The sequence below is a fragment of the Mesorhizobium sp. WSM4935 genome, from assembly GCF_029625735.1.
Taxonomy (GTDB): domain Bacteria; phylum Pseudomonadota; class Alphaproteobacteria; order Rhizobiales; family Rhizobiaceae; genus Mesorhizobium.
In genome coordinates this window covers 113,399-228,308 of sequence record NZ_JARTVR010000008.1, presented here as the reverse complement: position 1 = coordinate 228,308, position 114,910 = coordinate 113,399, and the positions used below count along the sequence as shown (strand labels likewise).

The 114,910-nt window shown below is 64.3% G+C and carries 103 protein-coding genes, 1 pseudogene and 1 riboswitch (2 of these 105 cut by a window edge); of the genes and pseudogenes, 51 read left to right on the top strand and 53 right to left on the bottom strand.

From position 1 onward, the window contains the following. The 4 genes from P9273_RS19935 to P9273_RS19920 all read right to left on the bottom strand — a co-directional run. Positions 1-889: the 5' portion of an ABC transporter substrate-binding protein gene (locus P9273_RS19935; RefSeq protein WP_278050426.1), read on the bottom strand. Its footprint begins 182 nt before the window's first position; the window shows 889 of its 1,071 coding nt (coding positions 1-889); the start codon lies at positions 887-889; its stop codon lies off the left edge, out of view. A 27-nt stretch (positions 890-916) separates the two neighbouring features. Beyond that, on the bottom strand, positions 917-1,735 hold the full coding sequence (locus tag P9273_RS19930; protein ID WP_278050425.1) for an ABC transporter permease: 819 nt from the start codon (positions 1,733-1,735) through the stop codon (positions 917-919). Continuing rightward, positions 1,732-2,619 carry an ABC transporter permease gene (locus P9273_RS19925; protein WP_278050424.1) on the bottom strand — a complete coding sequence of 296 codons (888 nt, stop codon included), beginning with the start codon at positions 2,617-2,619 and terminating at the stop codon, positions 1,732-1,734. The genes P9273_RS19930 and P9273_RS19925 overlap by 4 nt, the downstream gene beginning before the upstream one ends. Before the next feature lie 109 nt (positions 2,620-2,728). After that, a complete protein-coding gene (locus tag P9273_RS19920) occupies positions 2,729-4,012 on the bottom strand; it encodes an NAD(P)/FAD-dependent oxidoreductase (RefSeq protein WP_278050423.1) in 1,284 nt (427 codons plus the stop codon). A 197-nt stretch (positions 4,013-4,209) separates the two neighbouring features. Between P9273_RS19920 and P9273_RS19915 the strand changes: the two genes are divergently transcribed. The 5 genes from P9273_RS19915 to P9273_RS19895 all read left to right on the top strand — a co-directional run bounded on the left by P9273_RS19915 (position 4,210) and on the right by P9273_RS19895 (position 9,553). Then, the gene (locus P9273_RS19915) at positions 4,210-5,367 is read left to right on the top strand and encodes a fumarylacetoacetate hydrolase family protein (protein WP_278050422.1); all 1,158 of its coding nucleotides are present in this window, start codon (positions 4,210-4,212) and stop codon (positions 5,365-5,367) included. Positions 5,368-5,635: 268 nt separating this feature from the next. Continuing rightward, complete coding sequence (locus tag P9273_RS19910; RefSeq protein WP_040997995.1) at positions 5,636-6,568, top strand: substrate-binding domain-containing protein; 933 nt, start codon at positions 5,636-5,638, stop codon at positions 6,566-6,568. Positions 6,569-6,673: 105 nt separating this feature from the next. After that, complete coding sequence (locus P9273_RS19905) at positions 6,674-7,660, top strand: ABC transporter permease (RefSeq protein WP_278050421.1); 987 nt, start codon at positions 6,674-6,676, stop codon at positions 7,658-7,660. A gap of 4 nt (positions 7,661-7,664) precedes the next feature. Then, the gene (locus tag P9273_RS19900; protein WP_278050420.1) at positions 7,665-8,459 is read left to right on the top strand and encodes an ATP-binding cassette domain-containing protein; all 795 of its coding nucleotides are present in this window, start codon (positions 7,665-7,667) and stop codon (positions 8,457-8,459) included. Positions 8,460-8,530: 71 nt separating this feature from the next. Beyond that, positions 8,531-9,553, top strand: coding sequence for a LacI family DNA-binding transcriptional regulator (locus tag P9273_RS19895; protein WP_278050419.1), 1,023 nt, complete (start codon positions 8,531-8,533; stop codon positions 9,551-9,553). Between the two features lie 384 nt (positions 9,554-9,937). On the opposite strand, the gene P9273_RS19890 is transcribed toward P9273_RS19895, so the two are convergent. Together P9273_RS19890 and P9273_RS19885 are read right to left on the bottom strand one after the other, a co-directional pair. Beyond that, positions 9,938-10,726 carry a class I SAM-dependent methyltransferase gene (locus P9273_RS19890; RefSeq protein ID WP_278050418.1) on the bottom strand — a complete coding sequence of 263 codons (789 nt, stop codon included), beginning with the start codon at positions 10,724-10,726 and terminating at the stop codon, positions 9,938-9,940. A 54-nt stretch (positions 10,727-10,780) separates the two neighbouring features. Further along, positions 10,781-11,362: a TetR/AcrR family transcriptional regulator gene (locus tag P9273_RS19885; RefSeq protein WP_040998179.1), complete on the bottom strand. Its 582-nt coding sequence runs from the start codon at positions 11,360-11,362 to the stop codon at positions 10,781-10,783. A gap of 251 nt (positions 11,363-11,613) precedes the next feature. Between P9273_RS19885 and P9273_RS19880 the strand changes: the two genes are divergently transcribed. The 13 genes and pseudogenes from P9273_RS19880 to P9273_RS19820 all read left to right on the top strand — a co-directional run bounded on the left by P9273_RS19880 (position 11,614) and on the right by P9273_RS19820 (position 25,819). Then, complete coding sequence (locus P9273_RS19880; protein WP_278050417.1) at positions 11,614-11,850, top strand: hypothetical protein; 237 nt, start codon at positions 11,614-11,616, stop codon at positions 11,848-11,850. Next, complete coding sequence (locus tag P9273_RS19875; protein ID WP_278050416.1) at positions 11,844-15,041, top strand: efflux RND transporter permease subunit; 3,198 nt, start codon at positions 11,844-11,846, stop codon at positions 15,039-15,041. The genes P9273_RS19880 and P9273_RS19875 overlap by 7 nt, the downstream gene beginning before the upstream one ends. 14 nt (positions 15,042-15,055) lie before the next feature. Beyond that, entirely contained in the window at positions 15,056-16,210 is a 1,155-nt protein-coding gene (locus P9273_RS19870) for an efflux RND transporter periplasmic adaptor subunit (RefSeq protein ID WP_278050415.1), read from the top strand. A gap of 159 nt (positions 16,211-16,369) precedes the next feature. Then, positions 16,370-17,059, top strand: a complete 690-nt coding sequence (locus P9273_RS19865; protein WP_040998009.1) for a GntR family transcriptional regulator — start codon at positions 16,370-16,372, stop codon at positions 17,057-17,059. 23 nt (positions 17,060-17,082) lie between these two features. Further along, positions 17,083-18,186 carry a mandelate racemase/muconate lactonizing enzyme family protein gene (locus P9273_RS19860; RefSeq protein WP_278050414.1) on the top strand — a complete coding sequence of 368 codons (1,104 nt, stop codon included), beginning with the start codon at positions 17,083-17,085 and terminating at the stop codon, positions 18,184-18,186. Between the two features lies 1 nt (position 18,187). Further along, entirely contained in the window at positions 18,188-18,424 is a 237-nt protein-coding gene (locus P9273_RS19855; RefSeq protein WP_278050413.1) for a hypothetical protein, read from the top strand. Between the two features lie 239 nt (positions 18,425-18,663). Next, entirely contained in the window at positions 18,664-20,325 is a 1,662-nt protein-coding gene (locus tag P9273_RS19850; protein ID WP_278050412.1) for an ABC transporter substrate-binding protein, read from the top strand. A 118-nt stretch (positions 20,326-20,443) separates the two neighbouring features. Next, entirely contained in the window at positions 20,444-20,653 is a 210-nt protein-coding gene (locus tag P9273_RS19845) for a hypothetical protein (RefSeq protein WP_278050411.1), read from the top strand. Positions 20,654-20,665: 12 nt separating this feature from the next. Then, a complete protein-coding gene (locus P9273_RS19840) occupies positions 20,666-21,619 on the top strand; it encodes an ABC transporter permease (protein WP_278050461.1) in 954 nt (317 codons plus the stop codon). Beyond that, a complete protein-coding gene (locus P9273_RS19835) occupies positions 21,616-22,497 on the top strand; it encodes an ABC transporter permease (RefSeq protein ID WP_278050410.1) in 882 nt (293 codons plus the stop codon). Before P9273_RS19840 ends, P9273_RS19835 begins: the two co-directional genes overlap by 4 nt. After that, positions 22,490-24,523, top strand: a complete 2,034-nt coding sequence (locus tag P9273_RS19830) for an ABC transporter ATP-binding protein (protein WP_278050409.1) — start codon at positions 22,490-22,492, stop codon at positions 24,521-24,523. The genes P9273_RS19835 and P9273_RS19830 overlap by 8 nt, the downstream gene beginning before the upstream one ends. 183 nt (positions 24,524-24,706) lie before the next feature. Beyond that, positions 24,707-24,967 (top strand): annotated as a pseudogene (locus P9273_RS19825) (DUF427 domain-containing protein); the annotation flags it as partial. An 87-nt stretch (positions 24,968-25,054) separates the two neighbouring features. After that, a complete protein-coding gene (locus P9273_RS19820; RefSeq protein ID WP_278050407.1) occupies positions 25,055-25,819 on the top strand; it encodes an SDR family oxidoreductase in 765 nt (254 codons plus the stop codon). A 75-nt stretch (positions 25,820-25,894) separates the two neighbouring features. Here P9273_RS19820 and P9273_RS19815 read toward each other — a convergent pair whose 3' ends face one another. Beyond that, the gene (locus P9273_RS19815) at positions 25,895-27,253 is read right to left on the bottom strand and encodes an NAD(P)-binding domain-containing protein (protein ID WP_040998031.1); all 1,359 of its coding nucleotides are present in this window, start codon (positions 27,251-27,253) and stop codon (positions 25,895-25,897) included. Between the two features lie 317 nt (positions 27,254-27,570). Between P9273_RS19815 and P9273_RS19810 the strand changes: the two genes are divergently transcribed. Beyond that, positions 27,571-28,293, top strand: coding sequence for a helix-turn-helix domain-containing protein (locus P9273_RS19810; protein ID WP_040998033.1), 723 nt, complete (start codon positions 27,571-27,573; stop codon positions 28,291-28,293). 358 nt (positions 28,294-28,651) lie between these two features. Here P9273_RS19810 and P9273_RS19805 read toward each other — a convergent pair whose 3' ends face one another. From P9273_RS19805 to P9273_RS19790, 4 genes are all read right to left on the bottom strand, one after another. Continuing rightward, on the bottom strand, positions 28,652-29,692 hold the full coding sequence (locus tag P9273_RS19805) for a heme-dependent oxidative N-demethylase family protein (RefSeq protein ID WP_278050406.1): 1,041 nt from the start codon (positions 29,690-29,692) through the stop codon (positions 28,652-28,654). A 9-nt stretch (positions 29,693-29,701) separates the two neighbouring features. After that, the gene (locus P9273_RS19800; RefSeq protein WP_278050405.1) at positions 29,702-30,667 is read right to left on the bottom strand and encodes a PDR/VanB family oxidoreductase; all 966 of its coding nucleotides are present in this window, start codon (positions 30,665-30,667) and stop codon (positions 29,702-29,704) included. After that, a complete protein-coding gene (locus P9273_RS19795) occupies positions 30,664-31,260 on the bottom strand; it encodes a dimethylamine monooxygenase subunit DmmA family protein (protein ID WP_278050404.1) in 597 nt (198 codons plus the stop codon). Before P9273_RS19795 ends, P9273_RS19800 begins: the two co-directional genes overlap by 4 nt. Positions 31,261-31,358: 98 nt before the next feature. After that, on the bottom strand, positions 31,359-32,492 hold the full coding sequence (locus tag P9273_RS19790; RefSeq protein ID WP_278050403.1) for an aminomethyltransferase family protein: 1,134 nt from the start codon (positions 32,490-32,492) through the stop codon (positions 31,359-31,361). Between the two features lie 281 nt (positions 32,493-32,773). On the opposite strand from P9273_RS19790, the gene P9273_RS19785 reads away from it, so the two are divergent. The 16 genes from P9273_RS19785 (at position 32,774) to P9273_RS19710 (ending at position 50,292) form a co-directional block, all read left to right on the top strand. Then, the gene (locus tag P9273_RS19785) at positions 32,774-33,061 is read left to right on the top strand and encodes a hypothetical protein (protein ID WP_040998042.1); all 288 of its coding nucleotides are present in this window, start codon (positions 32,774-32,776) and stop codon (positions 33,059-33,061) included. An 11-nt stretch (positions 33,062-33,072) separates the two neighbouring features. Next, positions 33,073-33,450 (top strand): hypothetical protein, encoded by a 378-nt coding sequence (locus P9273_RS19780; RefSeq protein ID WP_040998044.1) that lies wholly within the window; start codon positions 33,073-33,075, stop codon positions 33,448-33,450. Between the two features lie 35 nt (positions 33,451-33,485). Continuing rightward, a complete protein-coding gene (locus P9273_RS19775) occupies positions 33,486-33,647 on the top strand; it encodes a hypothetical protein (RefSeq protein WP_040990881.1) in 162 nt (53 codons plus the stop codon). Between the two features lie 12 nt (positions 33,648-33,659). Continuing rightward, complete coding sequence (locus tag P9273_RS19770) at positions 33,660-35,063, top strand: APC family permease (RefSeq protein WP_040998046.1); 1,404 nt, start codon at positions 33,660-33,662, stop codon at positions 35,061-35,063. Between the two features lie 46 nt (positions 35,064-35,109). Beyond that, a complete protein-coding gene (locus P9273_RS19765) occupies positions 35,110-35,799 on the top strand; it encodes a hypothetical protein (protein WP_278050402.1) in 690 nt (229 codons plus the stop codon). After that, a complete protein-coding gene (locus tag P9273_RS19760; RefSeq protein WP_278050401.1) occupies positions 35,796-36,125 on the top strand; it encodes a hypothetical protein in 330 nt (109 codons plus the stop codon). The genes P9273_RS19765 and P9273_RS19760 overlap by 4 nt, the downstream gene beginning before the upstream one ends. Before the next feature lie 85 nt (positions 36,126-36,210). After that, positions 36,211-37,107 carry a class II glutamine amidotransferase gene (locus tag P9273_RS19755; protein WP_201414080.1) on the top strand — a complete coding sequence of 299 codons (897 nt, stop codon included), beginning with the start codon at positions 36,211-36,213 and terminating at the stop codon, positions 37,105-37,107. Positions 37,108-37,111: 4 nt separating this feature from the next. Beyond that, positions 37,112-37,858 (top strand): GXGXG domain-containing protein, encoded by a 747-nt coding sequence (locus tag P9273_RS19750; protein WP_040998053.1) that lies wholly within the window; start codon positions 37,112-37,114, stop codon positions 37,856-37,858. Positions 37,859-37,864: 6 nt separating this feature from the next. After that, complete coding sequence (locus P9273_RS19745) at positions 37,865-39,193, top strand: FMN-binding glutamate synthase family protein (protein WP_112126011.1); 1,329 nt, start codon at positions 37,865-37,867, stop codon at positions 39,191-39,193. Between the two features lie 36 nt (positions 39,194-39,229). Further along, entirely contained in the window at positions 39,230-40,537 is a 1,308-nt protein-coding gene (glnT, locus tag P9273_RS19740) for a type III glutamate--ammonia ligase (protein ID WP_278050400.1), read from the top strand. A gap of 35 nt (positions 40,538-40,572) precedes the next feature. Next, positions 40,573-41,826, top strand: a complete 1,254-nt coding sequence (locus P9273_RS19735; RefSeq protein ID WP_278050399.1) for a sarcosine oxidase subunit beta family protein — start codon at positions 40,573-40,575, stop codon at positions 41,824-41,826. A gap of 15 nt (positions 41,827-41,841) precedes the next feature. Next, a complete protein-coding gene (locus P9273_RS19730; protein ID WP_040998061.1) occupies positions 41,842-42,117 on the top strand; it encodes a sarcosine oxidase subunit delta in 276 nt (91 codons plus the stop codon). After that, complete coding sequence (locus P9273_RS19725) at positions 42,117-45,098, top strand: sarcosine oxidase subunit alpha (protein ID WP_278050398.1); 2,982 nt, start codon at positions 42,117-42,119, stop codon at positions 45,096-45,098. The genes P9273_RS19730 and P9273_RS19725 overlap by 1 nt, the downstream gene beginning before the upstream one ends. Continuing rightward, complete coding sequence (locus tag P9273_RS19720) at positions 45,091-45,717, top strand: sarcosine oxidase subunit gamma (protein ID WP_278050397.1); 627 nt, start codon at positions 45,091-45,093, stop codon at positions 45,715-45,717. Before P9273_RS19725 ends, P9273_RS19720 begins: the two co-directional genes overlap by 8 nt. Before the next feature lie 257 nt (positions 45,718-45,974). Next, the gene (locus P9273_RS19715) at positions 45,975-48,344 is read left to right on the top strand and encodes a DUF1989 domain-containing protein (protein ID WP_278050396.1); all 2,370 of its coding nucleotides are present in this window, start codon (positions 45,975-45,977) and stop codon (positions 48,342-48,344) included. A gap of 238 nt (positions 48,345-48,582) precedes the next feature. Beyond that, on the top strand, positions 48,583-50,292 hold the full coding sequence (locus P9273_RS19710; RefSeq protein WP_278050395.1) for an APC family permease: 1,710 nt from the start codon (positions 48,583-48,585) through the stop codon (positions 50,290-50,292). A 69-nt stretch (positions 50,293-50,361) separates the two neighbouring features. Here the strand turns inward: P9273_RS19710 and P9273_RS19705 are convergent, their stop codons facing one another. From P9273_RS19705 to P9273_RS19690, 4 genes are all read right to left on the bottom strand, one after another. Beyond that, positions 50,362-53,514, bottom strand: a complete 3,153-nt coding sequence (locus P9273_RS19705) for an efflux RND transporter permease subunit (RefSeq protein WP_278050394.1) — start codon at positions 53,512-53,514, stop codon at positions 50,362-50,364. A gap of 246 nt (positions 53,515-53,760) precedes the next feature. Next, positions 53,761-54,921, bottom strand: coding sequence for an efflux RND transporter periplasmic adaptor subunit (locus P9273_RS19700; protein ID WP_442920242.1), 1,161 nt, complete (start codon positions 54,919-54,921; stop codon positions 53,761-53,763). A 53-nt stretch (positions 54,922-54,974) separates the two neighbouring features. Further along, positions 54,975-55,580 (bottom strand): TetR family transcriptional regulator, encoded by a 606-nt coding sequence (locus P9273_RS19695; RefSeq protein WP_278050393.1) that lies wholly within the window; start codon positions 55,578-55,580, stop codon positions 54,975-54,977. 360 nt (positions 55,581-55,940) lie between these two features. Continuing rightward, entirely contained in the window at positions 55,941-57,581 is a 1,641-nt protein-coding gene (locus tag P9273_RS19690; protein WP_278050392.1) for an acyl-CoA synthetase, read from the bottom strand. Between the two features lie 193 nt (positions 57,582-57,774). Between P9273_RS19690 and P9273_RS19685 the strand changes: the two genes are divergently transcribed. The 3 genes from P9273_RS19685 to P9273_RS19675 all read left to right on the top strand — a co-directional run bounded on the left by P9273_RS19685 (position 57,775) and on the right by P9273_RS19675 (position 62,167). Next, entirely contained in the window at positions 57,775-58,740 is a 966-nt protein-coding gene (locus tag P9273_RS19685; protein ID WP_278050391.1) for a sugar-binding transcriptional regulator, read from the top strand. 79 nt (positions 58,741-58,819) lie between these two features. Continuing rightward, entirely contained in the window at positions 58,820-60,874 is a 2,055-nt protein-coding gene (locus tag P9273_RS19680) for a bifunctional aldolase/short-chain dehydrogenase (protein WP_278050390.1), read from the top strand. 228 nt (positions 60,875-61,102) lie between these two features. Further along, a complete protein-coding gene (locus P9273_RS19675; RefSeq protein WP_278050389.1) occupies positions 61,103-62,167 on the top strand; it encodes a D-alanine--D-alanine ligase family protein in 1,065 nt (354 codons plus the stop codon). Positions 62,168-62,180: 13 nt separating this feature from the next. Here P9273_RS19675 and P9273_RS19670 read toward each other — a convergent pair whose 3' ends face one another. Next, complete coding sequence (locus P9273_RS19670) at positions 62,181-63,686, bottom strand: winged helix-turn-helix domain-containing tetratricopeptide repeat protein (protein ID WP_278050388.1); 1,506 nt, start codon at positions 63,684-63,686, stop codon at positions 62,181-62,183. 135 nt (positions 63,687-63,821) lie between these two features. Between P9273_RS19670 and P9273_RS19665 the strand changes: the two genes are divergently transcribed. Then, complete coding sequence (locus P9273_RS19665; protein WP_040998191.1) at positions 63,822-64,058, top strand: DUF1127 domain-containing protein; 237 nt, start codon at positions 63,822-63,824, stop codon at positions 64,056-64,058. Between the two features lie 75 nt (positions 64,059-64,133). Here the strand turns inward: P9273_RS19665 and P9273_RS19660 are convergent, their stop codons facing one another. The 3 genes from P9273_RS19660 to P9273_RS19650 form a co-directional block, all read right to left on the bottom strand. After that, positions 64,134-65,186, bottom strand: coding sequence for a substrate-binding domain-containing protein (locus P9273_RS19660; protein ID WP_040998081.1), 1,053 nt, complete (start codon positions 65,184-65,186; stop codon positions 64,134-64,136). A 39-nt stretch (positions 65,187-65,225) separates the two neighbouring features. Beyond that, complete coding sequence (locus P9273_RS19655; RefSeq protein ID WP_040998082.1) at positions 65,226-66,221, bottom strand: ABC transporter permease; 996 nt, start codon at positions 66,219-66,221, stop codon at positions 65,226-65,228. 77 nt (positions 66,222-66,298) lie between these two features. Beyond that, a complete protein-coding gene (locus tag P9273_RS19650; protein ID WP_040998084.1) occupies positions 66,299-67,810 on the bottom strand; it encodes a sugar ABC transporter ATP-binding protein in 1,512 nt (503 codons plus the stop codon). A gap of 137 nt (positions 67,811-67,947) precedes the next feature. Between P9273_RS19650 and mtnK the strand changes: the two genes are divergently transcribed. The 7 genes from mtnK to P9273_RS19615 all read left to right on the top strand — a co-directional run bounded on the left by mtnK (position 67,948) and on the right by P9273_RS19615 (position 77,701). Then, positions 67,948-69,216, top strand: a complete 1,269-nt coding sequence (mtnK, locus tag P9273_RS19645; protein ID WP_040998086.1) for an S-methyl-5-thioribose kinase — start codon at positions 67,948-67,950, stop codon at positions 69,214-69,216. After that, positions 69,213-70,307, top strand: coding sequence for an S-methyl-5-thioribose-1-phosphate isomerase (gene mtnA, locus P9273_RS19640; protein WP_278050387.1), 1,095 nt, complete (start codon positions 69,213-69,215; stop codon positions 70,305-70,307). Before mtnK ends, mtnA begins: the two co-directional genes overlap by 4 nt. Before the next feature lie 280 nt (positions 70,308-70,587). Next, positions 70,588-70,734, top strand: a riboswitch (FMN riboswitch). A gap of 81 nt (positions 70,735-70,815) precedes the next feature. Then, positions 70,816-71,283, top strand: coding sequence for a 6,7-dimethyl-8-ribityllumazine synthase (locus tag P9273_RS19635; protein ID WP_040998090.1), 468 nt, complete (start codon positions 70,816-70,818; stop codon positions 71,281-71,283). A gap of 157 nt (positions 71,284-71,440) precedes the next feature. Further along, on the top strand, positions 71,441-72,505 hold the full coding sequence (gene fba / locus P9273_RS19630) for a class II fructose-bisphosphate aldolase (protein ID WP_278050386.1): 1,065 nt from the start codon (positions 71,441-71,443) through the stop codon (positions 72,503-72,505). 130 nt (positions 72,506-72,635) lie between these two features. After that, a complete protein-coding gene (locus tag P9273_RS19625; protein WP_278050385.1) occupies positions 72,636-72,794 on the top strand; it encodes a peptide ABC transporter permease in 159 nt (52 codons plus the stop codon). Between the two features lie 114 nt (positions 72,795-72,908). Then, positions 72,909-73,634 carry an MgtC/SapB family protein gene (locus P9273_RS19620; RefSeq protein WP_278050384.1) on the top strand — a complete coding sequence of 242 codons (726 nt, stop codon included), beginning with the start codon at positions 72,909-72,911 and terminating at the stop codon, positions 73,632-73,634. Positions 73,635-74,296: 662 nt separating this feature from the next. Beyond that, the gene (locus P9273_RS19615) at positions 74,297-77,701 is read left to right on the top strand and encodes an acyl-[ACP]--phospholipid O-acyltransferase (RefSeq protein ID WP_278050383.1); all 3,405 of its coding nucleotides are present in this window, start codon (positions 74,297-74,299) and stop codon (positions 77,699-77,701) included. Between the two features lie 61 nt (positions 77,702-77,762). Here the strand turns inward: P9273_RS19615 and P9273_RS19610 are convergent, their stop codons facing one another. From P9273_RS19610 to P9273_RS19565, 10 genes are all read right to left on the bottom strand, one after another. Further along, a complete protein-coding gene (locus P9273_RS19610; RefSeq protein ID WP_040998096.1) occupies positions 77,763-78,722 on the bottom strand; it encodes a dihydrodipicolinate synthase family protein in 960 nt (319 codons plus the stop codon). 180 nt (positions 78,723-78,902) lie between these two features. Then, on the bottom strand, positions 78,903-79,442 hold the full coding sequence (locus P9273_RS19605; protein WP_442920241.1) for an ATP-binding protein: 540 nt from the start codon (positions 79,440-79,442) through the stop codon (positions 78,903-78,905). 318 nt (positions 79,443-79,760) lie between these two features. Further along, positions 79,761-80,780, bottom strand: a complete 1,020-nt coding sequence (locus tag P9273_RS19600) for an isopenicillin N synthase family dioxygenase (RefSeq protein ID WP_278050382.1) — start codon at positions 80,778-80,780, stop codon at positions 79,761-79,763. Between the two features lie 153 nt (positions 80,781-80,933). Then, on the bottom strand, positions 80,934-81,590 hold the full coding sequence (locus tag P9273_RS19595) for a methionine ABC transporter permease (protein WP_040998199.1): 657 nt from the start codon (positions 81,588-81,590) through the stop codon (positions 80,934-80,936). Beyond that, on the bottom strand, positions 81,571-82,662 hold the full coding sequence (locus P9273_RS19590) for a methionine ABC transporter ATP-binding protein (protein ID WP_278050381.1): 1,092 nt from the start codon (positions 82,660-82,662) through the stop codon (positions 81,571-81,573). The genes P9273_RS19595 and P9273_RS19590 overlap by 20 nt, the downstream gene beginning before the upstream one ends. Before the next feature lie 83 nt (positions 82,663-82,745). Then, positions 82,746-83,597 carry a MetQ/NlpA family lipoprotein gene (locus tag P9273_RS19585; RefSeq protein ID WP_278050380.1) on the bottom strand — a complete coding sequence of 284 codons (852 nt, stop codon included), beginning with the start codon at positions 83,595-83,597 and terminating at the stop codon, positions 82,746-82,748. Between the two features lie 199 nt (positions 83,598-83,796). Beyond that, positions 83,797-84,594: an aspartate/glutamate racemase family protein gene (locus P9273_RS19580; protein WP_278050379.1), complete on the bottom strand. Its 798-nt coding sequence runs from the start codon at positions 84,592-84,594 to the stop codon at positions 83,797-83,799. After that, positions 84,591-85,955 (bottom strand): dicarboxylate/amino acid:cation symporter, encoded by a 1,365-nt coding sequence (locus P9273_RS19575; RefSeq protein WP_278050378.1) that lies wholly within the window; start codon positions 85,953-85,955, stop codon positions 84,591-84,593. The genes P9273_RS19580 and P9273_RS19575 overlap by 4 nt, the downstream gene beginning before the upstream one ends. A 2-nt stretch (positions 85,956-85,957) precedes the next feature. Continuing rightward, the gene (locus P9273_RS19570; RefSeq protein ID WP_278050377.1) at positions 85,958-86,794 is read right to left on the bottom strand and encodes a substrate-binding periplasmic protein; all 837 of its coding nucleotides are present in this window, start codon (positions 86,792-86,794) and stop codon (positions 85,958-85,960) included. Positions 86,795-86,996: 202 nt separating this feature from the next. Continuing rightward, positions 86,997-87,686: an SDR family NAD(P)-dependent oxidoreductase gene (locus P9273_RS19565; protein WP_278050376.1), complete on the bottom strand. Its 690-nt coding sequence runs from the start codon at positions 87,684-87,686 to the stop codon at positions 86,997-86,999. A 187-nt stretch (positions 87,687-87,873) separates the two neighbouring features. On the opposite strand from P9273_RS19565, the gene P9273_RS19560 reads away from it, so the two are divergent. After that, entirely contained in the window at positions 87,874-88,989 is a 1,116-nt protein-coding gene (locus P9273_RS19560) for an anhydro-N-acetylmuramic acid kinase (RefSeq protein WP_278050375.1), read from the top strand. On the opposite strand, the gene P9273_RS19555 is transcribed toward P9273_RS19560, so the two are convergent. Continuing rightward, entirely contained in the window at positions 88,986-89,408 is a 423-nt protein-coding gene (locus tag P9273_RS19555; protein ID WP_278050374.1) for a GNAT family N-acetyltransferase, read from the bottom strand. The two genes, P9273_RS19560 and P9273_RS19555, sit on opposite strands and share 4 nt — an antisense overlap. Positions 89,409-89,503: 95 nt before the next feature. Beyond that, positions 89,504-90,688, bottom strand: a complete 1,185-nt coding sequence (locus tag P9273_RS19550; protein WP_278050373.1) for an MFS transporter — start codon at positions 90,686-90,688, stop codon at positions 89,504-89,506. A gap of 48 nt (positions 90,689-90,736) precedes the next feature. Here P9273_RS19550 and P9273_RS19545 point away from each other — a divergent pair, with 48 nt between their 5' ends. Beyond that, positions 90,737-91,276, top strand: a complete 540-nt coding sequence (locus P9273_RS19545) for an Lrp/AsnC family transcriptional regulator (RefSeq protein ID WP_278050372.1) — start codon at positions 90,737-90,739, stop codon at positions 91,274-91,276. Here P9273_RS19545 and P9273_RS19540 read toward each other — a convergent pair. Further along, positions 91,273-91,776 (bottom strand): hypothetical protein, encoded by a 504-nt coding sequence (locus P9273_RS19540; protein WP_278050371.1) that lies wholly within the window; start codon positions 91,774-91,776, stop codon positions 91,273-91,275. The two genes, P9273_RS19545 and P9273_RS19540, sit on opposite strands and share 4 nt — an antisense overlap. Before the next feature lie 71 nt (positions 91,777-91,847). Then, entirely contained in the window at positions 91,848-92,675 is an 828-nt protein-coding gene (locus P9273_RS19535; protein WP_278050370.1) for a class I SAM-dependent methyltransferase, read from the bottom strand. Positions 92,676-92,760: 85 nt separating this feature from the next. Between P9273_RS19535 and P9273_RS19530 the strand changes: the two genes are divergently transcribed. Then, complete coding sequence (locus P9273_RS19530) at positions 92,761-93,675, top strand: LysR family transcriptional regulator (RefSeq protein WP_278050369.1); 915 nt, start codon at positions 92,761-92,763, stop codon at positions 93,673-93,675. Positions 93,676-93,751: 76 nt separating this feature from the next. Here P9273_RS19530 and P9273_RS19525 read toward each other — a convergent pair whose 3' ends face one another. After that, positions 93,752-94,591 (bottom strand): helix-turn-helix transcriptional regulator, encoded by an 840-nt coding sequence (locus P9273_RS19525; RefSeq protein WP_278050368.1) that lies wholly within the window; start codon positions 94,589-94,591, stop codon positions 93,752-93,754. Positions 94,592-94,690: 99 nt separating this feature from the next. Here P9273_RS19525 and P9273_RS19520 point away from each other — a divergent pair, with 99 nt between their 5' ends. After that, positions 94,691-95,593, top strand: a complete 903-nt coding sequence (locus P9273_RS19520) for an SDR family oxidoreductase (RefSeq protein WP_278050367.1) — start codon at positions 94,691-94,693, stop codon at positions 95,591-95,593. Between the two features lie 45 nt (positions 95,594-95,638). On the opposite strand, the gene P9273_RS19515 is transcribed toward P9273_RS19520, so the two are convergent. The 8 genes from P9273_RS19515 to P9273_RS19480 form a co-directional block, all read right to left on the bottom strand. Then, a complete protein-coding gene (locus P9273_RS19515) occupies positions 95,639-96,346 on the bottom strand; it encodes a GntR family transcriptional regulator (protein WP_278050366.1) in 708 nt (235 codons plus the stop codon). A 114-nt stretch (positions 96,347-96,460) separates the two neighbouring features. After that, complete coding sequence (locus P9273_RS19510; protein ID WP_278050365.1) at positions 96,461-97,192, bottom strand: aspartate/glutamate racemase family protein; 732 nt, start codon at positions 97,190-97,192, stop codon at positions 96,461-96,463. Positions 97,193-97,201: 9 nt separating this feature from the next. After that, positions 97,202-97,924 carry an ABC transporter ATP-binding protein gene (locus P9273_RS19505; RefSeq protein ID WP_278050364.1) on the bottom strand — a complete coding sequence of 241 codons (723 nt, stop codon included), beginning with the start codon at positions 97,922-97,924 and terminating at the stop codon, positions 97,202-97,204. Beyond that, positions 97,921-98,700 (bottom strand): ABC transporter ATP-binding protein, encoded by a 780-nt coding sequence (locus P9273_RS19500; protein WP_278050363.1) that lies wholly within the window; start codon positions 98,698-98,700, stop codon positions 97,921-97,923. The genes P9273_RS19505 and P9273_RS19500 overlap by 4 nt, the downstream gene beginning before the upstream one ends. A gap of 3 nt (positions 98,701-98,703) precedes the next feature. Continuing rightward, positions 98,704-99,681 carry a branched-chain amino acid ABC transporter permease gene (locus tag P9273_RS19495; RefSeq protein WP_278050362.1) on the bottom strand — a complete coding sequence of 326 codons (978 nt, stop codon included), beginning with the start codon at positions 99,679-99,681 and terminating at the stop codon, positions 98,704-98,706. 7 nt (positions 99,682-99,688) lie between these two features. Continuing rightward, the gene (locus tag P9273_RS19490; protein ID WP_278050361.1) at positions 99,689-100,555 is read right to left on the bottom strand and encodes a branched-chain amino acid ABC transporter permease; all 867 of its coding nucleotides are present in this window, start codon (positions 100,553-100,555) and stop codon (positions 99,689-99,691) included. Between the two features lie 78 nt (positions 100,556-100,633). Next, positions 100,634-101,836: an ABC transporter substrate-binding protein gene (locus tag P9273_RS19485; RefSeq protein ID WP_278050360.1), complete on the bottom strand. Its 1,203-nt coding sequence runs from the start codon at positions 101,834-101,836 to the stop codon at positions 100,634-100,636. 274 nt (positions 101,837-102,110) lie between these two features. Next, entirely contained in the window at positions 102,111-102,380 is a 270-nt protein-coding gene (locus tag P9273_RS19480; RefSeq protein WP_278050359.1) for a hypothetical protein, read from the bottom strand. Positions 102,381-102,672: 292 nt separating this feature from the next. Here P9273_RS19480 and P9273_RS19475 point away from each other — a divergent pair, with 292 nt between their 5' ends. Next, complete coding sequence (locus P9273_RS19475; protein ID WP_278050358.1) at positions 102,673-104,169, top strand: HAL/PAL/TAL family ammonia-lyase; 1,497 nt, start codon at positions 102,673-102,675, stop codon at positions 104,167-104,169. 66 nt (positions 104,170-104,235) lie between these two features. On the opposite strand, the gene P9273_RS19470 is transcribed toward P9273_RS19475, so the two are convergent. From P9273_RS19470 to P9273_RS19420, 11 genes are all read right to left on the bottom strand, one after another. Then, positions 104,236-105,003, bottom strand: coding sequence for an SDR family NAD(P)-dependent oxidoreductase (locus P9273_RS19470; RefSeq protein WP_278050357.1), 768 nt, complete (start codon positions 105,001-105,003; stop codon positions 104,236-104,238). After that, positions 105,000-105,965: a carbohydrate kinase family protein gene (locus P9273_RS19465; RefSeq protein ID WP_278050356.1), complete on the bottom strand. Its 966-nt coding sequence runs from the start codon at positions 105,963-105,965 to the stop codon at positions 105,000-105,002. Before P9273_RS19465 ends, P9273_RS19470 begins: the two co-directional genes overlap by 4 nt. Positions 105,966-105,986: 21 nt before the next feature. Beyond that, positions 105,987-106,973 (bottom strand): ABC transporter permease, encoded by a 987-nt coding sequence (locus P9273_RS19460; RefSeq protein WP_278050355.1) that lies wholly within the window; start codon positions 106,971-106,973, stop codon positions 105,987-105,989. Then, the gene (locus tag P9273_RS19455; RefSeq protein WP_278050354.1) at positions 106,970-108,001 is read right to left on the bottom strand and encodes an ABC transporter permease; all 1,032 of its coding nucleotides are present in this window, start codon (positions 107,999-108,001) and stop codon (positions 106,970-106,972) included. Before P9273_RS19455 ends, P9273_RS19460 begins: the two co-directional genes overlap by 4 nt. Continuing rightward, positions 107,998-109,524 carry a sugar ABC transporter ATP-binding protein gene (locus tag P9273_RS19450; RefSeq protein ID WP_278050353.1) on the bottom strand — a complete coding sequence of 509 codons (1,527 nt, stop codon included), beginning with the start codon at positions 109,522-109,524 and terminating at the stop codon, positions 107,998-108,000. The genes P9273_RS19455 and P9273_RS19450 overlap by 4 nt, the downstream gene beginning before the upstream one ends. A 69-nt stretch (positions 109,525-109,593) precedes the next feature. Continuing rightward, the gene (locus tag P9273_RS19445) at positions 109,594-110,595 is read right to left on the bottom strand and encodes a sugar ABC transporter substrate-binding protein (protein WP_278050352.1); all 1,002 of its coding nucleotides are present in this window, start codon (positions 110,593-110,595) and stop codon (positions 109,594-109,596) included. Between the two features lie 68 nt (positions 110,596-110,663). Beyond that, positions 110,664-111,323 (bottom strand): L-fuculose-phosphate aldolase, encoded by a 660-nt coding sequence (locus P9273_RS19440; protein ID WP_278050351.1) that lies wholly within the window; start codon positions 111,321-111,323, stop codon positions 110,664-110,666. A gap of 27 nt (positions 111,324-111,350) precedes the next feature. After that, the gene (locus P9273_RS19435; protein ID WP_278050350.1) at positions 111,351-112,127 is read right to left on the bottom strand and encodes an SDR family NAD(P)-dependent oxidoreductase; all 777 of its coding nucleotides are present in this window, start codon (positions 112,125-112,127) and stop codon (positions 111,351-111,353) included. 200 nt (positions 112,128-112,327) lie between these two features. After that, positions 112,328-113,164 (bottom strand): GntR family transcriptional regulator, encoded by an 837-nt coding sequence (locus P9273_RS19430; RefSeq protein ID WP_040998155.1) that lies wholly within the window; start codon positions 113,162-113,164, stop codon positions 112,328-112,330. 69 nt (positions 113,165-113,233) lie between these two features. Next, positions 113,234-114,478: an MFS transporter gene (locus P9273_RS19425; RefSeq protein WP_278050349.1), complete on the bottom strand. Its 1,245-nt coding sequence runs from the start codon at positions 114,476-114,478 to the stop codon at positions 113,234-113,236. Beyond that, a protein-coding gene (locus tag P9273_RS19420) for a MaoC family dehydratase (protein ID WP_278050348.1) crosses the window boundary here: on the bottom strand, positions 114,475-114,910 show its 3' portion. 17 nt of this gene lie beyond the right edge of the window; 436 of the gene's 453 nt are visible here — the last part of the coding sequence; the start codon falls outside the window, past its right edge — the gene reads right to left on this strand; the stop codon is at positions 114,475-114,477. The genes P9273_RS19425 and P9273_RS19420 overlap by 4 nt, the downstream gene beginning before the upstream one ends.

Below are 114,910 nucleotides of genomic sequence, written 5' to 3'. Positions count from 1 at the left end.
GGATCAGGAATTTCCCCGAGTCGGCATCGAGCCGGCTGTTGATGAAGTCGTAGGCGAGATCGATGTTCTTGGCATCCTTCAGCATGACGAAGCCGCAGGCCCAGGTCAGCATGCCTTCTTTCGGCTTCATGAACTCAACCGGCACGCCCTGCTTCTTCAGCGACGTGGCGGACGCGTTCCAGGTCATCGCCGCGACCAGTTGGCCGCTTGCCAGCGCCTGCTCGACCGAGGTCATGTCGGTGGTATAGCTCGACAGCAGCGGCCGTTGCTCGCGCAGTTTTGCCGCCACCTTGTCCATCTGCTCCGGCGTCATGTCGAAAGGGTTCACGCCCGCCAGAAGCGCGGCGACGATCGGCGTGTCATGCACGGCGTCGATGGTCGCCATGCGGCCGGCATATTGCTTGTCCCACAGAAGGTTCCAGCTCGCTTCGGGGTTCTTCACCAGATCGGTGCGGTAGAGGATCGAGGTGTTGCCCCAGTCCCACGGCACCATCCACACCTTGCCGTCGCCGGCCTGCAGGTCGGGCAGGTTCTTGAACACCGGGAAGATCGAATCCCAGTTCTTGATGCGCTTGGTGTCGATCGGCTGCAGCAGGCCTTCCTTGTTCCAGCGCGCCACCTTGTCATAGCAGGGATGCGCGATGTCGGGCCGGAAGCCGGCCTTGACCTTGGTGAAGGCATCGTCATCGTCGCCGAAGATCGTCGCCTCGACACCGTCCGGATGCGCGGCAAGGAAGCTCTTGTTGAAGTCGGGCAGCTCGTAGCCGGACCAAGTGAAATATTGCAGCTTGTCGGCGGCCAGAGCGACCGTCGACGACAGCGCAAGCGCCAGCGCGGCAAGGCCCGCCCGGGCGTTGCATCCGGTGATTGACTTCAGGTGGAATGTCATTTTCGTTCTCCTCTTCTTTGTTGTGGTTCAGGCTGGATTGCGGCGCGCGGCGCCTAGGCCGCGATGGCGAAGGATTTCGGCTGAGCCGGCGATGATGAAGGACGCGGTGAGGATCACCGTGCCCAGCGCCATCACGGTCGGCAACGAACGCGGGAAGCGCAGCTGGCTCCAGATGTAGAGCGGCAGCGTCGGCTCGGTGCCGGCGAGGAAAAAGACCACGATGAACTCGTCGAAAGAAATCAGGAAAGAGAGCATGAAGGCCGACAGCACGGCCGGCGCACTCAGCGGCAGCATGACGCGCCGGAACGTCGTCCAGTCGGACGCCCCGAGGTCGAGCGCCGCCTCGCGGATCGTCTTCGGGATAGCGGCGAAGCGGCTGCGCATCACCACCACCGTCGTCGGCAGCGCAACGAGGATGTGACCAAGCACGATCGAGACACGCGATGGGCCAAGACCGATGAGATTGACCAGGATCAGGAGCGAAATGCCGACGATGACGCCGGGGATCAGGATTGGCAGCCGGGCGATGGCGCTGATGGTGGCGGCGAGCGGCGAACGGCCGTAGAGGTCCATATAGGAGACGGTGATGCCGCAAAGCGTCGCGCCGAAGGCGGCGATGACGCCGATGACAAGGCTGTTGGCCAGGGCGCCGGAGAGCGCCGGATTGCCATAGAGCGTGCGGTACCAGTCAAGCGTGAAGCCTTGCAGCGGGAATGCCGCCTGGATCGAATTGTTGAAGGAAAACAGCGGGATCAGCAGCACCGGCAGATAGAGGAAGACGAGATAGCCAAGCACATAGAGGCCGAGCCAGCGGCCGTCGTTGTTAGTGTCAGCCCGGGCGCTCATGTGCGGCTGCCAAACCGGCGGTCGGCGCCGCGCGCTACGAGCACCACGCACAGGATCACCAGCATGACGCAGACCGAGAGTGCTGCGCCGAAAGGCCAGTCATTGGCCTTGCCGAACTGCGACTGGATCAGCGTGCCGATCATGGTGCTGGCCGGGCCGCCGACCATGGCCGGCGTGACATAGTCGCCGACGGTCGGCACGAAGACGACGAGCGCCGCGGCCAGCACGCCCGGCATCGAATTGGGCAGCACGACGCGGCGGAAGCTGGTGAAGGGCCGCGCACCGAGATCAGAGGCGGCTTCGAGCAGCGATTTCGGGATCGTGTCCAGCGCCACGTAGATGGGGAGGATGGCGAAGGGCGCGTAAGCGTGGGCGAGCGTGACGACTACCGCGGCCGGCGTGTTGAGAAAGGCGAGCGTCGGCTCCGACCAGAGGCCGGTCTCGATGAAGGCCGAGTTCAGCACGCCATTATAGGCAAGCACGATCTTCCAGGCGAAGACGCGCAAGAGATAGCTGGTCCAGAACGGCAGTGTGACCAGGAAGAGCAGCAGGTTGCGGCGACGACCGGCATGGAAGGCGAGGTAATAGGCAACCGGATAGGCAGTGACGACCGTCGCCAGCGTCACCAGGCCGGCAATGACCAGCGAGCGCAGCGTCACCGTCCAATAGAGCGGATCGGTGGCGACGGTGACGAAGTTCTCCGCCGTCAGGCCGACCCCGAGAAGCGAACCGTCATTTCCCCTGAAGGCGAGGAAGACCACAAGGCCGAGTGCGAACAGGATCAGGAAGAATGTGACCAGCCCGCCCGGCAGCAGCATGGCGAAGCGGAAGACCGGCGAGATGCGGGTTTCCGGCGATGGCCGCGCTGCAACGATGGTGGACATATGACCGCCTTTTTCGGGGCTGCCCATCGATTTTTTTGAAATCGACCAATGCTTTTTCATATTCATGAAACTGTCAAGCAGAATCGCTTGTGCACCGCATTTGTTGGGCTCAGCGCTCGAAGGCGTCCAGCATGCGATACCAGGTGATTGCCGCGGCGACGCCGACCTGGCGAAAAGCATGGAACGGGATCGGCCGGATCGGCGACAGCGGGAACGGCAATTGCCTTGCATCATCGCTGGCAAGATAATTCGCCATGCGCTTGCCCAGCGCGCTCATCAGCCCGACGCCCCTGCCCTGGCAGCCAACGACCGCGAGCAGGCCCTTTTCCGGCTCATGCAGATGCGGCAGGTGATCCGGAGTCAGCGCCACGCGGCCGAACCAACGCTTTTCGATGGCGATGCCGGCAAGCGCCGGATAGAGGCGGATGAGCGCGCGTTCGCAATGCGCCCAGTCGGCAGAACTGGAAGGCAGCGCCATGCGGCCGCGGCCGCCCAGCACCATGCGGCCATCGGGGCTTTTGCGGTAGTAGACCAGGATGCGACGGGAATCGGAAACGGCCTGCCCGCCCGGCAGGATGCTTGCGGCAAGCTCGGCCGGGAGCGGCGCGGTGGCGATCTGGAAGGAATGCAGCGGCACGATTGTTTGCGCAAGGCTCGGCAGAAGACCGTCGGTATAAGCGTTGGTGGCGAGCACGACCGCCTTCGCGCGCAGCTCGGTCCCATCCTGTGTCGAAACCAGCCATAGGCCGGCCTCCTTCCCGAGTTTCACCACCTTCTGGTGTTCGGCGATCTTAACGCCGGCGGCCGAGGCGACGCGGGCGAGTTCGAGCGTGTAGGACAGCGGATCGATGACGCCGGCGCGGCGGTCGAGCCAGCCGCCAAGATAGCCTTTGGCGCCGGTCATCGCCGCGATCTCGGTCCGGTCCAGCAGCTCGACGTCGGCGCCGCGCGCCCGCCATTGGCGGTCGCGGTTGGCCGCGGCCTTCAGCGCGGTCTCGGTGTGGGCGGCCTGGATCCAGCCGTTGCGGGTGAACGGCACGGCGAGCTTCTCGTTGCGGATCACATCGAATACCGCATCAGCCGTTGAGGCGGCGAAGTCGACCAGAGCCTCGCCGCGCTCTTTGCCGAAATGCTCGATCAGCCATTCAGGATCATATTTGAGGCCGGGAATAACCTGGCCGCCATTGAGGCCCGAAGCGCCCTGCCCGATCGCGCCGGCGTCCAGCACCTGGACCGAGAGCCCGGCGCGAGCCGCATGCAGCGCGGTCGAAAGGCCCATAATGCCGCCGCCGACGATCACCGCATCCCGCCTACCGCCGGCCGACAGTTCCGACTGAAATGCCGCGGCTGCCTGCGGCTTTTGCCAGATCGGATCGGAAAAGGCTGCGGCCAAAGAGGTCACCTACGCGCTGGAACTTCGTGAAAATCCTATTGCCGATTTCACAAACTTGAAAGAGCGCTTCGATAGGCCAGTTCGGCCGCGGCTGTGTGACAGCACAGTGATGGCCTAAATGTTGCGACTGGCGGGATAGACGTTTCCACGAAATCGGGGAAAAGTGCCGCGCGCGAAAAATCGAGAGGAACATCGCCATGACCGATCCAACCCGCCTGCCCGCCGACGGACTTTTCGTCGGCCGCGCCAAGACCAGCGCCGCTTCCCATCCGCTGGTGGTGACGGTGCGGGACGGCGAGGTGATCGACATCACGTCGAGCACGGCGCCCACGGTGCGCGACCTTTGCGAATTGAAGGATCCGGCTGGTTATGTGCGCTCGGCCAAAGGCAAGGCGATCGGCGCGCTTGCCAGTATCGCTGCGAACAGCTTCGAAGCCGGGCGCGACGCGGGAAAGCCGATCCTGCTTTCGCCCGTCGACCTGCAGGCGGTGAAAGCTTCGGGCGTCACCTTTGTCGTCAGCCTGCTGGAACGCGTCATCGAGGAGCAGGCGCGCGGTTCGGCGGAAAAGGCGGACGCCATCCGCGCCGACATCGCCGGGCTGATCGGCCACGATCTCTCGAAGCTCAAGCCCGGCTCGCCGGAAGCGATGGAGATCAAGGCCAAGCTGATTTCGCGCGGCGCCTGGTCGCAATATCTGGAAGTGGGAATCGGCCCCGATGCCGAGATCTTCACCAAATGCCAGCCGCTGGCCTCCGTCGGCTTCGGCGCCGATGTCGGGCTGCATCCGGTCTCCACCTGGAACAATCCGGAGCCGGAGATCGCCATGATCGCCGACAGCTCCGGCCGCATCGTCGGCGCCACGCTCGGCAACGACGTCAATCTGCGCGACGTCGAGGGACGCTCGGCGCTGCTGCTCGGCAAGGCCAAGGACAACAACGCTTCCGCCTCCCTCGGACCCTTCATCCGGCTGTTCGACGAGACCTTCGCAATCGACGACGTCAAACGCGCCACAGTGCGGCTCAGCGTCGAGGGCGAGGACGGCTTCTCGCTGGAGGGCGCAAGCTCGATGGCGGAAATCAGCCGTTCGCCCGAGGAGTTGGTCAAGGCCGCGATGGGCCCGCACCATCAGTATCCCGACGGGCTGGCGCTCTACCTTGGCACCATGTTCGTGCCTTCGAAGGATCGCGGCGAGAAGGGCAAGGGTTTTACGCACAAGATCGGCGACATCGTCACCATCTCGTCGGAAAAACTTGGCGCGCTTGTCAACCGCGTGCGGCTGTCGCCCGACTGCCCGCACTGGACCTACGGCGCCAGCCACCTGATGCGCGACCTGGCGAGGGCGGGCCTTATCTAACGCCGCACCAGCAAGCCTTGCCTGGAGGCCAATCCGCGCGGCGATAGGCCGATGCCGCCGCTTGCCCCCGAAAATCATCGCAGCTGATGCAATCTGATGGGATTGCTGATGGCGCGCGCGCCTCACCCAACATCCATTGGCGATGGAGGCTTGCCAGCGCCGGAAAAAGAGAATGCTCTAGACGTTCCGATCGGCGCCGGCAGGAGACGCGGTCCAAGGCCGCGTCGCGCTGATCCAGGAGGAGAGTTTCAACATGGGAGGAAATCGAATGCTATCGAGGCTGAGACTGCTCGTGCTTGGCTTGATCGCCATGCTCGCCATTCCGGCGATGGCCGAGGCCAAGACGTTCTACTGGATTTCGCATGGCGGCCCGGCCGATCCGGTCTGGACCTACTTCCTGGCCGGCGCCAAGCAATGGGCTGATGACACCGGCAACAAGGTCAATACGTCCTTCCACAATGGCGACGTGGCCTCGCAGCAGGAGGCCGTCCGCGCCGCGATCTCGGCCAAGGCCGACGGTATCGTCACCACCAGCCCCGATCCGGGCAGCCTTGTCGAGATCGTCAAGGAAGCGCGCGCGGCCAACATCCCGATCATCAACTTCAACACGCCCGACCCGAAGGCCAATTTCAACGCCTATGTCGGCGGCGACAACGTCACCTTCGGCAAGCACTGGGCGCAATACCTGGTCGACAAGGGCCTGGTGAAGAAGGGCGATTTCGTCTGGATGCCCGTCGAGGTCCCCGGAGCCACTTATGGCGTGCAGGAAGAGGAAGGTATCAAGAGCGTGTTCGAGCCGCTCGGCATCACCTATGAGGTGACCGAAGCGACGCTCGACCAGGCTGAGGTGATCAACCGCATGGTCGATTATCTCACCGCCCACAAGGGCAAGGTGAAGGCGATCATCGGCCTCGGCGACCTCGTCACCGGCTCGATCAAGCGCGTGTTCGACCAGGTCGGCGTCAAGCCGGGCGAAATTCCGGTCGTCGGTTGGGGCAACTCGCTCGACACCACGCAGGAAGTGCTGAACGGCTATGTCAACGCCGCGCAGTGGCAGGACCCGCAGGCAACCAGCTACATCGCGCTGTCGATGGCGGCGATGGCCTCGGCCGGCATTCCTCCGGGCTTCAACGTGATTACCGGCGCGCTCTATGAAAAGGATACCGCCGGCGTCTACGACAAGATCCTGTCCGGCAAGTAATCCGTGAAATTGAACGGTCGCGACTTCACCCGGTCGCGGCCGCCTTTTTCCTGTCCCGCCGCGCCCGCCTCGACCAGGCAGGCCGGCCGTAACGTCGCGGGTTCAATGGAAAACCGTTCTGTCATCCAACGCCTGATCGCGCGGCCGGAATTCGGTCCGCTGGTGCTGCTCGTCGTCGAGCTCGTCGTCTTCTGGGGCATTAACCCCGATTTCCTGTCGCCGCAGAACATCTCCAACATCCTCGCCTTTACCGTCGAGCTCGGCCTGATCGCGCTGGCGATGACGCTCCTGATGACCTCGGGCGAATTCGACCTTTCCGTCGGCTCGCTGTTCGGCTTCTCGCCGGTGCTGATGTGGACGCTCTACAATGGCGGCGTCACCTCGCTGGAACTGGGACTGCTGGTCGCGCTGATCGTTGCGGCGCTGATCGGGCTGGTGAACGGCTGGTTCGTCACCCAGCTCAAGATCCCGTCCTTCCTGGTGACGCTCGGTATGCTTTTGGTCGTGCGCGGCTCGGCATTGTTCATCACCGACGGCTTCCCGCAGCGCACCTGGAGCGCGGAGGGCAGCTGGCTGGCGAACATCCTGGTGGGCGATTTCTATGTCGGACCGTTCCGCATCTACGCCTCGCTGTTCTGGTTCATCGGCGCCGCGATCATCCTGGGCTATGTGCTGACGCAGAGCCGGACCGGCAACTGGATCCAGGCGGCGGGAGGCAATCCGAACGCTGCCCGCGCGCGCGGCGTCAACGTCAACCGCGTCAAGGTCGGCCTGTTCATCCTCTCGGCGGTGATGGCCTCGCTCGCCGGCGTCATCTCGTCATTGCGCACATCCGCGGCCAACCCCAACAGCGGCACGGGCTACGAGCTCGAGGTCATCGCCATGGTGGTGATCGGCGGCACGGCGCTGACCGGCGGGCGCGGCACCATCATCGGCACGGTGCTCGGCATCCTGATTCTGCGCGTGATGCGCAACGGCATCGTGCTAATCGGCGTGCCCGGGCTTGCCTACAATATCTTTATCGGCGCGATCATCCTCGGCATGATGGCGCTGCATTCATGGCTCGAGCGCCGGCACCAGGCAGGGACTTAAGACAATGGCCGAGCCTCTGATCCGCATGGAAAACATCCGCAAGTCCTACGGGCGCGTGCAGGCGCTGGTGGACGCCAATTTCCACGTCAACGAAAGGGAGATCGTCGGCCTGCTCGGCGACAACGGCGCCGGCAAGTCGACGCTGATCAAGGTGCTGTCGGGCGCCGTGCCGCTGACCAGCGGCGACATCTTCATCCGCGGCAGGAGGGTGACGCTGCGCTCGACCAGCGACGCCATCGCGCATGGCATCGAGACGATCTACCAGGACTCGGCGCTAGTCACGCAGCTGTCGATCGCCCGCAACCTGTTCCTCGGGCGCGAGCCGATCAAGCCGCCGCGCTTCTTGAACCGCATGGACCAGGAGGCGATGAACGCGGTGGCGCGCGACCTTCTGCGGCAAGTCGGCATCACCAAAAACATCCCGCCGGCGACGCCGATCGGCTCGTTATCGGGCGGCGAGCGGCAGGCCGTGGCGATCGCCCGGGCCATGCATTTCGACAGCGACCTCATCATCCTCGACGAGCCGACCAACAATCTCGGCGTCGCCGAGACGCAAGGCGTCCTGAGCTTCGTGCGCAGTGCCCGCGATTCCGGGCACTCCTGCATCTTCATCGCGCATAACATCCATCACGTTTTCCAGGTGGTCGACCGCATCGTGGTGATGCGCCGCGGCAAGGTGGTTGCCGATGACATCGACCCGAAAAAGACCACCGTCGCCGAGGTCGAGCGCGTCATCACCGGCATGTCGGACAAGGAGATCCGCGACGCGATTTCCGACGGCCCGCTGCAGCATGGCTGATGGCTGCCTTTGATTTGTCCTGATATTGATTGGCGTGATAGGGGCTCGCATCCCATCCTATGACTGGACCCATGAAAGCCACCGTAGCCGATATCGCCAGGAACTGCGGCCTGTCGACCGCGACCGTCGATCGGGTGCTCAACAACCGCCCGGGCGCGAGCGCGGCCAACCGCCAGCGGGTGCTGGAAGCGGCCAAGCAGCTCGGCTACCTGCCGACGCTCGACCAGGTCGTGCTGCCCTCTAAGCCGGCGCATCTCGAATTCTTCCTGCCGATCGGGTCCAACGCCTTCATGGCCGATCTTGCCCACCACATCGAGGACTACGCGGCGCGCCTGCCGCTGGTGGCGTCCTGCCGCATCCACAACCTGGCCGGCATTTCGCCGGGCGCGCTGCAAAGCGCCGTGGAGAATCTGTCGCTCAAGGCCAATGGCGTCGGCGTGATCGCCGTAGACCATCCGCGCACGCGCAACATCCTGCGCGAGCTGGTCGATGCCGGGATTCGGCTGGTCACGCTGATCTCCGACGTGCCGGCAGCGCCCCGCTCGGCCTATGTCGGCATCGACAACCGAGTGGCGGGCCGCACGGCAGCACTTCTGATGGGCCGCTTCCTTGGCGGCCGGACCGGACAGCTGGCGATGGTGGTCGGTTCGCGCTCCTATCGCGGGCATGAGGAGCGCGAGATGGGTTTTCGGTCGGTGCTCGCCGAAGAGTTCCCGAACCTCACCGTCTCCAGCGCCGTCGAGATCAACGACGAGCCGGATGCCAGCTACCGCGCCACCATCAAGGCGCTGCACGACGAACCGGATCTGCTCGGCGTCTATTGCGTGGGTGCCGGACGCTCAGGCATCGCCAAGGCATTGCTGGAAGCCAAGCCGCGTAGGAAGCCGGTCTTCATCTGCCACGACCTGACTAAGGAAACGCGGCGCTATCTGGTCGACGATCTCGCCGACGTCGTCATCGACCAGAATGCAAGGCTGATCGCCGAGCAAGCGGTGATCCGCCTGCTCGGCTCTATCGCCTCCTCGGCCCCCTATCTGACAAAGAAATTCATCGAGCCGCGGCTGATCTTCAAGGAAAACGTGCCGGTGCAGTAGCGGGCCAGCGGAGGTTCGCGGATTTGTCTGACGATTGATCCGGCAATTCTGCACAGCAGCTATGCACGCTTCGCAATTGCCGAATCGTTGGGCAGCCCGTATTTATGCACGTGTCGGATGTCTTCCTCCTCCCAGACACCGACGAGGAATGCGGTACACCTCCTCCCGTGCCGTATTCGAAATCGAAGCCCGCTGCCTCCTCCTCCCGGCAGCGGGCTTTTTCTTTGCCCGCAATGAGGCGGCGGCGAAGCCAGCCCATCTGATGCTGACTAAAGCGCGTCGCGATCTTTCAGATTCGCTCCCTGCGCTTTAGGCTTTGATTTTGCGCATGTCTTGGCCCCGAAATCGGTTCCCACTTTCGGGAGACATGCTTCAGGTACGCGCCTAGCCTTTTGCTGTCACCAAATTGGAGCTGAGTTCGAAAGCGACTCCCGATCCATCGGCGTAGGACTGCAGCACGGGCGCACTCCCGCTCACGATGTCCTCCACGGCGCGCTTGCGTTCGTTATCGGTCATTGCCTTGCCGGCAGTGCTCATGCCGACCAGCGCCATCGTGTTCAATCGCAGGAGCGGCGCCCCGTCCTCAAAGCGTATCCTGCACGATATTGTCCTTGATCGAACGTCGTGGAAGCCCGCGTCCCGGAGCAGCGCCTCTATCGGCGCCGCATTCCCAAAGCTGTGGCGCAGGTCCACGATTGGGCCAAGGAGTCGCTCGGCGACGCGGCGGAGATCCCAAAAGAAGGGGATTTCCTCATCTGGGCGCCACGTGGCAACTGCCAGCCGGCCGCCCTGCGCCAGTGCCCGCCGCATCTCCGCCGTCGCAGCGGGCTTGTCGGGAAAGAATTGCAGCCCCTGCTGACAGACGATCACGTGGAACTGCTCTCCGTCATGGAGGGGCAGTGCACCGGCATTACCCAGGCGCCAATCGATGTCTGGCGCCACGGTGCGCGCGACGGCAAGCATTTCTGCGTTGATGTCGATGCCGACGACATATCCGGCGGTGCCAAGCCGTTCCCTGGCAACGCGGGCAACTATTCCCGTGCCACAGGCGATGTCCAACACACGGTGGCCTGGAGACAGCTTCAGCTCTTCAAAGGTCACTTCGGCCCAAGGGCGGAAGAGAGGGCCCACGAGCCAGCGCTCATACATCTCCGGAAAACTTGCCTGACCCATCGTCTAGCGCCCGTTTCCGGGACAGCATAGCAGAATCAGGACGAGGCGAAGAGATCAGCGCGCCCGGAACGAGGCGATCAGGCTTTCGGCCATGCGCACGAATTGCGCGCTCGGGCCTTCGGCGCCGACGCTCTGCATCGAGACGCGCGCGCCTTCGAGCAGAAGCGAAAGCGTGTCGGCGAGCAGCTCGGCCTGACCGATGCCGGCATCACGGCAAAGCGCAACCAGCTTTTCGCGCTGGGCTTCCTTAAGTTCCTTGATGACGCGCCTTGCCGGGTGATCGGTCTCGGTGAGCTCGACGGCGGCATTGGCCATGTCGCAGCCTCGGCTGTCGGCGCTGAGCAGCTCCGAAGCCTTGTGGACCCAGGCATGCAATTGCGCGAGCTTGTCGCCGGGATGCTTGGCCTCAAACTCGTCCCAGATCCTCGAGGCCTTCGCCGCCGTGGCGCGCAGGCATTCGATGATCAATTCGTCCTTGGACTCGAAATGACGGTAAAGCGTCATCTTGTTGGTGCCGGCAGCTTCGGTGATCGCGTCGACGCCCACACCCTTGATGCCGTGCTTGTGGAACATGTCCTGCGCCGTCTCCAGGATTCGATCCCGGGGGCGGGAACGCTCCGCGACGCCGTCAGCCATCATGATCTCCTTTCGTCGTTTCCAAAAAAACCGTCGCCACCTCTTGACTAGGGTGTTACCGGTCTGTAACTTCCTGAATGTTACTTACTGGTAACACCTATATCACTCGCCGTCAAACGACAAGGCCCTCCGATAGCCCTGCCAGAGTGAGATAGGACACAAAACCTGCCTGTCATGCGGCTTCGGCCGGTGAATTCGAGAGAAAAGCGGTCCGTGATCGAGCGATGCGGGCCGAGCAAGGAGCCGCTCCTATGCAAACGCGCAAAGACCTGACGATCGACGAAGCCATCCGGGATCCAATGATCCGGCTGGTGATGGAGGCGGACGGGATCGATCCCAAAGCCTTCGAACGGATGCTGCGCTCGCACGCGGCGGACCAGGCGCCGGGGAACATCCCGCCATCCTTCCTGCAGGATTCCGGCTCCGGCCGGGCCCGGCGCCTGCGCCATTTCGCAAAACCGTTCGGCGAGGCGTCCGCATCATGGTGAACTTCTTCATCCACCGCCCGATCTTTGCGTCGGCGATCGCCATCATCATGGTGCTCGCCGGCGCGATCGCCTATTTCCTGTTGCCGGTCTCGCAGTTCCCCGACATCACGCCCCCGCAGGTCGTGGTCAGCGCCCACTATCCCGGCGCCAGCGCGCAAGTCGTGGCCGATACCGTGACCACGCCGCTCGAGCAGCAGATCAACGGCGTGCAGGGCATGACCTACATGTCGTCGACGAGTTCGAATGACGGCTCCTCCACCATCACCATCACCTTCGATGTCGGCTATCCGCTCAGCACAGCGGCGGTCGACGTGCAGAATCGCGTCAGCCAAGCGGCATCCTCCCTGCCGGCCATCGTCAACCAGGGTGGCGTGACGATCAAGAAGCAGAACCCCAATTTCGTGCTGATCGTCGACCTCACCTCGCCCGACGGTTCCGTCGATCCGGTGGCGCTGAGCAACCTCGCTTATCTGCAGGTGGTCGATCCGCTGAAGCGCCTGCCTGGCGTCGGCGACGTGCAGATCTTCGGCGAGCGCCGCTATTCGATGCGCGTCTGGCTCGATCCGGACAAATTGGCCAATCTCGGCATCACCGCCGTCGACGTGCAGAACGCGATTGCCGAACAGAATGTGCAGGTGGCTGCCGGCAAGATCGGCCAATCGCCAGCGCCGGCCGGCACCGCCTTCGAGATGCAGGTCAATGCGGTCGGCCGTTTGAGCGACCCCAAGGAATTCGGCGACATCGTCGTGCGCGCCAATTCGCAGAGCGGCTCGCTTGTGCGCCTGCGCGACGTTGCCAGGATCGAGCTCGGCGCGCTGCAATATTCCTCATCCGCCTTTTTCGGCAAGGACCCTACCGTGGTTCTGGCCGTCTACCAGATGCCCGGCTCCAACGCGCTCGACCTGCAGCAGCGGGTCAAGGACAAGATGCAGGAGCTCTCGCAGCGTTTCCCGAAGGGCGTCAGTTATGCCATGCATTACGACACGACGCGCTTCGTGTCGGCTTCGATGCATGACGTGCTGGTCACGCTCGGCGAAGCGCTGGTGCTGGTCGTGGCGGTGGTGTTCATCTTCCTTCAGAGCTGGCGCACCACCATCATCCCGACCATCGCCATTCCCGTCTCGCTGATCGCGACATTGGCGGTGATGTACATGCTGGGCTTCTCGCTCAACATGCTCTCGCTGCTCGGCATGGTGCTGGCGATCGGCCTCGTTGTCGATGACGCGATCGTCGTCGTCGAGAATGTCGAGCGTCAGCTGGAGGCCGGGCTGAAGCCGCTGGCGGCGACGCGCGCAGCGATGGCCGAGGTGACGGGACCGATCATCGCCACCACCGCGGTGCTGATGGCCGTGTTCATCCCCGTCGCCTTCATCCCGGGCGTCTCGGGGCGACTCTACAACCAGTTCGCGCTGACAGTAGCGATCTCGGTCGGCATCTCGGCCTTCAACTCGCTGACGCTGTCGCCTGCGCTCAGCGCCGCCTTCCTGCGCCATCGCGGCGAGACGCAGTTCGTGCTGTTCCGCTGGTTCAACGCCGGCTTCGACTGGCTGTCGCATGCCTATGCGCATGGCGTGCGCATCCTGATCAAGCTGCGTTGGGCGATGCTCGGCCTGTTCGCTGCCGGTCTCGTGGCCACCTATTTCGTCTGGCAGAAATTGCCCTCCACCTTCCTCCCCGTGGAGGACCAGGGCTATTTCTTCGTCGTCATCCAGCTGCCCGACGGCGCGTCGCTCGAACGCACCGATGCCGTGGCGCAGAAGGCGCGCGACATCCTGCAGAACACGCCCGGCGTCGACATCGTCGGCTCGATCAGCGGCCTGAACTTCCTCACCAGCGCCGCGCAGTCGAATTCGGCGGTGGAGTTCGCCATCCTGAAGCCGTGGGACGAGCGCGGGCCAGACCAGAGCGCCTCGAAGCTCGTCGCCGAGGTGCGCAACAAGCTGTTGCAGATCCCGGAAGCCTTTGCGCTGTCCTTCGATCCGCCGTCGATCCCGGGCCTCGGCACCACAGGCGGTTTCGAGTTCCAGGTGGAGGATCTTTCCGGTCGCGGCAGCGCTGCGCTGAACGAGGTCACGCAGGCGCTGATCGCCGAGGCACGCAAGCAGCCGGAGCTCAATCCGCAACAGCTGTTCACGTCCTTCTCGACCTCGACGCCGCAGTTCAACTACGACCTCGACCGCAGCAAGGCGAAGCTTCTCGGCCTCAACCTGCCTGATGTCTTCAACACGCTGCAGATCTATCTCGGCTCGCTCTACGTCAACGACTTCAACCTGTTCGGCCGCACCTTCCGCGTCACCATCCAGGCTGACAAGGACGCGCGTGCCGACGCGACGGACATCTCCAGGCTCTATGTGCGCAACGCATCGGGCGGCATGGTGCCGCTGAGCACGCTGGGCAAACTGGTGCCGATCGTCGGACCGGAGACCGTGCCGCATTACAACAACAATGCCTCGGCCCTGATCAATGGCGGCGCTGCCCCCGGCTTCTCGTCCGGACAGGCGGTGGCGGCCATGGAGCGGGCGGCGGCCAACGTGCTGCCGCGCGACTTCGGCTACGAATGGACCGGCATCACCTATCAGGAGCTCAAGGCCGGCTCGATCGCCTCGATCGTATTCGGACTGGCGATCGTCTTCGTCTTCCTGATCCTGGCGGCGCAGTATGAAAGCTGGGCGATGCCCTTCATGGTGCTGCTCGCCGTGCCGCTCGCGCTGTTCGGCGCCTTCATCGTGCTCCTGCTGCGCGGCATGCAGATCGACGTCTACTCGCAGATCGGCTTCGTCATGCTGATCGGCCTGGCGGCGAAGAACGCGATCCTGATCGTCGAGTTCGCCAGACGCCGGCGCGAGGAAGGCTTGACCATCGTCGAAGCGGCGATGGAAGCGGCAAGGCTGAGGCTGCGGCCGATCCTGATGACCGCCTTCGCCTTCATCCTTGGCGTGCTGCCGCTGATGTTCGCAACGGGCGCGGGTGCTGCCAGCCGGCAGTCGATCGGCACCACGGTCTTCGGCGGCATGGTGGCGGCGACCATCCTGTCGCTGGTCTTCGTGCCCGTCTTCTACGCGGTGATCGAACGGTTGCGCGAACACGGCGAAAAGGAACAAGCCAAGGGACACCACGGTGCCCCTCAGCCGGAAGAAATCGAACCGACCGCCGAGCCGGCGCTTCAGCCGCTCGCCCAGGCGGCCGAATAGGATTGGAGATCAAAATGCGTAGATGGAAAATCGCTTTGGGAACGGCCGTCGCGCTCGGCGCAATCTCGGTGGCCAGTGTGCATCTGCTCGACATGGGCAATTTCGGCCTGCACAGCAGCACGGCGGGCGCAGCACCCGCGCCGGCCGCCTTCGTGATGCCGGTGCCGGTGGTGAATGTCGTGAAGAAGACGCTGCCGATCTATCTCGACTATGCCGCGCGGGTGGAGTCGATCCGCAGCATCACGCTGCAGGCGCGCGTGCCGGGCTATCTGCAGGAACAGACCGCTGCCGACGGCAGCGACGTCAAGCAGGGCGACCTGCTCTACCGCATCGCGCCCGACGACTATCAGGCCGCGCTCGACCAGGCGAAGGCGCAGGTGCAGCGCGATACCGCGACGCTCGAATATGCGAAGTCCAATCTCGGCCGCGGCACCGATCTTGCCAAGGCCGGCTATCTCGACAAGGACAGCTTCGACCAGCGCACCAGCAATCTGCGCACGGCCCAGGCCGCCCTTGCCGTCGACCAGGCGGCGGTGCGGACGGCCGAGCTCAACCTCAGTTATGCCGAGATCAAGGCGCCGTTCTCGGGACGCATCGGCCGCAACCAGGCCTCGGTCGGCACGCTGGTCAGCGTCGCGGGCACGGTGCTCAACACGCTGGTGCAGCTCGACCCGATCTATGTGACCTTCAATCCGAGCGAGACCGACCTCGTGCAGATCGAGCAGGCGAAGGCCAACGGTCCGATCGCCGTCGACGTGCTCCTGCCCGGCGAGACCCAGCCCAGCCAGAAGGGCGAGCTGACCTTCATCGACAACACGATCGACCACTCGACCGGCACCATCACGGCGCGCGCGACGATCGGCAACGCCAAGTTCACGCTGTTGCCCGGACAATATGTGCGGGTGCGGCTGCATGTGAAGGAACAGCCCAACACGCTGATGGTGCCGCAGGTGGCGCTGGGTTCCAGCCAGCTCGGCAAGTACCTCTATGTCATCGGCAAGGGCAACACCGTCGACCAGAAGCTGGTGTCGCTCGGGCCCACCGACGGCGACCTGATTTCCGTGACCTCCGGCATCTCGGAGAACGATCAGGTGATCACGGGCAATCTGCAGAAGATCGGACCCGGAATGCCGGTTTCTCCCTTGCCGCAACCGAAACCGGCCAGCTGATAACCCCCATCAGCTTCCGGTCCGACGGCGCCCCTCGACACCCACGTCGAGGGCGCCGTTTTCTTTGGGCGCCTCCAACCCGGAAAAATCGGTAACTACCCTCTTGTTAGATTGTCGACAATCTGCTTGTCTTGCCGAAATTCCATCGGGAGTCGAGGCATGGCAAAGCTGGATTTCGGTCCGATCGCGGATACGACGCGCAGGGCGGAGATCGTCGCCCTGCTCAGGCGCGCCATCCTGGCCGGACAGCTGGAGCCTGGGCAGAAGCTCAATGAGCTCAGGATCTCCGAGCAGATGCGGGTCAGCCGCGCGCCATTGCGCGAGGCGATGCGCGAGCTGGTGCAGGAAGGCATCCTGACCAGCATTCCCTATGCCGGGACCTTTGTCATCGACGTCACAGCCAAGGACATCATCGACGCCTATTCGCTGAACAAAGTGCTCGATGAATTCGCGATCGAGCTCACCTGGCCGCAGCGCGACCAGCGCTTCTTCGACGAGCTGGACCGCCGCCACGAGGCGGTGAAACAGGCGACGCGGGCGAAGGACACCACGCGCCAGATCGAGACGGCGCTGCAGCTGCATGGGCTCATCTACGAATGGGCCGACAATTCGGTGCTGCTGGAGACCTGGCAGCGGCTGACCAGCCGGCTGCAGATGTATTTCGCCCTGCATCAGCGGGCGCGCAACGAGCCGGTGCCGGCCGAGGACGTGCACGAGACCTATGTGGCGCTGCTCAAAGGTGCCGACATGCGCGCCGCCCAGCGCCATGCTCGCGAGCATATCGACGTCGATTTCGAAGAGCTTCTTGCCTATGCGCGCGGCCTCGAAAAGCGCGCATCGAAGAACTGACAGCCCGGACAGCGGACCCAAACGTGAAGATCAAGAGCATAAAAGCCTATCATGTCGTGCAGCCCTTCGTGGACGGGCCCTACCGCATGTCCAAGGGACGCGTCGCGGACTGTTTCGACGCGGTGATCGTCGCCATCACCTCCGACAGCGGCGTGACCGGCTGGGGCGAGATGGCGCCGCTCGGCAATTTCTACTCGGCCGCGTTCCCGGCGGGAACGCGCGCCGGCGTGCCGGAAATCGCGCCGCATCTCATCGGCCAGGACCCGCGCGGGTTTGCCGGCATCGGCCGGCTGATGGACACGGTGTTCAAGGGCCACCCTTATATCAAGTCCGCGCTCGACATGGCGTGCTGGGACTTGGCGGCACGAGCGGCCGATGTGCCGCTGGTGATCATGCTTGGCGGCCGCGAGAGCGACATGGCGGAGACCTACCGGGTCGTGACCCATGGCACGCTCGATCAGATGGCGGAGCTGGCCAAGCGGATCATTGCCGAAGGCTGCCGTCGCCTGCAAATCAAGGTCGGCGGCAATGTGCATGACGATATCGAGCGGGTGACGACGGTGGCCGCCGCCGTGCCGAAGGGCACGGTGATCTTCTGCGATGCCAATGCCGGCTGGACACCCTATCAGGCGCGCCAGTTCGCCGACGCCACACGCGACATCGACTACACGTTCGAGCAGCCCTGCACGACGATCGAGGAGAACATGTCGGTGCGCCGCATGCTCGACAAGCCGATGGTGCTGGACGAATCCGTCACATCGCTCGGCGAGATGCTGGAGATCCACCGCCGAGGTGCCGCCGACGGGCTGACACTGAAGATCTCGCGACTGGGCGGCGTGACGCAGACGCGGCTGATCCGCGATGTTGCCGCCGATCTCGGCTTCATGATCACGGTCGAGGACACCGGAGGCGCCGAGATCGACACCGCCGCCATGGCGCATCTGTCGCTGTCGACGCCGACGGAGCGCCGGCTGCACGCCATCGCCTTCCATGAATGGGTGACGGTGCGCACGGCCAGGAACGCACCGCCTGTGACGGGCAGCCATATGGGCATCCCCGACGGCCCCGGCCTCGGCATCGACGTCGACCCCGGCCTGCTCGGCGAACCCTTCTTCGAAATCGGCTGACATGAAGATCAGGCGCGTCAAGGCAACCCCGATCAACTACAGGCTGGAAGCGCCCTATTGGTGGGTATTCGGCGGGCTCGACGGCTTCTCGCCGACCATCGTGGAGGTCGAGACCGAGGACGGGCTTGTCGGCATCGGCGAGGCACCGACGCCAGACGCCGCCGTCATCATGGCCCCCTGCAACAAATATCACGACTCGGAAAGGCCCGGGACCTACCGCAGGCTGCCGCTGAATTAGGAGGATGTCGAAAAGCTAGCAGGACTTATGGAGAAAAAGGCGGCCGCTGGTCGCATGACCGACAGACAATTCATCAAGAAAATCTGACTTTTCCGTCCCAACGAACGGATGGACCGGTCGGAAGCGCATGCTACTGTACATCGACCGATATTGATGGGTTCCGGGAACAGGAGAACGCCACGGAACTCGCAAATTGAGTGCACTCGCCAACCACAACAACTGGGGAAAGGCTTAGAGCCATGAGCAAGAACTACCGCATTCTCGATCTGCTGCGGCGCGGCCGCACGCCACTCGAAAACCACCTGATCGACGGTCTGATCGATGGCCGCATCAGCCGCCGCGAATTCGTGCGCCATGGCAGCCTGCTCGGCCTGTCGCTGCCGCTGCTCGGCCGCATCGGCATGGCGGCCGGCTTCGGCGCGGCACCCTCGCTCGCGCGCGCCGGCGCGCCCGGCGCCACCATCCGCGTCGGAAGCAGCGTGCCGGCAGCGGCGATCGACCCCGTCACCATCGCCGACGCCGGCGGCCTGCTCGTCATGCAGCAGGTGGCCGAGTTCCTTTGCGTCGACGGTCCGGACCTGGTTTTGAGGCCGGCGCTTGCGGAAAGCTGGTCGCCCAACACCGACGGCACGGTGTGGACCTTCAAGCTCCGCAAGGGCGTGAAATTCCACTCGGGCGGCGAGATGAAGGCCGACGACGTAGTGGCCAGCATTGACCGGCTCGCCGATCCGGCCAACTCGTCCAACGCGCTGTCGGTGTTCAGCGGCATCCTGCAGAAGGGCGCGACCAAGAAGGTGGACGACTACACCGTCGAGTTCCACCTCGACGCGCCGAACGGCAACTTCCCCTACATGGTCTCGTCCGACAATTACAACGCCGTGATCATCCCGGCGAGCTACAAAGGCGGCTACGAACAGAGCTTCGACGGCACCGGACCGTTCAAGATCGAGAAGTACACGCCCAAGGTCGGCGCCTCCTTCGTGCGCAATGACGATTACTGGGGCGAGAAGGCCCTGCCGGATCGCACGGAATTCACCTTCTTCACCGACATCCAGCCGCAAATCCTGGCGCTGCAGGGTGGCCAGATCGACATCATCAACCAGATGCCGGTGCTGGCGGGCGTCGCCGTCCTCAACGACCCGAATGTCGAGGTCATCAGCCTGAAGTCGTCGGCGCATCAGCAGCTGCATATGCACTGCGACGAGGGCCCGACGAAGGACGCCCGCGTGCGCCGCGCCATCGCGCTCTGCCTCGACCGCGAGAAACTCGCCGCCGGCCTGATGAAGGGACGCGCGGTGCTTGGCAATGACAGCCCGTTCGCCGCCGTCTACCCCTCGACCGACACCAGCGTGCCGCAGCGCAAGCAGGATATCGCGCAGGCCAAGCAGCTGATGGAAGCGGCCGGCGCCGGCAAGGGCTTCAAGATGACGCTGACCACCGAGCGTTATCTGGAAATCCCGGAATACGCGCAGCTCATCCAGAACTGGGTCAAGGAAATCGGCATCGAGCTCGAGCTCAACATCCTCGACCAGAGCGCCTATTACGGCGATGCGGTGTTCGGCAAGTCGAACTGGCTGGATTCGGCGATGGGCATCACCGACTACGGCCATCGCGGCGTGCCCAACGTCTATCTCGCCGCACCCTTGAAGAGCGACGGCACCTGGAATGCCGCCCACTTCAAGAACAAGGACTATGACCAGATGGCGGCGAGCTATATCGCGGCCCTCGACCTCGAGGCGCAGAAGGCCACCGCCGGCAAGATCCAGAAGCTGCTGCTCGAGGAAACGCCGGTGATCTTCGGCTATTTCTACGACTATCTGACGGCAACGGCAAAGGGCGTAACGGGCGTGCAGCCCACGGCCATGTCACAGCTGTTCCTCGAGAAAGCGTCGAAAGGCTGAGGATGAGGCAAGCATAGATCCCGCATCGCCAGCCTCGAAAGGGCTGGCGCTTGCCGGCGAGACTGCGGGCAGGACGCCACGCGCCCTGCCCGCGATCGTTGCAACGGGAATGCGTCGCATGGGAACCGCAACCCTGCTCACCACCATGCATTGGGGTACGCACCAGATCCGCGCCGAGAACGGCCGGCTCGTCGGCGTCGCGCCGTGGACCGGCGATCCCGACACGTCGCCGATGGGCCCTCTTGCGCCCGTGACAGCCTTCGATCCGCCTGCCACTATTGATTTGTCCGACGCGTCCCGTCTGCCGGGACGCAAGGATCTTTCATAAGGAGACGATGCCATTCTAGCTTTCCTCGTCCGGCGCCTGGCACTGTCGCTCGTCACGCTGTTCTTGCTGAGCGTCATGGTATTCCTCGGCGGCCAGGTGCTGCCGGGCAATGTCGGGCGGGCCATATTGGGGCCGTTCGCCGACCAGCGCGCGGTTGATGCGCTCAACCATTCGCTGGGCGTCGATCGGCCGCTGCTTGTCCAATACGGAAGCTGGATCTGGAATTTCCTCCATGGCGACATGGGCACGTCCTATGTCTTCCGCGCGCCGGTGGCGCCGTTCGTCATCGATGCCTTGGGCAACTCGATGAAGCTCGCCCTGGTCGCCTTCGTGCTGGTGGTGCCGATCGGCATCCTCGGCGGGGTGATCGCCGCGCTCAATTTCAACCGGCCGCTCGACCGCATCATCAGCCTTGGTGGTCTGTCGGTAACTGTGCTGCCAGAGTTCGTCACCGGCATCATCCTGATCCTAATCTTCGGGGTGTGGCTGCGCTGGCTGCCGATCGCGGCCGCCTGGCCGAAGGGCGCCGGCTTCTTCACCCAGCTCTACTACTTGACCCTGCCTTCGCTGCCGCTATTCCTGGTGCTGTTCGGCTATATCGCGCGCATGGCGCGCTCCGGCATGATCGAGGCGCTCGATTCCGACTATACGCGCACTGCGGTGCTCAAAGGCCTGCCGTGGCGCACGGTGATCTGGCGCCATGTGCTGCGCAACGCGCTGTTGCCGACCATTACGGTCATCGCGACCCAGACCGGCTATCTGATCGGCGGCCTGGTCGTCATCGAGACGCTGTTCCGCTACCAGGGTATCGGCTCGCTGATCTTCACCGCCGCGCGCGGCAAGGACTTCCCGATGCTCGAAGCCGGCATCCTCACCATCGGCATCGTCTATGCGGTGGCGACGTTGATCGCCGACTTCCTCTATTCCGTGCTCAATCCACGCATCCGGCTGGGGGCAGAGCAATGAGCGCCACCGACACCCCCGTCAGCCTGCCGACGCCCGACACCGCACAGCGCAGCCCCTGGGGCGAGGTGCTGCATTCTCTCTCCAGGTCCGGCACGTTCCTGACCGGGCTTGCCATCGTCGTCTTCTGGATCGTGTGCGCGCTGTTCGGCCAGCACTTCGTCCCCTACGATCCGCTGGCAAGCGACGTCATCAACGCGCTGACGCCGCCGGCGGCCGATCACTGGTTCGGCACCGACCAGCTCGGCCGCGACGTGTTCTCGCGCGTCATCGTCGGCTCGCGCGATATCCTGACGGTGGCGCCGCTGGCCACCATCCTTGCCACCATCGCCGGCACGGCGCTCGGCCTCGTCATCGGCTATTTCCGCGGCATCGTCGACGACATCGTCAGCCGCGTGCTCGAAGCCTTCATGGCGATCCCGGTGGTGATCATCGCGCTGCTCGCCATCGTCGCGCTCGGCACGTCCAAGATCACCGTCATCGTCGTCATCGGCCTGAGCTTCGCGCCGATCATCGCCCGCACGGTGCGCTCGGCGGTGCTGGCCGAACGCGAGCTCGACTATGTGGCGGCGGCAAAGCTGCGCCACGAAGGCGCGCTGCACACGATGTTCGTCGAGATCCTGCCCAACGTCATCCCGCCGATCCTGGTCGAGACGACGGTGCGGCTGGGCTATGCCATCTTCGCTGTGGCCACGCTCTCCTTCATGGGCTTCGGCATCCAGCCGCCCTCGCCCGACTGGGGCCTGTCGATCTCCTCCAATTACGGCATGATCGGCGGCGGCTTCTGGTGGACGGTGCTGTTCGATGCTTTAGCCATCGCCTCGCTGGTGATCGGCGTCAACCTGGTGGCTGACGGCGTGCATGGAGCGTTCAATGACTGACCCCAGGCAAGCAACCAACGCACTCGAACTGAAGGACCTTTCGGTCGCTTATCGCGTCGGCCGGCGCAACCGCGCGGTGCTGCGCAATGTCAACCTGACCATCAAAGCGGGCGAAGCCTACGGCCTGGTCGGTGAATCAGGCTGTGGCAAGTCGACAGTCGCGCTCTCGGTGGTGCGCTATTTGCCGCGCAACGGCTCGATCACCGGGGGCTCGATCGCGCTCGGCGGCAAGGATGTGATGAAACTCGACGCGGAAGCGCTCAGGCGCGCCCGCGCCGACAGCGTGTCGATGGTCTATCAGGACCCCGGCAAGGCGCTGAACCCGTCGCTGCGCATCGGCCGCCAGCTGACCGAGATTTTCGAGCTTGCCGGCATCACCGGACAGGCGGCGGAAGACAAGGCACTCGCGATGCTGAACCGGGTGCGCATCTCCGACCCGGCGAGCGTCATGCAGCGCTATCCGCATCAGCTCTCCGGCGGCATGCAGCAGCGGGTGGCTATCGCCATGGCTTTGGCCAACGACCCCTCGATGCTGATCCTCGACGAGCCGACTACCGGGCTCGATGCAACGGTCGAGGCCGAGGTGCTCGACCTGATCGGCCAGTTGCGGCGCGAGCTGTCGGCCTCGATCCTGTTCATCAGCCACAACCTCGCCGTCGTCGCCAACATGTGCGACCGCGTCGGCGTGCTCTATGCCGGCATGCTGGTCGAGGAGGGCTCGACCAGGGACGTCTTCAACGATCCGCGCCATCCCTACACGGTGGCGCTGCTGCGCTGCCTGCCGCGCGGCGGCCAGCGCAAGGACCAGGGCCGGCTCGACACAATCCCGGGCTTCCTGCCCGGCATCGGCGCCAATATCCTCGGCTGCGCCTTCGCCGATCGCTGCGCACTGGCCACCGAACGCTGCCGCGCGGAGCCGCCGCCGCTCTATGAGCTCGGCGACGGCCGCCTGTCGCGCTGCCACTATCACGACAAGGCGCAGTCTCTGCCGCGCGCCACGCCCGCCGAGATCGCGGCCGCCCAGCCGAAGCAGGCGCCGCCGGTGCTGCAGGTCGAAGGTCTCAACAAGACCTATGCCACCCACGGGCGTCCGCTGCGGGCGGTGAAGGATGTCTCGGTGAGTCTCAGGCCCGGCGAGACGCTCGGCCTTGTCGGCGAATCCGGCAGCGGCAAGACGACCTTTGCAAGGCTCCTGCTTGGCCTCGTCCCGCCCGACGATGGCGGCTCGATCGAGCTCGAAGGCAAGAAGCTCGCGCCGCGGCTGGCCAGCCGCACGGAAGACCAGGTCAAGGCAGTGCAGATCGTCTTCCAGAACCCGGACTCCGCGCTCAACCGCTCGCATTCGATCCGGCATATCCTGAGCCGCGCCCTGAAGCGGCTTGGCGGTCTCACCGGCAAGCCGCTGGACACGCGGCTCGAAGAGCTGGTCCGCTCGGTGCGGCTCACCGACCGGCACCTGGCGGTCAAGCCGCGCCAGCTCTCGGGCGGGCTGAAGCAGCGCGTGGCGATCGCGCGCGCCTTCGCCGGCGATCCGCGCATCGTGGTGTGCGACGAGCCTACCTCGGCGCTCGACGTCTCGGTCCAGGCGGCGATCCTCAACCTTCTGGCCGACCTGCAGTCGAGACAGGATGTCTCTTACATCTTCATCTCGCACGACCTTGGCGTGGTGCGCTATCTCTCCGACAAGATCGCCGTGCTCTATCTCGGCCGCATCATGGAGTTCGGACCCTCGGAAGCGGTGTTCTCCGGCCCGCACCATCCCTACACCGAAGCGCTGCTGTCGGCCGTGCCGAAGCTCGACCGGACGGAGAGCTCGCGCATCCGCCTCGACGGCGAGATCCCGAGCGCGGCCAATCCACCGACGGGCTGCGTCTTCCACACGCGCTGCCCGCGCAAGATCGGCGCCATCTGCGAGACGCAGGAGCCGGAACTCGCGGAGGCTCAGCCGGGACATACGATCCGCTGCCATATCCCCTATGACGAGCTGGCAAGGCTGCAGAGGCCGAAGACGTTGGAACCGGCGTGATCGCGGTCAGAACGCCGCAGCACCCGCCATGCTGAAAGCGCGGTCGCTCTCCGTGAAAGCCCGCTCGGTCGACAGGTTTCGAGCGAGCGTACGCAGTCCCGCAACGCAATGTCGAGGGCATCGGAAGAGGAAGGGCAGCGACAGGCCGAGCACGCTGCCATGGCACAGGAATTCGCACCGGCGGTCGCGGACACCAGGCTCGATATTCTCTCGCCCAGCCGCTACATCTCGCGCTGCCCCTATAAGGGCATCTCCAACTATTACCACGTGACGACGCCGAAGAAGCGGCACAAGAACCTTGTCTGGTACTATCCCGAGCCGGTGCATGAGGCCGAGCGCATCAAGGGGCTCGTGTGCTTCCATCATGAGCTGGTCGACAAGATCCTGGTCGACGGGGTGGAGATCCCCAAGGAAGCGACCGCGGCTTCGGACGGGTATTTCTGAGCTCGAGATGCGCCCGGCGCAGCCAGATCAGGCCGCTTGATCGAAGCGCCATTCAGCGCATACCTTCCCGCAATCAGGGAGGGTGCGATGGATCTTTTCAAACTGGACGGCGGCGTGGCGCTGGTGACGGGCGCCGGCAGCGGCATTGGACAGGCGATCGCGATCGGGCTTGCCGAGGCCGGCGCCGACGTCGCCTGTTTCGGCCATGCATCGAACGGCGGGCTTGAGCAGACTGCCGAGAGGATCAAGGCCCTTGGCCGCAAGGCGCTGGTGCTGACGGGGAGCGTGACGTCCGAGACCGACCTGGCCACGGCGATCGACCGCGTCGAGGCCGAGCTCGGCGCGCTGACCGTCGCCGTCAACAATGCCGGCATAGCCGGATCGGAAGCGGCCGAGACCATGCCGCTGGAAAAGTGGCGCAAGGTGCACGAGGTCAATGTCGCGGGTGTGTTCCTGTCCTGTCAGGCCGAGGCGCGCGTCATGCTTCGTCGACGCGCGGGCTCCATCATCAACATCGCCTCGATGTCGGGCACCATCGTCAACCGGGGGCTGACGCAGGCGCACTACAATTCCTCGAAAGCCGCCGTCATCCATATGTCGAAGAGCCTCGCCATGGAGTGGGCCGATCGCGGGTTGCGCGTCAATGTCGTCAGCCCGGGCTACACGCTGACGCCGATGAACAAGCGGCCGGAGGTCGCGGAGGAGATAAAGATCTTCAAGCGCGATACGCCGATGGGCCGCATGGCTGCGCCGGAGGAGATGGTCGGACCGGCCGTGTTCCTGGCCAGCCGCGCGTCGAGCTTCGTTACCGGCCTCGACCTGATCGTTGATGGCGGCTACGTGTGCTGGTAGACCGATGGGGCGTCCCGCGGGACACCCCACAGGTTGTCGATTTAACGACGGGAACGTTGGCGAGAGCCTGCCGTGCTACTCGGCCGCCACCCCCTTCACCTCGAGATAGCTCTCCATCGAATCGTCCAACGCCTGCAGCCACGGGGTGTGATGCAACGGCGCCATGGTGCCCGTCATCAACGAGCGGTAGGCGTTGTCGCGGAAGGTCATGATGTTTTCCATCTTGTGGTGCTCCCACTCCATGAAGGTGCGGTTAACCGCCTCGACATCGAAGCCCGGATAGTCGGTCTGGTCCATCAGCTCCTTGGTGTAGTCGCCCTGGAACCAGATCATCTGTTCGGCGTCTTCCAGCGTCTCTTCGCGGGCACGCCACTTTGCGCTGTGCTCGGCCATCGCCTCGGCGGAGGGCAGCTTGATGCGGCCGAGCATCACGTCGCGCGCATACCAGGCCTGCGCGTCGAACATGTTGAAGGTGTAGAACTGGTCCTGCATGCCGATGTAGAAAAGCTTCGGGTTCTTCTCCCAGACGACGCCTTCATAAAGATCGAGCGGCCACATCCGGTTGGCGGTCTTGAGCTTGAGGTCGTCGGTGAGGAAGGGGAAGGAGTGCAGGTAGCCGGTGCACAGGATGATGGCGTCGACATCCTTGGTGGTGCCGTCCTTGAAATGCGCCGTCTTGCCGACGACTTTTTGCAGCAGCGGCACCTCTTTCCAGTTCTCTGGCCATTTGAAGCCCATCGGCTTGGAGCGGTAGCTGGAGGTGATCGATTTCGCGCCGTATTTGTAGCATTGCGAACCGATGTCCTCGGCCGAATAGGAGCGGCCGATGATCAATATGTCCTTGCCCTTGAATTCCATCGCGTCGCGGAAATCGTGGCTATGCAGGATGCGCCCGTTGAAGGTGGGGAAGCCTTCGAAGAAGGGCACGTTGGGCACCGAGAAATGGCCGGAGGCGACGACGACGTTGTCGAACTCCTCCGAATAGGTCACGTCGTTGGTGCGGTCATGCGCGGTGACGGTGAATTTCTTCGTCTCGTCGGAATAGGTCACCATGCGCACCGGGCTGTTGAAGCGCACCCATTCGCGCACGCCCGATTTCTCGACGCGGCCCTTGATGTAGTCCCACAGCACGGCGCGCGGCGGATAGGAAGCGATCGGCCGGCCGAAATGCTCCTCGAAGGTGTAGTCGGCGAATTCGAGGCATTCCTTCGGGCCGTTCGACCACAGATAGCGGTACATCGAGCCATGCACCGGGTCGCCATGCTCGTCGAGGCCGGTGCGCCATGTGTAATTCCACAGGCCGCCCCAGTCGCTCTGCTTCTCGAAGCAGACGATTTCGGGGATCTCGGCACCCTTGTCGGCTGCGGACTTGAAGGCCCTCAGCTGGGCCAGGCCCGACGGTCCGGCTCCAATGACGGCGACACGAGATTTCATTGCGGGCCTCCTCTTTTTGATTTCGACTTTTTTCTTGACGCAGTTCCGGGCGGAAAACCGTTCGACACTTTTCCTGGAATTGCTCTCACGAAACAAATTTCACTCACAGTGAGAGTAATTGCGTCTTCGGTGCTGTCAACAAACATCTGCGGCAACGGCGTTGCCCCAAACGAGTTTTCCGCGAAAAGAGCTGGCGCCGGTTCATGCTGGCGAAACGCCGCTGCGACATCCGGCGGCTTGCCGTCGTGGTTGCGCTTTCATATCTCCACCCAATATGTTCACCTTGAGTGAAATAAATCTGTGGATTCGGGGGCGACATGGCGAACAAGACATCTGCTGCAAGGCCAGCCGGCGCGGCCGCCAAGGGCAAGGCGCGGCCGAAGCGCGTTTCGGCCGACGGCCGCACGATCCGCACGCCGCTGACGCAAAACCCGCACGCCATCCGCGACACGCGCGAGAAAGTGCTCGAAGTGGCGATCGGCCATGAGGTGCGGGCCTTCCGCAAGAAGCTCGGCATCACCGTCGCCGATCTCGCCGCGGCCACCGACATTTCGCTCGGCATGCTGTCGAAGATCGAGAACGGCATCACCTCGCCGTCGCTGACGACGCTGCAGGCGCTATCGCGGGCGCTGGGCGTTCCGGTGACCGCCTTCTTCCGGCGTTTTGAGGAAGAGCACAGCGCCGTCTTCGTCAAGGCCGGCGAAGGCGTCGATGTCGAGCGGCGCGGCACGCGCGCCGGCCACCAGTACAATCTGCTCGGCCATATCGGCGCCAACACCAGCGGCGTAGTCGTCGAACCGTACCTCATCACGCTGACCGAGAATTCGGACGTCTTCCCGACCTTCCAGCATGCGGGCATGGAGTTCCTCTACATGCTCGAGGGCGAGGTCGTTTACCGCCACGGCAACAATCTCTATCCGATGAAGCCGGGCGACAGCCTGTTCTTCGACGCCGACGCGCCGCACGGACCGGAAGAGCTGACGCAACTGCCGATGCGGTATCTGTCGATCATTTGCTATCCGCAAAACAGCGCTGGGTGATCCGTCAAGCTCTCTTCCTCTCCCTCCGGAGGGGGGAGAGGTGGCGCTGCGAAGCAGCGAGGGAGTGGGGGAAGGCGGTCCTCAAACGCGAAGGTGCTGACAAGTGGGCACCACCGAGCGGGCCTGAAATCTTGGCAGGCAGGTAATAATCGGAGGCATCGCCTAGATGTGAACCAACGACCGCCAAGCTAGGTCGACCCCCACTCCGTCGAGCTTCGCTCGACGCCTCTCCCCCGATCGACGGGGGAGAGGAAGGACGCGAAACTGTCCCGCCAGGCTCCTTTCGTCCTCCCCGCATAGGGGTTGCCCTTGGCGAAACGAGGAATCTCACGAAGAAGGCGCTTGCGGAAGTACAAGTTCAATCCGGGCCAAATCCCGGGCTGGTCGGGCTGCCGTCATCCAGCTTGGACAGCCACTCGACCAGTGTCGGACGATACCGCGTCAGACCCTTATAGGTGGCGAGCTCTTCCGGCAGGTCACGGATGACGCGATGCAGGCGGCGCGCCCATTTGGGCTGCGTGACCAGCTCGTCCATCTTGATCAGGTAGCAGCGGATCGGGAAGACGATGGCGTTGGAGCGCGGCAGCCGCCAGAAGCTTTGCAGCTCGACGCGCAGATGCACCTTCTGGCCAACATTGTCGGGCGTGACCGTGGCGCGGTCCGGGCCCCATTTGTGATAATTCTCGGGGCTGGTGTCGAGGCGCGGATTGATGGTCATCGTCCAGTTGAGGCGCCTGGCCGGCTTGCCCTGCTGGATGTTGGTGAGGAATTTCAGCGCCCGCGTGAAGATGCCCTTCTCATGCGCCAGCGGCACCGGCGCGTGCCATTCGAAGAAGTTCATGCCGATGTCGAAGTCGAGCGACCAGTCGGCCTGGGTCGTGACCATGCCGGCATCCATCCACAGATTGCCGTCGCGCTGGTCGAGGATGCAGAAATCGCCCTGGCTCTGGCGGGTTATGTATTCCATCGGACCATACGGCAACGTCGAGGTGTCGCCGAAGGTGAAGGTGTCGTCGATGCCGAGCGGCCGGTTGATCCAGCGCCAGCGATCGCCGTTCCGCTCCAACGTGAAATGCTCGGGATAGCCGAGCGCCTGCTGCTCCATCAGGAGTTCTAGCAGGTCCCAGCCCGCGAGCGTCATATGCGGCAGCGACTGGCAGCGCAGCGGATCCTCGGCCAGCACCAGGGCGCGGTCTTCCATCTCCGAAACATAGTGCTCGTCCACGTCGATCAGATTCTCAAGCACGCTGCCCTTCGGGCCGACGACATGCGGCTCGATGTTGACCGCATACATGTAGCTGTCTTCGTTGAACGGGAAGGGAAAGCGCCGGATGTGCTCCGGGCTGTTCCTGAAGGTGTAGTCGTCGCGGAAGGTTTCCTTGCGAAAGGTGATGCCCATTGACGCCTCCTATCTTTCCAGGATCAGCGACTTGCCCTCGAAGCGCGAGACGCAAGGCATGATCTTGCAGCCGGATTTGTGATCTTCGTCGCTCAGCCAGTGGTCGTTGTGGATGAACTTGCCTTCGTAGGAGATCACATTGGTCTCGCACTGGCCGCAGACGCCGCCGCGGCAGAGGTAAGGCGGGTCGACGCCGGCGGCTTCCATGGCCTCGAGCAGACTCTGCTGCCCGCCGACGCGGATCGTCTTGCCGCTGACGGCCAACTCGACGTCGAACGGCGCGCCGGGCTGCGGCGCCGCGAAATGTTCGAAATGCACGGTTTCGGGCGGCCAGCCGAGGCTTGCCGCGCGATCGCGCACCCAGTTGATCATGCCGGCCGGGCCGCAGACATAGAGATGCGTGCCGAGCGGCTGCGAAGACAGAAGCCGATCAAGATCGATGCGCTCCTCGCGGTCGTCGTGATAGAGCCTGACCCGGTTGCCGCAGCGCTGCTGCAAGACATCGGCATAGGTGCCGAGCGAAGCCGTGCGGCAGGTGTAATGCAATTCGAAATTGCCGCCGGTGCCCGCCAGCTGCGACGTCTGCGCCATGAAGGGCGTGATGCCGATGCCGCCCGCCAGCATCAGGTGCTTCTTCGCCCTGAGGTCGAGGGAGAACAGATTGACCGGATAGCTGATCACCATCTCCAGGCCGGGCTTGACCTGCCGGTGCATGAACAGCGAGCCGCCGCGGCCGGCATCGTCGCGCCTGATCGAAATCGTGTATTCGCGCGTGTCAAGCGGCGAGCCCATCAGCGAATAGGGATTGAGCCTGGTGCGGTCGCCGTCACGCATTTCGACCACGACATGGGCGCCGCCGGAAAAGGTCGGCAGCAGTCCGCCGTCGCGGCGCCGGAAGTGGAAACGTGTGACGAGCTCGTTGACGGGGACGACGTCGCTGACGACGACGTCGAGCTTGGTGGTGCCGGTGCTCATCGGAAGATCTCCTCCATCGGAGGAATCTCGGAGCGATCCTCAGCGTTTATACAGACACCCTGGAAGGCGGCCAGCCGGCGCGAATAGTGATCGCGCACCAGAAGCAGCAGGCCGCAATGCGAGCAGAGCGCCGGCTGCGTCGTCACGTTCTCGGTGATGCCCTTGCAGTGCACGCATTGCATGCGCCGCGCCAGCGAGCCGCGATGCTCGGTCTGCATGGAGGTGTGGTCGATGCCGGCTTCGAGCGCGGCCTGCATCGCCTGGCCGATCAGGCCTTCGGTGCCGGCAAGATAGAGGCGCAACCCCATACGGGCGTTGGTCAGCGTTTGTCTCAGCCGCGGCAAGAGACTCGCGAAGGACGGCGCGATGTGGAGCTGTGCCGGCTTCAACGCTTCGAGGGCGGCGATGTGCTTGCCCTCTGGCCCCGGAATGTAGACGATCTCGGCGCCGTCGAAAAAGCCGGACGGCGCCTTGCCGGCCATGTCGGTTATCGCCAGCGCGCCTTCGGCATCGGCGATGAAAAGATGATGCTTGCCGGGCTGTGGAGACAAGGTTCCGTAAATGGGCCGGCTGATGATCGTCTTGGCTGCCATTCTCTCTTAGATCAGTTGGAGCGTGATCTTTTCTGAAAACCGATTCCCACTTTCGGGATCATGCTCTAGTGCCTCGAAACCCTCCCCGTGATGATGCCTCAGCCCTTTGCCGTGCGCTTGGTCTTCTTCGGGTCGTCGAAGGGCAGCGGCTGCGCCGTCGCGTTGATGGAACCGCTCCTGTTGCGGATCTCGAGCTTGGTGTCCTTGACGGCGCAATCGACATCGAGACGGGCGATGCCCATCGATTTCTCGACCAGTGGCGAATACATTGCGCAGGTCACCACGCCGACCTTTTTGCCGTCGCGGTAGACGGGCGCACCCTCGTCCGCCGGCTCCTTGCCGTCGAGCAGCACACCAAAGATCTTGAAGCGCTCCTTGCCCTTCAGCCGATAATGCTCCTCGGCGCCGCGGAAGCCGGTCTTGCCGGGGCTGACGGTGAAATCGAGGCCGAGCTCCCACAATGTGTCGCCGGGGCCTTCGTTCTCGAACGGATATTTTTGGGAATTGTCGTAAGGGTAGAAGAGCAGGTAGCTCTCGACGCGCAGCATATCGAGCGTGGTGAAACGGCAGGGAATGATGCCGGCGCTCTTGCCCTCCTCGAGAATCCTGTCCCAGATCGTGCCGGCATCCTGGCCGCGGCAGAAGATCTCGTAGCCGCGCTCGCCGGTGTAGCCGGTGCGCGAGATCATCACCGGGAAGCCGAAGAGCTGCGTCTGCATGTGATGGAAATAGTTGAGGTCGCGGATGCCCGGCACATGCTTGGCGAGATAGTCGACGGCGGCCGGGCCCTGCAGCGAAAGGTCATGCAGATTGTCGTCGAAGCGCAGCGAGACATCGCGGCCCATCGCCGCCCGCTGCAGTTCCTCGTGGCCGGTGCCGGAGCCGTGCACGACCATCCACGAGTTCGGGCTGATGCGGTAGAGGATGCAGTCGTCGGTGAATTTTCCGGCGTCGTTCAGCATGCAGGCATAGGCCGATTTGCCGGGATAGATCTTTTCCACGTCGCGCGTCGTGGCGAGATCGATCAGATGCGAGGCATGCGGACCAGTGATGTGGACCTTCTTCAGGCCGGACACATCCATCAGCCCGGCCTTGGTGCGGATCGCGATATATTCCTCGTTGGCATCCTTGTCGTAGGTCCAGGCGGTGCCCATGCCGCTCCAGTCCTCGAGCTTCGAGCCGAGCGCGCGATGGCGATCCGCCAAGGTCGAGAATCTCCAGGATGCCGTCATCCGATCGTCCTCCGTCATGTAAGTCGTTGCCGTTCCCTGCTCCTGCTTGCTGGCGGAGCTTGTGCGAATATTGACCGCAAACGGCGAAGCCCTGCAATCCCCTTGAAGCAAATAATTTCATTGTCAGGCAAATTTCTTGCCCGTGGACAAACGCTTTACGTGCGTAAATCCGGCTTGACAATTTGCGGAATCGGGCGGAATTTATGAAAAAAATTTCACTCTGTTGAAAGAGTGGACGCCCGGTCTGTTCGGGGCCGGACGTCGCCAGAAGGGGAAAAACGATGTCCGACCTGCAGCAGCGCATCGAGGCGCTGTACCGTTCCGACGTGCGCGGATCCGTGCTCCTGATCGTTTGCCTGTGGGCGACGATCCTCTTCGTCCTCCTGATGACCTGGGCTTACATCCCTCACAGCGGGATCAAGCTCGTGGTTGCGATCGCGGCCGCAGCGGTGCTGATCTTCAACACCGCCGCCATCCTCGCCATGCTCAACCACTACAAGGAAGACAAGGACTTCATCTACGGGCTCGACATCAAGAACGCCGACGCCGCCCGCAACCGTCAATCCTGAGGGGAGAAACCATGGCCCGCTATATCCCGCCGGAGCAGAACAAGGCCGGACAGATCCTCGACATCGCGGTGGTGGTGGTCGCCATCTTCGTGGCGCTGTGGCTGCCGTTGAAGCTCGGCCTCGCCGGAGCGGCGAAGTCGATCGATCCACTCGACGCCAAGACCTGGGACGCGCTTGGCCAGAACGCCACCATGGCCTCGATCTGGGAGAAGCTCGGCTACACGCCGGAGACGGCGCACGACATCATCCAGAACCGCTTCCATTACATCATCGACTGGCCGACGCTGATCATCATGGCGATCGTGCTGATCGCCTATTTCGTCTTCCTGTTCCGTGCCTCCGATAAGGAATATCGCGAGGTGATCAACGAGAAGTTCGACGACAAATAGACTTCGACGACGGCTAATAGTCCGGGGAAAACATCATGTGGATGGGACTGTCTTACGTTTGCTGGGGCATCTCGGTCGTGCTTGCGGCGTGGATGCTCTACGACTGGTTCAAGGTCGACACGACCTATTCCGAAGCCGTGCTGACATCCTCGCGCGAAGGCGAGCTTGAGGCCGTTTCCGAAAAACACCGGATCTGAGTGGGGACTGATATGACGGCCGCGGTTGAGACGGGACAAACGGTAATCCATGGCGACAGAGTCTCGCTGCTTCGGGTGCTCGGCCCTGCGCATGTGTGGGCGCTGGGCGTCGGCATCGTGCTGGTCGGCGAGTTCACCGGCTGGAATTTCTCCGCCGACAAGGGCGGCGCGCTCGCGGCGCTGATCGTCTGCTGGATCGTCGGGCTGCTCTACACCTCGGTCGCCATGATCGACTCGGAGGTGACGTCCACCGTCGCCGCGGCCGGCGGCCAATACGCGCAGGCAAAGCACATCGTCGGGCCGCTGATGGCCTTCAACGTCGCGCTGTTCCTGGTGTTTGCCTACACGATGCTCGAAGTGTCGGACGCGATCCTGCTCGGCGACACAATCGTCGCCAAGGCAGGCGTCGAAGGGCTGACGCATAATTCCTTCATCGCCGCCACCATCGTGGTGCTCGCCTGGCTCAACTATCGCGGCGTGCTGATGACGCTCAACGTCAATTTCGTCATCACCGCCATCGCCTATGTCTCGATCGTCATCCTGTTCTTTTCCGTCAGCCCGTGGACGCAAGGCGCGGTGCTGAAGCTGAACGAGCTGGTCACGCCCGGCAACGCGCTGCCTTATGGCTGGATCGGCGTCATTGCCGCCTTCCAGTTCGGTATCTGGTATTATCTCGGCATCGAGGGCACGACGCAGGCGGCCGAGGAAGTGCGCTCGCCGGCGCGCTCCCTGCCCTATGGCACCATGGCCGGCATGATCACGCTTTTGATCGCCGCCGCGATGACCTGGTATGTCTGCGCCTCGCTGATGCCGTGGGAATATCTCGGCATCACCTATTATCCGCTGTGGGACGCGGGCAAATTGACAGGTAGCCCGCTGCTCGAGAACCTGCTCTTCATCGCGACGCTGCTGGCGGCGCTTGCCTCGGCCAATGGCTGCATCAACGACGCGGCGCGCGCCTGGTTCTCGCTCGGCCGCGACCGCTACCTGCCGAGCTGGTTCTCGGCGGTGCATCCGAAATACCGCACGCCTTATCGCTCGATCCTGTTCCTGCTGCCGATCGCGCTGGCCTTCGCCTTCATCGCCGACCTTAACCAGGCGATCACCTTCTCGATCCTGTCGGGCGTGCTGCAATACACCTTCATGAGCATCAACATCATGATGTTTCGCAGGAAGTGGCCGCTGGGCACGATCCGCCGCGGCTACACGCATCCCTTCCATCCGCTGCCGGCAATCGTGCTCTTCTGCCTGTGCATGGTGACGTTCTTCGCCATCTTTCTCGGCTTCGGCTCGCAGCTGATCGCGATGACGGTGTTCTATTTCCTGATCTCGCTGTGGTTCCATTTCTACCGCTACAAATTCGTGCGGCGCGGCGACCAGTTCTCCATGCCGTGGCCGAAGCCGCAGGGTTATTGAGTGGAGTAAGGGCCCGCCTGTCGACGGCGGGCCGTGGCGTGTCGAAATGTCGGAACTGACGTCAGTATTGCTTGCCGGGGCGATCGCATTGGCTGTCGCCGCCCATATTGCCTGGCTGGCGCGCGCCGGCCGCGACAGGGCGAAGGCGGCCTTGGCCGCTGATACGGCGAGCGTCCGCAGTGTCGTTCCCGATGCCGCCGACATTTCCGACGGCACGGCCGGTGTCGTCACCTGGGCCGGTTCCTGGAACGGCCAGCGCGTCCAGCTGCGCACCATCGTCGACACGCTGGCGACACGAAAATTGCCGACGCGCTGGCTCAGCGTTTCGATCACCGAGCCGGTCGCGGTGCCGGGTGTCTTCGACATGATGATGCGGCCGAATTCGGCGACGACATTCTCCAATTTCGACCATCTGCCGCACACGCTGCCGAAGGTGCTCGGCTTTCCCGCCGACGCCGTGCTCAAGACCGACCGCAGAGGCGTCGCCTTCCCGCAGGACCTGATCGCCTCGCACACCGATATCTTTGCCGAAGGACGCGCCAAGGAATTGCTGATCACGCCGAAGGGCGTGCGCATCGTATGGCTGCTGGCCGAGGCTGAGCGCGCACGCTATGGCGTGTTCCGGCAGGCCGCGTTCGGCGATGCCGGGATCGATCCGGCCTTGATCGAACGGTTGCTCGAGGTGGCCTCGACGCTTCGCCAAGCCATCAACCGGCGCGAAAGGCAGGCGGCATGAGCGACGAAACCGCCACCCCGGCTCCAGTGAATCCTTATCTTGTGCTCGGCGCCGCGATCGTCTTGCCGGCAAGCGGCCATGTCATGCTCGGCGTGCCGGCGCGCGGCCTGCAGTTCCTTTTCTTCATGGTGATCCTTGGCTGGATAACCACCAAGCTGGCGCCCGCCGACGCCAGCTTCATCGGCCGCCATGCCGGCGGCTTCCTGATCTATGCCTTCTCGATCCTCGACGCCTACCGGATTGCGCGCATCCGCCATGCGATCTGGGTTCACAAGGCGCGCCCGGACAGCGATAGTGCCGACGGCGATGCGACGTCAAATATGTAACCACAGGAAAATTTCTTTCATACCAATTGAATTCGGCTCGCTCATTGGATACACCATCTGAGAGCCAAAAACGTCGGAGGCTGGGATGTGCGGAATCGTCGGACTTTTCTTGAAGGACAAGGCGCTGGAGCCGAAGCTCGGTGCCATGCTGTCGGAGATGCTGGTGTCGCTCAGCGACCGCGGACCGGACAGCGCCGGCATCGCCATCTATGGCGCGGCCACCGGCAATGAAGCCAAGATCACCGTGCAGTCGCCGAAGCCGGATCGCGATTTCCGCGGTCTCGACGCCGAACTCGCCAAGGCGATTGGCGCACCGGTCAGCGTCGCGGTCAAGTCCACGCATGCGGTGATCCGGACCACGCCGGACAAGGTCGACGCCGCGCGCGAGGCGCTGCAGACGCTCCGGCCCGACATCCGCATCATGGGCGCGGGCGAGGCAGTGGAGATCTACAAGGAAGTCGGCCTGCCCGAAGCCGTCGTCGAACGCTTCGGCGTGCGCGCGATGACCGGCACGCATGGCATCGGCCACACCCGCATGGCGACGGAATCGGCGGTGACGACGATGGGCGCGCATCCGTTTTCGACCGGCGCCGACCAGTGCCTGGTGCACAATGGCTCGCTCTCCAACCACAACAATGTGCGCCGCGAGCTGATCCGCGACGGCATGACCTTCGAGACCGAGAACGACACCGAAGTGGCGGCCGCCTATCTCTCCAACCGGATGGCGCATGGCAAGAATCTCGGCGAGGCGCTGGAAGGCACGCTCTCCGACCTCGACGGCTTCTTCACCTTCGTCGTCGGCACCAAGAACGGCTTCGGCGTGGTGCGCGACCCGATCGCCTGCAAACCCGCGGTCATGGCCGAGACCGACCAGTATGTCGCCTTCGGCTCCGAATATCGCGCGCTGACGAAGCTCCCCGGCATCGACAATGCGCGGGTCTGGGAACCCGAGCCCGCAACCGTTTATTTCTGGGAGCATTGAGCTGATGCCGGCAACTCCGATGTCGAAGGCCGAGCGCGAGCAAGGCCATGCCCACAGTCAGGCGTCACGCGTCTTCGACCTGTCCGAACATTCGCTGCGCGAATTGAACCAGGCGCTGCACAAGCTCACGCCCGGCTCGAACGAGACCGCCTGGGAAGTGCTCAATCCGAAGGGCAGCCATTCGGTCGCCGTCGGCGTCGACCAGCCGATCACCATCGATGTGCGCGGCAGCGTCGGCTATTACTGCGCCGGCATGAATGACGGCGCCGCGATCACCGTCCATGGCTCGGCCGGCCCCGGCGTCGGCGAGAACATGATGTCGGGCTCGATCGTCATCAAGGGCGACGCCAGCCAGTATGCGGGCGCCACAGGCCGCGGCGGCCTGCTGGTCATCGAGGGCAATGCTTCGTCGCGTTGCGGCATCTCGATGAAGGGCATTGACATCGTCGTGCACGGCAATATCGGCCACATGTCGGCCTTCATGGCGCAGTCCGGCAATCTCGTGGTGTTGGGCGACGCCGGCGACGCGCTGGGCGATTCCATCTACGAGGCGCGGCTCTTCGTGCGCGGCAAGGTCGAAAGCCTCGGCGCCGACTGCATCGCCAAGGAGATGCGGCCCGAGCATATCGAATTGCTGCAGGGCCTGCTCGACAAGGCCGGCGTCACCGGCGTCAAGGCCTCGGAGTTCAAGCGCTACGGCTCGGCCCGCAAGCTCTACAATTTCAACATCGATAACGCCGACGCGTATTGAGGCAAGATGACCTACCGCAACCCGCCGACGACGCCGCGCAAATCCGCGACCTTCGACGATTACACGCTTTCCGAAATCCGCCGCGCGGCCGCGACCGGCATCTATGACATCCGCGGCGCCGGCGCCAAGCGCAAGCTGCCGCATTTCGACGATCTCCTGTTCCTCGGCGCCTCGATCTCGCGGTATCCGCTCGAAGGCTATCGCGAGCGCTGCGACACCTCGGTGGTGCTCGGCTCGCGCCACGCCAGGAAGCCCATCGAGCTGAAGATCCCGATCACCATCGCCGGCATGAGCTTCGGTTCGCTCTCCGGCCCGGCCAAGGAAGCGCTCGGCCGCGGCGCCACGCTTTCCGGCACCTCGACAACGACCGGCGACGGCGGCATGACCGAGGAAGAGCGCGGCCATTCTAAAACGCTGGTCTATCAATACCTGCCCTCGCGCTACGGCATGAACCCGCGCGACTTGCGCCGCGCCGACGCTATCGAAGTGGTCGTCGGCCAGGGCGCCAAGCCGGGTGGCGGCGGCATGCTGCTCGGCCAGAAGATTTCCGACCGTGTGGCCGAGATGCGCACGCTGCCCAAGGGCATCGACCAGCGCTCGGCCTCGCGCCACCCCGACTGGACCGGGCCGGACGATCTCGAGATCAAGATCCTCGAGCTGCGCGAGATCACCGACTGGGAAAAGCCGATCTACGTCAAGGTCGGCGGGGCGCGACCCTATTACGACACCGCGCTCGCGGTGAAGGCCGGCGCCGACGTCGTCGTGGTCGACGGCATGCAGGGCGGCACGGCCGCGACCCAGGAAGTGTTCATCGAGAATGTCGGCCAGCCGACGCTTGCCTGCATCAGGCCGGCGGTGCAGGCGCTGCAGGACCTCGGCATGCACCGCAAGGTGCAGTTGATCGTCTCCGGCGGCATCCGCAACGGCGCCGATGTCGCCAAGGCGCTGGCGCTCGGCGTCGATGCCGTCTCGATTGGCACGGCCGCGCTTGTCGCGCTCGGCGACAACGATCCGCGCTGGGAGGCGGAGTATAATGCGCTCGGCACCACGGCCGGCGCCTATGACGACTGGCATGAGGGCCGCGACCCGGCCGGCATCACCACGCAGGACCCCGAATTGATGAAGCGGGTCGATCCGATCGCGGCCGGACGACGGCTGGCGAACTACCTCAAGGTGATGACGCTCGAAGCGCAAACAATTGCCCGCGCCTGCGGCAAGAACAGCCTGCACAACCTCGAGCCCGAGGATCTCGTCGCGCTCTCGATCGAAGCCGCCGCCATGGCCGGCGTGCCTTTGGCCGGCACCAACTGGATACCGGGGAAGAACGGCTTCTAAGACAAACTTCCAAGATCACATAAGCGAGGAACTATAATGGGGAACGATCTCGCCGCATTCGCCAAGGAGAACGGCGTCAAATATTTCATGATCTCCTACACCGACCTGTTCAGCGGCCAGCGCGCCAAGCTGGTGCCGGCGCAGGCGATCGCCGACATGCAGAAAGACGGTGCGGGCTTTGCCGGTTTCGCAACCTGGCTCGACCTCACGCCGGCGCATCCGGACATGCTGGCGGTGCCGGACCCGGAATCGGTCATCCAATTGCCGTGGAAGAAAGACGTCGCCTGGGTGGCGGCCAATTGCATCATGGACGACAAGGAGGTCGACCAGGCGCCGCGCAACACGCTGAAGCGGCTGATCGCTGAGGCGGCCCGCGACGGCATGCATGTCAAGACCGGCATCGAGGCCGAGTTCTTCCTGATCTCGCCGGACGGCACAGCCATTTCCGACCAATACGACACGGCGTCGAAGCCCTGCTACGACCAGCAGGCGGTGATGCGGCGTTACGACGTGATCGCAGAGATCTGCGACCACATGCTGGCGCTGGGCTGGGGCCCGTACCAGAACGACCATGAGGACGCCAACGGCCAGTTCGAGATGAACTGGTCCTTCGACCACGCGTTGGCGACCGCCGACAAGCACTCCTTCTTCAAGTTCATGGTCAAGTCGATCGCGGAGAAGCACGGCCTGCGCGCGACCTTCATGCCGAAGCCGTTCCAGGGCCTGACCGGCAATGGCTGCCATGCGCATATCTCGGTGTGGGACGAGACCGGCAAGACCAATGTGTTTGCCGACAACGCGATGGAGCTCGGCCTCTCGGCCAAGGGCAAGAACTTCCTCGGAGGCATCATGAAGCATGCCTCGGCGCTTGCCGCGATCACCAATCCGACGGTGAATTCCTACAAGCGCATCAATGCGCCGCGCACCATTTCGGGCGCGACCTGGGCGCCGAACACGGTGACCTGGACCGGCAACAACCGCACCCATATGGTGCGCGTGCCCGGCCCCGGCCGTTTCGAATTGCGCCTGCCCGACGGCGCCGCCAACCCCTATCTCCTGCAGGCGGTGATCATCGCCGCCGGCCTCGACGGCATCCGCTCCAAGGCAGATCCCGGCAAGCGCCACGACATCGACATGTACCAGTTCGGCCACACCGTGACCGACGCGCCGAAACTGCCGCTCAACCTGCTCGATGCGTTGCGCGAGTTCGACAATGACAAATCGCTCAAGGCGGCGCTGGGTGAGGAATTTTCGTCGGCATATCTAAAGCTGAAGCAGCAGGAATGGAATTCCTATGCGTCCCACTTCACGCAGTGGGAGCGCGACCACACGCTGGATATCTGATATCTCGGCGGTGCGAGCGACCTCGGAATGAACTGATGAAATACTCGATCTTCTCGCTCGCCCGCGCCGCCCTCTCCGGCCACAAGAACTGGCAGCCCACCTGGCGCGACGCAGCGCCGAAGGACCGCTACGACGTGGTGATCATCGGCGGCGGCGGCCACGGTCTCGCTACGGCCTGGTTCCTCGCCAGCGAGTTCGGCATCCGCAACGTCGCAGTGCTCGAAAAAGGCTGGATCGGCTCCGGCAATGCCGGCCGCAACACCACCATCATCCGCTCCAATTACGGCCTGCCCGGCAACACCGGCTTCTACGAATTGTCGATGAAGCTTTGGGAGCGAATGGAGCAGGACCTCAACTACAACGCGATGGTCAGCCAGCGCGGCGTGCTCAACCTCTATCACTCCGACGCGCAGCGCGATGCCTTCGCCCGGCGCGGCAACACCATGCGCATCAACGGCATCGACGCCGAGCTGCTCGACCAGGCCGCACTCAAGAAAATGCTGCCGTTCCTGAATTTCGACAATGCACGTTTTCCTGTGCAAGGCGGGCTGCTGCAGCGGCGCGGCGGCACGGCGCGGCACGACGCCGTCGTCTGGGGCTACGCGCATGCGGCGAGCGCGCTCGGCGTCGACATCATCCAGAATTGCGAAGTCACCGGTTTCACGCGCGACGCCAACGGCAAGGTGACCGGCGTCGAGACCTCGCGCGGCAAGATCGGCGCAGGCAAGGTCGGCATGGCGGTGGCGGGTTCTTCCTCGCGTGTCGCGGCGATGGCCGGCTTGCGCCTGCCGATCGAAAGCCATGTGCTGCAGGCCTTCGTCTCGGAGGCGATCAAGCCGCTCCTGCCCAATGTCATGACCTTCGGCGCCGGGCACTTCTATGTCAGCCAGTCCGACAAGGGCGGGCTGGTCTTCGGCGGCGATATCGACGGCTACAATTCCTACGCCCAACGCGGCAATCTGCCGGTGGTCGAGGATGTCTGCGAAGGCGGCATGGCGCTGATCCCGATGATCGGCCGGGTGCGGCTCTTACGCCAGTGGGGCGGCATCATGGACATGTCGATGGACGGCTCGCCGATCATCGACAAGAGCCCGGTCGACGGCCTCTATATCAATGCCGGCTGGTGCTATGGCGGCTTCAAGGCGACGCCGGGCTCGGGCTTCGTCTTTGCCCATCTCATCGCCCGCGATCAATCGCACAAGGAAGCCGCGCTCTTCCGCCTCGACCGGTTCCGGCGCGGTGCCATGATTGACGAGAAGGGCCAGGGCGCCCAACCGAACCTGCACTGAGGCCGCCGTAGCAAGATGCGTATTACCTGTCCCTTCTGCGGCGAACGCGAACTCGGCGAGTTCACCTATCTCGGCGACGCCAAGCCGCAACGCCCCGCGGCCGATGCCGGCGAAGATGCGGTCTACGATTACGTCTATCTGCGCGACAATATCGCCGGTGTGATGAGCGAGCACTGGTACCATGGCGGCGGCTGCCGGGCCTGGCTGAAGGTCACGCGCAACACGCTGACGCATGAGATCTCGGCTGTCGAGCCGGCGGCGGGTGCCGGCGCCGCCAAGGTTGGTGCGTGATGCGCGGCGATCAGGCAAACCGGCTGAACGATGGCGGTCTCATCGACCGCTCGGCACCGCTCAACTTCCGCTTCGACGGCAAGACACTCTTCGGTTTCAAGGGCGACACGCTTGCCTCCGCGCTGGTCGCGAACGGCGTCAAGCTCGTCGGCCGCTCGTTCAAATATCACCGTCCACGCGGTATCCTGACCGCCGGCTCGGAAGAGCCCAACGCGCTGGTCGAGCTGCGCAGCGGCGCCAGGCGCGAGCCGAACACCAAGGCGACGACGGCCGAGCTCTATGAGGGCCTCGAGGCCGCCAGCCAGAATCGCTGGCCATCGCTCAACTTCGACGTCATGTCGGTCAACCAACTGTTCGCGCCGATCTTCGTCGCCGGCTTCTATTACAAGACCTTCATGTGGCCGGCGAAGTTCTGGGAAGCGATCTACGAGCCGGCGATCCGCCGCGCCGCCGGCCTCGGTCGCGCCGCGGGCGTTTCCGATCCGGACCATTACGACAAGGCCTGGGCGCATTGCGACGTGGTGATCGCGGGTTCCGGGCCGGCCGGCCTGGCGGCTGCCCTTGCTGCGGGACGCAGCGGCGCGCGCGTCATCCTTTGCGAGGAGGATTTTGTCCTCGGCGGGCGCCTGCTCGCCGATGGCGGCACGATCGACGGATTGCCGGCCGCCGACTGGATCGCGCGCGCGGTTGCCGAACTTGAGGCCATGCCCGACGTGCGCATCATGAGGCGCACCACTTTGTTCGGCGTCTATGACGGCGGCACCTATGGCGCGATCGAGCGCGTCAACGACCACCTGCCCGTGCCGCCGAAGCATCAGGTGCGCCAGCGGCTGTGGCGGATCGTGGCCAAGCGCTGCGTCGTCGCGGCCGGCGCGATCGAACGGCCGATCGTCTTTGCCGGCAACGACACGCCAGGCGTGATGATGGCGTCGGCCATGCGCAGCTACATCAACCGCTACGCGGCCACGCCGGCGAGACGCATCGCTCTCTTTACCAACAATGAGGATGGCTGGCGTACGGCCGAAACGGCGATCGCGGCGGGTCTTCAAGTGGCCGCCGTGATCGATGCACGACCGGACGTTTCGCCGGCGCATCGCGCCCTGGCCGGCAGGGGCGGCTTCCCTGTGCTGCACGGCTCCGTCAGCGGCGTCGATGGCGGCAAGAATGGCGTGCGCAAGATTGCCGTCTCGCTGACCGGCGGGGCGCGCGCCGAGGTCGAGGCCGAGGGGCTCGCCGTCTCCGGCGGCTGGAACCCGGCGGTCGGCCTCACCTCCTACCATCGCGGCCGGCCGAAATGGCGCGACGACATCGCCGCCTTCGTGCCTGACGGCGCACCGCCCGGCATGGCGGCAGCGGGCGCCGCCAACGGCGCCTTCGGACTTGGCGCCTGCCTACGCGAAGGATTCGAGGCAGGAGCTGCCGCGGCGCGCGACGCCGGACACAGCGGCAATATCGGATCGATGTCGGTCGCGGATGACGAGGCTTTTTCGCTGACGCCGCTCTGGCATGTCGCCGGCAAAGGCAAGGCCTTCGTCGACCAGCAGCATGACGTCACCGCGTCCGACGTCGAGCTGGCACAGCGCGAGGGTTTCGAGTCGGTCGAGCACCTGAAGCGCTACACCACGCTCGGCATGGCGACCGACCAGGGCAAGACCTCGAATGTCGCCGGCCTCGCCATAATGGCGGCGGTCAGCGGCAAATCCATTCCCGAGACCGGCACGACGATCTACCGGCCGCCTTACGTGCCGGTCGCCATCGGCGCCTTCGCCGGGCATCACCGCGACGAGAATTTCCATGCGACGCGGCTGACGCCCTCGCATCACTGGGCGGCCGAACAGGGTGCCGTCTTCGTCGACACCGGCTTATGGAAACGCGCGCAGTGGTACCCCCGCGCCGGCGAGAAGGACTGGCTGGAGTCGGTGACCCGCGAGGTCAAGGCGGTGCGCAGCGGCGTCGGCTTCTGCGACGTCTCGACGCTCGGCAAGATTGACGTTCATGGCCCGGATGCCGGCGCCTTCCTCGATCGCGTCTATATCAACGCCTTCTCCAGCCTCGCCGTCGGCAAGGCGCGCTACGGGCTGATGCTGCGCGAGGATGGCATCGTCTATGATGACGGCACGACCTCCCGCCTCGCCGAGGACCATTACTTCCTCACCACCACGACGGCGAAGGCCGGGCTGGTGATGCAGCATCTGGAATTCTGCCGGCAGGTGCTGTTCCCCGAGCTCGACGTGCAGTTGACCTCGGTCTCCGACCAGTGGGCGCAGTTCTCGATCGCCGGGCCGAAAACCCGCGATCTCTTGAAAGAGATCGTCGATCCGGCCGAGGACCTGTCGAACGAAGGCTTTCCGTTCATGGGCGCGCGGGAAGTTGCGTTGCGCGGCGGCATCAAGGCGAGGCTGTTCCGCATCTCCTTCTCCGGCGAGATGGCGTTCGAGATTTCGGTACCGGCGCGCTATGGCGAAGCGATGGCGCGCAATCTGATGATTGCCGGCAAGCCGTTCGGCGTGACGCCCTACGGCACCGAGGCGCTCGGCGTGATGCGTATCGAAAAGGGCCATGTCGCCGGGCCGGAGCTCAACGGCACCACAACGGCCGCCGATCTGGGACTCGGCAAGATGATGTCGACCAAGAAGGATTTCATCGGCCGCGTCATGGCCGCGCGCGAGGCGCTGGTCGCGCCGAACCGGCAGGTGGTCGTCGGCATCAAGCCGACCGACAAGGCGCGCCGCCTGCGCTCCGGCGCGCACATCATTCCAAAGGGCGAGACACCGAGGCCGGAGAACGACCAGGGCTATGTCACCTCGGTCTGCTTCTCGCCGCTGCTCGACCAGTGGATCGGGCTCGGTTTTGTCGAGCGCGGCCGCGAGCGCATCGGTGAGATCGTGCGCGCGCACGATCCGCTGCGCGGCGAGAACTATGATGTCGAGCTCTGCAATTCCGTCTTCTACGATCCGGATGGAGGGCGTCAGCGTGGCTGATTTTTCCTGGGACGTCCGCAGCCCGCTCGACCGCGCGCTGGTCGCCGGCCCTTACGGCGCGCAGGGCGAAGCCGGCGTTTCGCTGACCGAGATCCGCGATTTCGATCTCGTCCAGGTGATGGCGCGGCGCGGCAAGGCCGGCGAGATGATAAAGGCCGCGCGAACGCACTTCGGCATCGCCGCGCCGGAAACACCCAAGGCGATCGGCACGACCGACGCGACGCTGATCTGGTCCGGGCCGGACCAGTTCCTTGTGCTGTCGAAAGGCGGCAGACACACGATGGATCGCCTTGCGCCTGTCTTTGCGGGATCGGCCTCGCTTTCCGACCAATCGCATGCGCGGGCGCTGATCAGCGTCTCCGGCGATAAGGCACGCGCGATGCTCGCCAAGCTGTCGTCGATCGACCTGCATCCTGATGTGTTCCCGGTCGGCACGGCTGCCGCCACATCGATGGATCACACCAGCGTCACGCTCTGGCGCGGCCAGGATCGGGCTGACGGGCAGGCGGTGTTCGATCTCCTGGTGTTCGCGACTTTCACCGAGAGCCTGTGGCACACCATTTTGGACTCGGCCGCGGAATATGGTGTCACGATCGGCCATTCCGAGGACTTGGCGTAGCGGTGCGCCCTCGCCTTCTCCCCTTGCGGAAGAAGGCGGATCGGCGCGCAAGCGCAGAGACGGATGAGGGGTGTTCCAGCGGAGTGAGACGCTGGCTTTCCCTGGAGCACCCCTCATCCGGCCGCTTCGCGGCCACCTACTCCCATAGGGGAGAAGGCGGAGCCGGTGCTTGCCAAATCCATCTCCGCTGCTATTCTTGGTGCTAAAATAATTTTACATACAGGCAAACTTGTTTCTCGCTCGGAGGAGGGTTTGAGATGAGCCAGTCGCCCTACCCTGCCGTCGCGTCCGGGCCGCCCCGGCCGAGCCTGATTCTCCGGCCCGGACAGGTCGCACTGCCGCCCGGCATGGAACGCTACACCGTGCAAGGCAACGGCGCGGTGCTGATCGATGTCGAGGCCGGCGACAGCGTCAGCGTGACCAATATCGAGGGCGGCCAGCCTTGCGAGCTGCTCGCCTGGGACAAGTCGGGCATCACCGATCCTGGCATTTTCGGCGAGCGGTCCAACAGCAATGCTGCCGGCATCAAGGCGCTGCTCACCGAGGGAGACGACAGCCTTTCGGCGCTGCGCCTCAGCCTCGAGCGCCGCAACGTGCAGCTCGAGCAGCCGAGGGCCGTGCGCGTGTTCGGCGGCGCCACGCCGGCCGGCACCGAGCAGAGCTTTTCGGTCCAGCGCGACGGCGCGCTGCTGATTGCGGCTCCCGGCGGACCGATGCTGGTCGACGGCCACAACACAGCGACGCCGCTCACCGTCCTGGTGCGCCGCGCCACGATCCGGCTGAAGAACAGGTCGCAACTTCCCGATCCGCTCGCCGATCCGGTGCTCGACCTTCGTGTGAAGTCGGCGACCGCCGAATCCTATTTCGTCAAGGCCGGCGACTATCTGCAGATCATCGATGTCGACGGCCGGCAATGCACCGACTTCCAGTGTTTTTCGGCGCGCAAGCTGGACAAGGGCCGCGACCTGCCGCTCGACGTGACGACGACCCGCACGCTGATGGGCTCGGCCTATCCGATGCCGGGGCTGCATTCGAAATATTACGACCAGGACATGGAGCCGCTGGTCGAGGTGGTGCAGGACACGTGCGGCCGGCACGACGCCTTCGCGCTCGCCTGTGCGGCCAAATATTACGACGACATCGGATATCCCGGTCACACCAACTGCTCGGAGAATTTCAACAAGGCGCTCTTCGACAAGGGCGTGACGCCGCGCGCGGGCTGGATGGCGATCAATTTCTTCTTCAACACGGCGATCGACGCGCATGGCGTGATGGTGTCGGACGAGCCGTGGTCGCGGCCGGGCGATTATGTGCTCTTGCGCGCGCTGACCGACATCGTCTGCGTGTCCTCGGCCTGCCCGGACGACACCACGCCCGCCAATGGCTGGGACCTGACCGACATCCATGTGCGCGCCTATTCCGGCCAGCACAAATTCTCGCGAGCGATCGCCAGACGCATGAAGCCCGATTCGGAACCGAAAATGACCCGCGAGACAGCCTTTCATTCGAGCTTTGCCAAGCACACGCGCGACTTCGTCGAATACAGGGGCTATTGGCTGGCCAACTCCTTCGCCAAGGAAGGCCCCATCGCCGAATACTGGGCCTGCCGGCAGGATGCCGTGATCATGGACCTGTCGCCGCTGCGCAAGTTCGAGGTCACCGGACCGGATGCGGAAGCGCTGCTGCAATACACGCTGACCCGCGACGTCAAGAAGCTCGGCGTCGGTCAGGTCGTCTATACGGCGATGTGCTACGAGCATGGCGGCATGATCGATGACGGCACGTTGCTCAGGCTCGGCAAGGACAATTTCCGCTGGGTCGGCGGCGACGATTTTTCCGGCGAATGGCTGCGCGAGACCGCCAAAAAGCTTGGCCTCAACGCCTTGGTTCGCTCCTCCACCGATCAGATGCACAACATCGCCGTGCAGGGGCCGAAGAGCCGCGACATATTGAAGGAGGTCGTCTGGACCTCGCCGGTGCAGCCTTCGATCGGCGAGCTCGAATGGTTCCGCTTCGCCGTCGCGCGCATCGGCGGCGGCAACGGCGTTCCGGTCGTGGTCTCGCGCACCGGCTACACCGGCGAGCTCGGCTACGAGATCTGGTGCCATCCGCGCGACGCCGAAAAAGTGTTCGACGCCGTCTGGGAAGTCGGCCAGCCGCATGGGCTGAAGCCGATGGGCCTGCAGGCGCTCGACATGGTGCGCATCGAGGCCGGGCTGATCTTCGCCGGATATGAATTCTCCGACCAGACCGATCCATTCGAGGCCGGCATCGGCTTCACCGTGCCGCTCAAGACCAAGGCCGACGACTTCATCGGCCGCGACGCGCTGATCCGGCGCAAGGAGCATCCCCAGCACAAGCTCGTCGGCCTCGACATCGACGCCAACATCCCGGTCGGCCATGGTGACTGCGTCCATGTCGGCCGCGCCCAGATCGGCGTCGTCACCTCCGGCATGCGCTCACCGGTGCTCGGCAAGACCATCGCGCTGGCACGGCTCGACGTCACCCATGCCGAGATCGGCACGGAGGTCGAGATCGGCAAGCTCGACGGCCACGCCAAGCGGTTGCCGGCGCGAGTCGTGGCCTTCGCCCACTACGACCCGCAGAAGACCAGGCCACGTTCCTGATAGCAGCAACCCTTGCCTTCTCCCCCTTGTGGGAGAAGGGAAGAGTATGTTTCGCAAGCGTGATGTGCATGACACTCACAAAACGCTTGACGCGAAAGCGCGCCGGATCAATCTTCACTCTTAAGAAAAAAATACGACTGAGTGGAAACACGACAGTCGAACCATAGTGGCCGGGGAGCAAGCTTCGCAAAGCCGAAGCGTCGCCGGCGGGGAACAGAAAAAGGGGAAGACACAAGATATGAGCACGATAAGCACGGCCCTGGAGCAGCCTGCCGAAAGCAAGCTGCTCAGGCATATCGACTGGCGCGGCGCCTTCTGGGTGGCAAGCGGCGTTCCGGCATTGGTCCTGTTCTCGATCGGCGGCATTGCCGGCACGACCGGAAAGCTCGCCTTCCTGATCTGGACGGTGTCCATGATCATGGGCTTTCTGCAGTCCTTCACCTATGCGGAAATCGCCGGACTGTTCCCGAACAAGTCGGGCGGCGCCTCGATCTATGGCGCGACGGCCTGGTTGCGTTACTCGAAATTCATCGCGCCGCTATCGGTGTGGTGCAACTGGTTCGCCTGGACGCCGGTCCTATCGCTCGGCTGCTCCATCGCGGCTGCCTATATCCTCAACGCGCTAGCGCCGGTGCCAATCTTTACCGAGGCTTCGCCGGAAGTGGCCGCCTATATCGCCGCGCATGCCGGGACGGCGCCCGCCGACGCCATCGCCGCGGTCACTGCCGCCGCGACGCCGGCGATCCGCACATGGTCGCTGTGGGGCCACACGCTTGGTCCGGTATCCTTCACCTTCAACGCCACCTTCTTCATCGGCGCCGTGCTGATGCTAATCATCTTTTCGATCCAGCATCGCGGCATCCTGGGCACGGCCAATGTGCAGAAATATATCGGCCTGCTGGTCATCATCCCAATGCTGATCGTCGGCATCGTGCCGATCTTCACCGGCCAGATCGACTGGGCGAATTTCTCACCGCTGGTGCCGCTGGCCACAGCCTATGCGCCCGACCCCGGCTCGTGGAACATTGCCGGCTGGACGCTGGCGCTCGGAGGCATGTTCATCGCCGCATGGTCGACCTACGGCTTCGAGACCGCGGTCTGCTACACGTCGGAATTCAAGAACCCCGGCACGGACACCTTCAAGGCGATCTTCTACTCCGGCCTGCTCTGCATGCTCCTGTTCATCCTGGTGCCCTTCACCTTCCAGGGCGTGCTGGGCTTGAACGGCATGCTGGCGACGCCGATTGTCGACGGCTCGGGCGTCGCCGACGCGCTGGCCGGCATGGTCGGCGGCGGCAGACTGATCCACAGTCTGCTGGTCATGCTGATGATCCTGGCGCTGGTGCTCTGCATCATGACGGCGATGGCCGGCTCCTCGCGTACGCTCTACCAGGGTTCCGTCGACGGCTGGCTGCCGCGCTACCTCAGCCATGTCAACGAGCATGGCGCGCCGACGCGGGCCATGTGGACCGACCTTTGCTTCAACCTGATCGTGCTGGCGATCGCTTCGGCCGACGCGACGAGCTTCTTCTTCATCCTCGCCGTGTCGAACTGCGGCTACATCATCTTCAACTTCCTCAACCTCAACGCGGGCTGGATCCATCGCATCGACAACGGCCACATCAAGCGGCCGTGGAAGGCGCCGACTTGGCTGCTCGGCATCGGCGCGATCTTCGCCTATGTCAACGCGGTCTTCATGGGCGCCGGCGCCAAGGTGTGGAACCCGATGGCGCTGTGGGCCGGCCTGATCACGGCCGCCTTGATCATCCCGGTATTCTGCTTCCGTCACTACATCCAGGATGGCGGCAAATTCCCCGAGCACATGCTGGCCGACCTCGGCATGGCGGGAGCCGATCTCTCGGTCAAGAAAGCGGGCATGCTGCCCTATCTGACGCTTGTTGCCGGCATTATCGTCGTGCTCGTCGCCAACTGGATCTTCGTGATCTGACGAACTGACTGCCGCAGCCCCCGCGGCAAAGGAAACCGGCCGGTCCGCTTTGGACCGGCCGGTTTTTGTTTATTCCGCGGCCAGGGCCAGCTGCGGTCGTTCGATGCCTTCGACCTTCTCCGGCTCGGGCGCCTGCTCGTCGGCCTTGGCCTTCGTCGGCGCGCGGCCGAAGAACAGGGCGTAGCCGGCCGGCAGCACCAGAATGGTGAGCACGGTGGCGACGAGGATGCCGCCCATCATGGCGTAGGCGAGCGGACCCCAGAAGACGGCGCGCGAGATCGGGATCAGCGCGAGCACCGCGGTGAGCGCCGTCAGCATGATCGGCCGGAAGCGGCGCACGGCAGCACCCACGATGGCCTCCTTTCGATCCATGCCTGCCGCGATATCCTGGTCGATCTGGTCGACCAGGATGATCGAGTTGCGCATGATGATGCCAAGCAGCGCGATGACGCCGAGGATAGCAACGAAGCCGAACGGTGCGCCGCTGATCAGAAGCGCCGCGGCGGCACCGATGATGCCCAGCGGACCGGTGGCCAGCACCAGCATCGCCTTGCCGAAATGCTGCAGCTGCACCATGAGCAAGATGACGATGATGGCGAGCATTATCGGCGCCTTGGCGGCGATCGAGGCCTGGCTTTCGGCCGAATCCTCGGCGCCGCCCTGGATATCGATCTTGTATCCAGGCGCCAGGCCGGCACGCAGGTCCTTCATGTCGTTGTACATCTTGGTGACGACGTCGTTCGACTGCACGCCGTCCGGCAGCGTGGCGCGCACACTGATGGTCGGCAGGCGGTCGCGCCGCCATTCGATGCCCTGCTCCATCACGGGCACGACCTTGGCCACCTGCGACAGCGGCACCGAGCCGCCGAAATCGGTCGGGATGTAGACCGAGTCGACCGAGGACAGCAGGTGACGGGTCGCGTCGGGCTCGCGGGCAACGATCGAAACCGTCTCCTCGCCGTCGCGGAAGTCGTCGAGCGGCGCGCCGGACATGGTCGCCTGCAGCATCTGACGGATGCGTTGCGAGGTGACGCCGAGCGCCCGGGCGCGATCCTGGTCGATCACCAGCTTCATCGCCGGCACCGGTTCCAGCCAGTCGTCATGGACGGCGCCGAGCAGCGGATTGGCCTGAAACCTCGCCTTCACCTCGTCGGCGATGCGGCGCACCTCGTTGCGGTCCGGACCCATGACGCGCATCTGCACCGGCCAGCCAGTCGGCGGACCGAGGAAGAGGCGGTCGACCTTGGCGCGGACCGAGGGGAAGTCCTTGGCGAGGATGCTTCGCATCTTTACGATCAGCCGCTCGCGCGCCGGCTCGTCCTTGGCCATCACCAGGAGCTGGGCGAAGTTGGGATTCCTGAGCTGCTGGTCGAGCGGCAGGAAGAAGCGCGGCGCGCCCTCGCCGATATAGGTGGCGATGAAGCGCTTGTCGGGATCGTCCATCATCCTGGCTTCCAGCGCCTTGGCCTGGCTCTCGACCTCCTTGATCGAGGTGCCTTCCGGCAGCCACAGATCGACCAGGATTTCCGGACGCGAGGATTGCGGGAAGAAGTTCTGCGGGATGAACTGGAACGCCCACAGGCTGGTGGCGAAGGTGACCAGCGTCATCGCCAAAACAATGATGCGGTGGCGCACGGCCCAGGTGACGGTGGCGCGCAGGCGGCGATAGAAGCCGGTGTCGAAGACATCGTGATGGGTGCCGGCATGCTTGCGCTGCTTCAAGATCATGTAGCCCAGCCACGGCGTGAAATAGACCGCGACGAACCATGACACGACGAGCGCGATGCCGACGACATAGAACAGCGTGCGCACATATTCGCCCGCTGTCGAGGCGGCGAAGCCGACCGGGATGAAGCCCGCCGTGGTGATCAGCGTGCCGGTGAGCATCGGGAAGGCGGTCGAGGTATAGGCAAAGCTCGCCGCCTCGATCTTGACCAGCCCCTCCTCGAGCTTTCGCTCCATCATCTCGACGACGATCATGGCGTCGTCGACCAGCAGGCCGAGCGCGATGATCAGGGCGCCGAGCGAGATGCGCTGCAGGTCGATGCCGATCTCGTACATGATGGCGAAGGTGGCGGCGAGCACCAGCGGGATGGCGATGGCAATCACCAGGCCGGAGCGCCAGCCGATCGACAGGAAGGAGACGACGAGCACGATGAGCAGCGCTTCGCCGAGCGCCTCCATGAATTCGTTGACGGCATCCTTCACGACTTCGGGCTGGTCGGAGATCTGGTCGACAGAAACGCCGTAGGGCAACCCCTCCTCGAAGCGCTGGTAGGTCGCCTCGACATCCTTGCCGACATCCCTGACATTGAAGCCCTTGGCCATGACGACACCGACTTGTACGCTCTCGTGGCCATTGAAGCGATATTTGCGCTCGTAAGGATCCTCGAGGCCTGAAGAGACGGTGGCGATATCGCCGAGACGCGTCACCTGGTTGCCGGAGCGCAGCCTCAGCTCGCGGATGTCGGCGGCCTTGGTGACGTCGCCCTCGACCGAGATGCGCACCGAGCGCAGGCCGGTGTCGACGGAGCCTGCCGGATCGACGGCGTTCTGCCCCTTCACGGCGTTCTGCAGGTCGAGGACGGTCAGGCCACGCTCGGCCAGCGCCTTGGACGAGACGTCGATATAGATCTTCTCCGGCTGGTCGCCGATGATGACGGCCTTTTCGACGCCCGGCGTCGTCAACAGCATGTCGCGCGCCTGGATGGCGAATTTCTTCAGCTCCGGATAGGTGAAGCCGTCGCCGCTGATCGAGTGCAGCGTGATGAACGTGTCGCCGAATTCGTCGTTGAAATACGGCCCGAGCAGGCCTTGCGGCAATTCGTTGGCGATGTCGCCGACCTTCTTGCGCACCTGGTAGAAGGCGTCCTTCACCTCCTCGGCATTGGTGTCGCCCTTGACCTGAAGCGTGATGATGGCGCTGCCGGCACGGGTATAGGAGCGCACGAAGTCGAGATGCGGCGTCTCCTGCAGCTTGCGCTCGATCTTGTTGACGACCTGGTCCTCCATGTCCTGGATCGAGGCGCCCGGCCAGATTGCCTGCACCACCATGACGCGGAAGGTGAAATCCGGGTCTTCCTTCTGGCCCATGCGCATCAGCCCGAGCGCGCCGGCCAGGATGATCAGCCCGAACAGGAAGCGCGCGATGCTCGGATGTCCGATCGCCCAGCGCGAGAGGTTGAAGGGCTGCTTTTCAGTGCTGCTGTCGGTCGTGGTCATGGCACAAGTCCAGTCCAATTGGCCGGCAATGCACGCCTGGCATTGCCCGTGAATTCTCGGTCGGGTTTCCGGGCGGCGAGACCCTCAAGCGGAGAGAGACTCGCAAATCGCGCACGACGCGGCACTGCTGCGGGGGAAGCCAACATGCCGGCATCTCACGATCGGGCATCCGCCGCCCGGAACCCATGCCTCCCCCGGCTCGCGGCTCAACGCAGCGAGAGCGGGAAAGGCGTCTGTTGCGCCTGGTTAGTGCAGGCTGCCGGTGGTCGCCACGTCAGCCTCCGCCGAGGCGGATTGCTGGGCGTCGCCGGAAAGCTTGACCTTCAAATTGTCGGTCATGAACTGGGTGCCGGCCGCGACCACGACATCGCCCTGTTTCAGCCCGTCGGCCACGGCGACGCCGTCGGCGGTGAAGTTGGCGACCTTGATCGGACGCGGATGCACGGTGTCGGAAGCGCGATCGACCGTCCAGACGATCTGCTTGCCGTCCTTCTCGGTCATCGCTGTCAGCGGGATCGACACGAGCTCAGCCTTGCTGCCGACGGTCGCCTGGACATTGGCAGTCATGCCGAGCAGCACGCGCGGATCGTTGGGCAGCGAGACCCGGACCGCGAAGGTGCGCGACTGCGGATCGGCGCTGCCGGCGACCTCGCGGACCTTGCCGTCGAGGGTGAGCCCTTCATCCGACCAGAAGCTCGCCTTGACCTCCTTGCCCGGACGGAAGCCGGCGATGTCCATTTCCGGCACCGCGATCGACACTTCCTTCTCGCCGTCGACAGCGACGGTCATGACCGGCGTGCCGGCGGCGACCACCTGGCCGACATCGGCGGAGATGGCGGTGACGATGCCGTTCTTGCTGGCCTTCAGATCGGCATACTGAACCTGGTTCTGCGCCTGGGCCAGCGTCGAGCGGGCGGCATCGCGGGTCGCCACCGCCTGGTCGTAGGTCAGCCGCGCTTGGTCGAGCTGCGACTTCGGCGCGAAATTCTTGGCATAGAGCTGTTCGGCGCGCTTCCTGGCGAGATCGACGGTCTCGACCTGGCGCTCGGCAGCGTCGAGATTGGCCGCAGCGCTCTTCACCGACAATTCGTAATCGGCAGGATCGATGCGGGCGAGCACGTCGCCCTCATTCACATGCTGGCCGATATCGACCAGACGCTCGGTGACCTTGCCGGCGATACGGAAGCCGAGATTCATCTCGGTGCGGGCGCGCACTGAACCGGAATATTCGAGCTGACGGGTGGTCTGCGCCTCGCCGATCTCAACCACCTTGACCGGGCGGATGACTTCCTGGACGACCTCGGCCTTCTCCTGGCTGCAACCGGCAAGGCCGAGCACTGCTGCGATGACGGCGGTTGGGAGGCCGGCGGCCGGCAGCCTGTGGAGGATGGAACTGGACAAAGACACCTTAGCACTCCCGAACTGGAGATGATTTGTCGACCGCACCCGGCAGACAGCTTCTATTTCAAGGCTCTGATCGCGTAGTCGATAAGTTCGTCAGGCATCGCCCGATTGGTCTTGGCAAGGCACTGAGCCACCATCTGCGGATGGCACAGAATGACGGTCGCGGCGCCGAAGCAGCGCGAGGCCGTCTCCGGATCCTGCTCCCTGAACTCGCCGGCCGCGATGCCCTCGCGGATCACCTCGGCATAGAGGTCGTGGATACTGTTGACATGCTTGTCGATGACGGACCAGTCGCGCTCCAGCGCGACGATGACCATCTCATGGACCTTCTGCTCGTCGAGCATGGTCTCCAGCGTCATCTTGTACTGGGCATGGATGTAGCGGCGCAGCCGCTCCTCGGCGCTCACCGGCAGGTGCATGATTTCGTAGGCCATCTTGTAGCTGGCGCCGAGCATGCGGCCGCATACGGCCTGGTGGATTTCCACTTTGGAGGCAAAGAAGCGGTAGATGTTGGCCGGCGACATGCCGAGCTCGCGGGCGATGTCGGCGACATTGGTCTTGCCGTAGCCGTAATGGCGAAACAGCCGCTCGGCGCAGTCGAGAATGCGGGTCACATTCTCCTGTCTGGCGGGGTCTGCCACGATGTTGGCGGCTTCGGACATGGCGCTTTTCGTTTGATGAGTGACGAATTTCAATTTTCGTCAGTCGTAAAACGAAAGCAGCGAGGAGTCAACACGCAATCGACGTACACGTATAATTTGGTGACAGATGGTGACAGTTGCGAGGGGCGCGGAGATGACGAGAGCGAGAACATTCTCAAGCGCCGCGATCCTTCGCACCCCTCTGTCCTGCCGGACATCTCTCCCGCAAGGGGGGAGATTGGCAGCTTCAGCGACGGCGCTTCACCTTGTGACGTTTGTGATTGGGGAAGGCGGTGACGAGATTAATCTCCCCCCTTGCGGGAGAGATGGCCGGCAGGCCAGAGGGGGGTGGGCCGGAACTCGGTCTCGCCCGTTTAAGGCTCAGAGGCCCTTCGCCATTTCCCTCAGCCGGAACTTCTGGATCTTCCCCGTCGATGTCTTCGGGATTTCCTCAAACACCACCGCCTTCGGCACCTTGAAGCGGGCCAGCAGCGAACGACAGTGCTCGATGATCTCGGCTTCGGTCGCGGTCTTGCCGGGTTTCAGTTCGACATAGGCGACCGGCACCTCGCCCCATTTCTCATCCGCGCGCGCGACGACGCCGCAGGAGGCGACGGAAGGATGCTTGTAGAGCGCATCCTCGACCTCGATGGAGGAGATGTTCTCGCCGCCCGAGATGATGATGTCCTTGGAGCGGTCCTTGAGCTGGATGTAGCCGTCCGGGTGCATGACGCCGAGATCGCCGGAATGGAACCAGCCGCCGGCGAAGGCCTCGTCGGTGGCCTTCCGGTTCTTGAGGTACCCCTTCATGACGATGTTGCCGCGGAACATGACCTCACCGATGGTCTCGCCGTCGGCCGGCGTTTCGACCATGGTCTCCGGGTTCATCACCGTCAGCCCTTCGAGCGAAGCATAGCGCACGCCCTGGCGCGCCTTCTTCGCCGTCCTCGGGCCCTTCTCGAGCTCGTCCCACTCATTGTGCCATTCGTTGACGACCGCTGGACCGTAGGTCTCGGTCAGGCCATAGAGATGGGTGACGGCGAAGCCGGCGTCGGCCATGCCTGAAAGCACGGCCTCGGGCGGAGGTGCTGCGGCGGTGTTGAAGGTGACGGTCTGCGCGAATTGGCGCTTGTCCTCGTCCTTGGCGTTGATCAAAATCGACATGACGATCGGCGCGCCGCAGAGATGGGTGACGCCATGGTCGGCGATCGCGTCATAGATCGGCTTTGCCCGCACCCAGCGCAGGCAGACATGGGTGCCGGCCTGCACGGCGAGCGTCCAGGGAAAGCACCAGCCGTTGCAGTGGAACATCGGCAGCGTCCAGAGATAGACCGCATGCTTGGCCATGCCGGCATGAATGGTGTTGGTATAGGCCATCAGCGCGGCGCCGCGGTGGTGATAGACGACACCTTTCGGATTGCCCGTCGTGCCCGAAGTGTAGTTCAGCGAGATGGCGTCCCATTCGTCATCGGGCATCGACCATGCGAAATCCTCGTCACCGCTGGCGGCGAACTCTTCATAATCGAGCGTGCCGATACGATCGCCCTTCGGATAGGGAGCATCGGCAGCATAGTCCGGATCGTCATAGTCGATGACCAATGGCTTCACCTTGGCCAAGACCAGCGCTTGCCTGACGACGCCCGAGAATTCGCGGTCGACGATCAGCACCTTGCTGTCGGCATGGTCGAGTTGGAAGGCAATGACTGCGGCGTCGAGGCGGGTGTTCAGCGAATGCAGCACCGCCTTCACCATCGGCACGCCGAAATGCGCTTCCAGCATCGGCGGCGTGTTGGAAAGCATCACCGTCACCGTGTCGTCCTTGCCGATGCCGCGCTTGGCAAGCGCCGAAGCTAGCTTCAGCGAGCGGCGCCAGAACTCGCGATAGGTGATGCGCTGGCTGCCATGGATAATGGCGACATGATCGGGATAGGTCTTGGCCGCGCGCTCGAGATAAGTGAGCGGCGTCAGCGGCTGGTGGTTGGCGGCGTTCCGGTCGAGATCCTGTTCGTAGGGATTGGCCATCCCGTTCTCCCCGATGTTCTTTTCGAGCTTTCTAGCCTCAGGCCCGCCGTCACGCTATCCCCCTTCCGTGGCTGAAAATGCTACGCTGCGCCGGCTTGGTAGAATGGCGATCCGGATTGAGCCGCGATCGGGCTCTCGCATGCAAATTTGACTTTTGTCGAGAGCCGTGACTAATGTCAGCCGAGGAGGCGGCATGGCGATCAGACCGGCAGAACAGCTCATCCATAAGGCCGCCTGGCTTTACTATGCACACGGCCTTCGTCAGGACGAAGTGGCGAGCCAGCTCAACATTTCACGCGCCTCGGTCGCCATGTATCTGCGCAAGGCGCGCGAGACCGGCATCGTCAACATCTCGACCTCGACGCAGCTCTTCACCGACGACGTCATGGCGCGCAAGGTTGAAGACGCCTTCGGCCTGGACGCCGTCTGGATCGCGCCGGAAAATGCGTATCTCGCAGACCCCTCGACCGATATCGCCGTGCTGGCAGCAAGCGTCTTTCTCGAGCTGGTGAAGAAGGGCGACCGCATCGGCGTCGCCTGGGGCCGCACCGTCTACACCATCGCCGACATCATGTCCTTCGCCGACCTGCAGGACGTGACCGTGGTGCAGCTCTGCGGCAATCTCGGCGCGCCTTATTCCTATCGGCCCGACCAGTGCACGATGGAGATCGCGCGGCGGCTCAACGCCAAGGGCCTGAACTTCTACGCGCCGCTGGTGCTGTCGACGGAAGAGCTGGCGAAGAGCCTGCGCGCCGAGCCGGTGATCCGCGATCAGCTGGCCGGCATCGCCGACTGCGAGCTGGCGCTCTACTCTGTCGGCGCCGTCGACGCCGACAGCCATCTGGTGAAGTGCGGCGCGCTGTCGCCGGCCGAAATGGAAACGCTGCGTAGCCAGGGTGCCGCCGGCGTCATCGCCGGGCAGATCATCGACGCCAGGGGCGAAGTGCTCGACTGCAGCTACAACCGGCGCGTCATCTCCGCCGAGCTTGCCTCGCTGCGCGCGATCGAGAAGCGGCTGATGGTGGTGCAGGAGGATACGAAGTTCGAGCCGCTGCTTTCGGCCATCGCCGGCGGGCTCTGCACGCATCTGGTGATTGGCGCGCATATGGCCGAACGCCTGCTGCAGCACGCCGCCACGGCAACCAGGAAGGCCTCGTAGAAACCTCTCGCCGCTTCTGTCATACGGACGTCGCGGCTTTCTGTTCATGAGCAAAAAGACGAGTATCGGACGGAACGACATGAAGAACCTTTGGAACGACGCCGACGCGGAAAAGATGGTTGCCGACTATGCCAAGAAAGGCGTCGGCCGCGACCTTGCGCTGCGCGTCTACACGACCCGCCTGCTCGGCGGCGAGCCGCGCCTGGTGCTGCATGGCGGCGGCAATACCTCCTGCAAGACCAAGGCCACCGATCTCGTCGGCGACGAATGGGATGTGCTCTGCGTCAAGGGCAGCGGCTGGGACATGGCGGTCATCGAACCGCAAGGCCTGCCGGCGGTGAAGATGCGCGCGTTGCTCAAGGCGCGCGGACTGGACAAGCTCTCGGACGAGGACATGGTGGCGCTGCAGCGTTCCAACCTCATCGATCCCGCCTCCCCCAACCCCTCGGTCGAAACGCTGCTGCACGCTTTCCTGCCGCACAAGTTTGTCGACCACACGCATTCGACGGCAATCCTCGCCATCGTCGACCAGGAAGACAGCAAGCCACTGGTCAAGGCCGTGTTCGGTGACAAAATGGGCTACGTGCCTTACATCAAGCCGGGTTTCGACCTCGCCAAGGTCGCGGCGGAAGTGTTCGACGCCGACCCGAGCGTCGAGGGCCTGATCCTCGACAAGCACGGCATCTTCACCTTCGGCGACGATGCCAAGCAGGCTTATGATCGCATGATCCATTATGTGACTGTGGCCGAGGATTATGTCGCCAAGAACGGCAAGCCGCAGGCGGCCAAGGCGGCGCTGCCGGCAAAGCTTGCCACGCCGAGCGACATCGCGCCTGCGCTGCGCGGCGCGGTTGCCGTGGCGCGCGGCGAAGGCCGCTTCGACCGGATGATCAGCGACTTCCGCACGTCGGATGCGATCCTCGATTTCATTAATTCGGCGAACATCGCCGAGTTGGCCGGGCGCGGCGTGTCGACGCCGGACCTGTCGATCCGCATCAAGACCGGACCGATGGCGGTGCCGGCGCCCGACGCGGACAAGCTCGGCGACTATAAGGCCGTCATCAAGAGTCATGTCGAGACTTTTGCCAACGACTACCGCGCCTATTTCGAGACCAATGATGCGCTGGACGATGTCAAGCGGACCATGCTCGACCCGATGCCGCGCCTGACGCTGGTGCCGGGGCTCGGCATGTTCGGCCATGGCCGCACGCTGAAGGATGCGAAGATCGCGTCGGATGTCGGCGAAATGTGGATCGAGGCGGTGCGCGGCGCGGAAGCGATTGGCAATTTCCATCCGCTCTCCAAGGCCGATCTCTTCCCGCTCGAATACTGGTCGCTGGAGCAGGCCAAGCTCGCTTCCAACAAGCCGAAGCCGCTGACCGGCCAGGTGGTGTTGATCACCGGTGGCGCCGGAGCCATCGGCGCCGCGACGGCAAAACTGTTCGCGGCCAATGGCGCGCATGCCGTCGTCGTCGATCTCGACGCGGGCAAGGCTGCGGAAGCGGCGAAGGCGGCCGGCAACAACTCGGTCAGCGTCGGCGCCGACATCACCAATCCTGCCGAGATGCGCGCCGCCTTCGACAAGGCGGTCGCCGTCTATGGCGGCGTCGACATCCTGGTCTCGAATGCCGGCGCTGCCTGGGAAGGCCGGATCGGCGAGCTCGACGACGCCACCTTGCGCAAGAGCTTCGAGCTCAACTTCTTCGCCCATCAGTCGGCGGCGCAGAATGCGGTTCGCATCATGTTGGAACAGGGCACGGGCGGCGTGCTGCTCTTCAACACCTCGAAGCAGGCGATCAATCCCGGGCCGAAATTCGGCGCCTACGGTCTGCCCAAGGCGGCGACCTTGTTCCTGTCGCGCCAGTATGCGCTTGATTACGGCGCCTACGGCATCCGCTCCAATGCGGTGAATGCCGACCGCATCCGCTCCGGTCTCCTGACCGACGCGATGATCGCCAGCCGGTCGGGCGCGCGCGGCGTGTCGGAGAAGGAATACATGTCCGGCAATCTGCTTGGACAGGAAGTAACGGCCGACGACGTGGCGCAGGCCTTCCTGCACCAGGCGCTTGCTGAACGCACCACGGCCGATGTGACGACGGTCGACGGCGGCAATATCGCGGCGGCGCTGCGCTGACCAGGCAGACGTATCCACCACTCCCGGAGCGGTTCATCGTTCTTCGGAAACGACGAACCGCTCAGTCTCCCTGTTGGCGCGGTTCAGACGCAGGCTTTTCACGCTTCTGCTGAAGAACTGCTCGAACCGGCCAAAATCCGCTCCAATCCTTCGCGTATTGCTCAATGAGTTTAAGGGCGCCTTGTGTTTCGCATGCGAGCCCAACCTTGCTCATTGGTGGAGCTCCAGATGGCGGCGAAAAGACTTCGTATCGGCGTACTCTTCGGCGGACGCTCCGCCGAGCATGAGGTATCGCTGCTTTCAGCAGCCAATGTCATGCGGGCGCTCGACCCTGCGAAATACGATGCGATTCCGATCTTCGTCACCCGCGAAGGGCAATGGCTGCTGAGCCGCTTCGAGGACGGCGCGCTGGCGACGCCATCCGCCGGCACGCAGCTCTGCCTGGTGCCGGGCGGCCACGGACGGATGCTGGCGATCCCTGCAAACGGCACGCCCCACGAACTGCCCGCCATCGATATCCTGTTTCCGGTCCTGCACGGCCTGCATGGCGAGGACGGCGCGGTGCAGGGTCTTGCCGAGGTGGCGCGCGTGCCGCTCGCCGGCTGCGGCATATTGGGGTCCGCAACGGCGCTCGACAAGGACATCGCCAAGCGGTTGCTGAGGGCGGCCGGACTGCCCGTCGCCCGCTCGGTGACGATCGATGGGGGTGTCGCGCCTTCGCTCGCCGAGCTGGAAGAGCAACTCGGCCTGCCGCTATTCATCAAGCCGGCGCGGCAGGGCTCGTCGGTCGGCGTCGCAAAGGTCAATGCCAGCCAGGAATTCGACCGCGCGCTGGCAGAAGCCTTCCAGCACGACCGCAAGCTGCTGGCGGAGGAATTCGTTCGTGGCCGCGAGATCGAATTCAGCGTGCTTGAGAGCCCCGCGGGCGAACTCTTCGTTTCGCGGCCCGGCGAGATCGTGCCCGCGGAAAGCCATGGTTTCTACAACTACCAGGCCAAATATATCGACGAGAACGGCGCGGCCTTGATCGTGCCGGCCGAGCTGCCGCCGGAGGTCGAGGATGCCATGCGCGCCATGGCTGCAAAGGCGTTCAGGGCGCTCGGCTGCGACGGGATGGCCCGCGTCGACTTCTTCCTGATGCCGGACATGACATTCCTGATCAATGAGCTCAACACCATTCCCGGCTTCACCGACATCAGCATGTACGCCAAGGCCATGGCGGCGAGCGACGTCAGCTACTCGGAAGTCATCGACCGCCTGGTGGCACATGGGCTCGCGCGCGCCGGCCGGTGAGGTTACGCCGGCTTCACTCCGGCAGGCCGGCCTTCCTGAACCCGTCGACGAAATGCTCAAGCATCGCATCGTCGCGGAACGGCTCCGTCTCGACCCAGCGCTGCGTGGAGAAATGCGGATTGCCGACGAGAAACAGCGCGACCTCGGTGCGCGCCTCGTCGAAGCGGCCGAGCTGCGCCAGGCTCGCCGCGAGGAAGCGGCGCGAGCTTGTGCGGTAGGTTTCGTCGCGACGCAGCGTCTCGACGGCGGCTTCATAGTCACGGGCCGCATATTGCGCCTGACCTAGCGTCAGATAATACCAGCTCGGCGGAAACGGGTTGAGCCGGAACGCTTTGCGAATGTGCTCAAGGCCCTCATCTATCCGCCCGCCCAGCACTTCTATATCGGACAAGGTCGCCCAGATATCAGCCTCGTTCGGGTCGAGCTCGATCGCCTTGGCGAATTCCGCCTCGGACTGTTCGAAGTCTCGTTCATAGGCAAGCAGGTTCGCCAGAACCCAGCGGCAACCGGCGTCGTTGGGGTCGATCGCCACGGCCTTGCGCGCCAGTTCCAGAGCCATGCTGCGGGCAGGCTCGAACGGCTCGCCCCAATGAACCCAGCCCATCCAGTGGTTCATCGCGAGCCAGCGATAGGCCTCCGCATAATCCGGGTCGAGAGAGATCGCGCGCGTCAGCATCAGATGCGCTTCGCGCGCCATTTGCGGCGACTCGTCGAACATTTTGCGCGCCCGCACGACGAGATCATAGGCTTCGAGGTTCTTCGGCCGGTTGCGCTCCGGCGGCGCGCGCAGCCGGCCGAGCAGCGCCTCGACGATCTTGGCCGTCGCCTCATCCTGAACGGCGAAGATGTCTTCCAGGCCGCGATCGAAACGCTCTGCCCAAAGATGCTCGCCGCTCAGCGCGTCGATCAATTGCGCGTTGATGCGCACGCGCCCCGCGGCGCGCCTGGCGCTGCCCTCCAGCAGATAGCGCACGCCGAGCTCGCCAGCGATGGCACGCACATCCATGGCCTTGCCCTTATAGGCAAAGACCGAATTGCGCGCGATGACAAAGAGGCCGGGGATCCGTGAGAGATCGGTGATCAGGTCTTCGGTCAGGCCATCGGCGAAAGCGTCCTGCTCGGGATCGCTGCCTAGATTGACGAAGGGCAGCACGGCGATCGACGGCTTGTCGGGCAGCGGCAAGGGTTTGGGCCTGGCATCGGCCTGTTCGACGGTACCTGTGAAGCGATATCCGACGCGCGGCACCGTGGCGATCCACTCGCCGCCACCGGTCGCCGGACCGAGCAGCTTCCTGAGTTGCGCGATCTGGACGGTGAGATTGCCTTCCTCGACGGCCGTGCCCGGCCAGGCCGCGTCCATCAGCTCGGCCTTGCCCAGGATCTCGCCCGGGCGCGCGACAAGCGCTTCCAGCAGCTTCAGCCCGCGATGCCCGGCGGCGACGGGAACATCGCCCCGAAGCAGCGTTCCGGCGCCCGGATCAAGCACGAACGGTCCAAAGGCAAAGCGCGATCCCTGCATGCGGCGATCTATAGCCGATTTGGAAGTTTTGAGAACTATTTGGGAGGGCTTAATTACGCCGCCGGCCGCCTGCGGCACACTGCAATCTCAATCAGGTCGAGGGCTCTCGGAACCCTCATTTCGATGGAGGCTGCCATGAACGACAGCTTTGCACCTTCTACATGTCTGGCGACGCCCACAATGCACACCGGCCGCTCGCGCTACAGCCTCTCAGCTTTGCGCAGCCTCATCGCCGAGCGCCGCGAGCAGGCCCGCTTTCGCTTCGACCTCAAGCGCATGGCGGCGGATAATCCGCATCTGATCGACGATATCGGGCTGACTAAAGAAGAGGTCGAGGCGGAGATCGCCAAGCTGCCCTTCTGGCAGCGATAAGACCGCTTCCAGCCGGCTGAAAAGACGGAGAGCGGCCCATTGGGCCGCTCTCCTCATTTGCGACCGCTTGACCCCTTACTTGGCGTTCGGGTTCGGCATCCAGGCCGGCATCGCGACATCGGCATGGGCGAACTGCGGCAGCTTGGCCGATAGGTCTTCCATGTTCTTAATGTCCTTGTCGATCAGCTCCTTCTGGGTGATCAGCGTCGGCGGCACGATGACGTTGTGACCGGGATCCTCGCCGGCGAGAAGCTGCGCCAGCGCACGCACCGAAACCTGGCCGACGACAGCCGGGTTGGTGGCGGCGGTCGCCGCCCAGGCGCTGTCCGGCTCGCGCATCGCGGCGATGTCCGAGGTCGAGATGTCGGCCGAATAGATCTTGATCTTCTTGTTCAGGCCGGCTTCGTCGACGGCGATCTTCACGCCCTTGGCGAACTCGTCATAGGGCGCGAACATCACGTTGATGTCGGGATGCGCCTGCAGAACCGAGCGCGCCTGGTTGGCGACGGAGTTGGCGATCGGATTGTCGAGCGTGCCGAACTGGGCGACCTCGTTGATGCCCGAATATTTCTTCTTCACGTCCACCCAGGTCTCGTTGCGGCGGTCGAGCGGGGCGATGCCGGCGACATAGACATAGCCGGCCTTCCAGCTCTCGCCATTGTCCTTGATCGCCTGCTCGAGCGCGAGCTTGGCCAGGTCGCGATCGGACTGCTCGATCTGCGGGATCTTCGGGTTCTCGACATTGACATCGAAGGCAACGACCTTGATGCCGGCGTCGACCGCTCGCTGGGCGGCGTCCTTCATCGATTCCGTCAGGCCGTGCTGGATGATGATGCCCTGCACGCCGAGCGCGATCGCCTGGTCGACCATGTCGGCCTGAAGCGCCGCGTCCTGGCGGCTGTCCAGCACGCGCAGGTCGACGCCGAGCGCCTTGGCCTGCGCCTCGACGCCGGAGAGGTAGGCCTGGAAGAAGTCACCCGTCGACAGATAACGAACCAGCGCGATCTTGACGCCCGGCTTGTCGAACGGCGCCGGGCGGTCCGCCGCCAATGCCGTGCCCTGCATCAGCAGCGCCGCGCCGGCGAGGCCGAGTGCCGCCTTCCCCAAAAGTCTTCTTGTGATGCTCACTTGGTTTTCCTCCGTTTTGTCTCAATGCCCCGGTCGAAACTATCTCTTGCCCCTGCCGGAAAGGGCGAAGGTGAAGACAAGGGCGACGACGAGCACCGCGCCCTTGACGAAATCCTGCGTGTAATAAGGGGCGTTCATCATCGTCAGGCCTTGCAGCAGAACGCCGACGAACACCGCGCCGACGGCCGTGCCGAAGGCGTTGGGCTTGGCGGCGCCGAGCACCGCGTAACCGATGAGCGCCGCCGCTACTGCGTCGAGCAGGAGATTATTACCCGAGGCGATGTCGCCGCGTCCAAGCCGGGCGGCGAGCAAAATCCCGCCGATCGAGGCAAAAACTCCCGAAATGACATAGGCCCAGATTTTGTATGCCTTGACAGGCGCACCGGCGAGCTCGGCCGCCCTCTCATTGCTGCCGACGGCATACATCATGCGGCCGAAGCGGGTGTATTCGAGGAAGAACCAGATGAGCAGGGCGAGCACCACAAGCACCACCACCGAGACCGGGATCAGGTTCGGGATGAAGAAGTCGATGCGGTGGCGGCCGAGCGCCAGGAAGGCTTCCGAGAACTTGCCGTTGGCGACCGAGCCGTCGGGCATGGTCATGCCTGTGGCGATCGAGCGGCCCTCCGTCGGAATGCGCTGCAGGCCGAGCAGCAGGAACATCATACCGAGCGTGGCGAGCAGATCGGGCACGCGCATATAGACGATCAGCCAGCCGTTGATCAGGCCGACGATAACGCCGATGACCAGGCAGGCGATGACGGCGACGATCGCATTCTGTTCCAGCACCACCATTGCGTAAGACGCCGCCATCATGGCGCTGGTGGCGACCGAGCCGATCGACAGGTCGAAACCGCCGACAACCAGGGTCGCGGTGACGCCGAGAGCCAGCACGCCGGTGATGGCCACCGACTGGAAGATGAAGACGGCGCTCTGCGGTGACGCGAAGCCTTCCGCGGCGACCGCGAAATAGGCGATCAGCCCGATCAGCAGGACGATGAAGCCATAGCGGATGGCGTAATCGCGCAACGTCATCGAATGCTCTCGCGCCGCTGCCTTGTCCACCAAACTGGAACTCATGCCTGCACTCCGAGTCTCGTCATCCTGCGATCTCACGCCGCGCTGGTGAGCGGCCCGCCGGCCACCTGCGCCAACAGGCGGTCGAGATCGATGTTATCGTTCCGATGCTCGCCGACGATCGTTTGTTCCGACATCACCAGGATGCGGTCGGCGGTTTCCAGCGCCTCGTCAATCTCGGTGACGAAGATCAGCGTCGCGCGGCCGTCGGCGCTTGCCCTCAGCTTGGCTGCGATGTCCCGCCTTGCCGAGATGTCGACGCCCTGGAAAGGCTCGTCGAGGATGAAGAGGCGCGAGGCCTGCGACATCCAGCGCGCCACCATCACCTTCTGCTGGTTGCCGCCGGAAAGCGCGGAGAGTTCGTCCTTCTCCGAGCGGCAGACAATGCCGAGCTCGTCGATCTGGCGGCGCGCGGCGGCGCGCTCGGCGCGCTTCTTCATGACGCCGAAGCCCGACATGCGCTTGAGGAACGGCAAGCTGATGTTGCGCTCGATGTTGAAGCCGCCGACGATGCCGCTCGCGGCGCGGTCCTTGGCGACGAGGAAGACGCCGGCGACGATCGCCTCGCGCGCGGAGCCCGGCGCATAGGGCTTGCCATCCATCTGCATGGTGCCGGCGAGCGGCCTGCGCACGCCGAACAGCGTTTCTGCCAGCGCCGTCTTGCCAACGCCGACAAGACCGGTGATCGCCACCACCTCGCCGGCGCCCAGCGTCATCGAGATCGGCTTCGACCCTTGCGCGAGTTGCAGGCCTTCGGCGGTGAAGACGGCTCGGGCCGAGCTTCTGGCCACCACCCTGTCGAGGTGGATCTTACGGCCGAGCATGGCGTTGACCGCCCCCTCATAGTCGAGCGGCTTCCGGTCGAAGGTGCCGGAGACGACGCCGTCGCGCATCGACACGATACGGTCTGCCAGCCGCCGGATGTCGGACATGCGGTGCGAGATGTAGAGTACGGCGACACCTTGCCCGCGCAGCCGGTCGATCAGCGAAAACAGCCGGTCGGCTTCGGCGCTCGACAGCGAGGATGTCGGCTCGTCGAGGATCAGGACCTTGGGCCGATGCGCCATGGCCCGCGCAATCGCCACCATCTGCCGGTCGGCCAACGACAAGTCGCTGACGCGCGCCTTGAGGTCGATGGCAAGTCCCATGCGGTCGGCGACCGCTCTCGCTTCGGCCTGGACATTGGCAGGCTTGAAAAGCAACGACGCGCCTCTGCCGCTCAGCCGGTCGAGCGTCAGGTTGGTGGCGACGTCGAGGTCGGCGACCACGCCGTCATTGATGTTCTGGTGCACGGTGACGACGCCGGCGCGGATGGCTTCGGCGGGGGTCTGCGGGTCGAAGGCCTGGCCTGCGAGCCGCATCGTGCCCGCTCCGCGTTCGTAGACGCCGCTGACGATCTTGACCAGGGTGGACTTGCCGGCGCCGTTGGCACCCATCAGCACAGTCACCTCGCCCGCAAAGAGATCGAGCGAGATGCCGCCAAGCACCTCGTTCTGGCCGAAGGATTTCTTCAGGCCCTTTACCTGGAACACGGCGTCTGCGCCCATCCGTTCCTCCCGGATCGTGACGCTATGGGCTCATTCGGCAATTGTCAACACGATTGACATTTGCCAGAGCGCTTCCTAGCTTGGCCCCGCCGCCGTGGCTCCGCTATCGTCGGAAACCACGTGCAGGAGGGGAGAACATGACCGGAAAGTTCGAAGCATTGTCGGTGGAAACGCTGCCGGAGCGCCTTGGCGGGACCGCGGCGCTGACCGAGCGGATCGGCAAGGATGCCAGCCGCTGGAAGGTGCGTGAGGTCGGCGACGGCAACCTCAACCTCGTCTTCATCGTCGAAGGCGACAAGGGCGCGGCGGTGGTCAAACAGGCGCTGCCCTATGTCCGGCTGGTCGGCGACAGCTGGCCGCTGCCGCTCAAACGCTCCTTCTTCGAATATCATGCGCTGACCCGGCAGGAGCGTCGTGCGCCCGGCTCAGTGCCGGCGATCTATCATTTCGATGAGATCCAGGCGCTGATCGTCATGGAATATCTGGCGCCGCCGCACGTCATTCTGAGGCGCGCGCTGATCGATGGCCGTGAATTGCCGAACATCGCGCGCGACATCGGCCTGTTCATGGCCCGCACGCTGTTCCGCGGCTCGGATCTCTCGATGGTGACGAAAGAGCGCAAGGCCGACCTGGCGCTGTTCGCCGACAATGTGGAGCTCTGCGACATCACCGAGAATCTGGTGTTCTCCGATCCCTATTTCGACGCCAAGATGAACCGGCATACCTCGCCGCAGCTCGATGGCCTGGTCGCCGAGCTGCGCGCCGACCGCGACCTCAAGGTCGAGGCGCAGCGGCTGAAGCATCTTTTTGCCGCCAATGCCGAGACGCTGCTGCATGGCGACCTGCATTCAGGTTCGATCATGGTGACGGACACCGAGACCCGGATGATCGATCCGGAGTTCGCCTTCTACGGCCCGATCGCCTTCGATGTCGGCATGCTGCTCGCCAATTTCTGGATGGCCTTCTTCTCGCAGCGCGGGCACGAGGAGAAAGGCAGCCGCGACTCCATGCGCGCCTATCTGCTCGGCGTCACGGCCGAGACCTGGGCGACCTTCCGCGCCGAGTTCTCGCATCTGTGGCGGACCGAGCGCAGCGGCATCCTCTACCAGAGGAGCCTGTTCGAGGATCAGGGCGACCTGCTCGGCTCCGAGCAGGCGCTCGACCACATGCTGCACGCCATCTGGACCGACCTGCTCGGCTTTGCCGGCATCGAGGTGCACCGGCGCATCCTCGGGCTGGCCCACAATGCCGATTTCGAGACCATTGCCAATGCCGATCTGCGCGCCAGATGTGAGGCCAAGGCTTTGCGCTTCGGACGCCATATCGCAGTCAACCGGCGCCAGATCCACAGCATCGACGAGGTCAACAATCTGGCCGCGCTGATCGAACAGGAGAAGAGCCTTTGAACGTCGGCGAACGTCACTATCGCACCATCTGGCTCAGCGACGACAAGCGGTCGGTCGAGATCATCGACCAGCGCTGGCTGCCGCATGAGTTCCGCATCGAACAAATCGGAACCGTCGCCGGCATCGCAACAGCGATCCGCGACATGTGGGTGCGCGGCGCGCCGCTGATCGGCGTCACTGCCGCCTATGGCGTCGCCATCCAGATGACAGACGATCCGTCGGACGAAGCGCTCGACGCGGTGTGGGAGACCCTTCACAAGACACGGCCGACGGCGATCAATCTGCGCTGGGCGCTGGACGAGATGCAGCGGTTCCTCAAGCCGCTGGCGCCGGAAGAGCGCGCAGAAGCGGCCTACAAGCGGGCCGCCGAGATCGCCGACGAGGATGTGGGCTTAAATCGCGCCATCGGCGAGAACGGGCTTGAGATCATCAAGAAAATCGCGGCGAAGAAGAAGCCGGGCGAGACCGTCAACATCCTGACCCATTGCAATGCCGGCTGGCTGGCGACGGTCGACTATGGCACCGCCACCGCGCCGATCTATCTGGCGGCCGAGGCCGGCATTCCCGTCCATGTCTATGTCGACGAGACGAGGCCGCGCAACCAGGGCGCACAGCTGACCGCCTGGGAGATGGCCGGCCACGGCGTGCCGCACACGCTGATCGTCGACAATGCCGGCGGCCACCTGATGCAGCATGGCGACATCGACATGGTGATCGTCGGCACCGACCGCACCACCGCCAATGGCGATGTCTGCAACAAGATCGGCACCTATCTGAAGGCGCTGGCAGCCGCCGACAATGAGGTGCCCTTCTATGTCGCGCTCCCCTCGCCCACCATCGACTGGACCGTGGCCGACGGGCTGAAGGAGATCCCGATCGAGCAGCGCTCGGGCGACGAGGTGTCGCTGGTGTGGGGGAAGACGGCTGACGGAAAGGTCGCCCAGGTGCGGGTCTCGCCGGATGCTACGCCGGCGGCCAACCCGGCGTTCGACGTGACGCCGGCACGGCTGGTGACGGGTCTCATCACCGAGCGCGGTGTGGCGAAAGCCTCGCGCGAGGGGCTGAAGGCGATGTTCCCGGAACGCGGGTAATTAGCTGATCTCCTCCGCGAGGGGATGTCCAGTAGGACGGGGACGCTGTCTCGCCGACCTATCTATGCTTGGGTTCCTCGCCCCCACCAAAGGCGGGGGGGTGTCCGCGAAGCGGACGGAGAGGGGGCCTTCGTAGGGCGCTTCCCTCTCCGCCTCGGCTTCGCCGAGCCTCCTCCCCCCATTTCGTGGGGCGAGGAACCTTGGTCCTGCAGCGCCGCGATCCTTCGATTGGACACTCGTCGATTGACAGCGCCACCCTCCTCTCCCATAAAACCGCCGTTAATGTTCTCAGGGCGGGGTGAAAGTCCCCACCGGCGGTAGGGGTTTCGGCCCAAGCCCGCGAGCGCCTTCCAGCCTATCGGAAGGGTCAGCAGATCCGGTGCGATTCCGGAGCCGACGGTTACAGTCCGGATGGAAGAGAACGATCGCAGAAGACGGTCCGCTCGCGCGGACCGCGTTTTTTTGCGTCGTGCGTCCTGATTCTGGTTCGAAACGGAAGGAAGGACCCATGAATCAGCATTTCCCCAAAGACCATACTGTTCGTCGTGTCGCCGTCATCCGGGCGCGCTGGCATGCCGATATCGTCGATCAGTGCGTGGCCGCCTTCGAGGCGGAGCTTGCCGTGCTCGGCGGCTTTGCCGTCGAGGTCTTCGACGTGCCGGGAGCCTATGAAATCCCGTTGCACGCCAAGGCGCTCGCCGAGACCGGCCGTTATGCGGCGATCCTCGGCACCGCCTTCGTCGTCAATGGCGGCATCTACCGGCACGACTTCGTGGCAAGCTCCGTCATTGACGGCATGATGAACGTGCAGCTCGTGACCGGCGTGCCGGTGCTGTCGGCGGTGCTGCTGCCGCACAACTACCATGACAGCGCCGAGCATCACCGCTTCTTCCACGAGCATTTCGCCGTGAAGGGCAAGGAAGCCGCCAAGGCTTGCGTCGACATCCTCGCCGCGCGCGCACGCATCGCCGCCTAAGTCCGAACGCGCCTGATTTCAGCCCTGCAACAAGAATTGCGGCCGAAGAGGCTTCAAAAGGTTGCGATAGGTTCGAAATCCGGCCAGAAGCAACAAGGCCGCCCGCCGGGGCGGCCTTTTCAAACACGGGCTCGAACCAGATACGGGAGACTATTCGTTGGCTCGCATCACATTGAGACAATTGCTCGACCATGCCGCCGAACATGGCTATGGCGTGCCTGCCTTCAACATGAACAATATGGAACAGGGGCTCGCCATCATGGAGGCGGCCGAGGAGACCAAGTCGCCGGTCATCCTGCAGGCCAGCCGCGGCGCGCGCGCCTATGCCAATGACGTGGTGCTGGCCAAGTTGATCGACGCGCTGGTCGAGATCCATCCCGACATCCCGGTCTGCATGCATCTCGACCACGGCAACAACGAAGCGACCTGCGTCACCGCGATCCAGTATGGCTTCACCTCGGTGATGATGGACGGCTCGCTGAAGGAAGACGGCAAGTCGCCGGCCGACTATGCCTATAATTCCGGGATCACGCGGCGCGTCGTTGACATGGCGCATTGGGGCGGCGTGTCGGTGGAAGGCGAGATCGGCGTGCTGGGCTCGCTGGAAAGCGGCGGCGGCGAGCAGGAGGACGGCCACGGCGTCGAAGGCGCGATCAGCCATGACCAGTTGCTGACCGATCCGGTGCAGGCCGAGCAGTTTGTGCGCGACACCCACGTCGACGCACTGGCGGTTGCCATGGGCACCAGCCACGGCGCCTACAAATTCTCGCGCAAGCCGGACGGCGCGGTGCTGGCGATGAACGTGATCGAGGAGTTCCACCGCCGCCTGCCCAACATGCATCTGGTCATGCACGGCTCGTCCTCGGTGCCGGAGGAGTTGCAGGAGATCATCAACAAATATGGCGGCCAGATGAAGCCGACCTGGGGCGTGCCGGTGGAAGAGATCCAGCGCGGCATCAAGCATGGTGTGCGCAAGATCAACATCGACACCGACAACCGCATGGCGCTGACAGGCGCGATCCGCAAGGTGCTGACCGAGAACCCGTCGGAATTCGATCCGCGCAAATACCTGACGCCGGCAATGGCCGCGATGAAAAAGCTCTGCAAGGAACGCTTCGAGCAGTTCGGCACCGCCGGCAACGCGCCGAAGATCAAGCCAATCCCGTTGGCGGAGATGGCCAAGCGCTACAAGTCGGGCAGCCTGGATCCGAAATTCGGCTGAGCCGATCAATGCCCCGCGACCGGTTCGATCCCGGTCGCGAGGCATTCGCCGCGCCGAAACGGGCGGAACTTCAAGCCCACAAATTGATTCCTGCTCAGAGACCTTCCGCATCCATCCAGGGGGAGCATTCATGAGCAAGGATCGCGACGACGAAGGGCCGGTCTTCTCCGGCCAGAATGCCCGGCAGGGCGAGATCATCCTGCACACGCGCGCGCGGCGCATCATCTTCATCGCAGGCTTGGTCGGCATCGTGGTGCTGGCGCTGGTGGTCAGCCTCGCTGCCCATTGAAGGTTGTCGTCCGCGAAAACCCGGGCTTGGGCCAAGGAACCATCACCGGCTCCGCCAGTTGAACGTCGCAGGCGAAACTGAGGCGCGGCGACCTTTCAGCGCCCCATCGGGACCATGTTCGAGACGCTTTGCTGCGACATGCCGCTTCACCCGAGCTGGCCGGACCTTGTCGGGCGGCTGCTGGTCACACTGCTGGCAGGCTTTCTCATCGGCTTGAATCGCGAGGCGCGCGGCCATTCCGCCGGGCTGCGCACGACCATCCTGGTCGGTTTGGCGGCCTGCGTGGCCATGGTCCAGGCCAACATGCTGCTCGACGTATCCGGCAAGGCGCCGGATTCCTTCGTGCGCCTGGATGTGATGCGCTTCGCGCTCGGCGTGCTCACCGGCGTCGGCTTCATCGGCGGCGGCGCCATCCTGAGGCGCGGCGATCTCGTCACCGGGGTGACCACCGCCGCCACGATGTGGATCATGACCATGATCGGCCTTGCCTTCGGCGGCGGCCAGTATGGCCTCGGCGCGATCGCGACGGTGCTGACTTTGGTGACGCTGCAAGCGCTGAAATGGGTCGATCTGAAGATCTCGCGCGACCATAAGGCCGTCATCTCGGTCTCCTGGCCCAAGAATTCACCGCCGGACCTTCAGGAGATGGTACGCCCGCTCGGCTATGCGGCGCGTTTCGTAGGTATGGAACACGACACCGATCGCGATCACTTTGTGTATTCCTTCATGGTTCAATGGAAACAGCCCGACGCGATGTCACCTTCGACGGACGCGCTGACGCTTGTCGGCGAGCACTGCACGGTCGAGCGGTTCGAGGTGATCAGCGAAAAACCGTCCTGAGCAACGCCGCAACTTTGGCAAATTCTCACTCGGCGGCGCCTGGCGTCCCCGCCTCGGCCCGGATGAGCTTGATATCGGCGCCCGCGCCCAGGTCCCGATGTCCTCGCGGCGCACGTCGCGTCGATTGATAGCCGTTTGCGAACGCGCTGGTGTAACTCGAGCCGTCGCAAAATCGAGACTTTGTCTAATGTTCCGCTGCTCTCCTGACAGTACCGCTCAGCCGAAGCGTTTCCTCATGCGGCTAGCCGGCAACGTGCTCGATTGCCGCCGGTAATTCCGAGGCAGACCTATCGATCCGGCGTATGAACGCCGTTCATTTTTCTCTTGAACGGTGTTCACGATGTGCTATGGTGCCACTATGAACGATGTTCAAGAATGTATCCGACCTGAAACAAGCCTGCACCGAGCCACACTCACCCTGAAACGAAAGGACCATATCGATGATGCTTGCCGACAGCCAAGCCCGCAGACAGTCGAGTGCCCGGAAGGCCTGGAGACCGATCATGGACGACAGATTCCATGCACCAAGAACAAGAAACAAATGGATTGGATTGAATTGCAGTAACGAAGCTTAACCGCTTCCCGATAAAAAGGCTCAAACCGCGCAAGTGTCCGCTCAGTCCAATCGGGCTGCCAGCCGGACTTGCCCAATGGAAATTGCCATGAACACCCATCTGATGATGTCGCGGCGCTTCGCGCCTCTTTTCTGGACGCAATTCCTCTCGGCCTTCAACGACAATTTCCTGAAGAACACGCTGGTGTTCCTCATCCTGTTCACGCTGGCGAAGGATCAAGCCGCCTCGCTAGTGACGCTGGCCGGCGCGATTTTCATGGCGCCCTTCCTGCTGCTTTCGGCGCTGGGCGGCGAGATCGCGGACCGCTTCGACAAGGCGCTGATCGCCCGCCGGCTGAAATTCACCGAGATCGCCGCGGCCGCCGTAGCCGTCGCCGGCATCGCGCTGTCGTCGATCCCGGTGCTGATGACGGCGCTCTTGATGTTCGGCATCATCTCGGCGCTGTTCGGGCCGATCAAATACGGCATCCTGCCCGATCACCTGGAACGCAAGGAACTGCCCAAGGCCAATGCCTGGATCGAGTCGGCGACCTTCGCCGCGATCCTCGGCGGCACCATCGCCGGCGGCGTCGTGTCCGCCGACGGCATCGGAGTTGCGGTGTTCGGGCCTATCATGATGGCCTTGGCCGTCGGCTGCTGGCTGGTCAGCCGCTACATCCCCTCCACCGGTTCAGCCGCCCCCAACCTTGCCATCGACAAGAACATCTTCCGCTCGACATGGCGCCAGGTCGCCGAATTGCGGACCGAGACGCGCATCTGGCGCGCCGGCCTGATGACCTCCTGGTTCTGGCTGGTCGGCGCCATCGTGCTTTCGATCCTGCCGGCGATGATCAAGGATTCGCTCGGCGGCAACGAGATCGCCGTCACAGCCTATCTCGCGGTGTTCGCCGTCTCGATCGCCATCGGCTCGGCTATCGCCGCCTGGATGTCGCAGGGCCGCATGGTGCTGCTCCCAGCGCCGGTCGGCACCGCGCTGATGGCGCTGTTCGGCCTGCATCTTGCCTGGACTATCGGCAGTATGCAGCCTTCGCCCCAAGCCGAGACGCTTGCCGCCTTCTTCGCCGGCCCGAACACCATCCGCGTCGCCATCGACCTCGCCGGCATGGCGATCGCGGCCGCCTTCCTGGTAGTGCCGACCTTCGCCGCCGTGCAGGCCTGGTCGCCGGAAGCGCGCCGCGCCCGCGTCGTTGCCGCCGTCAGCATCGTCAATGCCGGCTTCATGACGGTGGGCGGCGCCCTCGTCGCCGCGATCCAGGCCGCCGGCGTCTCCATCGCGGGCATCCTGTTCGGCCTCGTCGTCGCCAACGCGATCGCCGCCTGGCTGATGCTGAAATTCCTGCCGACCAACCCCTTCCGCGATTTCGTCTCGATCCTGTTCCGCGCCTTCCTGCGGCTGGAAGTCGAGGGGCTGGACAATCTCAAGGCGGCCGGCAAGGCGCCGATCCTTGCGCTCAACCATGTCAGCTTCCTCGACGGCCCGCTGGCGCTGACGCTGACCGACGAGGAGCCGGTCTTCGCCATCGACTACACGATCGCCCAGGCCTGGTGGATGAAGCCGTTCATGAAGCTCGCCCGCGCGCTGCCGCTCAATCCGGCAAAGCCAATGTCGACCCGTACACTGATCAAGATCGTGCAGGGTGGCGATCCGTTGGTCATCTTCCCGGAAGGCCGCATCACCGTCACCGGCGGTCTGATGAAGGTCTATGACGGCGCCGCTATGGTTGCCGACAAGACCGGCTCGATGGTGGTGCCGGTGCGCATCGAGGGGCTGGAAAAGAGCTATTTCTCGCGGCTCTCCTCGCAGCATGTGCGCCGCCGCCTGTTCCCGAAGGTCAAGGTGACCATCCTGGAGCCGGTAAAGCTCGAAGTCGCGCAGGAACTGAAGGGCCGCCAGCGGCGCGCCGCGGCGGGCTCGGCGCTTTACCAGGTAATGTCGGATCTCGTCTTCCGCACCCAGGATATCGGCAAGACGGTGCTTCAGAAGATCATCGAAACGGCGCACGAGCGCGGCATGAAACAGCTTGCGGTGCAGGATCCGGTCACTGGCTCGCTGAGCTACGGCAAGCTGCTCACCGCCGCCGCGGTGCTCGGCGAGAAGTTCGAGCATCTCTATGCCGGACAGCAGACGCTGGGCATCATGCTGCCCAACGCCAACGGCTCCTGCGCGACGCTGCTCGGCGTCATGTCGGCCGGCAAGGTGCCGGCGATGATCAACTTCACCGCGGGCGCCGCCAACATCCTGTCGGCCTGCAAGGCAGCCGAGGTGCGGACCGTGCTGACTTCCCGCGCTTTCGTCGAGCAGGCAAAGCTCGGCCCGGTGGTGGAGGAGATCGGCCGCTCCATCGACATCGTCTGGCTCGACGATCTGCGCGCCACCATCGGCCTCAAGGACAAGTTGCTCGGGCTGTTGCGCAAGGTGACGCCGCGGGTGGCGCGCAAGGCGGACGACCCCGCGGCGATCCTGTTCACCTCCGGCTCGGAAGGAACGCCCAAGGGCGTGGTGCTGACTCACCGCAACATCCTGGCCAATGCCGCCCAAGCCGCCTCACGCATCGACTTCCATTCGGGCGACAAGGTGTTCAACGTGCTGCCGATCTTCCATTCCTTCGGCATGACGGCGGGCACCGTGCTGCCGCTGATCTCCGGCGTGCCGGTCTATTTCTATCCTTCGCCGCTGCACTACCGGATCGTGCCGGAACTGATCTACGGGTCGAACGCGACGATCATCTTCGGCACCGACACATTCCTCTCCGGCTATGCCCGCACGGCGCATCCATACGACTTCCGCTCGGTGCGCTACTGCTTCGCCGGCGCTGAACCGGTCAAGGCCGCCACACGCACAACCTATATGGAGAAGTTCGGCTTGCGCATCCTGGAAGGCTACGGCGTGACCGAGACCGCGCCGGTGATCGCCATCAACACGCCGATGTACAACAAATCGGGCAGCGTCGGCAAAATCATGCCCGGCATGGAATATCGCCTCGAGCCGGTGCCCGGCGTCGACGAAGGCGGGCGGCTGTTGGTGCGCGGGCCGAACGTCATGGCCGGCTACCTGCGCGCCGAGAATCCGGGGGTGATCGAGCCGCTGAAGGACGGCTGGCACGACACCGGCGACGTCGTCACGGTCGACGATGCGGGCTTCATCTCGATCCGCGGCCGCGCCAAGCGTTTCGCCAAGATCGGCGGCGAGATGGTCTCTCTTGCCGCGGTCGAGGCGTTGGCCGGCGAATTGTGGAAAGGCTCGCTGTCGGCCGTCGCCACGGTGCCGGACGCGCGCAAGGGCGAGAAGCTGATCCTCATCACCGAAGCGTCCGGCGCCACCCGCGCCGAGTTCCTGGCCTTCGCCAAGGCCGACGGAGCCATGGACCTGATGGTGCCGGCCGAAGTGCGCGTCGTGCCGAAGGTGCCGGTGCTCGGCTCCGGCAAGCTCGACTTCGCGGGCGTGACCAGGATGGTGCGCGGCGAGGACGAGCTGAAGGTCAAGGCCGCATGAGCGATCGTGCGAGCAGGCCGGTGCGAAACACCGGCCTGTTCGTCCCGGCCGAGATGTCAATTCAGGCCGCGTATCTTGCCATTACCGGCTGCCTCGACCATTGGGCGTACCAGGTGTCGAACAGCTCGAGCTGCTGCTCGGCATAGCCGCGCTGACTGTCGCTCAGCGCATCCGTCTCATTGAAGTGTAGCCTGTATTCGGGATTACCCTTCAGCACCATCATGTGCTTGAAATAGAGCACGAGGTCCGGACCCTCGTCGAAAGAGGACAGCACGGCCAGCGCCGCGTCCAGTTCCTGCGCCAGCCGGCGCGCTTCGGCATCGCCCTTGGCCGCCGCCTGGCTGAGGCTGACCAGATGCAGCACTTCCTTCGGCAGCACATTGCCGATGCCGGTGATGGCGCCGGATGCTCCGCAATTGACGAAGCCGTGGAAGACGGCGGTGTCCACGCCGATCATCAGCGCAACGTCGTCCTCGCGGCTGGTGATGTTTTCCGCCGCGTAGCGCAGATCCGCCGGGCCGCCGAACTCCTTGAAGCCGACGAGATTCGGATGCTCGGCGCGCAGCGCGAAGAAGAGGTCGGCGCGCGTGGCAAAGCCGTAATAGGGACTGTTGTAGATGACGGCCGGCAGGTCGGGCGCGGCGGCGAGGATCGCCTTGAAGTGATGACGCTGCGCCGTCACCGAGGGCCCGCGCGACAGAACGCGCGGGATCACCATCAGGCCTCGCGCGCCGACCTTCTGCGCATGGGCGGCGTGCGCGACAGCGCTGGCCGTGTTGACGGCACCTGTGCCGACGATCACCGGGACGCCGGCCTTCACCAGGCGCTCGACGCCTTCCATACGCTGCGCGTCGGTCAGCAGCGGCCAGTCACCCATCGAGCCGCAATAGACGACGGCCGACATGCCGGCAGCGATCAGCTCGCGCCCCTTGCGCACCAGCGCGTCGAAGTCGGGAAGGCGGTCATCGGTGCAAGGCGTCATCAGCGCCGGCATGCAGCCGGAAAAAACGTTGGCGGTCATTTCGATGTCTCCTTGAGGCAGGCGTGCAGGTTGATCAGTTTGGCCCGACGCAGCACCGCTTGCCAAGCGGATAGTCGAGGCCGACCGCACCCGCAGGCCGAGAAATGCCCGTCATCGCGGCTTCGTCGCATAAGGAGCGTGATCGTCGATGGGACCGGCAGCGTGCCATGCGAGAAAACATCAACCTGCCAGCCGAAACGCTCCGCTCTCCAGCGCCGCGACGACCGCTTCCTGCGTTTCAAGCGGATCGAGCCCGTCTGTCGCGAGCGCATGACGATCCAACTCGCCCAATGCCGCGAACTGCTCGTGCAACGCCCTGATCGGCCCGGGATCGGTCAGCGTGTCGCCGCCACGCCGCCGGCAGCGCTCGACGGCGATGTCGACGGCTGGGCGCAGGACGACGTAGTGCAAGATCGTGGTGAGCGCCCTGAACGGCGGCAGGAACCAAGGCCCGATGATGCCGTCGACGATGACCAAGTAGCCGCCTCCGGCATAGCCGTCCGCGGCATTCGCCAGCACGTCCATCACCACCTCGTTCTGCCGGTGGGCTTCCGGCAGATAGGGCGCGATCGCGCCGTTCTTGATGAAGTGCCAGAAATCGTCGGCGTGAAGATGGACCTTGGGCGACCCGGGCTGTCGCGCGAGAACCTCGGCCGTAGTGGTTTTCCCCGAACCGGGCGGGCCGGTCAGGATGAGGATTTCGCCTGCATAATCGATCATGCGCGCGCTGTAACACGGGCCGCGAGAACCTCTCAAGCTCCGTAGGGGAGAGGGGAAAAGCCTTCAGCCTTCCGCAGACTCCGACTGGATCAGGCTCTCCAGCACGTCGAGCAATCGCTCATGAAAAAGGCCGGGCGCAAAAGCGGCCCGGCCAAGAATGAAGGTCATAACCTTCAGAGGGGAACATCGCCCGGCGCAATGGGAGGAAAACACCGAGCGATGCCCCTTATTTGGGGCCTGAACCGCGTATTTTCGACGAACGGAATTCCAAAAAAGATCGAAATCGCGAAAAAATCTCGCTCAATCGTCGGGAAATTGTCAGCCTGCGGCCGGCGCTTTTTCCAGGAGGTCGGCATAGTGACGCCGCGCCACGTCGGGATGCGACCGCAGCCGGCTTTTCAGCACATTGGTCCCGACATTGCGGAAGAGCGGATTGTCGGGGTCGCTGGCCGGGCCGCGCGCCTCGGTCGCCAGTTCTTCGGGCAGATCGAGCAGCGGGATGGTGGCATCGAGCCGGGCGCTGAAGAAGAACGGCACCGAAATCCGTTCGACGCCGGCAGGCGGCGTGACGACGCGATGCACGGTAGCCCTGAGATAGCCGTTCGAGGCGAGTTCAAGCAGCTCGCCGATGTTGACCACCAGCGTTCGCGGGATCGGGTCGACATCGACCCAGCTGCCGTCATATTCGACCTGCAGGCCCTTGTTCTCGTCCTGCAGCAGAAGCGTGAGGAAGCCACCATCCTTGTGCGCGCCCACCCCCTGGTCGTCGCCGGTGGCATTGCGGCCGGGGTAGCGCACGATCTTCATGCGATGGTTCGGTTCGCCGCGATAGATCGGATCGAAGGCGTCCTCCGGCTGGTCGAGCGACAGCGCGAAGGCCTTGAGCAGCCGGATCGCCACATCGGTCGCCTTGGCCTGCCAGGCAAGCAGCGCCGGTTTCAGATCGGGGAGCGCGGCGGGCCACTGGTTTGGGCCCTGCAGCCGGGTCCAGGCCGGCACGCCCGGCCCTTGCGCAATGGTCGCGCGTTCAACGCCGATGTCGAGCTGCTCGCGCCAGTCGGCCTTGCCCCTGGTCAGCTCGCCGCCGGCGCGCGTATAGCCGCGAAACTGCGGCGACTTCACCATTTCGATGGCGAGCTTGTCGGCTTCCGGCAAGGCGAAGAAGCGGCGCGCGGCGCCCAGCACCGCGTCGATCTCCGGCTGCGTGATGCCGTGGCCGCTCAAATAGAAGAAACCGACATCGCGGGCGGCGGTACGCAGATCGAACAAGAATGTCCGCAGTTCCGATGCGCCCTGCTCCAGGCGGTCGAGATCGAGCACCGGAATTATTCTTGCCATGGACAGGCTCCTCTCGGCGAGACTTGCAACCCAGCCGCACGATGACATCAGGGCCATTGCCGGTGAAGAAACGCACCAACCAATGTCACTGCAAACGGAGCAAGCCGGCGCTCAATTCCCGGCTTTTGCGGCAAATTGCGTTCGCATCCGGTGCTACCCGCGATGGTCCAGCCGAGCGACGAGGCGGTCGCCGATCCACTGGATGCCGCAGACGAGCACGATGAGCACGACGACCACCGCGACCATCACGCTGGTTTCGAAACGCTGGTAGCCGTAGCGGATGGCGAGGTCGCCGAGACCGCCCGCGCCGATGGCGCCGGCCATGGCGGAGGCGCCGACGAGCGTCACCAGCGTCACCGTGAAGCCGGCGACGATGCCCGGCAGCGCCTCCGGCACCAGCACCTCGCGGATGATCGTCCAGCGGTTGCCTCCCATGGCGCGCGCCGCCTCGATCAGCCCGTGATCGACCTCGCGCAGCGAGACTTCGGCGATACGGGCATAATAGGGGGTGGCGGCGATCGACAGCGGCACGATCGCCGCCCATGTGCCAATCGAGGTGCCGACGATCAGCCGCGTCACCGGGATCAGCGCCACCAGCAAAATGATGAAAGGAACCGAACGGAAGCCGTTGATGACGGCGCCGAGACTACGGTTGACCCAAAGGCTCTCGGCGATGCCGCCGCGATCGGTGGCGACCAGGGCAAGTCCGAGTGGCAGGCCGAAGACCAGCGAGATGAGGCCGGACGCGCCGGTCATCAGCACCGTCTCCCAGATCGAACGGAGCAAGAGTTCAAACAGGACCGGCGACATGGCCAAGCACCTCCACCCGCGCGCCGCGGTCCTTCAGGAATGTCGTAACCCGCCCAAGATGCGCGGCTTCGGCGCCGGCAACGGCCAGGAACAGCGTGCCGACGGGTTGGCCTTGGACATGATCGACGCCGCCATGCACAAGGCGGAACCGGCCCGGCGCCGCCACGGCGAGGTCGGAGAGCAAGGCGCCGCGCGCGGCCTCGCCGGCGACATCGATCCGGAGGATCGTTTCCGCGCCTTCGCCCGGAACCAGCCGGCTGGCGATCTCGGGCGGCAATTGCGGCCGGATGCCGCCGAGCAGGCTGCGGGTGATCTCCGATTTCGGGGTGGCGAAGACCTGCCAGACGGCGCCCTCCTCGACGATGCGCCCGGCATCGATCACCGCCACCCGATCGGCGATCGAACGGATCACCTCCATCTCATGCGTGATCAGCAGGATGGTGAGACCGAGCGTGGAATTGATGTCTTTCAGCAGAGCGAGGATCGAGCGCGTCGTCTCCGGATCGAGCGCCGAGGTCGCCTCGTCCGACAAGAGCAGTGCCGGTCGGGCGGCAAGCGCCCTGGCGATGCCGACGCGCTGCTTCTGCCCGCCCGACAGCGACGCCGGATAGGCCTTGGCCTTCTCCGACAAGCCGACGAGGCGCAGCAACTCCGCCGCGCGTGCCAGGCGCTCGGCGCGCGGGCGGCCTTCGATCTTGAGCGGCAGCGCGACATTCTCCTCGACGGTCTTGGCCGACAGAAGATTGAAGTGCTGGAATACCATGCCGATGCGGCGGCGCAGCGGCTGCAGCTCGCGCTCGCTCAGACGGCCGATCTCGCGGCCCTCAATGAAGACCTCGCCGGAATCGGGCCGCTCCAGCCCGTTCAGGCAGCGGATCAGCGTCGATTTGCCGGCGCCGCTGCGGCCGATGATGCCGAGGATCTCGCCCCTCCGCACAGTGAGCGAGACGCCGTCGAGCGCCGCTGTCGCGCCGAAGCGGCGCTTCAGGCCGACGAGGCAGACGACGTCTTCCCGCCCGGTCGGCTGGATGCGGACCCGATCGGCGCGTTCGGCCGTGACATGCTGGTTCATCTCTATGTCCGTTTCAGTGCCGCGCAAACGCGACGGCGGCCCGCTCAACCGCGGGCCGTCCATTTCTGCCAGCCAGGCGCCGATCAATAGGCGCTGATCCCGGTGCCTTTGTAGACCTTGTCGAACTCGGCCTTGACCGTATCGTTCTGATAGGAGGCGACGAGCGTCTTCACCCAGGGCTCGTTCTCGTTGCCGGCCTTGACCGCAATGAAGTTGCGGTAGGGATTATCTGCCACCGGCTCCTGCGCGATGCGGTTTTCGGGGCCGAGGCCGCTCTTCAGCGCCCAGTCGGTGTTGACGACGGCGGCGTCGAGATCGTCCACCGAGCGGCCGACGATGCCGGCGTCGAGTTCCTTGATCTCAAGCTTCTTCGGGTTCTCCGCAATGTCGGCGGTGGTCGCCAGGATGCCGGTGCCGTCCTTGAGCTTGATCAGGCCTTCATGTTCCAGCACATGCAGCGCGCGACCTTCGTTGGACGGGTCGTTCGGCAGTCCGATCACCGCGCCTTCCGGCAGGTCGGCGACCTTGGCATGCTTTTTCGAATAAAGGCCGATCGGCCAGACGCCGGTATAGCCGACCGGCACGATGTGGTAGCCTTGCGTCTTGATCTGGTTGTCGAGATAGGGCTTGTGCTGGAAAGCGTTGGCGTCGATCTCGCCGCGCTCCAGCGCCTCGTTGGGCTGGGTATAGTCGTTGAAGACGACGGTCTCGATGATCAGCCCTTTCTTGGCCGCCTCGGCGGTGACGACGCGCCAGACATCCTCATCCTCGCCGCTGATGATGCCGACCTTGATTGACTTCTTGTCCTCGGCGAAGGACGGCGATGGCGCGCCAAGGCCGATCACGGCCAATGTCGTGGCGAGAAGTAACGCCAATCCGGCGCGCCTGGTGATTGACGTAACGAGAGACTTTGAAGCGTTGCCGCGTCCGGACATGGTGCGTTCCTTGCGATCCTGAAATCATTTTGGCCTGGCGGGATGCGAAGCCTCGATATCAGCATCACCAATGCTGCCCGACTGGGCAAAGAAGCGCTTTTCCTCTCAAACGGGAGGTGGAAAATATTCTCTCAAAGATATTGTGCCTTGGAGAACACCGGCTGCTCGCAAGCCGGTTTTGATCGCGCAGCGGCGACGCTTACGAGGCCTGCTGCGCGGCAAGCCAGGTCGGTCGACCATTTCCCCGCAAGCGAGGCACTGTCGGCAGGCCCCGCGCTTCCTGAACGCCGAAGCCCAATCGTGTCAGGCTGGCTCGCGCCAGGGCCGCATTGCTGTCGATGACGATCAATCCGTTCGTGTCGCCGAGGCTGGCCGCCACGACCGACAATTCGGTACAGCCGAGAAGCGCTGCATCGGCGCCGGCCAGCTGCGCGAGATGAAGCGCGCGCTCGGTCTCGGCCGCGGCTTCCGCGATCGACCCGGCCTTGACGAGCATGATCGCGCTGTCGACGCGCTCCTGAAACTCGGCGTCCTGTGGAAGGCAGAGGTCGAATCCCGCCGCCGAGATCCTGTGCTGATAGAAACCGGAAACCAGGGTGCCCCGCGTTGCGAGGTTCGCAACCCTGCCCCGGTCCAGACTGCGGCGGATCTCCGCCACCACCGCATCGCCGATGTGGATGATCTCGGCTGACGAGTTCGCCGCCAGCCTGTCATACCAATGATGGGCGGTGTTGCAGGGCATGGCGATGCAGGCAACGCCGAGCGCGTTGAGCGTCGAGACCGCAGCCCTCAGCGGGGCCAGCGGCGCGTCATGGTTGCTGAGGATCGCTTCGGTCCTGTCGGGCAGTTGCGGCACGCTGAGGATGACGCAAGGCACATGCTCGTTGTCGCGGAGCGCTTCGGTCATCCGGGTGAGCTTGAAGTAGAAGTCGGCCGATGCCAGCGGCCCGAGACCGCCGATGATGCCGAGCTGGGGACGGATGCCGTCGTCGATCATCGTACGGGCTCGGCTTCGAGCTCTTGCGCGACGGTTTCAGCGCTCAGCGCCGCTTCCCGATGGCTGGGCGCGATCATTGCCGTGCTTGCGGCCACGGTGGAGACGCTGGACAGCGTCATCAGCGTGTCCACGGCCGCGTCCACCGCGACGAACAGGGCGAACGCCGCCTCGAAGGGAAGCTTCAGATAGCCGCAGACGATGGACATCTGCGACAAGATGAGCAGGCTGCCCATGCCGCCTGTCGTCAGCGCCAGAAGCGCGGAGACGACGCCGATAAGCAAGAGGTCCGGAATCGCCAGCTGATGGCCGTAGAGCTGGGCGATGAACAGGGTGCCCGAGGTGTAGACCAGCGCCGGGCCGGTTCGCAGCAGCGCCGCCTGCAACGGCACGAGCAGCTCGACCACCACGAGGTTGAACCTCAGGCGCTCGGTCAAAAGGTTGATGACCCAGGGCAGCGAGGCGACGGTGGACCGCGTCGTGATGGCCACCATCAGAAGCGGCTGAAGGGTCTTGATCGTGGCCCAGTAGCTTCGCCGCGAGCGTATGGCGATGACGGCAAACGCGCCGGCGAGGAATGTCAGGCAGGAAAGACCCATCACCAGCAGATAGCCGCCCATCAGCATCAGCGGCTTGGTGCCGGTCGACGCGGTCTGGTCGGCAATCAGGACGAAGGTCGCGAAAGGCAATCCCCAGACGAACCAGTTGGTCAGCACCGTGCAGGCCCGGTACACCGCGTTGAGCGCCTGTGAGAGGCTCAGCGACGAGGGCTGAGGAATCTTGCCCATCGCCAGCCCGAACAGCAGGCAGAACAACAGGACCTGGATAGTCTGGCCCGAGGCCAGCGCGTTGAAGACATTGTTTGGTACCAGATCCAGGAAGATCGAATGTTCGCCGTGCGGGTTACCGGTGGACGGCGGCGGCTGGAACGGGAATGCGAGATCGGTGGAGACGCTGCCCTGGGAATTGATGAACTCGCCGAGCTCGATGCGCGATTGCGGGTTCTCGATCTGCCCGGGCTTGAGGATCAGCGAATAGCTGCCGCTGACCAGCACGGCGAGGAACGACACGACCAGCACCGCTATGCCGACCTTGCCGAGATAGCGGACCGATTTCGGGTCCTGGACCATCGCGGTGATTGAGAAGATCACGGACGAGACCAGATAGGGCAGGACGACCATCTTGAGGAAATTCAGATAGACCTGCGCCGCGGGGCTGATCGCATGGGCAAAGGCCGGATAGTAGAGTCCGCACAGGATCCCGGCCAGGATCATGATGATCGTCATCGCCGGTGAGCGCAGAATGCGCTTTGCCGCAAGGCGCCAATCGAACGGCATGGGTGCGGCTGCATCCGAGACGGCCATTGTCAGGCTTTGCTCCCCTGGCGATAGCGCGCGATGATCTCATCGGTGTTGAGGACCTGCTGGCCTCGCGCCAAATCAAGATAGAGATCGACGAAGGCCGCCAGACGCGGATTGTCCGGCCGCACGCCGACCGCGATCGTATCGACCTTGTCCGTCAGCGTGATCGAGCGCGCGACCACCGTCATCGACGGATCGTCGACCATCAGCTTCTTGATCTCGAAATCATCGCGATAGGCGAGGTCGATCGTGCCGTTGCGGATCGCATCGATGACCGTATTCCAGCCCGCGAAGCGCCGGATCGTGGCGTGCGGGAAGGTCGTCGCCGCATAGCTGGCGAAGGACGAGCCTTCGATCACGCCGAGATCGCCGGAGAAATCGCGGATGATCTGTTCAGGCGGCTTGCCTTGCGCGATGCGCGCCAGGTTCACGCGGTTTGCGAGCAGCCCTTGGTGGAGCATGGCGTAAGGCCGCGAATAGAGGATAGAGCGACCGCGCTGAAGGGTGCGGCTGAGCTTGCCGATCGCCAGGTCCACCTCACCGGTGGTCAGCTTTTGCACCATGGCGTCGAAAGTTACGGCGGACCGGTCGAGCACCGGTTCGACGCCAAGCTCCGCGGCTATGCCGCGCGCAAGATCCATATCGATGCCACCGTCTCCAGAGCCGTCGGCCGGAAAGAACGGATCCGACGCGAAGGCCGGCATGGCGATGCGCAGCTTGTTGTCGCTGACGACGGGTTTTGGAGCGTCTTGCGCCTGAGCCGGCGTGGCCACGGCCGGCGCCTGCGCGATCAGCAGTCCTCCGCCTCCGGCTGCAAACAGCGTGCGACGTGTAAGCGGCATGCCCATTCTCAATTCGTGCAGGAGAGCCGGACAACAATTCTGACCAACTCGCAGTATGCACGCCGAAGTTAAGTAAAGGTGTCTTTTACTTTGCGCCTTTTTACATTGCAGATCGCTAAAGTGGCTTCACGAAATATGCATACTTTCTAAAATAACCAACTCGCGGCCGGGCGCGTTGTTCTGCGGTTCGCGCCATGAGTCGTCAGAACGTCTCAACCCAGGGCCTCAGCTCGACTTCGAAGCTCCAGGCGCTGCGGTGCTGGCGATGGACGGCGAGATAGGTCTCGGCGATCGCGTCGGGTGAGAGGCGACGATCCGGCCGGTCAGGCTCGGTCGCTTGTCCGGCCGGCTCGATCTGGCCGTCGATGATGAAATGCGCGACGTGAATGTTCTTCGGCGCGAGCTCGCGCGCCATCGATTGCGCCAGCCCGCGCAGACCGAATTTCGGCATGGCGAAACCGGCCGAGCCGGAGAAGCCCTTGAGGCTTGCCGTGGCGCCGGTGAACAAGATCGAGCCGGAGCCGCGCGCAAGAAGCCGGCGCGCCGCCTGCTGGCCGACCAGGAAGCCGCCATAGGCGCCGACAAGCAGGGCTTGCTTGACCGCTTCCGCGTCGAGTTCGGCGATCGGGCCGCGCGTGCGGCCGCTGGCGTTGAAGACGGCGATTTCGAGTGGACCGGCCTTGTCGACCGTCTCGAAAAGCCGCTCGACGGAGGCCGCGTCCGACACGTCGGTTTCGACGGCCAGCGCGCCGGTTTCCTTGACCAGCGTGGCCAGTTTGTCGACGTTGCGCGCGGCAAGGACGACGCCGAAACCCGCTCTGGCGAGAAGCCGCGCCAGCGAGGCGCTTAAGCCGGAGCCGGCGCCCGCGATCACTGCGACTTTGGCTGCCATGGCGTTTCCTCCTTGAGAGCTCGATACCCGGTCCGCAGGCTCGCGCCTTCGGCGGCAAGAGGCAAGAACGTGGTTGCTCGATTTTCGCCATTTGGCCCAAAAGGCCGCCTGGACGGGCACGGTGAAAGACTTGCCTGCTGCGCCGATCCGTCCGACACGTGGTTGAACGACGATTCGAGGGACGACCATGGAACCAATCTGGGCCGTCGGCCTGATGACCGGCACGGTGCTCGACGGCAATATCGACGTGGCGCTGATCAAGACGGACGGCGAGCGCATCGCCGACACCGGCACATACACGCTGGCTCCTTACCCCCAGTCGATCCGCGCGTTGCTCGAAGAGACGCTGCGCCAGGCGCGCGCCTGGAATTTCGAGCGACCGGAACCGGCGATCTTCCGCGAAGCTGAAGAGGCGCTGACGCGTGCGCAATCGGCGGCGGTCAAGGATCTCGTCGAAAGCCAGGGCATGAGCATGGCCGATATCGGCATCGTCGGTTTCCACGGCCAGACCGTGCTGCATCGCGCCCCGCAGCCTGGCAAGATCGGAAGGACTCGCCAGCTCGGCGATGGCGAGCTGATGGCTTCGCTGCTCGGAACCAAAGTCGCCTATGATTTCCGCTCGGCCGATGTCGCGGCCGGCGGGCAAGGCGCGCCTCTGGCCGCCGCCTATCATGCGGCGCTGCTGAAAGAAGCCGACCCGAGCGGCGACACCGCCGTGCTCAATCTCGGCGGCGTCGGCAACATTACCTGGTGGGACGGCGAGGACAATATCGTCGCCTTCGACACCGGTCCGGCCAATGCGCCGGTCAATGATTTCATCAAGGCGAAGGGCCTCGGCGAGATGGACCGCGACGGCAGGCTGGCGGCCGCCGGCAAGGTCGACGAAGAACGGCTCGCCGGGCTCTTGCAGCATCCGTATCTGACGAAGCCCTATCCGAAATCGCTCGACCGCTTCGACTTCACCGCAGCGATGGCCGACGGGCTGAATGCCGAGGACGGCGCGGCGACGCTGACGGCCTTCACGGTCTCGGCCGTCGGCAAGGCGCTCGACCTGTTGCCGCGCCGGCCGAAGCGGCTCGCGGTCAGCGGCGGCGGCCGCCACAACCCGACGATGATGGCGATGCTGGAAAGCCGCGCCGGCGTCCAAGTGGTGCAGGCCGAGACGCTTGGCTGGAAGGGCGACGCGGTGGAAGCGGAGTGCTTTGCTTTCCTCGCCGTGCGCGTGCTGCGCGGCCTGCCGATCAGCTTTCCAAGCACCACCGGCGCGCCAGAGCCGATGCGCGGCGGAAAGCTCGCCGGTTAAGCCAACCTCTTCTGCAGGAAGACACGGCGGCGGCCGACCGGGAAATCCGGCAGCTCGCCGAAAGGCTTGTAGCCCTGGCGCTCGTAGACCTTCTTAGCGGTTGGATTGAAAGTGTCGATCCAGGCGCCGTGGCAGCCGCGCGCGATAGCCTCCCGTTCGGCGGCGTCGAGCATGCCGGCGGCAACGCCTCTTCCGCGCAGCCTGTCGTCGACCCATAGCCACTGCACATAAAGCCAGCCCCAGGCGGTATAGCCGGAAATGCCGGCGACGATGACGCCGGTTTCGTCGCGTACGAAAACGGCCAGCGACTTTCGGCCCGACCCGCCGACATCGGCATCGTTGAAGGCGGAGAGGCTCCCGCCCAGGAGAGCGAGATCCTGCGGCAAAGGCTCGGCGGTGACTTCAAGGCTCGTCTTCATCGGCTGCGACTCCGGTTCGCAAGCCAGCCTTAGAGCAATTCCAGGGAAAGTGCGAAACGGTATTGCGGCCGCAAGCGAAGAGTGAGGCAGAGCCGTTACCGGGGGCCGACCGGCCGCCATGCCGCGGCGCCGGCCGCCACCAACATCAGACCGGCTGCGATCAGCGCACAATTGGCGAAGCCGAGACTCGTATAGAGCGGGCCGAAGCCTGCCGTGCCGACGGTGACGGCGAGATAGGTGACCGCGCTATTCAGGCCCATGATGGTGCCGCGCCGCGACGGGTCGAGCGCAGTGAGCCGCATGACCAGCACGTTCAGCCCGAAATGGTTGGCGAGGCCCCAGATGGCGATCGTCGCGATGAGCAGGCCGAAGCCGCCGCTCGCCAGCGCGATCGCGACATAGACGGCGGCGACCAACAGATAGGCGAAGGGCATGACACGGCGGGCGCCGAGGCGGTCGATGACGCCATCGAGCAAAGCGGCCGCGCCGAAGCCGAGGCCGTAGGCGACCGCCGCTAGGCCGTTGGCGCTGACCGTCTCGCCGAGGGCTTCGTGGAGATGATCGCCGAGATAGCCGTAGACGCCGTAGAAGGCGGTCATGAAGGCGCCGCAGGCAATGAGCAGCGGGACGATGCCGGGAACGGCGAGCGCGCCGAGCGGCGACGGCGCGGGACCGCTTCTTCTGGCGTCGTGCATTGAGCTCATCGCTACGCCGGCAACGGCCGCGCCAGCAAGCAACGCCACAGCCGCGAAGACAGCGCGCCAGTGGATGAGATCGGCGAGGACCGCCGACAACGAGACGCCGGCGACCATGGAAAGCGTCCAGCCGGTCAGCACGACGCCGATGGTGCCGCTTTCGCGGCCGGGCGGCGCAATCGCGGCCGAGCTGGCATAGATCGCCGGCATGGCAATGCCTGCCGCAACGCCGGCGACGAGTTGGGCGGCCACCAAGATCGTCACCGTCGGTGCCAGGGAGCTGGCGACCAGCGCCAAAGCCAGCAACAGCAATGCGCCCTGCAGCATGCGGCGCGCGCCGATCCGGTCGATGTAGCGGGCAAGGAAGAGCGCGCTGGCCGACGTGCCAAGGCCGAAGGCGGCGGCAGCCGTCATCACCGCCGGCACGCTGGCGCCGAAGGATGCCGCGACGGCGGGCGCTATCGGGCCCAGAACCAGCGAGTTGGAGCCGATGACGGCGATGCAGCCCGTCAGCAGATAGGCGGCGGCCGGGATTGGCGCGCGGGGCGCCGCGGTCATGATTGCTGATTGATTGCCGTTCGACATATCATCATAATGGCCGAATTGAATTCCGCAGCAATGGAGAATTTCAATATGGACGCAGAAACAGATGACATTCAGCGGAACAAGCAACCGGCCCGCGAGATCGACCCCGTCGACCGAAAGATATTAGGCGTTCTCGTCGAGGACGCGACCATCAGCTATGCCGAGCTCGGCGAATGCGTCGGCCTGTCGCCGCCGGCGGCGCATGAGCGGGTCAAGCGGCTGAAGCGCAGCGGCGCCATCCGCGCCACATCGGCGATCATCGATCCGAGGGCGGTGAAGAAGCCGCTGCTTGCCTTCGTGCATATCGACACCAGGGGCTGGGGCAAGACGCCGGAGCTGATGGCGGTCTCCAAATATCCGGAGGTCGAGGAGATCCACACGGTCGCCGGCGACACCTGCATGCTGCTCAAGGTGCGCACCGAGGATACGCGGGCATTGGAGGGCCTGCTGGCCCGCCTCTACGATACGCCCGGCGTGACCTCGACGCGCAGCTATGTCGTGCTGTCGACCTATCTCGAGCGGCCGGTGCAGCCGGAAATCACGAGCGAATGGCCGGCGCCCAAGCACATGGCGACGCCCATGTATTAGGTCGCTGCCAGCTGATGGCGCCTTGAACGCGCCAGCAGACAGAACGCCGCGGCATGCGTGATCATCAAGAGCGGCACGTAGAGGATCGGGATCGCGTAAGTCGCGCCCAATTGTCCGGCCTGTCCCGGAAGGTCGAGCATGACGCCATGGTAGTAGTCGCCGACAAGGTCGACCACGCCCACGACATTGAAGGCGACGATGAGCGGCCAGAAGATCGCGGGCCTTGTCACCGCAAGCAGCGCCAGCATGGCGAGCAGGCCGGTGGCGAAATCGCCATAGGCGGCGAAGCTTGCGAAGCCAGGAGCAAGGTCGGAGCCGACCACGCCCGGGATAAGAAAAACGAGCCCGAAGAAGCGGAAGCTGTGCAGCATGGCGATGGCGCGCTGCGCCTCGATCGGCTCCATCGACTTCAGCCTTGGCCAGATATAGGCCGCGAAGAAAAGCAGCCAGGGCACATAGCCGAGCGCAAGGTGGATGTTGAAGATTACCGCTGGTGACATCTTCGCCTCCTATCAATGTTAGTTTTCGCAATTCCGGACGGAAAACCGCTGAACACTTTTCCTGGAACTGCTCAGTTGACGGGAACGGCTTCGAACACCGCCGTCAGAATGCCCAGCCGTCCCTCCATCAGATTGCGCCCAAGCTTGGTGGCGAGATCGGCAAAGCCCTGCCCCATGACGACGCCGAGATTGAGCGTAGGCGGCGGGCCGGAGGCGCGGAGCTCGGCGAACCAGGCCTTGGCTATGGCCGTGTCGTCGCGGCGAACGAGCATGCCGAAGCCGGCGGCCTCGATTGCCTCGCAGGTCGCTTCCGCCGTCAACAGGAAGCTTTCGCCCGGCGTCTTCGCCCACGGCACGGGATAGAGCGGATCGCCACCATTCAGCACGACGTCGAAAGTGGCGAATTTTCCGCCCGGCTTCAAAACGCGCCTGATCTCGCGGTAGAGCAGCGGCCGGTCGGCGATGTTCATCGCCACATGCTGCAACAGCGCGGCATCGAACCGGCCGTCTTCGAAAGGCAGCGCCAGCGCACTGCCGGTTTCGAACGACACTTGGCCGTCCTGCCCGGTTCGCGCGGTCAGATAGCGCGCCGCCTCGACGAAGGATTCACTGAGATCGACGCCCACCACCTCGCAACCATGGGTCTCGGCAAGAAACCGGGCAGGCCCGCCGACGCCAGATCCGACGTCGAGCACCGACATGTCGGCAGCGATGGCGGCCAGATTGGCGAGCTCAGCCGTCGCCGCCAGTCCGCGGGTGTGGAACTGGTCGAGGGTCGCGAGCTGTTCAGGCTTCAGCCGCTGTTGCTCAGGTCCAAACACCGCCAATGCGGTCTTCAATCGATCGGCGAGGCCGGTCGCGCGATAGTGATCGCGCACGCGGTCGAGTTCATCGGTCATTTCAACTTCCCTTCAGGCTTCCACAGTCACGGAAGAAATACGGCCGCTTTCTGCCGACAACTATCCGCGATAATGTCGACGGGTCATGAAGCAGAACTTCACAGTCAGGCATGGCGCGCTGGACGGCGTAGAAGCCTTCCTGAGCGTCGCGAGGCACCGCAATTTCCGCAAGGCTGCGGCAGAGCTTGCCGTCACCCCGTCAGCGATCAGCCAAGCGATACGCACACTGGAGGCGCGCATCGGTGCTGCGCTCTTCATCCGCACGACGCGCAGCGTCGGCCTCACCGAAGCCGGAGAGCGCTTTTTCGCGCGCGCCCGGCCGGCCTTCGAGGAGTTGATCGCCGCAAGCGAGATCGCGCGCGGGATGGGCCAACGGCCGGCGGGGCTGTTGCGGCTTTCGGTGCCGCCGGCCGTGGTGCCGATCCTGCTGGAGCCGATGATCGCCTCCTTCTGCCAGGCCTATCCCGAGATCGAACTGGAGATCGTCGCTAGCGGCGAGCTGGCCGATCTTGCCGCGGCAGGGTTCGACGCCGGCATCCGCATGGGCGATCTGATCGCGCCCGACATGGTCGCGGTTCGCCTGACGCCCTCCTTTCCGATGGTGGTCGTCGGCAGTCCGGATTATCTGCGCCGGCGCGCGGCGCCCGAGCGCATCGAGGACCTGCGCGACCATGCCTGCCTGCGCCTGCGCCGCTCGAACGGTTCGGTCGCGCCCTGGTCCTTTGTCGACGGCAACAAGACCGTCGAGGCAGTCGTGTCGGGACCGCTGATCGCGCATGACTACCCGTCGCTGCTCGGGGGGGCGATCCAGGGTGTCGGGCTGGCCCAGGTGCCAAGCCCGATCGCCGAAGCGCCGATCGCCGACGGTCGCCTGCAGGCGCTGCTCGGCCGTTTCGCGGTGACAACGCCGGGGGTATTTCTCTACTATCCGGAAAGGCACCAGGTGCTGCCGAAGCTGCGAGCCTTCATCGACCACATCAGGGCGTCGGGGCGGCGTTGAGGCTTCGCCGAGCCGATCGGATGGATGGCGATCTCAGACCTGACGCATCATCGTCGGGCCTCCTGGCACCAGCGCCCTACATCTTCGCGTACCGGGACTCGATCAAGGATTGGATGCGTTCGGCGTCCGCGCGTGTGACGGGATTGTAGACGATCATGCCGAGCTCCGGACGGCCATCGACAGCGAAGACCGAGAACTCCAGCTCGATCAGCCCGATCTCGGGATGCCGCAGACGCTTCACGCCTTCGCCATGCGCCGCGACGATGTCGTTGTCGCGCCACAGCGCCTCGAATTCCGGACTGATCCGGCAAAGCTCTTCGACGAGCTGGGTGATTTCCGCGCCTGCGCCTGCCCGGGTGGCATCCGCCCTGAAGGATCCGACCACGAAACGCGCGACGCTCTGCCAATCGTCCTGCGCGTCGCGCACGCGGGGATTGCCGAACATGAGCCGAAGGATGTTGCGCTGCTCGCGCGGCAGCTTGGAATAGTCGGTCAGCATCGCGGCCGCGGCGCGATTCCAGGCCACCACATCCCATGTCGCGGTCTTGATGATCGCCGGGCTGGGGTCCAAGGCGTCGAGGACGCGCTGCAGGCGCGGCGTCACGCTGTCGACGCTTTTGTACCGGACTTCCGGCGGTCGCCCGAGCCCCAGCATGAACAGATGCTCGCGTTCGGGCTCGGTCAACATCAGCCCGGTCGCGATGCGGTTCAGCACATCGGCGGACGGCGCGCCGCCCCGCCCCTGCTCCAGCCAGGTATACCAGGTCGGGCTGATATTGGCGCGCTGCGCCACCTCTTCACGGCGCAGCCCTTGCGTGCGCCGCCGTCCCGTGGGGAAGCCGAAGGCGGCGGGATCGAGGCGCATACGGCGATCGCGAAGGAAGGTGCCAAGCTTGTTGGTCGTCTCGATCGGCATCGCGATCCTGTTGAGTATTATCCCATGATAAAGTCACTACTTTAACAGAATGAGTTGTAGCGCAAATAAGGCCTCCGAACAACCACAGGAGGACCTCCCATGCGTGTATTCCTTACCGGCGCGACCGGCTTCATCGGTTCCAGGATCTTGCCTGAGCTTCTTGCCGCCGGCCATCAGGTGCTCGGCCTGACCCGCTCCGAAGCCGGCGCGCGTTCGCTTGCCGGCGCCGGCGCCGAGCCCCATCGCGGCGATATCGAAGATCTCGACAGCCTGCGCGACGGCGTGGCGAAATCGGATGCGGTGATCCACACCGCCTTCGACCACAATTTCGCGAATTTCCTCGCGAATTGCGAGAAGGACAAACGCGTCATCGAAGCGCTGGGAGGGGCGCTCGCCGGCTCGGACCGGCTGCTCATCATCACGTCGGGTGTGGGCATGGGCTCGGCCGAACACGGACAGCCGGCGAGAGAAGATGTTTTCAACACCGACCACCCCAATCCTCGTATCCTGTCCGAGCTTGCCGGTGCGGCAATGGCCGAGAAAGGCGTCAAAGTATCGGTGGTGCGGCTGCCGCAGGTGCATGACACGGTGAAGCAGGGCCTGATCACACCGCTGATCGCGCAGACGCGCGCCAAGGGCGTGTCGGCCTATATCGGGGAAGGCCGCAACCGGTGGTCGGCGGCGCATGTGCTCGATGTCGCCAAGCTCTACCGTCTGGCGCTGGACAAGCAGGAAGCCGGCGTGCGCTACAACGCCGTTGCCGAGGAAGGCATCGCCATGCGCGCCATCGCGGAAGTGATCGGCGCCGGCCTCGACGTGCCGGTGGTCTCCCTGTCGCAGGAGGAGGCTGCAGACCATTTCGGATGGCTCGCCATGTTCGCCGGACTCGACATGCCGGCGTCGAGCGAATGGACGCGTGCGCATCTCGGCTGGCAGCCGACCGGACCCGGCCTCATCGCCGATCTGGAGCGGATGGATTATTCGCAGGCGGCCGCGGCCTAGCCGGGTCCTCCGGCGGTTCGGCGACCGGCTGGACCGCCGTCTGCTCTAGGCGCGCAGCAGATCCGCCAGGCTGTCGGACTTCTCGACTTTGTCGGTGAGATCCAGCCCCGACAGCAGGTCGACCAGATGGCTGTTCATCAGGGCGGCCGCGTTGCCGCTGTCGCCGGCCTCGATCGCATCGACCAGCGCATGATGGGCGTGCTTCTCGCAGGTCGCGTCACGGCGCTTCCAGTAGAGTGCGATGATCAGCGAGGAGTGCGAGACGAGGTCGCGCACGAAATTGGTGAACACCGAATGCGCGGCGATCTCGGCGATGCCGACATGGAAGCGCGCCGACAGCATGATGGCGTCGCTGTCGCGGCCGTCATGCAGCGCCTCATGCTCCTTCTCCAGGTGTGACCGCAATTGCACAATGTCCGACGGCACCGCCGCCCTGGCGGCGAGCGCGGCCACCTTGGGTTCGATCAGCGCCCTCGCCTCGAACACTTCGCGCGCCTCGATCTTCGATGGTTGCGCGACGAAGGCGCCTCGGTTGGGCTCCAGCCGTGCCAGCCGGTCGTGCGCAAGTGCCTGCAGGGCGGCGCGAACGACGGTGCGGCTCACCGAATAGATCGAGGCCAACTCGTCTTCCGGCAGCTTGGTGCCCGGCGCGAGACGGTGGCTGACGATGGCGTCCCTCAAGCCATAATAGATCGGCGACCAGCGTGCCGCCGGCTTGTCTTCTCGATCGTCTTCCCTGAGTACCGTCAACATGCTCTTCAACGCGCAGGCGCAGCCCGCCTGATTTGCCTCCATTGGTAGAGGTCGGTTCAATCTAATATGGCTTGCGCGGCGGTCAATCCCGGCAGCCGGCCCTACACGACTGTCTCAGTCGGCCGGCGACAGCGGGGCGAACATGCCGGCGAACCGCTTGCCGCGCGGCGCGGCATAGCCGCCGATCTTCGACGTCCTCAAGCCGACCTTGCACAGGCTCTCGGCCAGCGTGACGGCGCAGACGACCCCATCGAGTACCGGAATGCCGTGCTCCTCGGATAGGCTGTGCGCAAGATCGGCCATCCCGGCGCAGCCGAGCACGATCGCCTCGGCATGGTCCTCGCTTATGGCGCGCGCGATCTCTTGCGATATCCTGTGCCTGGCATTCGAGCCCGGACGTTCGAGCTCGAGCACGGCGACCTCCGAGGAACGCACCCTGGCGCAGCGCGAGGCGAGACCGTATTTCGCGAGGTTGTGCTCGATCGCGGGCACCGAGCGGGCAAGCGTGGTGACGACGCTGAACTTGCCGGCGACAAGGCTGGCCATATGGAACGCGGCCTCGCCGATGCCGATGACCGGGGCTTCGCTCGCGCAGCGCGCGGCGTCGAGCCCGGTGTCGTCGAAACAGGCAATCACATAGGCATCGGCCGCCGGCACCTTGCCCATCTCGGCGATGATGCCCGGCACGGCGAAGACCTCGTCGAAATAGCCTTCGATGCTGGGCGGGCCATCGACCGGATTGACGGCGATGACTTCGGTGCCCGGCGACGCAACGCTTTGCGCCGCCTCGCCGATCTTGGCGGTCATCGAGGCGGTCGTGTTGGGGTTGATGACGAGTATGCGCATTGAAATGCCTCAGATCTCGCCGCCGAGATAAAGACGCTTGACCCTGTCGTCGGTCAGCAATTCGGCGGAGTTGCCGCTCAGCGCGACACTGCCGGTGGTCAGCGCATAGGCGCGCTGCGAGATGCGCAGCGCCATGCGCGAATTCTGCTCGACCAGCAGCACGCTGACCTTCTTGTCGCGGTTGATGGCGACGATGGAGCGGGCGATGTCCTGGACGAGTTTCGGCGCGACACCTAGCGAGGGCTCGTCGAGCAGCAGCAGCTTCGGCTTCGCCATCAGCGCGCGACCGATGACCAGCATCTGCTGCTCGCCGCCGCTCATCGTGCCCGCGGCCTGCGAGAAGCGCTCTTTCAGCCGGGGGAAGCGTCCCAGCACCATCTCCATCGACGCGGCGATCTCGGCTTTGCTGGAGCGCGTGAAGGCGCCCATCAACAGGTTGTCCCTGACCGACATATAGGGGAAGACGCGGCGTCCCTCCGGCACCATGGCGATGCCCATCTTGACGATCTCGTCGGGGGCGGCGGCGTCGATCCGATTGCCATTATAGTGGATCTCGCCGGACCTGATCCTGTTCAGGCCTGTGATGGCGCGAAGGATCGACGATTTGCCGGCGCCGTTTGCGCCGATCAGCGCGACGGTCTCGCCTTCGTTGACCTCGAGCGAGACGCCTTTCAGCGCATAGACGTGGTCGTAGTAGAGCTCGACATTGGCGAAGTTCAGGATCTGGTTCATAGGCCGATCGCCTCGTTTTCGCTGCCGAGATAGGCTTCGATGACCTTCTCGTTCGCCTGGATTTCGGACGGCGTTCCCTCGGCGATCTTCTGCCCGAAATTGAGGACCACAATGCGGTCCGAGATCTTCATCACGGCCGGCATGTCGTGCTCGACGAGCAGGATGGTGAGGCCAAGATCGCGCAGGCGCCGCACCATCGCCACCATGCGCATCGTTTCCTCGTGGTTCATGCCGGCGAAGGGCTCGTCGAGCAGCAGGATCGAAGGGTTGGTGGCCAGGCCGATGGCGATGCCCAGCGCCCGCAAATGGCCGTGTGGCAGGTTGCGGGCCCTCTCGCCGGCGAGCGAGGAGAGGCCGAGCAGCGCCAGGATCTCATCGGCCGATTGCCCGAAGGCCGCTTCGTCGGCTTTCGCCGCGCCCGTGCCGATGAAGAAGCCGAGGAGGCTCGCCGTCGAGCGCAGGTGATGCGCGATGACGACATTGTCGCGCACGCTCATATTCTTGAAGATCGTCGTTTCTTGGAAGGTGCGCACGACCCCCTTACGCGCGGCGATATGCGGCGCCATGCCTGAGATACGTTCGCCCTTCAGGCGCACCTCGCCCGCTGTCGGCGTGAGGAACGACGAGATCAGCTTGAACAAAGTCGACTTGCCGGCGCCGTTCGGACCGATCACCGACAGGATCTCCTTCTCGCGCACCGAGAAGGACACGTTGTTGACCGCAACTAGACCGCCGAAGCGCTTTGTCAGGACGGAGACTTCGAGCATTTCGGCCATGGCTCAAGCCTTCTTCCGGGTTTCGGCAAGGCTGAGCAGGCCGTTGGGCAGCACCAGCATCAGGACGATCATCAGGCCGGAATAGATGAGGAGCTGGAACTCGCCGGTCTGGAACAGAAGGTCCCAGCCGAAATAGAGCACCAGCGTGCCGAGCATCGGACCGAACACGTAACCCAGGCCGCCGAGGAAGCAGTTCAGCATGAAGTTGACGGAATCGGTGACCGTAAAGCTCGACGGATAGATCGACTGCGAGATGGCGGCAAAGATGGCGCCGGCCACGCCGCCGAAGAAGGACGACACGGCATAGGCGATGATGCGCAAATAGGCGATGTTGACGCCGATCGAGGAAGCAAGCTCCTCATTCTGCTGCAGCGACTGGCAAAGCTTGCCGATGCGTGAATGGACCAGCCGGTACATCACTGCGAAGCAGACCACCATCAGCGTGACCGCCAGCAGATAGAAGGCGAGCCGCGAATTCTGCAGCGTGGCGAAATCCGGAATGATCGTCAGGCCGAAGATCGACAGCGCGCCGGGCAGCGGAATGCTGACGATGCCCTTGGCGCCGTTGGTGATCGGCAGCGCCAGCGCGAGCAGCCGCGCCACCTCGGTGAGCACCAGCGTGACCATGGCGAAATAAACGCCGCGCAGGCGCAGGATCGGCAGGCCGATCAGCACGCTCGCAGCGGCGCAGAACAGTCCGGCCACCGGCAAGGTCCACCAGAACGACCAGCCATAGTTCATCACCAATATGGCCGAGACATAGCCGCCCATCAGCGCATAGGCGCCCTGGCCGATGTTGATGCGGCCGATATAGAAGGTCAGCCATACGCCGGCGCTGGCGATGCTGAGCAGGGCCACGGAGGTCAGCGTGTAATAGAGGTCGAAGCGGCCGCTTGCCGAGATCGCGGCCGGCACGGCGACGAAGACGATGGCCAGGAAGGCCACGACCGACGCGATTTTCATGTTGCGATTGTAGGTCATGGCGCCATCAACCCCACGGCTTGCCCATCAGCCCGTTGGGGCGGATTGACAGGAACACCATCAGGGCGGCGAAGATGACGAGATAGGTGACGTCGCCATATTCGCGCAGCGCGGTGAGGCCGACCGACTCCATCATGCCGAGGATGAAGCCGCCGGCGATCGCACCGCCGACGACGCCGGCGCCGCCGATCATCACCATGAGGAAGGCCTTGATCGAGATCGGCCCGCCGATGCCGGAATTGACGCCGGTGATGGTGACCAGCAGCCCGCCGACGACACCCGCGAGCATGGCGCCCATGGCGAAGCCGATCATCGAATAGCGGTCGACGCGGACGCCCATCAGCTGGGCGGCGACGCGGTCCTGGGCGAGCGCGCGCATGGCGCGGCCGACCCGGCTGTACTGCATGTAGAGCACGAAGGCGGCGATGAAGACGATCGCCAGCGCGCCGACGACGATGCGATCGTAAGGCATGATGATGCCGGCGTCGTTGAAGACGCCCTTGACGATCTTGGGAACGCCGCGCTGCTTTTCGCCGAACAGAAGCAGGATGACGGCGTCGAAGAAGAAGGCGGTCGCGGCGGCGAGCAGCATGGTGCTTTCCTCGCGATGGCTGCGCCTGATGACGGTGCGGAAGAGGAATTTCTCCATCAGCGCGCCGATGACGGCGAGCGTGATGCCGGAGGCGAGCAGCGCGACCACGAAAGGCAGGCCGAGTTGGCCGTAGACCGTGTAGGTGATGAACCCGCCCAGCACATACATCTGGCCGTGGGCGAAATTGAGCACGTTCATCAGGGCGAAGATCAGGGTAAGGCCCAGCGCGATCAGTGCGTACTGGGCACCGAGATACAATCCGTTGGCGATGACCTGTTCCATGGATACCTTCGATCTGCCGCGGGGGCCGGCCTATCGGCCCCCGCGGCAAGCTGGAGGAAATGACGCCCGAAGGTAACGCTAGTCGACGGAGCCGACGAACAGGGTCTGGAAGGCGCCGTCCTTATATTCGTTGACCACCATCGGCACCGAAAGCTGACGCTTCTGGCCGAAGGACGTCATGCCGACATAGCTGAGCTTGGCGTCGCCCTTCAGGAAGGGATTGGGCGCCGAGAAAGTGTCCATCGTCTTCTTGAATTCGGCGACGTCATTGATGGCCGCCGGGTTCGCCTTCAAGGTCTCGATGATGTATTCGAGCGCATAAACTTTGGTGTTGGACTCGTCGTTATACTCGCCGAACATCTTGGTGTAGCGGGTGACGAATTCCTTCATCGCGTCCGAGGCGATTTCCGGCGTGGAGGCGCCGCCGACGGAGATGAAGCCGTTGGCGTATTCGCCCGCGCCCTCTTCCAGGACCTTGGCGTCCTGCGCGGTTTCGGTCGAGATCAGGCCTTCATAGCCGAGCTCGCGGGCGGCGCGGATGAGCAGCGGCGCGTTGGCCGGCGCCACGCCGGACAGGACGAGCAGGTCGGGCTTCAAGGCAACGATCGGCGTCAGCACCGGCGTGAAGTCGCGGGTGTCGTTCTGGTAGGTGTCGTTCTGGGCGACGATCTCCAGGCCCAGAGCCTTTGCCGCCTCGACGCCGCTGTCGCGCTGGCTGAGCGGATCGGATTCATTGGCCGCGACAAAGGCGATCTTCTTCACACCTTTGTTTTCCTTGAGGTATTTGTAGATCGCCGGACCGGACTGGTAGTTGGCGATCATGCCGAGCACGGCATTGGAGGCCGGCTTCTGGTAGAGCGCTTTGGGGAAGGCGTAGGGGAAATAGATGATGCCGTTGGCCTCGGCGACGGGGCGCACCGCAGCGGCGCCGTCATCGACATTCGGCCCGACGACATAGTGGATGCCTTCCTGCGCCATCTTCTCCATGCCGGCGATGGCGCGCTTAGGGTCCTTCTGGTCGTCGAAGGTGACGATGTTGATGTTGTAGGTGTCGTTGCCGATCTTGACGCCACCGGTTTCGTTGATCCAGGCGGCGCGGGTCTGCATCGAGCGCACATTCGACGTACCCCAGGCGGCGGCGGGGCCGCTGGTAACGCCGACGAAGCCAATCTTCAGTTCCTTGTTGTCAGCCTGCGCGGACGAAATGCCGAGAGCGGCAAGCGCGAGGGTCGAGACGGCGCCAAGCGCCATTGATTTCAGAGTCGAGCGACGGTCGATCATAGCTTCAGTTCCCCTTGGTTATCGCGCTTTGTGCTTTGCTCGTAGGCTGCGCGTATAGCGCAAGGGAAACCCACCGCGACAGATTGTCAACATCTTTCTTTATTATTGTATACAATATTTGGATGGAACGTGTGCGACCGCTCCACCGACCATAGCAAAGGTGGCTGCGGTCCGGCCAACGACAACCATCCCAGCGACCTCGAAAGTTCGCAGGGATCGTAGCAGCAGAGGCGTCGAGGCTTATCGAAACCGGCCCCGAACGCCGCCAGGAATCCTATTTCCCGCAATAGCGATCGTTGATGTCGTTCACCGCATTCGCGTCCGGTCCGACGCGGTGATAGGCGCAGGCGCCCGCCGCCGTGGTGGCCATCTGCTGGTCGTAGTAGCGCGGACCCCCGAACAGCGTCTCGATAATGTCGTCGCTGGCCGGAACGTAACGCTCCCGTTCGACAACGCGGTAGCGATGTTCGCCGGCGGCAGCGGGCCCTGCCATCGCGGCTGCCGCGGCAAGCATGAGCGCGGCGATCGCATAATATTTCGTCATGAACGGCAACCTTTCTGGCAATTGGACCTGCAGCATATCCAAAATCGCCAGCGGAGCAAAAGTTCCGCAGCTGCTTTCATCCCAGCTAAATGCAGATGCCGCAGCTTGGCGGGATTGCGCATGACATAGATCGCCATGATCCTGCCGTCCTCGTTGTCGAGGGCCGTGCCGCTATCCGGATCGCCGAACAATAACGGCAATCGTGACGGCGGATTTTCGACAATGGCCGGCTCCGATGCCGGATATCCTGCATTCGTCGGCCGCCATTCCCGGAGGCCCAAGGAATAGCCCGATGACAGCCAGAGTGATCGTCCTCGACGCCAAGCCGCTGGGCACGGAAGATGTCGCCGAGATCGCGCGGCGCAATGCACGGCTCGTGCTCGGCGAGGAAGCCTTGCGCCGCATCCGCGCCAGCCGCGCCCTGCTCGAGCATCTCACCCAGCTCGGCAGGCCGCTCTACGGCGTCACAACCGGACTTGGCGCATGTGTCGACACGCCGCTCGCCGAGGCCGATCTTATCGCCTTCCAGCACAGCGTGCCGCTCAGCCACTCCATGGGCGCCGGTCCGTCGCTGCCGACCGAGGCGGTACGGGCGCTGATGGTGGCGCGCATCTGCGGCATGGCGGCGGGCGGCACCGGCACCTCCGAAGGCGTGGTGCTCGGCCTCCTCGCCGCGCTCAACGCCGGGGTCCATCCGGTCATTCCGAGCTGGGGATCGGTGGGGGCCGCGGATCTCGCGCCGCTGGGACATCTGGCGCGGGCGCTGCGCGGCGACGGCGACAGCGAATATCAGGGCAGGATCATGCCCTCGGCCGAAGCGCTCAAGCTCGCAGGGCTCGAACCGCTCGACCTGCGCGAAAAGGACGGCCACGCCATCATCGTCGCCAACAGCCTTTCGACCGGAACGGCGTGCCTGGCACTCGAAGAAGTCGCGTGCCTGATCGACTGGTCGTTGGCGGCGGTGGCGCTGAACTACGAGGCATTCCGCTCTTCGCTCAAGGCCATCGACGAGGATGCGCTGGCGGCGCGGCCGGCCTTCGGCCAATGCGAGATAGGCGCAAGGCTGCGAGCCGAGCTTTCGGGAAGCGGGTTGTGGCAGGACAACGCCGCGCGACGCCTGCAGGATCCGCTCAGTTTTCGCTGTGTGCCGCAAGTGTGGGGCGGCCTGCTCCATGCTTATGAGCAGGCGAAGCTCGCGACCGAGATCGAGCTTGGCCATTCCGGCGACAATCCGGTCATCCTGCCCGAGGCCGAACGGGTCGTCTCCAACGGCAATTTCGACCTCACCGCCTTCACGCTGACCTGGGAGAATCTCGGCCAGGCGCTGGCCCACTGCGCGGTCGGCACCGCCAACCGCTCGATGAAGCTGATGTCGCCGACGGTGGCGGAGCTGCCGCGCTTCCTGTCGGCCAGAGGCGGCAGCCGCCAGGGCTATGCGGAACTGCAGAAGCCGGTCGCCGCGCTCGAAGCGGAAATCCGGCACCTTGCCAATCCGATGTCGCTCAGCCCTCTAGCCATCTCGGACGGCGTCGAGGACCAGTCGTCGATGGCGCCGCGCGTGGTGGCCAAGACGGCTGGAATCATCGAGCGGCTGCGTTATCTGGTGGCGATGGAACTGATCTTCGCCGCGACCGGCGTGGAACTGCGCGGCGTGCTGGACAGCATGGGCGAAGGACCGCGGCGCAGCTACGATGCCGTGCGGGCGCTGGTCGCCCCGCTCGACGACGACCGCGAGATGAGCGCCGACATGGCTCGCGTCGCGCGCATGGTGGCGGGGCCGCGCCTGTAGCGGGCCAAGAGCCCCCTCAACAATCGCAGCACTGCTCGGCGTGGCCCCGTTCGGGATACCCGGGCGTCAGTGGTAGTAGATACCGCCGTCGACGTTGAGCGCCTGGCCGGTGACGAAGGCAGAGAGGTCGGAGGCGAAGAACAGCACCGGGCCGACGATGTCTTCCGGCGCGCCGAGGCGCTTCAGCGCGGCGACGTCCTCCCAATGGCGGATCGCGGCTTCGCTGCCCAGATTGTTCTTGCCCATCTCCGTCAGGATGATGCCGGGGCAGATCGCGTTGACGGTGACGCCATCCATGCCGACCTCCTGCGCCAGCACGCGGGTGAGCGTGATCACCACCGCCTTGGTCGCGGCATAGTGGCCCTGCGTCGGCACCCCTTGCCGGCCGGCGATCGAGGCGATGTTGATCACCCTGCCCGACTTCTTCGCGCGCATATGAGGCAGCACCGCCTGGCACATCATCAGCACGCCCTTGGCGTTGACGTCGAAATGCGCGTCCCAATTGGCCTCGTCGAGGTCCTGGAGCAGGCTGGGCTTCAGGATGCCGGCATTGTTGACCAGCACGTCGATGCCGCCTGCCGCTTCAAGCAGCGCCTGCGCGGTCGCCTCGATCTCCTTCTTCTTGCTGACGTCCATCGTGTAGACATAGGCCTTGCGGCCGGCCGCCTCGATCTCGCCCTTGGTCACGTCGAGCTCGGCCGCCTGCGAGGGAAGATCGGTGATGGCGACATCGAAGCCCGCTTCGGCGAGCCCCTTCGCGAGCGCCCTGCCGATGCCGCGGCTCGCGCCGGTGACGAGGGCCGTCTTGCCCTTGGCCTCAGGAAGAATGGTCATGCTGCTTCCACCTTTGATGTCTTGACCGGAAGCGAGTTCATCGCCGCAACCGTGTCTTCGAATGAAACGAGTTTGCCATCGGAGCCGAGCCCCATCGCCACCTTGGCGGCGACCGCGCTGGCAAAGCGCGCGGACTGCTTCAGGTCCCAGCCTTTGACGATGCCGACGATGATGCCGGCGGTGAAGGAGTCGCCGCAGCCCGTGGTGTCGAACACCTCGACATCGAAGGCTGGCAGATGGAAATCCTCGCCATGTTCGGGCGAGACATAGACGCCGCCGGCACCGAGCGTCAGGATGCAATTCTTCACGCCCCTCGCCTTGAAGAAAGCGGCGACGCGGGCCGGATCGCGGTCATGCGCCATCTCGCCGGCCTCGTCGATGCTCGGCACGAAATAGTCGATATAGGGCAGGCACGGCTCGACCAGTTTCCAGGTCTCCGGTGTCGCCTGGATGAGGTCGAAGGTGGTGACGCGGCCAAGCTCCTTGGCGCGCTTCAAGAGCTTGACGGTCGGCTCGCCGTCGAAGCGCTTCAACAGCCCGGTGCCGCCGACATGCACGACGGTCGCATCGAGCGCCGCGTCGAGATCGGTATCGGCGACATCGAACAAGGTGGCGGTGCCGGGCACATGCAAGGCGGGACGCTCGCCGTTCGGCCGCACCGGCAGAATGGTGGACGAGGTCTGGACGCTGCCGTCGCGGCGGACAAGGCTCGTCTCCAGCCCGTATTTCTTCAACTTGGCGAGGAACCAGTCACCCATGTCGTCGGTGCCGAGCGTGGTGACGGCGCGTGTCTTCAGGCCGAGTATGGCGCAGTCCATGCCGGTCGCGCCGGCCGTGCCGGCGACGGTCATGCGGATCTCCTCGATATAGTCGGCGCGGCCGCCTTCGGGGATGCGCGAGACCGGCCGTCCGAGGATGTCGAGGACGTAGAAGCCGATCGAGCTGACGTCGAATTGGGGCATGGCTGACTTAACCTTTCGAACTCAATGGGCGGCGCGGCGCAGGCCGAAGCTTGTGGCCAGCACCAGGAAGACGAGCACGCCGATGCCGACCTGCTGCCAGTAGAAGTTCCAGCCGACCAGCAGCAGCCCGTTCTTGACAATGGCGAGCAGCAGCACGCCGAGCAGCGTGCCGATAACCGATGGCTTGCGCTCACGGCTCAGCGTCGTGCCGATGAAGGTGGCGCCAATCGCGTCGAGCAGGAAGGCGTTGCCGGAGAGCGGCACGTAGGACTTCACCGTCGCCGACAGCAGGATGCCAGTGACGCCGGCGAGCAGCGCGCACAACACATGCACCATCGACAATTCGCGCGGCACGCGGATGCCGGAATACCAGGCCACGCCCGGCTGCGCGCCCATTGCCTGCACATAGCGGCCGAAGACGGAACGGTGCAGCAGGACATGAACCGCGACGACGAGCACGATCAGCACGATCACCGGCGTCGGTACGCCGAACAGAGCGGTGCGAGCGATCGCATTGAACTGGTCTGCTGCATAACCGCTGGTGAGATAGATCGGCTGGCCGCCGCTGGTGGCGAGCTGCTGTGTGCTCTGGCCGATGAAGAGTACGCCGAGCGTCGCCAGGAATGGGCTGATGTTGAGCCTGGTGATCAGGATCGCATTCAGCACGCCGACGATGAGAGCGGCGCCGAGCCCTCCCGCGACGCCGACCACGCCGCTGTAGCCGGCGGCCAGAAGCATGACGAAGATCATGCTTGCCATGTCGACGGACACGCCGACGGAGAGATCGATGCCGCCCGACGAGATGACGATTGTCAGCCCGAGCGCCACGATCGCCAGCATGACGACGTTGTTGACCAGCACGTTGAAGAGGTTAGCGGGCGTCAGGAAGGTCGGGGTCGCCACGGCAAAGAAGATGACGATGGCGGCGAAGGCGATAAGCACGCTGTATTTGGCGAGGAAGCCGCGCACGCTCACCTTGGCTGAATTGTCGTTGGCCGAGACGCTCATCGCGAACCCTCCGAACCGCGGGCAAAGGATGTGATAGCCACCACCAGCAGGATCAGCGCGCCCTGGACGCCGTTGACCCAATAGCTGGAGACGTTGAGCAGTTGGAAGCCGTTGGCCAAAAGGCCGATGAACAGCACGCTGAGCAGCGTGCCGCCCATGGTCGGCACGAAGCGGCGCGAGAAGACGGTGCCGAGCAGTGCCGCGGCAAGCACCGACAGAAGCAGCTCGCCGGAGCCGGGCGTGCTGGCCGACAGGCGCGAGACGGTGAGGATGCTCGCCGCCGCCGCGCAGAAACCGCTCAGCACATAGGTGAAGGACACGTAGAAGGGCACGCCGATGCCGGCTGCGCGGGCTGCTTCCGGATGGCCGCCGACCGCGTAGAGCCTGAGCCCGAACGAGGTGCCGTGAACGAGCACGATCATGATCGCCGAGAAGACGATCAGCCCCCAGGCCAGCGCGGAGATGCCGAGGAAGCTGCCCGACACCAAGACGCCGAGCAGCGGGGAGGACGCGCCGACCACCGTGTTCTGGGTGAGCGTGAGTTCCATGCCGGCAGCGACGTTGAGCACGGCAAGCGTTGCGAGCAGCGGCAGGATGCCAAGGCCGACCACGGCAAGGGCGTTCAGCGCGCCGACCGCCATGCCGACGGCAACCGCCGCGAGCACGGAAAGAATATCGCCATAGCCCATCGACAGAAGCGTGGCGTAGACCGCGGCGCAGAGCCCCATATTGGCGGCGATCGAAAGGTCTATGCCGCCTTCGGTGACATCGGAGCCGCCGCCGATGATGACGGCCGTCATGCCGTAGGCGAGCACGCCCAGGATCGCCGATTGCTCGACGACATTGATCAGGTTGAAGGTCGAGGTGAAGCCCGGCGCGAAGATGACGAAATAGGCCATGATCGCGGCGAAAGCGGCGATCGCGCCCAGCCGCACAACGAGCGCGCCAAAGCGGCGGCCGGCGCTTTTCGCCGCGGCCTGCTTCTCGTCGGAAACGCCGACTTCGGTGTGGAGAACGGTCGCGCTCATGCGGCTACTCCATCAACGTTCGAGCGCGCGCCGGATGAAGCCGCGAGCAGCGCGTCGCTGTTCATCGCAGGACCGGAGAAGCTGCCGGCGAGCCTTCCGCGATAGACGACCAGAACGCGGTCGCACACGCCGACCAGTTCGAGCAGATCGGAGGACAGAAGCAGGATCGCCGCGTCCTCGCCCGCAAGCCGATTCAGGAGATTGTATATCTCGACCTTGGCGCCGACATCGACGGCGACCGTCGGTTCATCCAGCACATAGACACGCGACTGGCAGCTCAGCCATTTGGCGATAGCCACCTTCTGCTGATTGCCGCCGGAGAGCTCGCGCACCAGCGCGTCGCGATGCGGCGTCTTGATCGACAGTTCCTTGATCAGGCTGTCCACCGCCTGGTTCTCAGCGCCACGGCTGACCATGCCAGTCCGCGAATAGCGGCGCAGGCTGGCCAGGGAAATGTTCTCGCGCACCGACAGCCCGAGCGCCACGCCGTGCGCGCGGCGGTCTTCCGGCAGCATGGCCATGCCATCGCGCACGGCCCTGACCGGCGTCGACAGCGACAGTTCCCTGCCCTCGACCTTGATCTGGCCGCCATCGGCGGTCTTGAGGCCGAACAGGCACTGGACGATCTCCTTGGCGCCGGAGCCCAACAGTCCAGTGAGGCCGACGATCTCGCCGGCGCGCACGTTGAAACCGATATTCTCGAAGCTGCCGGCAAGCCGCAGGTTGGAAACCTCCAGCACCGGCGAGCCCAGCGTGACCGAGCGCTTCGGGAACATCTCCGCGACATCGCGGGCGATCATCATCGCAATGATTTCGTCGATCCGCGTCTGGCGCGGATCGACCGTGCCGACATCGGTGCCGTTGCGCATCACGGTGACGCGGTCACAGAGCTTCTCGATCTCCTGCATGTAGTGGGAAATGAAGACCACGGCGATGCCGTCGTCGCGCAGCCGGCGCAGCACGTCGAACAGGCTGTCGACCTCGCGCTTGACCAGTGCCGCGGTCGGCTCGTCGAGCACCAGTACCGATGCTTTCTGCGCCAGCGCGCGAGTGATCTGCACCACCTTCTGCTGTGCCGTGGTCAGGTCTTTCACAAGAGTTCCGGCCGGCAGCTCCATGCCGAAGAAACGCTTCAGCAGGTCCGCGGCCTTGCGCTCCATGGCGCGGCGGCTGACGAACGGGCCGAGGCCGATTTCGTGGCCGAGGAAGACGGCTTCGCCGACGGTCGCGGTCGGCACCAAGAGCCTGTCCTGATGGATGAAGTGCACGCCGAGCTTCTCGACCGAAGCCGGCGTCAGCGCGCTGACGGTCTCGCCGTTGATGACGATCGAGCCGCTGTCCGGCTTGATAATGCCGGCCAGCACCTTGATGATGGTCGACTTGCCGGCGCCGTTCTGGCCGACAAGGCCGAGGATCGAACCGCGCGCGATCTCAAGATTCGCGTTCTCCAGCGCGCGCACCGGACCGAAGCGTTTCGATATGCCCGTCATCGATACAGCAATGTCACGCTTTGCTGTCTGCATAGCCGTCAATCCTGGTTGGATGTGACGGGCAGCCGCATAGGCGCGGCTGCCCCGTCGTTTCGTTCCGTCCTATTTAACGCCAGCCTTTTCGGCGGCGTCGAGGAACGGCTTTCCTTTTTCGGCGGCATTTTCCTTGTTGATCAGCACCGAAGGCACGAAAGTGAACGGCGGCACCTTCTGGCCGGCGAGATATTTAGCGACGTTGTCGACCGAGGTCTTGCCGATCTCATAAGGCTGCTGCGCCGCGACCGCGCCGGCCGACGACTTCGGGTCCATCACCATCTTGATGACTTCCGGGCTGCCGTCGATGCCGTAGGTCTTGACTTCGTTGCGACCGGCGGCTTCGACCGCCTGCGTGGCGCCGATCTGCGGCACGTCCCAGCAGGCCCAGACCGCGCCGATCGACCCCTTCTCGGGCGACTTGGTCAGCATGTCGGTGACGTTGGAATAGGCGCTCTGCACCGTGTTCGGGATGACGTCGCGCAGTTCCGGCTCGACGATCTTCACATCCGGGAACGAGGTCAGCACATATTTCAGCTGGTCGTAGCGGATCTTGCAGACCGGCACGCTGTAGAAGCCGTTGAAGACCAGCACATTGCCCTTGCCGCCCATGTCGGCGACCATCTGCAAGGCGATCTCGGCGCCGATATTGTAGTTGTTGGAAGTCGTGTTGTTGATGGCGTGCGGCGTCGCCGTATCGACCGTGAACAGCGGGATGCCGGCATCGCGGATCTTCTGCAGCCACGGGTTCAGCACTTCGAGATTGCCGAGCTGCTCGATGATGGCGTCAGGCTTCTGCGCGATCAGCGTCTGCAGCTGCGCGATCTGCTGCTGATCCTTGCGGCCGGCGTCGAGCGCGATGACTTCGCCGCCGAGCTCCTTGACGCGGTCCTGGATGCCTTTGAAGGCCATCAGGTCCCAATAGTGGTCGGTGCCGATGGCCGAGATGCCGATGCGCTTGCCCTTGAGCGAAAGCTCCTCTGCGGTCGCGCCGGAGACGGCGGCAAGGCTGCAAGCCGCCGCCAACCCCAAAGCGAGCGCCTTGACGAGGCCTTTCATGGATCTGGTCATTTTTCATTTCCTCCCTTGTTGATCGCTCCGGGCCTTCCCGGAGGATATGCGAAACCATGGTCCTCCGCTTAGGCGGCGGCCTCCTTGTCGCGCAGGCCGTAGCTCGCCATGCGCTTGATGACGTTTTCGATCTCCTCGTCGGACAGGATCGGCGGCTCGCCGATCTGCAGGGTGCCGTGATACTGGCGCGCCAGCGTCTCGACCTCGACCGCCAGCCACATCGCCTGGGCAAGGCTCGACCCGACGGCGATCATGCCGTGCTGGGCAAGCAGGCAGGCCTTGCGATCGCGCAACGCCTCCACGGCATGCGCCGAAAGCTCCGCCGTGCCGAAGGTGGCGTAGGGCGCGCAGCGTATGTCGCTGCCGCCGGCGACGGCGATCATGTAATGGATCGCCGGTATCTTCCTGCCCATGATAGCGATCGTCGTGCAATAGGTCGGATGCGCGTGGACGATGGCGTTGACCTCGGGCCGCGCCTTCATGATGTCGAGATGGAAGCGCCATTCGCTGGACGGCGGCAGGCGTCCGTCGACCTGGCCATCCCAGTCCATGAAGACGATGTCTTCCGGCTGCAGCGTGTCATAGGGCGTGCTGGTCGGCGAGATCAGCATGCCCTCGCCATGGCGCCGGCTGATGTTGCCGGATGTCCCCTGGTTGATGCCCAGCGCGTTCATCTCGATGCAGGCATCGATGATGGCCTGGCGCGCCTCACGGTCCGAAAGGGTCATGCGATATTCCAATCCTTGCGAGGCCAATTACCAGGCCGTGTAGCCGCCATCGATCGACAGGATCGCGCCGGTGACGTAGCTCGAGGCCGGCGACGCCAGGAACAGGATCGCCGAGGCGATCTCCTGCGGCGTGCCCAGCCGGCCCATCGGCGTCATGTCGATCCAGGTGTTGAAGAGTTCGGGACGCTCGCGCATCTTCAGCGTCATCTCGGTGCCGACATAGCCCGGCGCCAGGGCGTTGACGCGCACGCCCGATTTCGCCCATTCGACCGCGAGCGCCTTGGTCATCATGTGCACGGCGCCCTTGCTCACCATGTAGGACGGCGCGGTCTGCGGGCGGTTGATGATCAGGCCCGACATCGAGCCGAGATTGACGATCGAGCCCTTGTTGCGGGCGACCATCGAGCGGCCGAAGGCGCGCGAGGCCCAGTAGACGCCGTTGACGTTGACATCCATCACCAGGCGCCATTCCTCGTCAGGCGTGTCGAGCGCAGTGTTGAGGCGCGCGATGCCGGCGCTGTTGACCAGGACATCGACCTTGCCGAAATCGCTGACGACCTTAGCGGCCATCGCCTCGACGGCTTGCGGCTCGGTGACGTTCAACACGCGGCCATCGACGCTCGCGACGCCAGCGGCCTTGAGCGCTTCGGCAGCGGCTTTCAGCCCATCCGCATTCATGTCGAGCAAGACGATTCTCGCGCCGCAAGTTCCGAGCGCTTTGGCGGCCTCGTGACCGATGCCGCTGGCGCCGCCGGTGACGACGGCGACCTCGCCCGTCAGGTCGAATTGCGACCGGTAATCCATGCACGTCCTCCATCAGGACAGACTCCAGCGCGGGCAAAACTTCACCCTCGCCGCCGAAGCAGCGCCGCAAGCCGACCGGTCCTGATAATGCCTTCGGGGTCAGGCTCCTCCCGACCCCATGGCAGGGACGTTACAGAAGCTTCCGGGGCCCGTCAATCTGGTTATAACCAGAAAACGGAATCTTTTTGTATGGGCGCAACTCAGGTTCGATCGACGCCGTTCACGGTCGCCGACGGCTGCTCGACCGCCATGTGGATGCGGGCAACGGAGGAGTTGTAGAAGGCCTCGTAATATTCGAGCGCGGCACCGTCGGCGTCATAGGCGATCGACTCGATCGCGATCAGCGGCGTGTTGGCGGCGACGCCCATCTGATCGGCCTCTTCCTTGGTGGGCAATGCCGCGCGCAACCATCGGTCGGCGCGCTTCACCGTGAGGCCGAAGACGGCGCGGATGGTGCCGAAGACCGACTGGTTTTCCGACAGGATGTTCTCCAGCCCCGGTACGCGATGTCCCGGCAGGCTGATGCGCGTCATGGTGATCGGCGAGCCGTCGGTCATGTAGACGCGGCTGATCCGGACCACACTGCCATTGGCGGGAATCCCGAAGACCTTCGATTCCTTCTCGCTCGGAGGGCAGCGGTAGATCTCCAGCGTGCGGGTCGATACCTTGTGGCCCTTGGCAGTCAGGTCGTCGAACACGCCGAGATTGGCAGTCATGAAGTCGACATGCTCGCGGGGTGCCGCAACGAACATGCCCTTGCGCGGCATCTTGATGATGCGGCCTTCGTTGGAGAGCGAGCCGATCGCCGCGCGCACCACGGGGCGCGAGACGCCGAAGAAATCGCAAAGCGCCTGTTCGGAGGGAATGCGCGAATTGGCGGCGAGCAAGCCGGTGTTGATCGCTTCCTCGACCTGGTTGCGCAACTGCACCCAGAGCGGCGCCGCCTCGTCGCGGTTCAGTTGAACTTTCGAGCCGATCGAGCGGAAAGCCTCGGCCGCCTCGGCGTCTTCCTGATCGTAACGAGGACGCCCGCGCATTCTGGTTGCTTGTTCCATTCGGTCCTGCCGCATTTCATTTGCCGCGACTCAAAAAGCGGCAGCGCCTCCCTAGCGGAGCCCGCCGGCCATTTTCACGCTCTCCGGCAAGTTTCGCAACCATAGCATGGCGGCAGCCCCCAGAAGCGGCCCGGGAACCAAGAGCAGGAAGGCCCAGCGCCAGCCGCCGATGAAATCGGCGAAGCGCGGCGTCAGCCAGATGGCGAGCACCGTCAGCGCGAAACCGGCGCCCAGTTGCACCGAAAGGGCGGTGCCGACAAAGCGGCGGTCGGCAAGCTCGGTGACGGCGGCGGAGAACTGCGCCGAATCGCCGATCACCGAAACGCCCCAGATGATCGCCACCAGCATGAACAGCCAGAGCGGGCCGGTGAACAGAAAGCCCATGAGCAATGCGCAGCTTCCCGACACGAGCATCATGCCGGCAGTGGTAGCGGTGCGGCCGATGCGGTCCGACAGATAGCCGCCAAGCAGGCAACCAAGGATGCCGGAAGCGACGACAAGGAAGGTCGAAAGCGAGGCAGCAGCGGCAGTCCCGATCGCCTGCGCCTCGAAAGCGGCGCGCGTATAGGCAAGGAACCAGGCCCACATGGCGTAGAGCTCCCACATGTGACCGAGATAGCCGAGATTGGCGAGCAGCAGCGGCTTTTCACGGAACACCTGACCGATGCGCGAAGGCTCGAACACCGCCTTGCCGAAGGGATAAGGGCCCTCCTTAGCGAACAACAGAAACAGCAGCGCACCGATGGCCGTCGCCACGCTGGCGGCGGCGACCACCGGCCGCCAGTCGAGCGCGGTCGAGACGGCGCGGAAAAGATGCGGCAGCGCCGAGCCGACAGTCAGCGCGCCGATGACCGCGCCGAGCGCCAGCCCCCGGTCGCGCGTGAACCAGGTGGCGACCAGCTTCAGCGCCGGCGGATAGACGCCGGCAAGTGCGGCGCCGGTGATGATACGCGCGGTGATCACGCCGCCCGGCCCGGGGTGCAGCAGCAAGCTGGCGTTGGCTAAAGAGGCGAGAAGGGCCGCCGCCGCCATCAGGCGGCTGAGCCGCACAAGGTCGGGAAGATTGACCAGGCTCGCCGCCAGCGCGCCGATGACGAAACCGACCTGAACGCCGTTGGTCAGCCAGGCTTCTGCGCTCGCGCCCAGCGCCAGTTCCCGCTTCAGTTCCGGCAGGATCGCAGTCGCCGAAAACCAGGTGGTCAGCGACAGGACGACCGCTAGGCAAAGCAGCGACAGCACGCGCCAGCGCTCGCTGCCGGCGGCCACGCCAAGCCGGCCGTCGCCGACCGTGTTCATGCGCTTTGCAGCGGAACGGTGAAGACCGTGGCCGTTCCGGTGAGGCAAAGTTCGCCCTGGCCGTTGCGAACGCTGGTCTCGATCTTGCAGATCGGCTTGTCGGGTCGCACTTCCTTGACCTCCACGCGTCCGGTAATCTCCTCATCAACGCCGACCGCCTTGACGAACTTCCAGGCGACTTCGAGGAAAACCGTTCCTGGTCCGGGCAAGTCCTCCGCGACCAGAGCATTCAAGATGCCAGACGTAACGCCGCCCTGAACGATCAGCTTGCCGAACACCGATTTCTCGGCCAGTGCGCGGTCGTAGTGGAGCGGATTGCGGTCGCCGGTGATGTCGGTGAAGGCCTCGATATCGCTCATCCTCGTGCGCCGCGTGCGTTCGGCGAAGGCGCCGACCTGCGGACGACCTTTCACGACACCCGCCCAACCGTCT

Bases quoted from the DNA above. Each gene is read 5' to 3' on its own strand.
- P9273_RS19930 (WP_278050425.1), bottom strand. From the start codon at position 1,735: ATGAGCGCCCGGGCTGACACTAACAACGACGGCCGCTGGCTCGGCCTC.
- P9273_RS19925 (WP_278050424.1), bottom strand. From the start codon at position 2,619: ATGTCCACCATCGTTGCAGCGCGGCCATCGCCGGAAACCCGCATCTCG.
- P9273_RS19915 (WP_278050422.1), top strand. From the start codon at position 4,210: ATGACCGATCCAACCCGCCTGCCCGCCGACGGACTTTTCGTCGGCCGC.
- P9273_RS19910 (WP_040997995.1), top strand. From the start codon at position 5,636: ATGCTATCGAGGCTGAGACTGCTCGTGCTTGGCTTGATCGCCATGCTC.
- P9273_RS19905 (WP_278050421.1), top strand. From the start codon at position 6,674: ATGGAAAACCGTTCTGTCATCCAACGCCTGATCGCGCGGCCGGAATTC.
- P9273_RS19900 (WP_278050420.1), top strand. From the start codon at position 7,665: ATGGCCGAGCCTCTGATCCGCATGGAAAACATCCGCAAGTCCTACGGG.
- P9273_RS19895 (WP_278050419.1), top strand. From the start codon at position 8,531: ATGAAAGCCACCGTAGCCGATATCGCCAGGAACTGCGGCCTGTCGACC.
- P9273_RS19890 (WP_278050418.1), bottom strand. From the start codon at position 10,726: ATGGGTCAGGCAAGTTTTCCGGAGATGTATGAGCGCTGGCTCGTGGGC.
- P9273_RS19885 (WP_040998179.1), bottom strand. From the start codon at position 11,362: ATGGCTGACGGCGTCGCGGAGCGTTCCCGCCCCCGGGATCGAATCCTG.
- P9273_RS19880 (WP_278050417.1), top strand. From the start codon at position 11,614: ATGCAAACGCGCAAAGACCTGACGATCGACGAAGCCATCCGGGATCCA.
- P9273_RS19875 (WP_278050416.1), top strand. From the start codon at position 11,844: ATGGTGAACTTCTTCATCCACCGCCCGATCTTTGCGTCGGCGATCGCC.
- P9273_RS19870 (WP_278050415.1), top strand. From the start codon at position 15,056: ATGCGTAGATGGAAAATCGCTTTGGGAACGGCCGTCGCGCTCGGCGCA.
- P9273_RS19865 (WP_040998009.1), top strand. From the start codon at position 16,370: ATGGCAAAGCTGGATTTCGGTCCGATCGCGGATACGACGCGCAGGGCG.
- P9273_RS19855 (WP_278050413.1), top strand. From the start codon at position 18,188: ATGAAGATCAGGCGCGTCAAGGCAACCCCGATCAACTACAGGCTGGAA.
- P9273_RS19850 (WP_278050412.1), top strand. From the start codon at position 18,664: ATGAGCAAGAACTACCGCATTCTCGATCTGCTGCGGCGCGGCCGCACG.
- P9273_RS19845 (WP_278050411.1), top strand. From the start codon at position 20,444: ATGGGAACCGCAACCCTGCTCACCACCATGCATTGGGGTACGCACCAG.
- P9273_RS19835 (WP_278050410.1), top strand. From the start codon at position 21,616: ATGAGCGCCACCGACACCCCCGTCAGCCTGCCGACGCCCGACACCGCA.
- P9273_RS19830 (WP_278050409.1), top strand. From the start codon at position 22,490: ATGACTGACCCCAGGCAAGCAACCAACGCACTCGAACTGAAGGACCTT.
- P9273_RS19820 (WP_278050407.1), top strand. From the start codon at position 25,055: ATGGATCTTTTCAAACTGGACGGCGGCGTGGCGCTGGTGACGGGCGCC.
- P9273_RS19815 (WP_040998031.1), bottom strand. From the start codon at position 27,253: ATGAAATCTCGTGTCGCCGTCATTGGAGCCGGACCGTCGGGCCTGGCC.
- P9273_RS19810 (WP_040998033.1), top strand. From the start codon at position 27,571: ATGGCGAACAAGACATCTGCTGCAAGGCCAGCCGGCGCGGCCGCCAAG.
- P9273_RS19805 (WP_278050406.1), bottom strand. From the start codon at position 29,692: ATGGGCATCACCTTTCGCAAGGAAACCTTCCGCGACGACTACACCTTC.
- P9273_RS19800 (WP_278050405.1), bottom strand. From the start codon at position 30,667: ATGAGCACCGGCACCACCAAGCTCGACGTCGTCGTCAGCGACGTCGTC.
- P9273_RS19795 (WP_278050404.1), bottom strand. From the start codon at position 31,260: ATGGCAGCCAAGACGATCATCAGCCGGCCCATTTACGGAACCTTGTCT.
- P9273_RS19790 (WP_278050403.1), bottom strand. From the start codon at position 32,492: ATGACGGCATCCTGGAGATTCTCGACCTTGGCGGATCGCCATCGCGCG.
- P9273_RS19785 (WP_040998042.1), top strand. From the start codon at position 32,774: ATGTCCGACCTGCAGCAGCGCATCGAGGCGCTGTACCGTTCCGACGTG.
- P9273_RS19780 (WP_040998044.1), top strand. From the start codon at position 33,073: ATGGCCCGCTATATCCCGCCGGAGCAGAACAAGGCCGGACAGATCCTC.
- P9273_RS19775 (WP_040990881.1), top strand. From the start codon at position 33,486: ATGTGGATGGGACTGTCTTACGTTTGCTGGGGCATCTCGGTCGTGCTT.
- P9273_RS19770 (WP_040998046.1), top strand. From the start codon at position 33,660: ATGACGGCCGCGGTTGAGACGGGACAAACGGTAATCCATGGCGACAGA.
- P9273_RS19765 (WP_278050402.1), top strand. From the start codon at position 35,110: ATGTCGGAACTGACGTCAGTATTGCTTGCCGGGGCGATCGCATTGGCT.
- P9273_RS19760 (WP_278050401.1), top strand. From the start codon at position 35,796: ATGAGCGACGAAACCGCCACCCCGGCTCCAGTGAATCCTTATCTTGTG.
- P9273_RS19755 (WP_201414080.1), top strand. From the start codon at position 36,211: ATGTGCGGAATCGTCGGACTTTTCTTGAAGGACAAGGCGCTGGAGCCG.
- P9273_RS19750 (WP_040998053.1), top strand. From the start codon at position 37,112: ATGCCGGCAACTCCGATGTCGAAGGCCGAGCGCGAGCAAGGCCATGCC.
- P9273_RS19745 (WP_112126011.1), top strand. From the start codon at position 37,865: ATGACCTACCGCAACCCGCCGACGACGCCGCGCAAATCCGCGACCTTC.
- glnT (WP_278050400.1), top strand. From the start codon at position 39,230: ATGGGGAACGATCTCGCCGCATTCGCCAAGGAGAACGGCGTCAAATAT.
- P9273_RS19735 (WP_278050399.1), top strand. From the start codon at position 40,573: ATGAAATACTCGATCTTCTCGCTCGCCCGCGCCGCCCTCTCCGGCCAC.
- P9273_RS19730 (WP_040998061.1), top strand. From the start codon at position 41,842: ATGCGTATTACCTGTCCCTTCTGCGGCGAACGCGAACTCGGCGAGTTC.
- P9273_RS19725 (WP_278050398.1), top strand. From the start codon at position 42,117: ATGCGCGGCGATCAGGCAAACCGGCTGAACGATGGCGGTCTCATCGAC.
- P9273_RS19715 (WP_278050396.1), top strand. From the start codon at position 45,975: ATGAGCCAGTCGCCCTACCCTGCCGTCGCGTCCGGGCCGCCCCGGCCG.
- P9273_RS19710 (WP_278050395.1), top strand. From the start codon at position 48,583: ATGAGCACGATAAGCACGGCCCTGGAGCAGCCTGCCGAAAGCAAGCTG.
- P9273_RS19705 (WP_278050394.1), bottom strand. From the start codon at position 53,514: ATGACCACGACCGACAGCAGCACTGAAAAGCAGCCCTTCAACCTCTCG.
- P9273_RS19695 (WP_278050393.1), bottom strand. From the start codon at position 55,580: ATGTCCGAAGCCGCCAACATCGTGGCAGACCCCGCCAGACAGGAGAAT.
- P9273_RS19690 (WP_278050392.1), bottom strand. From the start codon at position 57,581: ATGGCCAATCCCTACGAACAGGATCTCGACCGGAACGCCGCCAACCAC.
- P9273_RS19685 (WP_278050391.1), top strand. From the start codon at position 57,775: ATGGCGATCAGACCGGCAGAACAGCTCATCCATAAGGCCGCCTGGCTT.
- P9273_RS19680 (WP_278050390.1), top strand. From the start codon at position 58,820: ATGAAGAACCTTTGGAACGACGCCGACGCGGAAAAGATGGTTGCCGAC.
- P9273_RS19675 (WP_278050389.1), top strand. From the start codon at position 61,103: ATGGCGGCGAAAAGACTTCGTATCGGCGTACTCTTCGGCGGACGCTCC.
- P9273_RS19670 (WP_278050388.1), bottom strand. From the start codon at position 63,686: ATGCAGGGATCGCGCTTTGCCTTTGGACCGTTCGTGCTTGATCCGGGC.
- P9273_RS19665 (WP_040998191.1), top strand. From the start codon at position 63,822: ATGAACGACAGCTTTGCACCTTCTACATGTCTGGCGACGCCCACAATG.
- P9273_RS19655 (WP_040998082.1), bottom strand. From the start codon at position 66,221: ATGACGTTGCGCGATTACGCCATCCGCTATGGCTTCATCGTCCTGCTG.
- P9273_RS19650 (WP_040998084.1), bottom strand. From the start codon at position 67,810: ATGGGCGCAGACGCCGTGTTCCAGGTAAAGGGCCTGAAGAAATCCTTC.
- mtnK (WP_040998086.1), top strand. From the start codon at position 67,948: ATGACCGGAAAGTTCGAAGCATTGTCGGTGGAAACGCTGCCGGAGCGC.
- P9273_RS19635 (WP_040998090.1), top strand. From the start codon at position 70,816: ATGAATCAGCATTTCCCCAAAGACCATACTGTTCGTCGTGTCGCCGTC.
- P9273_RS19625 (WP_278050385.1), top strand. From the start codon at position 72,636: ATGAGCAAGGATCGCGACGACGAAGGGCCGGTCTTCTCCGGCCAGAAT.
- P9273_RS19620 (WP_278050384.1), top strand. From the start codon at position 72,909: ATGTTCGAGACGCTTTGCTGCGACATGCCGCTTCACCCGAGCTGGCCG.
- P9273_RS19615 (WP_278050383.1), top strand. From the start codon at position 74,297: ATGAACACCCATCTGATGATGTCGCGGCGCTTCGCGCCTCTTTTCTGG.
- P9273_RS19610 (WP_040998096.1), bottom strand. From the start codon at position 78,722: ATGACCGCCAACGTTTTTTCCGGCTGCATGCCGGCGCTGATGACGCCT.
- P9273_RS19605 (WP_442920241.1), bottom strand. From the start codon at position 79,442: ATGATCGATTATGCAGGCGAAATCCTCATCCTGACCGGCCCGCCCGGT.
- P9273_RS19600 (WP_278050382.1), bottom strand. From the start codon at position 80,780: ATGGCAAGAATAATTCCGGTGCTCGATCTCGACCGCCTGGAGCAGGGC.
- P9273_RS19595 (WP_040998199.1), bottom strand. From the start codon at position 81,590: ATGTCGCCGGTCCTGTTTGAACTCTTGCTCCGTTCGATCTGGGAGACG.
- P9273_RS19590 (WP_278050381.1), bottom strand. From the start codon at position 82,662: ATGAACCAGCATGTCACGGCCGAACGCGCCGATCGGGTCCGCATCCAG.
- P9273_RS19585 (WP_278050380.1), bottom strand. From the start codon at position 83,597: ATGTCCGGACGCGGCAACGCTTCAAAGTCTCTCGTTACGTCAATCACC.
- P9273_RS19580 (WP_278050379.1), bottom strand. From the start codon at position 84,594: ATGATCGACGACGGCATCCGTCCCCAGCTCGGCATCATCGGCGGTCTC.
- P9273_RS19575 (WP_278050378.1), bottom strand. From the start codon at position 85,955: ATGGCCGTCTCGGATGCAGCCGCACCCATGCCGTTCGATTGGCGCCTT.
- P9273_RS19570 (WP_278050377.1), bottom strand. From the start codon at position 86,794: ATGCCGCTTACACGTCGCACGCTGTTTGCAGCCGGAGGCGGAGGACTG.
- P9273_RS19565 (WP_278050376.1), bottom strand. From the start codon at position 87,686: ATGGCAGCCAAAGTCGCAGTGATCGCGGGCGCCGGCTCCGGCTTAAGC.
- P9273_RS19560 (WP_278050375.1), top strand. From the start codon at position 87,874: ATGGAACCAATCTGGGCCGTCGGCCTGATGACCGGCACGGTGCTCGAC.
- P9273_RS19555 (WP_278050374.1), bottom strand. From the start codon at position 89,408: ATGAAGACGAGCCTTGAAGTCACCGCCGAGCCTTTGCCGCAGGATCTC.
- P9273_RS19550 (WP_278050373.1), bottom strand. From the start codon at position 90,688: ATGTCGAACGGCAATCAATCAGCAATCATGACCGCGGCGCCCCGCGCG.
- P9273_RS19545 (WP_278050372.1), top strand. From the start codon at position 90,737: ATGGACGCAGAAACAGATGACATTCAGCGGAACAAGCAACCGGCCCGC.
- P9273_RS19540 (WP_278050371.1), bottom strand. From the start codon at position 91,776: ATGTCACCAGCGGTAATCTTCAACATCCACCTTGCGCTCGGCTATGTG.
- P9273_RS19535 (WP_278050370.1), bottom strand. From the start codon at position 92,675: ATGACCGATGAACTCGACCGCGTGCGCGATCACTATCGCGCGACCGGC.
- P9273_RS19530 (WP_278050369.1), top strand. From the start codon at position 92,761: ATGAAGCAGAACTTCACAGTCAGGCATGGCGCGCTGGACGGCGTAGAA.
- P9273_RS19525 (WP_278050368.1), bottom strand. From the start codon at position 94,591: ATGCCGATCGAGACGACCAACAAGCTTGGCACCTTCCTTCGCGATCGC.
- P9273_RS19520 (WP_278050367.1), top strand. From the start codon at position 94,691: ATGCGTGTATTCCTTACCGGCGCGACCGGCTTCATCGGTTCCAGGATC.
- P9273_RS19515 (WP_278050366.1), bottom strand. From the start codon at position 96,346: ATGTTGACGGTACTCAGGGAAGACGATCGAGAAGACAAGCCGGCGGCA.
- P9273_RS19510 (WP_278050365.1), bottom strand. From the start codon at position 97,192: ATGCGCATACTCGTCATCAACCCCAACACGACCGCCTCGATGACCGCC.
- P9273_RS19505 (WP_278050364.1), bottom strand. From the start codon at position 97,924: ATGAACCAGATCCTGAACTTCGCCAATGTCGAGCTCTACTACGACCAC.
- P9273_RS19500 (WP_278050363.1), bottom strand. From the start codon at position 98,700: ATGGCCGAAATGCTCGAAGTCTCCGTCCTGACAAAGCGCTTCGGCGGT.
- P9273_RS19495 (WP_278050362.1), bottom strand. From the start codon at position 99,681: ATGACCTACAATCGCAACATGAAAATCGCGTCGGTCGTGGCCTTCCTG.
- P9273_RS19490 (WP_278050361.1), bottom strand. From the start codon at position 100,555: ATGGAACAGGTCATCGCCAACGGATTGTATCTCGGTGCCCAGTACGCA.
- P9273_RS19485 (WP_278050360.1), bottom strand. From the start codon at position 101,836: ATGATCGACCGTCGCTCGACTCTGAAATCAATGGCGCTTGGCGCCGTC.
- P9273_RS19480 (WP_278050359.1), bottom strand. From the start codon at position 102,380: ATGACGAAATATTATGCGATCGCCGCGCTCATGCTTGCCGCGGCAGCC.
- P9273_RS19475 (WP_278050358.1), top strand. From the start codon at position 102,673: ATGACAGCCAGAGTGATCGTCCTCGACGCCAAGCCGCTGGGCACGGAA.
- P9273_RS19470 (WP_278050357.1), bottom strand. From the start codon at position 105,003: ATGACCATTCTTCCTGAGGCCAAGGGCAAGACGGCCCTCGTCACCGGC.
- P9273_RS19465 (WP_278050356.1), bottom strand. From the start codon at position 105,965: ATGCCCCAATTCGACGTCAGCTCGATCGGCTTCTACGTCCTCGACATC.
- P9273_RS19460 (WP_278050355.1), bottom strand. From the start codon at position 106,973: ATGAGCGTCTCGGCCAACGACAATTCAGCCAAGGTGAGCGTGCGCGGC.
- P9273_RS19455 (WP_278050354.1), bottom strand. From the start codon at position 108,001: ATGAGCGCGACCGTTCTCCACACCGAAGTCGGCGTTTCCGACGAGAAG.
- P9273_RS19450 (WP_278050353.1), bottom strand. From the start codon at position 109,524: ATGCAGACAGCAAAGCGTGACATTGCTGTATCGATGACGGGCATATCG.
- P9273_RS19445 (WP_278050352.1), bottom strand. From the start codon at position 110,595: ATGACCAGATCCATGAAAGGCCTCGTCAAGGCGCTCGCTTTGGGGTTG.
- P9273_RS19440 (WP_278050351.1), bottom strand. From the start codon at position 111,323: ATGACCCTTTCGGACCGTGAGGCGCGCCAGGCCATCATCGATGCCTGC.
- P9273_RS19435 (WP_278050350.1), bottom strand. From the start codon at position 112,127: ATGGATTACCGGTCGCAATTCGACCTGACGGGCGAGGTCGCCGTCGTC.
- P9273_RS19430 (WP_040998155.1), bottom strand. From the start codon at position 113,164: ATGCGCGGGCGTCCTCGTTACGATCAGGAAGACGCCGAGGCGGCCGAG.
- P9273_RS19425 (WP_278050349.1), bottom strand. From the start codon at position 114,478: ATGAACACGGTCGGCGACGGCCGGCTTGGCGTGGCCGCCGGCAGCGAG.